Source organism: Herbaspirillum sp. SJZ106 (genome assembly GCF_006715495.1).
GTDB lineage: Bacteria > Pseudomonadota > Gammaproteobacteria > Burkholderiales > Burkholderiaceae_D > Herbaspirillum.
Window position 1 is genome coordinate 621,789 of record NZ_VFNI01000003.1, and the last position, 96,390, is coordinate 718,178.

Here is a 96,390-nt window from a genome sequence, read left to right on the forward strand (position 1 = left end):
TCACGCCGATGGTGCTGCGGCTGGGCCAGTCCTACCTGCATTCGGCGCGTCTGCCGCGCATCGTGCAGCCGCTGCTGTACCGGCTGGCCTATTCGCTGGGCGAAGCGGCCTCTTGCGGCGTGCTCGATCATGAGCACCTGGTCTGCGTGGCCGCGGTCAGCGCCGGGCAACTGGTGTCGACCACATTGCAGCCGGGCACCCGGGTGCCGGCCTATTGCACGGCCAACGGACGCATGCTCCTGGCCAGCCTGCCGCCCGAAGAGATGCGGGACATCCTCTCCCGCACGCAAGCCGAAGCCATTACTTCCTACACCATTACCGACCGCGACCGGCTGGCGCTGGAAATCGCCCGCGCGCGCGAGCAGGGCTATGCGCTGGTGGACCAGGAGCTGGAGCTGGGGTTGCGCACCATGGCGGTACCGCTGCGTAATTTCCGCGGCGAGGTGGTGGCGGCGATGAACATCAGCGTGCATGCCGCGCGCATGAAGCTGGAAGACATGGTCGAGCGCTGCCTGCCGGCCATGCTGAAGATCCAGGTTGAATTGGGGGCGCTGCTGTAGCCGGGGCGTGCGGCCTTATTCGAGCATGTTGGTGCGCCGGTATTGCTTGGGCGTGATCCCCATGTGGCGCTTGAACAGGCGGCTGAAGTAGGCCGGATCCTGAAAGCCCAGTTCGTAGGCGATGGTCGCCACGCCCGACGGCACATAGGTCAGCTTGCGGCAGGCTTCCAGGATCAATCGCTGCTGGGCGAAGTCGAACGCCGACTGGCCGGACAGTTTCAGGCATAGCCGATTCAGCCTGCTGGACGTCACGCGCAGTTTGTCGGCATACACGCCGACCTGCCATTGTTCCTTGAAGTGCGCCTCCACCAGCGTGCGGAAACGGCTGAACAATTCGAATTCGCCGCGCCCCGACAGCTCGGCCGAACGGTGATCCGCTTCCAGTCTTGCCAGCAGCAGCATCACGCTGCGCGCCAGCCATTCCAGCATCAGCGCATGTCCGGTGCGCGGCGCGGCCGATTCGGCAATCAGCAGGCGCAGCATGGCTTCCATGCGCTCGCGCAACTCCGGCTCGCGCGCCAGGTCGATCGCCATCGGCCGCAGGAACAGCGGGGAAAAGATGTCGCTGTGGGCATCGCCCCCGCCCAGCGAAAACACGATGTGCGGATCCACCGTCAATACGAAGCCGACCGCTTCTTCCGAGAAATCGAAACCGTGCACCACCGACGGGTGGATGGTGATCACCACCGGCCCGTCGTGCTCCCAGAGCTCATCTTCCATCAAGGCATTGACGTGGCCGGATATTAAAAAAAGTACCTGAAACAGGCCGGCGTGCGTATGCGGGGAAATATGCCAGTCGTGTATGCGGCTGCGCGTCTCTATCAGTTCAATGTGTACGGATTCCGCATTATCCGGCCGGGAAGCCTCGCCGTAGAGCGAAAATTGTGGCACCTCGCGGGCCTTGGGTGTGCTTCTTGCCGTGCGCATAGGGTCTCCGTCGAAGCGGTTCTGCATTTTTATGGATGTGAAAATAGTACAAGTATTTTTCAGGATCATCCATTTTTTGTTTCCGATGCCGCGTCTACCATGCAGCCATACCAAGAACGATCAGACCAACATGGAGACCTCGCAATGCGCACCCAAGTAGCCATCATCGGCGCCGGCCCGGCCGGCCTTCTGCTTTCCCACCTGCTGCACCTCAAAGGTATCGAATCGGTCGTGCTGGAAAGCCGCAGCCGTGAAGAGATCGAAGCCACCATCCGCGCCGGCGTGCTGGAACAGGGCACGATGGACATCCTCACCGAAGCCGGCGTGGGCGAACGGATGAAGCGGGAGGGCGCGCTGCACCACGGCATCGAACTCTCCTTCGGCGGCCGCCGCCATCGCATCGACCTGAGCGAGCTGACCGGCAAGGCCATCACCGTCTACGCCCAGCATGAGGTGATCAAGGACCTGGTGGCGGCGCGGCTGGCGGCACAGGGCAGCATCCTGTTCGGCGTGAGCGAAGTCAGCCCGCAGGACATCGATACCGACAATCCGTCGGTGAGCTTCCTGCATGCCGGGGAAAAACACATGCTGCGGGCCGATTTCGTGGCCGGCTGCGACGGTTTCCACGGCGTCTCGCGTCCGGCCGTCCCGGAGTCGGTACGCCAGGACTACCAGCGCATCTACCCGTTCGGCTGGTTCGGCATCCTGGTGGAGTCGGCGCCGTCTTCCGACGAGCTGATCTATGCCCAGCACGAGCGCGGCTTCGCCCTGGTCAGCACGCGCTCGCCGACGGTGCAGCGCCTGTACTTCCAGTGCGACCCCAAGGACAGCGTCGACAATTGGTCGGACGACCGCATCTGGAACGAGCTGCATACCCGGCTGGAGAACAGCGACGGCTGGCGCGTGAAGGAGGGCAAGATCTTCCAGAAAGGCATCATCGGCATGCGCAGCTTCGTCTCGACGCCGATGCAGCACGGCCGCCTGTTCCTGGCCGGCGATGCGGCGCACATCGTGCCGCCTACCGGCGCCAAGGGCATGAATCTGGCGGTGGGCGATGTCAAGCTGTTGTCCCGGGCGATCGAGGCGTTCTATCGCAAATCGAGCGGGGAGCTGCTGGCGGCGTACACGGACCATGCCTTGAAACGCGTCTGGCGCGCCGAGTATTTCTCGTGGTGGATGACCAGCATGCTGCATACCTTCGCGGATGCTTCGCCGTTCCAGCAGCAGTTGCAGCGCGCCGAGCTGGAAAACGTGGTCAATTCGCGGGCGTTGTCGACCGCGCTGGCGGAAAACTATGTGGGGGCGTTTTAAGTGTTTGCGGGATTTCCTGCGCGCCGATGATGGATGTGCCGCAAGCGGCGGCCATGCGCGCGGCAGGGCCTCAACCTTGGCCCATGACGCCGATCGCACCGCCTGCCGCGCCAAGCGAAAGCACGACCAGCCAGGACGGCCATTTCCAGAACACCAGGGCCACCAGCGCCAGTATCGCCATGGCAAAGTCTGACGGCTGGCGAATCGCGCTGGTCCATACCGGCTGGTACAAGGCCGCCAGCAGCAGGCCGACCACGCCGGCGTTTATGCCGGCAAGCGCGGCCTGCATCCGGGCGTTGCCGCGCAGGCCGTCCCAGAACGGGATGGCGCCGCCCACCAGCAGGAACGACGGGGCGAATATGGCCAGCAGGCAAATCAGGCCGCCAGCCCATCCGGAAGGGCTGGAATTCATGGAGGCGCCCAGGAACGCGGCGAATGTGAACAACGGGCCGGGCATGGCCTGGGCGGCGCCATAGCCGGCCAGGAACGTATCGTTATCGACCAGCCCCGATGGCACCACTTCGGATTGGAGCAAGGGCAGAACGACATGGCCGCCGCCGAAAACCAGTGAGCCGGCGCGGAAAAACGAACTGATGTCGGCAATGGCGCCATGCGGGAATGAAGCGGCCAGGATCGGAAGGCCGATGAGCAGGCCGGCGAACAGCAGCAACAGGCAGGCGCCTGTCCGGCGGCTGACGCGCAGCGGCAAAGACTCATGGGCGTGCGCAGCGTCCGGCTTGAAGGCCAGCATGCCGACCAGTCCGGCCGCTGCGATGACGCTCAACTGGCCCAATGCGTTGGGCAGGAGCAGGGCGATACATGCCGCAACCGCCATGATGGAGATGCGGGCGGCATCGGTGCACAGGTTGCGCGCCATGGCCCACACGGCCTGCGCGACTATCGCCACGGCCACGACCTTCAAGCCATGTAATGCTTCTGCCGGAACGAGTGTCCCGAAATGGGCGATGCCAAGGGCAAACAGTATCAATGCAATGGCTGAGGGCAAGGTAAAGCCTGCCCAAGACGCTATTGCGCCAGGATAGCCATGCCGGAGCAGTCCAATGGCAATGCCGACCTGGCTGCTGGCAGGGCCGGGAAGGAATTGGCATAAGGCGACCAGATCCGCGTAACTCCGCTCGGAGAGGAAGCGCCGTTTGGTAACGAATTCGTTGTGGAAGTAGCCGAGGTGGGCAACCGGACCGCCAAACGAGGTCAGGCCCAGCCGAAGGAAGATGAGGAACAGGCCCCACAGGCTCTCTTGGCGCTGGGCCGATGCCGGCTGGTCTGGATGCATGTGGCGTCGCTTTTGGCAGTGCCGTTCAGCGCCTGGGTTTGATCTTGGGCGTGGGCAGCGCGGTCTTGTACTTGATCTGCTTGAGCGCGAAGCTGGAGCGGATGTTCTTGATGCCGGGGATCTTGGTCAGGTGGTCGACGATGAAGTGCTCCAGCGTCAGCAGGTCGGGCACGACGATGCGCAGCAGGTAATCCTCGTCGCCGGTCATCAGATAGACTTCCATGACTTCATCGAAAGCGCTCACCGCGCTTTCAAACTGGGCCAGCGCTTCGGCGCCCTGGCGCTCCAGGATCACCTTGACGAACACGTTGACCTTCAAGCCCAGCAGGTGCGGATCGGCCAGCGCCACGTAGCGCGAGATGATGCCCTCGGTTTCCAGGCGCTTGACGCGCGCCAGGGTCGGCGAGGGGGAAAGGTTGATGCGGCTGGCGAGTTCCAGATTGCTGATCGAGCTGTTCTCCTGGAGGATGTTCAGGATCCGCAAATCGGTGGTATCTAGTTCCATTATCGAAATTTAATTCTGTAAGTTTCAATTTTTCAGCATGTGGTGCTGAATATTGTATGACAACTTCCCATTTTAAGTGACTCATGCCGGTGCATCAGGCGTATCGTAAGCCCACCAATGAATAAAAACGCCGAATAAAGGCGTCCGGCGTGAGGAGACCAATGGCGCGGCCTGTGTTGTACCGGCTTTTTGGCTCTTTGCATAGATTTGCGTAGCAAAGGCCCGATTCGGCCTGCATTGCAACAACAGGAGATCAGGAAGTGGAGATGTCGTCAGCCAATGGTATTGCCCGCGATATTGATATCGACGCCCAGGAAACCCAGGAGTGGCTGGAGGCGCTGCAAAGCGTGCTGGCCGAAGCCGGCCCGGAGCGGGCGCGCTTCCTGCTCTCCCGGCTGTCGGCCGCCGCCCGGCAACACGGCATCAACTGGCGCGATGCGCGCAATACGCCTTATCTCAACACCATCCGTCCTGAACAGGAACCGCCGTTCCCCGGCGGCTCCGACGCGCAGGCCATCGAAGAGCGCATCGCCAGCATCATGCGCTGGAACGCGCTGGCCATGGTGGTGCGCGCCAACCGCTCCTATGGCGAACTGGGCGGCCACATCGCCAGCTTCGCCTCGGCGGCCGACCTGTTCGAAGTCGGCTTCAACCATTTCTTCCGCGCGCGCGACGACCGGTTCGCCGGCGACATCGTGTATTTCCAGCCGCATTCGGCGCCGGGCATCTATGCGCGCGCGTTCCTGGAAGGCGCGCTGTCCGAAGAGGACCTCGGCTACTACCGCCGCGAAATAGAAGCCAAGCGCGCCGGCAAGCAAGGCCTGTCGTCCTACCCGCATCCCTGGCTGATGCCCAACTTCTGGCAGTTCCCCACCGGCTCGATGGGCATCGGCCCGATCAACGCGATCTATCAGGCGCGCTTCCTGCGCTACATGGAGCATCGCGGCCTGCTGCAGGACCAGAACCGCAAGGTATGGGGCGTGTTCGGCGACGGCGAGATGGATGAGCCGGAATCCCTGGCGGCGCTGTCGCTGGCCTCGCGCGAGAAGCTGGACAACCTGATCTTCGTGGTCAACTGCAACCTGCAGCGCCTGGACGGCCCGGTGCGCGGCAACGGCCACATCGTCGATGAGCTGGAGACCTTGTTCGCCGGCGCCGGCTGGAATGTGATCAAGCTGCTGTGGGGCTCGGACTGGGATGCGCTGTTCGCGCGCGACAAGGACGGCGAGCTGGTCGATGCGCTCAACCGCACCGTCGATGGCCAGCTGCAGACCTTCGCCGCCAACGACGGCGCCTTCAACCGCGAACACTTCTTCGGCCAGACGCCCGGCACCCAGGCGATCGGCGCCACGCTGACCGATGAGGAGATCAACCGCCTGCGCCGCGGCGGCCACGATATGAAGAAGATCTTCTCGGCCTACCAGGCCGCCGCCAGCCATCGCGGCCAGCCGACCGTGATCCTGGCGCAGACCAAGAAGGGTTACGGCATGGGGGCGGCCGGCGAAGGCAAGATGACCACCCACCAGCAAAAGAAGCTGGATGAGGAAAGCCTGCTGCAATTCCGCGACCGCTTCAAGCTGCCGCTGTCGGATGAGCAATGCCGCTCGCTGGCCTTCTACAAGCCGGCTGACGACAGCGCCGAGATGAAGCACCTGCATGCGCGCCGCGCGGCGCTGGGAGGCTACATGCCGCGCCGCCAGGCCGGCGATGCCAGGCGCTCAGTGCCGCCGATGGCATCGCACAGCAAGTTCGCGCTGGAGGCCGAGGGCAAGGAAATGTCGTCGACCATGGCGCTGGTGCGCCAGCTCGGCAACCTGCTCAAGGACAAGGAATTCGGCCAGTACGTCGTGCCCATCGTGGCCGACGAGGCGCGCACCTTCGGCATGGCCAACCTGTTCCGCCAGGTCGGCATCTATTCTTCCCAGGGGCAGTTGTACGAGCCGGAAGACATCGGCTCCATCCTCTACTACCGCGAAGCCAAGGACGGCCAGATCCTGGAGGAGGGCATTACCGAGGCCGGCGCCATCTCATCCTGGACGGCGGCGGCGACCGCCTACTCGGTGCATGGCACGCCGATGCTGCCGTTCTACATCTACTACTCGATGTTCGGCTTCCAGCGCATCGGCGACCTGATCTGGGCCGCGGCCGACCAGCGCGCGCGCGGTTTCCTGATCGGCGCCACCTCGGGGCGCACCACGCTGGGCGGCGAGGGCTTGCAGCACCAGGACGGCAGCAGCCATGTGGTGGCGGCGTCGATCCCGAACTGCGTGTCTTACGATCCGGCCTATGCGTATGAGCTGGCGGTGATCGTCGACGACGGCATGCGCCGCATGCTGGAACGCAATGACGACGTGTTCTACTACGTCACCGTGACCAACGAGAACGAGGCGCAGCCGAGCATGCCGGCCGGGGTCGAGCAAGGCATCCTGCGCGGCATGTATTGCCTGGGCAGGAAGGCGAAGCCGCAGGCGCGCCTGCTGGGTTCCGGCCCGATCCTGAAGGAAACCGTGGCTGCCGCCGCGCTGCTCGAAAAGCATTGGCAGATCGACGCCGAGGTGTGGAGCGTGACCAGTTTCACCGAGCTGGCGCGCGACGGCGTGGCCGCGCAGCGCCAGCAACGCCTGGCCGGCGGCGATGCGCAAGCGTATGTGACGCAGCAACTGCAAGGCAGCGACGCGCCGGTGATCGCGGTGAGCGATTACATCCGCACGCTGCCTGAAAGCATTCGCGCCTTCGTGCCGGGCAGGTATGTCACGCTGGGCACAGATGGTTTTGGGCGCAGCGATACGCGGGTCAACCTGCGCGATTTCTTCGAGATCGATGCGCGCTGGATTGCCTATACCGCGCTGACCGAAGTGTTCGGCGGCGACCGCGCCAAATTGCAGGCTGCCGCATCGACGCTGGGGATCGATACCGGCAAGCCGCTGTCTTCCTCGGTGTGAGCGCATGCCGGCAGCGGCCATGCATGAATGCCGGCGCGGGGATTGAAAATCTCTCATCGAAGCGGCGCGCCGCGTTTGCTATAGTGAAAGCCGCCTGTGCGCAACAGGCGGCTTTTTTACGGCCGCGCTGGCGCAGCGACATTCACCCACAAGATCAGACAGGAGTAGACACGATGGCAGCACCGAAACGAATTGCGCTGGTAACCGGCGCCGGCTCCGGCATTGGCCGGCAGATCACCCTGGCGCTGTTGCGCGACGGCTATGGCGTGGCCCTGGCCGGCCGCCGCCAGGATGCGCTGGAAGAGACCGTGAAGCTGGCCGGCGAGCATGGCGCCAACGCACTGGTGGTAGCCGCCGACGTCACCGACCCGGCTTCGGTGAAGAACCTGTTCGTCAAGACCCGCGAACGTTTCGGCCGTCTCGACATGGTGTTCAACAACGCCGGCATCTTCGCGCCGCCGGTGTCGCTGGAAGAGCTGAGCGTGGAGCAGTGGAAGTCGGCGGTGGACATCAACCTGACCGGCGTGTTCCTGTGTACGCAGGAAGCCTTCCGCATCATGAAGGAGCAGTCGCCGCGCGGCGGCCGCATCATCAACAACGGCTCGATCTCGGCGCACGCGCCGCGCCCGTTCTCGGCGTCCTACACCGCGACCAAGCACGCCATCACCGGCCTGACCAAGGCCACCTCGCTGGACGGCCGCCAGTACGACATCGCCTGCGGCCAGATCGACATCGGCAACGCCGCCACCGACATGACCACGCTGATGAAGAAGGGCACGCTGCAGGCCGACATGTCGACCAAGGTCGAGCCGACCATGGATGCCGAGCATGTGGCCCGCGCCATCCTCTACATGGACAGCCTGCCGCTGGACGCCAACGTGCAGTTCATGACGGTGATGGCGACCAAGATGCCTTACATCGGCCGCGGCTGATCGCCGTTCGGCTGCAAAGAAAAACGCGCCGCAGGTTTTCCTGCGGCGCGTTTCGTTTGTGGCATGCGTTGCGCTGCCGGTTCAGTCCGATGCCGGTTTCATTCCTAGCCATTCCGGCGTGAGCTGGTGTTCAAGGCCGAACAGGTCGAGTACGCGCCCCAGCGTATGGTCGACCATCTGTTCCATCGAGGAGGGCCGGTGGTAGAAGCCGGGCAGCGGCGGGAAGATCACGCCGCCCATCTCGGTCACCGCCGTCATGTTGCGCAGGTGGGCCAGGTTGAAGGGCGTTTCGCGCACCATCAGCACCAGGCGGCGGCGTTCCTTCAGCACCACGTCGGCGGCGCGCGTGATCAGGTTGTCGGAAAGTCCATGGGCCACCGACGCCAGCGTTTTCATCGAGCACGGCGCCACCACCATGCCGGCCGACGCAAAGGAGCCGCTGGCGATAGCCGCGCCGACATCGCGTACGTTGTAGACCACGTCGGCCAGCGCTTCGACATCCTTGCGGCTGCGGTCGAGTTCCTGGTGGATATTGAGTACGCCGGCATCCGAGATCAGCAGGTGCGTTTCGACCTGCGCGTGGCCGCGCAGGTGTTCCAGCAGGCGCACGCCATAGACCGCGCCCGTCGCGCCGGTGATGGCGACGATCAGGCGCTGGCGCGGCATGCGGCGGGAACCAAGGGAATCCAGGCGGCGCGGCGAAGCAATCAGCCCTTGAGCAGGGTCTGCAGTTCGCCCGAGGTATACATTTCGTTCATGATGTCCGAGCCGCCGATGAATTCACCCTTGACGTACAGTTGTGGAATGGTCGGCCAGTTCGAATATTCCTTGATGCCCTGGCGCACGTCGGGGCTTTCCAGCACGTTGACGGTGACGATGTTCTCGGCGCCGCTGGCCTTGAGCAATTGGATCGCCTTGCCGGAGAAGCCGCATTGCGGGAATTGCGCGGTGCCTTTCATGAACAGCACGACAGGGTTTTGGGTCACGGTTTCCTTGATCCAGGATTGAACGTCGCTCATGGCTATGCCTTAAAAAAATGGTGATTGCCGACATTATATGAAAAAGCCGCCATCCGCGTTTGAAACACGGCGTGCCGGGGCAAGGTGTTGTGTGCGGCCACGTAAATTATTTGAATGGTTTGCAATGTTTCCTGCCGGCTATTTCCAATGGCGGTCCGGCGGCCGGGAAACCGGAGCGTCGGGAGAAATGCAAAAGGGCGCTTTCGCGCCCTCTCCTCTTTGAGGGGGCCTGGTGCGGCCCCGTCGTTGGCGGATCGTTATCCGCTATGCACTTGCGCTTGCCGCCGCGCCCGAAACGGTGTCTTCCGGCAACCTCTTGGCCATCGAATAATGGTCTTGCAGCCGATCCTTGTGCTTGATGACCTGGCGATCGAGCTTGTCGATCAATGCATCGATGGCCGCGTAGAGATCGTGGGCGATACTTTCCGCATGCAAATCCTTCCCTTTGATATGGACGTTGATTTCCGCCTTTTGCCTTTTTTCTTTTTCTGTCAGTTTGTCTACGCTCAGGATGACGCTGATGTCGATCACATTGTCGAAATGACGCTTGATCCGTGCCAGCTTGCTTTGCACGTATTCCCGGATGGCGGGGGTCAGTTCGAGATGGTGTCCACTAATGGTCAGATTCATACAACACTCCTATCGTGAAGTCACTGGAGGTTCGTGCATCTCATCCAATACACCCGGAGAGAGTACAGCGTTTGTGTCAGAGGGCATGGATGCTTGCCTGAACACAGCGACGGCTGCAAGTACTACAGAAAAACTGAGGAAAAACTCAGAGGGATTTGCGGAGATTGACTGGTGGAATCTTCAGCACTTCGCGGTATTTTGCGACAGTCCGTCGCGCGACCACCATGCCTTGTTCTGCCAGCATATCCGCAATCTTGCTATCGGATAATGGGGTCTGCGGGTTTTCGGCTCCTATCAGTTGTTTGATCAGTGCCCGTATCGCGGTGGAGGAGGCTTCACCTCCGGTTTCGGTCGCGACATGGCTACCGAAGAAGTATTTCAACTCGAACATGCCATGCGGCGTGAGCATGTATTTCTGAGTTGTCACACGCGAGATAGTGCTCTCGTGTAGACCCAGTGTATCAGCAATTTCGCGCAGCACAAGGGGGCGCATGGCAACTGCCCCATGGGAAAAGAAGTTTCTTTGACGTTCGACAATAGCTTGGGCAACTCGCAAAATTGTATCGAAGCGCTGGCGCATATTCTTGATCAGCCATTTCGCCTCTTGCAGCTGCGATGTGAGCGAAACCTCGCCTTTGGATTGCTTGAGCGCGCTCGCATACATCGCGTTCACGCGCAGCTTGGGCATGACGTCATGATTGAGCGTGACTTGCCAGCCGTTCTTTGTTTGTTTGACAATCACATCCGGCACCACATAGTCGGAAGCGTCGCGGGCGAATTCGGCGCCCGGGTGCGGCCGGCATTGGCGGATGACGACCTGGGCTTCGCGCAGGTCTTCGTCGTCGCAGTCGAGCGCCTTCTTGATCTTGTTGAAGTCGCGCTGGGCGAACAGCGGCAGGTAATCCTCGACGATCTTCAGCGCCAGCTTGCGCGTGACGAAAGGCACGCCGGGCAGCCGGCGGATCTGCAACGCCAGGCATTCGCTGGGGCTGCGCGCGCCGACGCCGGCCGGGTCAAGGCTTTGCAGCAGCTTGAGCGCGATCGACAGTTCTTCGAGATCGATTCCCAGTTCTTCGGGCAGGTGCGCCAGGATGTCTTCCAGCGGCTCGTCCAGGTAGCCGTTGTCGTCCAGCGTATCGGCCAGCAGCTCCAGCAGCGCGCGGTCGCGCAGCGTGCGGGCGGTGACGCGGATCTGTTCCACCAGGTGTTCGCGCAGCGTGGTCTGGTGCGCCTCCAGTTGCGGCCGCGCATCTTCATCGTCGGATGATTTGCCGTTGCGCGCGACATCGTCGAAGCTCCATTCGGATTCGCCGCTGACGCTGCCTTCGGGCGTGTTGTCCTGGTAGTCGAGGCTGGATTCGCCGTCGCTTGCGGGCGCGGGCGCCTCGGCGCCGCTTTCGCTGGCGTTGTCGGCCACACCGCTGGAGGGCGAGGCGGAGAGGGCGCCGTCGGCCAGCAGCCGCACCGAATTGTCGAGCGCGTCGTCAAGCCGCTCGAGCAGCGGGTTGTCGGACAGGATCTGTTCCAGTTCCTGATGCAGTTCCAAGGTAGACAATTGCAGCAGCCTGATCGACTGCTGCAATTGCGGCGTCAATGCGAGGTGCTGCGATGTGCGTAACTGGAGGGACTGTTTCATCTGGCTTTCGGGCGCCGCGTGGCCGGCTTGTTACGTGCTGCTGTGCTGTCGTGCGTTGCATGTTGTTGCGTCGCGCCGGCGTGGCTTGGCGCAGGGCCGCTCACATGCGGAAATGTTCGCCCAGGTAGACGCGCCGCACCGATTCGTTGGCGATGATGTCGTCCGGGCTGCCGCTGGCCAGCACCGTCCCCTGGTTGATGATGTAGGCGCGGTCGCAGATGCCCAGCGTCTCGCGCACGTTGTGGTCGGTGATCAGCACGCCGATGCCGCGCTCCTTGAGGAAGCGCACGATGCGCTGGATCTCGATCACGGCGATCGGGTCGATGCCGGCGAACGGCTCGTCGAGCAGCACGAAGCGCGGATCGGTCGCCAGCGCGCGCGCGATTTCGACGCGGCGCCGTTCGCCGCCCGACAGCGAGAGCGCCTGGCTGTCGCGCAGCTTCTCGATCTGCAGTTCATGCAGCAGGTTGTTGAGGCGGCCTTCGATCTCGTCGCGCGAGAGCGGCTTGCCGTTCTCCTGGCGCAGTTCGAGCACGGCGCGGATATTGTCTTCCACCGTCAGCTTGCGAAATACCGAGGCTTCCTGCGGCAGGTAGGACAGGCCCAGCGTGGCGCGCTTGTGGATTGGCAGGCCTGAGATGGCGGCGCCATCCAGGTCGATTTCGCCGCCGTCGGACGGCACCAGGCCGACGATCATGTAGAACGAGGTGGTCTTGCCGGCGCCGTTGGGGCCCAGCAGGCCGACCACTTCGCCGCTCTGCACTTCCATCGACACATCGCGCACCACCTGGCGCGCGCCATAGCTTTTCTTCAGTCCGCGGACCACCAGCGAGCTCACCATGTTACTGGTCCTTTCCGGGTTGGGCCGGCTGTGTTGGCGGCGCCGGCTGGGCGGGCGGATTCTTGGGCTGGATCACGGCGGTGATCCGGCCCGCGCCCGGCTTGCTTTCGCCCGAAGCGGTATTGTTGACCGAATAGAATTCGGCGCGGCTGTCGTAGGAGATGAACTCGCCGTTGACCTCATCGGTAATGCGCTTGCCGTCCATGCGCTGGATGTGGGCGCGGTTGAACAGCTTGGAAATCTCGGTCTGCTCGGAATACTCGATGCGCTCGGCCTGGCCTTCGATCCACAGGTCGGGGCCGCCGTCGCGCTTTTGGCGGAAGCTGGCCAGCGAACCTGGCGCCGCATACAGCACCGCATATTCATAGCCGTACTGGTCGGTGGTCAGCACCACGCGGCCGGCCTTGATCAGCAGCGTGCCGCGCGTGAGCACCACATTGCCGGTGAAGGTCTTCACCTGGCGCACATCGTCGTAGACCATCTGGTCGGCTTCGATGTTGGTCGGCTTGGTCGAGTCGGCCTTTTCCGCGTGCGCCGCGCCGCAGATGGCGAGCAGCAGCAACCAGGGCAATAAGAGTGAGCGTTTCATAAGTTCCTGTCAGGTTGAGTCTTGGCTCAGCGTTTCTTTTGTGTCGGTTCGTAGTAGCCGCGCACGTTGCCCAGCAGTTGCACTTCCTGCGTGGCATTGTTGGCAATCATCCCCACGCCGTTCAATCTGGTGGTGCCCATCGTCATTGCAACCGGTTTGTCGGTCTTGACGATTTCATCGTCCGGCAGCAGCAACAGGTATTCGGAGACCAGGTGCATCGGGGCGCCGCCGTTGGTGCCGCCGCGCGTGGCGTTGGCGTTGCCGTACATGTGGATTTTGGTCTGCTCGTCGGTCACGCGCGCGGTGTCGGAATACAGCTCCATCGGCGGTTTTGCCTTGTCCAGGCTGTGTACCACCGGCTTGGTGATCTCGAAGGAATCGTCCGTCGGGAAGTGGACCATTTTGGCGCCCGATATGTCGTAGCGCGGCAGTCCGGTCGGGCCCAGTTTCACGTAGTTGAAGTTTTCCAGGTAGTAGTCGGGTTTGCCGGTCGGGCGGACATAAGGCTGCTGGTCGCCGCTGTTGCGCAACGTCTGCAGCACCCAGAAGCTGCCCAGCGCGAGCGCGACCAGCACCACCAGGAGCACGCCCAGGCGGATGCGTTGCGCCGCGCGTTCGCCGCTGTGGTTGCTCATGCCAGGTACGGCGCCAGCGCCGCCTCGTAGTTCCCTTGTGCGGCCAGCACCAGGTCGCACACTTCGCGCACGGCGCCGTTGCCGCCGATGGCGGCCGTCACGTAGTCGCAGCGCGATTTGACTTCACGGTGCCCGTTGGCCACGCAAGCCTTGAAGCCGACCTTGGTCAGCACCGGCAGGTCGATGATGTCGTCGCCCAGATAGCCGCAATCGGCGGCCTGCAGGCCGGTGTGCTGCAATAGCTCCCCGAATGCCAGCCGCTTGTCATGGACGCCCTGGAAGACGTGGGCGATGCCCAGGTCGTTGGCCCGGCGCAGCACGAAAGGCGACTGGCGCGCGGTGATGATCGCGGCGGCCACGCCGAACTGCTGCATCATCTTGATGCCGTGGCCGTCCAGCGCATTGAAGCGTTTCACCGATTCGCCGTCTTCGCCGTAGAACAGCCCGCCGTCGGTCAGCACGCCGTCGACGTCGAAGATCATCAGCCGCGTGGCGGCGGCCTTGGCGAGGATGGCGGGCGCAAAGGTGCTGGCGAAGGCTGACGTCATCAGATCACCTTGGCGCGGGTCAGGTCATGGATGTGCAGCGCGCCGGTCAGCACGCCTTGCGCATCGGTCACCAGCAGTTGGTTGATGCGGAATTCTTCCATCAATTGCACGGCGTCCACCGCCAGCTGGTCCTGGTTGACGGTGCGCGGATTGGCGTGCATGACGTCGGCGATGGCGAACTGGCTGAAATCCTGTCCGCGTTCCAGCAGGCGGCGCAAGTCGCCGTCGGTGAACACGCCGATCGGGCGGAAACGTTCGTCGACCACGGCGGTCATGGCCATGCCCTTGCGCGTGATTTCCATCAATGCCGCAGATAGCGAGACATCCGGCCGCACGGCGGGGATGGCGTCGCCGCTGCGCATGACGTCGCGCACATGGGTCAGCAGGCGGCGGCCCAGGGCGCCGCCCGGATGGGAGCGCGCGAAATCCTCTTCCATGAAGCCGCGCGCATCCAGCAGCGACACCGCCAGGGCGTCGCCCATGGCCAGCGTGGCGGTGGTGCTGGCCGTCGGCGCCAGGTTCAGGGTACAGGCTTCCTGGTCGACGCCTACGTTGAGGTGGACGGCGGCCAGCTCGGCCAGGCTGGATGCATCGTTGCCGGTCATGGCGATGATCACCGCTCCCATGCGCTTGACGATGGGCACGATGGCCAGCAGCTCGGCGGTTTCACCCGAGTTCGAGATGGCGATGAAGACGTCGTTGGGGGTGACCATGCCGAGGTCGCCGTGGGCGGCTTCGGCCGGATGCATGAAGAGCGCCGGGGTGCCGGTGGAGGCCAGCGTGGCAGCGATCTTGCGGCCGATATGGCCGGACTTGCCGATGCCGGACACGACCGCGCGGCCCTGGCAACCGAGCAAGAGATGCACGGCGCGGGCGAGCGGTTCGGAACTGTCGTCGGACAGGCGGTTTTTCAGCGCCAGGATGGCATCGGCTTCGATCTGAAAGGTCTGGCGCGCCAGTGCGATGGCGCGCCGCGCGTCCTCGGTCGAAAAAGATGCGGGCGTGGATTTATCATCGGTTACACTCATAACCGAAGTATAAACGAATTAGCAAAGCAAAAAACTTGCCAGATGTAAGGAGGAGATGCAATGACGGCCAGCGGGCCTTCATTGCGGTTGCGTTGCAGCATGTGCGCAACACCCCGAGAACCAGGCTGGCAAGCGCCAATATGCCAGATTTGCTGCGTCGGCAGAACGGTCGGCAGCGCCGGGAATTTCCATGATGACATGCCTGCCATTGCTGTTGCCGGGGATCGTTTTCACACATGCCCGCACCGAATTGGTGGGACTCGTATTGTGCGCTGCGTTACGCGGATGCGCATGGCGGCGCGGGAGGCTCCGTCCGGGCATGTTTCTCGCTTGGCCGGTTCGCATAGTTCAGCTCATATAAAAGATCTAACAAGCAAATCATCCACACATGTTTTCCGGACTGGAACTGACCTTATTCCTGCTCGCCGCGGCTGTGCTCGGGGTGGTGGCTTTCCGCATGATGCATCTGCCGCCGATGCTGGGATACCTGGTGGTCGGCATCGTGATCGGGCCGCATGGCCTGGGCTTTGCCGAAGACAATGAAACCACCCACGCGCTGGCCGAGTTCGGGGTGGTGTTCCTGATGTTTTCCATCGGGCTGGAGTTCTCGCTCAACAAGCTCTCGGCGATGCGCCACATCGTGTTCGGCCTGGGCGTGGCGCAGGTGGCCGCCACCATCGCCGTGACCATGGTGTTCGGCTGGGCGGTCGCCTATTTCCTGCCGCAGCTTACTTCCATCAGCTGGCAGGCCGCGTTCGCCCTGGGCGGCGCGCTCACCATGTCGTCCACCGCCATCGTCTCCAAGCTGCTCACCGAAAGGCTGGAGCTGGAGACCGAACACGGCCGCCGCATCCTCGGCGTGCTGCTGTTCCAGGATCTGGCGCTGGTGCCGCTCCTGATCGTGGTGCCGGCGCTGGCCAAGGATTCCGGCAACCTGGTGGTGACGCTGGGCTGGGCGGTGGCCAAGGCGATGGTGGTGCTGGCCCTGCTGCTGTTCTTCGGCCACAAGCTCATGCGCAGCTGGTTCAAGGTAGTGGTCAAGCGCCGTTCGCAGGAGCTGTTCATGCTCAACCTCTTGCTGATCACGCTGGGGGCGGCCTGGATTACCGAGAAAGCGGGGCTGTCGCTGGCGCTGGGCGCGTTCATCGCCGGCATGCTCATTTCCGAGACCGAGTTCAAGCACCAGGTGGAGGAAGATATCAAGTCCTTCCGCGACGTGCTGCTGGGCCTGTTCTTCATCACCATCGGCATGCTGCTCAATGTGCATACGCTGATCGAGCACTGGTTCCTGGTGCTGCTCTTGCTGATCGGGCCGGTGCTGTTGAAATTCGGCCTGATCGCGGCGCTGGCGCGCCTGTTCGGTTCCAGCACCGGCGTTGCCTTGCGCACCGGGCTGGCGCTGGCGCAGGCGGGCGAATTCGGCTTCGTGCTGCTGAACCAGGCCGGCGGCCTGAAGCTGATCGATCCCTTGCTGATCCAGGTGATCCTGGCCTCGATGGTGCTGTCCATGCTGGCCGCGCCGTTCATCCTGGCCAAGTCCGACGCCATCGTGATGAAGTTGTCGGCCAACGAATGGATGCTGCAATCGCTGGCGCTGACGCAGTTGGCCACGCGCACCATGAATGCGCAGAAGCACGTGATCATTGCCGGCTTCGGCCGCAGCGGACAAAGCCTGGCGCGCCTGCTGGAGGAGGAGGGCATCACCTACCACGCGCTGGAGATGGACCCGGAACTGGTGCAGGACGCCCGCAGCGGCGGCGCCAATGTCTCCTACGGCGACGCCGCCCGGCGCGAGAGCCTGGTGGCGGCCGGCATCCACCGCGCCGCGGCGCTGGTGGTGACCTACGCCAGCACGCCGTCGGCCCTGAAGGTGCTGCACCATGCGGCCGAACTGGCGCCGGAGCTGCCGGTGATCGTGCGCAGCTACGACGATGCCGACCTCGACAAGCTGCTCGCCGCCGGCGCCACCGAGGTCGTGCCGGAGTCGCTCGAAGGCAGCCTGATGCTGGCTTCGCATGCGCTGGTGATGCTGGGCATACCGCTGCGCCGGGTGGTGCACCGGGTGCAGGATGCGCGCGATGAGCGCTATGCCTCGCTGCGCGGTTATTTCCATGGCGCCGCCGATATCGATGACGGCAGCGAAGGGCTCAATGTGCGCCTGCAGTCGGTGACGCTGATCGACGGCGCGCGCGCCATCGGCAAGACCCTGGCCGAGATCGACCTGCCCGGCCAGTGCGGCGCCGAAGTCACCATGCTCAGGCGCGGCAAGCAGCGCGTCGAGGCGGCCCAGGACACGATCCTGCTGGGCGGCGACATCGTGGTGCTGCGCGGCAGCTCGGAAAACATCCTGCGGGCCGAAAAGCGCCTGCTCAGCAAATAACTCCCCCATCAGCCCCCATCCCCGCATGGCACTCATCGAACGCATCTGCAGCATCATCCTTCCGGTCTTCGTCATCATCGGCATGGGCTATGGCTACGCCCGCTGGCGCGGCGAAGTGGTGCGCATGGACATGGCGTCGGTCAATCGCGTCTCGATGGAGGCATTGGCGCCGCTGATGATCTTCAGCGCGCTCTCCTCCAAGTCGTTCGACCTTTACCACAACGGCTGGCTGATCCTGGCCAGCGTACTGATCTCGCTTGGTTCCGGGTTGCTGGCATGGCCGGTGGCGCGGGCGCTGGGCTATGACAAGCGCACTTTCCTGCCGCCCATGATGTACAACAACGGCGGCAACATGGGGCTGCCGCTGCTGCTGCTGGCGTTCGGCCAGGATGCCTTGCCGGCGGCGGTGGCGTTGTTTACCGCCTCTACCTTCGTTTATTTCTCGCTGTGCGTGAAGATGATCCAGTCCGGCCGCGAGCAGCGTCCGGGTTCGCTGCTGCGGCTGGTGTCGAGCCCGATCATGCTGGCGATGATCCTGGGCGTCTTGTTCGCGGTCTTGCACATCAGCCTGCCGGCACCGCTGTTTTCGGCCATGAAACTGCTGGGCGAGGCCAGCATCCCCATCATGCTGTTTTCGCTGGGCGTGCGCATGATGGACATCAGCTTCAAGAGCTGGCATATCGGCCTGGTGGGCGCCGTGGTGTGTCCGGTGGCGGGGCTGGTTTGCGCGCTGGCGCTGGATCAACTGCTGCCGCTGACGGCGGTGCAGCGCGGCGAGATGTACCTGTTCGCCGCCTTGCCGCCGGCGGTGCTGTGTTTCATGGTCGCCGAGCAATATCGGCAGGAACCGGACAAGGTCGCCTCCATTGTGCTGCTGGGGAATCTGGCGGCGATCGTGTTCGTTCCCTTCGGGCTTTGGCTGGGCTTGCCCGAGCACTGAATTCCTTCCCGGAAATGAAAGCTGCCGCCAGGCAATGCCTGGTACGGGAAATGCTTGGCCTTAGCTGCGGTATTCCGCGATATCGCCGGCTTTGCGCCGCGGTATAAATCGGGGAGCGGTCGCAACATCATCGTGTTGCTGCGGCGCCAATAGCCATGATGCAAGGGGATGTATATGTTCAGCAAATTGACGATCAAGGCGCGCCTGATCTTCGTAATCGGTTTTCTCGCAGTCCTGCTGGCCGCCTCGGGCGTGCTCGGGTTGGCCAGCCTCCATTCGACCAATGCGCAGATGCGCTCCCTCTATGAAGACCGGCTGGTCGCGCTGTCGCAGCTGGGAGAGATCGCGGCGGCCCTGGACACCGGACGTTACGGCATTTCCACCGCCATCGTTGGCGACTCCGGCGACATCGACAAAGGCATGGACAAGCTGGAGAAGACCGTCAAGGACAGCGATAAGATCCTGCAGGAATACCTCGGCACCTACCTTACCCCCGAAGAAAAAATGCTGGTCGACAAGCTTGTCCCGCAGCGCCAGAAGTTCATCGCCGAAGGCGTCAAGCCGGCCGCCGAGGCGTTGCGCAACCGCGACTTCCAGGGCGCCAGCGACCTGTACAACGGCGTGATGCTGCAGCTCTTCAATGAGGCGCATGCCAGCATGACCCAACTGATGAACCTGCAGCGCCGTGTCGGCGGTGAGCTGTACGAGAATGCGCAACGCCGCTACCAGACGCTGGTTGGCGTGATGCTCGCCGCCATCGGGATCGGCCTGGCGGTGGCCGTGTTCATGGGTTTCATCCTGGTGCGCGCCATCTCGCGCCCGCTGGAGCAGGCGGTGAAGGTGGCCCAGGGCGTGGCCGCCGGCGACCTGACGCAAGACATCGAAGTGCGCAGCCGCGACGAAACCGGCCAACTGATGCAGGCGTTGAAGGAGATGAACGGCAACCTGCTGCGCATCGTCGGCGAAGTGCGCACCGGCACCGACACCATCAACACGGCCGCGGCCGAGATTGCCAGCGGCAACCTCGACTTGTCCTCGCGCACCGAGCAGCAGGCCGGCTCGCTGGAGGAGACCGCCTCGGCCATGGAAGAGCTGACCTCCACCGTCAAGCAAAACGCCGACAATGCCCGCCAGGCCAACCAACTGGCCGCCTCGGCTTCGGATGTGGCCTCGCGCGGCGGCGACGTGGTGCGCCAGGTGGTCGACACCATGAGTTCGATCAACGACTCTTCGCGCAAGATCGTCGACATCATCAGCGTGATCGACGGCATCGCCTTCCAGACCAATATCCTGGCGCTCAATGCGGCGGTGGAGGCCGCGCGCGCCGGCGAGCAGGGCCGCGGCTTCGCGGTGGTGGCATCGGAAGTGCGCTCGCTGGCCCAGCGCTCGGCGTCGGCCGCCAAGGAAATCAAGGCGCTGATCGACGATTCGGTCAGCAAGGTCGGCAACGGCAGCACGCTGGTGGCGCAGGCCGGCGCCACCATGGACGAGGTGGTGGCCAGCGTGCGGCGCGTGACCGACGTGATGGGCGAGATCACCGCGGCCAGCCAGGAGCAGAGCTCGGGCATCGAGGAGATCAACCGCGCCGTCACGCAGATGGACGAGACCACGCAGCAGAACGCCGCGCTGGTCGAGGAGGCGGCCGCTGCCGCGCAGTCGCTGCAAGAGCAGGCGTCGCGCCTGTCGACTGCGGTCAGCGTGTTCCGCCTGCACGGCATGCAGGCCGCGCCTGCGGTATCCGTGGCACCGGTGGTGGCATCAGCAGCTTCCGCCGCGCCTGCGGCCAAGCCGCTTGCAGCGCTCAAGGCAACTGCCCCCAAGGCGGCCGCCGCACCCAGGAGACCGTCCCCCAAATTGACGGCGCCGGCTTCGACTTCGCCCAAATCGGCAGCAGGGGCGGGTGATGATTGGGAACAGTTCTGACGCCGTTTCGGCGCCAATGAAAAAGCGCAACCTGGGCTGTAATGCCGTTCAGTTAAGACTAATTCTGAAACACTCATCACAGCCCTCCGTTCGGGCTGAGTAGGCCCGCCAGGGCCGTATCGAAGCCAGCGTGTCAGCGTATCATTGTTAGCGGTCTTGCCTGCCCTTCGATACGCTGCTGCGCAGCTACTCAGGGCGAACGGAGTCTGGACTCCGTAATTACAAAAAAAATGCCGTTCAGTACTTAACTGAACGGCATTTCAGCCTGGGCTGCGCTTTTTTCTTTCCGGCGTTCGCGGCCGAAGGGGTCAGGCATCCAGCGGGATATCTTCCGCCGCCGCCGAGCGCGTGCCCGGCACCGGCGGATTGCTGCGGCCATGATAGGCGAACACCACCGAGCATTTGACCTGTTCGCTGTCGTTGCGGCCGGCGGCGTGGAACAGGCCGCTGTGGAACAGCACCACGTCGCCTGGATCCAGGCTGAGGGCGATGCCCTGGGCGAACAGGGCCTGGTTGGCGGGGACTTCGGGGCGCAGGAAGTCGAGCGCATCCATCTGCTCCGGCCGCAGTTGCAGCAGGTGCGAGCCTGGGATGAATTTGAGTGCGCCGTTGTGCGGCGTCTCCGCGCCCAGCGCCAGCCATACCGAGATCAGCTCATTGCGCGGGAACGACCAGTAGCGGATATCGCGGTGCCAGCCGGTGGCGGTGCCGAAGGCCGGATGTTTGGTCATCACGCAGTTGTGGTGCGCCAGCGTGACGCAGGCCGGCTCGCCGAACAGCTGCTGCAGTATGGCGACCAGATGCGGATCGGATGCCCACTGGCGGTACACCGGATCGCGCTGCCAGGCCGCGCGCAGGCGCCGGGCGGTGCGGCCGCCTTCGGCCTCCAGCGAGGTCGGGGCGCCTTCGTAGCCGACTTCGGCTTCGTATTCGAGCGGCGCCACGGCGCGCCTGAGGTGGTCCTGCGTCACGGCCAGCATCTGTTCGCGCTGGGCGGCGGGGACCAGCCCCTTCAACAACAGATAGCCTTCCTTGCGGAAAGACTCGACCTGGGCGGGGGACAGCGGGTTTTGCATGGCGATTTTTCTCGATTCCAGCGGCAAGATATACACAGTCTGCCGATATTGTGCGCCTGACGGCGGCCGGATGCATGACGATCAGAACCCGCTCAGGTTCCAACGCATCGGGCCGGCGCGCAAGATACAGTTGCTGCTTTTATCTGTATCGTTTGCGCGCCCTCAAGCCGGCGTCACTTTTTCTTCTTGAGCAAGGGGGCGAGATACTTGCCGGTAACGCTGGCCGGGTTCCTGGCCACGTCTTCCGGGGTGCCGGCGGCCACGATCTTGCCGCCGCCGGCGCCGCCCTCGGGGCCGAGGTCGATGACCCAGTCGGCGGTCTTGATCACGTCCAGGTTGTGCTCGATGATGGTCACCGTATTGCCCTGGTCGCGCAGGCGGTGGATTACCTTGAGCAGCAGGTCGATATCGTGGAAGTGCAGGCCGGTGGTCGGCTCGTCCAGGATATACAGCGTGCGGCCGGTATCGCGCTTGGACAGCTCCAGCGACAGCTTGACGCGCTGCGCCTCGCCGCCGGAAAGCGTGGTCGCGCTCTGGCCCAGCTTGATGTAGCCCAGGCCGACGTCGAGCAAGGTCTGCAGCTTGCGCGCGATCAGCGGCACCGGCTTGAAGAACTCGTGCGCATCTTCCACCGTCAGGTCGAGGATCTCGGTGATGTTCTTGCCCTTGTACTGCACTTCCAGCGTTTCGCGGTTGTAGCGCTTGCCGTGGCAGACGTCGCACGGCACGTACACGTCCGGCAGGAAGTGCATCTCGACCTTGATCACGCCGTCGCCCTGGCAGGCCTCGCAGCGGCCGCCCTTGACGTTGAACGAGAAACGGCCGGCGCTGTAGCCGCGTTCCTTGGCCATCGGCACGGTGGAAAACAGGTCGCGGATCGGCGTGAACAGGCCGGTATAGGTGGCCGGGTTGGAGCGCGGCGTGCGCCCGATCGGCGCCTGGTCGACCGCGATCACCTTGTCGAAATGCTCCAGTCCGCCGATCGCCTCGTGGGCGGCCGGCTCGGTTTGCGAGCCGTACAGGTGACGCGCCGCCGACAGGTAGAGGGTGTCGTTGACCAGCGTCGACTTGCCCGAGCCGGATACGCCGGTCACGCAGGTCAGCAGGCCCACCGGCAGTTCCAGGTCGACGTTCTTGAGGTTGTTGCCGGTGGCGCCGGTAATGATCAGCTGGCGCTCGGGATCGGCCGGAGTGCGTTTCTTGGGTACGGCGATTTCCAGCGAACCGTTGAGGTACTTGGCGGTCAGCGACTTCTTGTTCTTCAGGATATCTTCCAGCGTGCCCTGGGCGATCACGTCGCCGCCATGCACGCCGGCGCCGATGCCCATGTCGACCACGAAATCGGCGGTGCGGATGGCGTCTTCGTCATGCTCCACCACCAGCACCGTGTTGCCGATGTCGCGCAGGTGCTTCAGGGTGGCGATCAGGCGGTCGTTGTCGCGCTGGTGCAGGCCGATGGACGGTTCGTCCAGCACGTACATCACGCCGGTCAGGCCGGAGCCGATCTGCGATGCCAGCCGGATGCGCTGCGCTTCGCCGCCGGAGAGCGTGTCGGCGCTGCGTTCCAGCGACAGGTAATCGAGGCCGACGTTGTTGAGGAATTTCAGGCGCGAGATGATTTCCTTGATGATGCGGTCGGCGATTTCTTTCTTGGCGCCGGTCAGCTTCAAGGTCTCGAAGAAGTGCAGCGTGTCGCGCAGCGGGGTTGCGGCGACTTCATAGATGGCGCGCTGTTGCTTGCCTGCGCCGACCTTCACATAGCGCGCTTCCACGCGCAGGCGGGCGCCGTGGCAGGACGGGCATTGCTTCTCGTTGATGAACTTGGCCAGCTCTTCCTTGACCGCCATCGAATCGGTTTCGCGGTAGCGGCGCTGCAGGTTGTTGACCACGCCTTCGAAGGGGTGCTCCTTGACCACGGTACGGCCGCGCTCGTTGACGTAGGCGAACGGGATGGTTTGGCGGCCGGAGCCGAACAGTACCGCCTGCTGTGCCTTGTCGTCCAATTGCTCGAAGGGCACGTCGAGGTCGAAGTTGTAGTAGGCGGCGATGCTGGTGAGCATCTGGAAATAGAACTGGTTGCGGCGATCCCAGCCCTTGATGGCGCCGGAGGCCAGCGAAAGGTTGGGGAAGGCGACGATGCGCTTGGGATCGAAGAACTCGATATGGCCCAGGCCGTCGCATTCGGGGCAGGCGCCCATCGGGTTGTTGAACGAGAACAGGCGCGGCTCCAGCTCCTGCAGCGAATAGCCGCAGATCGGGCAGGCGAACTTGTTGGAGTACAGGTGCTCGCGGCCGCTATCCATTTCCAGTGCGATGGCGCGGCCCTCGGCCAGGCGCAGCGCGGTCTCGAAACTTTCGGCCAGGCGCTGCTTGATGTCGGCCTTGACCTTGACGCGGTCAATGACGACGTCGATGGTGTGCTTCTCGGTCTTTTTCAGCTTGGGCAGTTCGTCGACCTCGTAGACCTTGGCCGCGCCGGTGCCGCTCTGGATGCGGAAGCGGATGAAGCCCTGGGCCTGCATTTCCTCGAACAGGTCGGCGTGCTCGCCCTTGCGGTTGGCCACCACCGGCGCCATGATCATCAGCTTGGTGTCTTCCGGCAGCGCCAGCACGGCGTCCACCATTTGCGACACCGATTGCGCCTCCAGCGGATGTTCGGGATGGTCCGGGCAGTACGGCGTGCCCACGCGCGCATACAGCAGACGCAGGTAGTCGTGGATTTCGGTCACCGTCCCGACGGTGGAGCGCGGGTTGTGCGAGGTCGCCTTCTGCTCGATCGAGATCGCCGGCGACAGGCCTTCGATCATGTCGACATCGGGTTTTTCCATGAGCTGAAGGAACTGGCGCGCATAGGCCGACAGCGACTCGACGTAACGGCGCTGGCCTTCCGCATACAAGGTATCGAAAGCCAGCGACGACTTGCCCGAGCCGGACAGGCCGGTGATCACGATCAGCTTGTTGCGGGGGAGGTCTAGGTTGATATTCTTCAGATTGTGCGTGCGTGCGCCGCGAATGCGAATTTCTTCCATGGATGCCTTCAGCAAAGTTTTCCTGCCGCCGCGCGGACCAAGGCCAGGCGCGGGAGAATTAGGGGAGACAACATGTAACTATAACAGGACTGTCAATCGCCGGCAGGGCTGGCTGGCGGGGTGAAGCCGATGGGGGAAGCGAGTGGAAAAATGACAGTAGCGCAATGGGAAAAGCCGGCTTGGAACCGGCTTTTGTTGTATTGACATTCATTTCCGGTGTTTATTCCGGGGCTGTTTCGCTGCGGCGATAGACTTTCAGCAACTGGTCATCGTCGCCATCTCGGCGGCCTTCCCAGAACAGCGTCCAGTCGCCTTCAGGCAGCGGCGCCAGGCCTGGGGTTTGCAGAATCACCCAGTTGCATCCGGTCTTGTTGATGCCATCGATCGGCTGGTGCAGGATGCCGGTGTAGTAATACAGCATGGGCGCTTCGGATTCGCCGAGGTTTTCGCTGGCCATGCAGTCGCTGGCGGTCCAGGCAGGGCCAATCTTCTTGTTCAGGTCGCCGTATACATATTCGTAGCTCTTGCCGTAATCGCCCCATGGCAGCAGCAGGGTATAGGCCACGCCCCACATCAGCGTGATGCCGGCGAACCAGCTGAAGGCGCCGCGCCATTTACCTGCCTGCTTCATTTTGTTGAGCCCCCATAGCCAGCCGAGCGTCATGGCGATGGCCGCTGCCACCGCCAGCGGCTGGAACGGCGTGATGAAGCCCAGCGGCAGCCATCTGCCGAAGTAGGTAATCCAATGGTGATATTCAGTCGACAACGTGGAGATCACGTAAGTGGCCCAGACCACGCTGGCGACAAAGCCGAAAAAGATGCGGGAAAACCAATCCCATGCGAAATGAAACCAGTCCGGCAGGCGCGGTATTGCGGCGGTGCCGAGCATGATCAGGGGGAGCAGCACCGGCAGCAGGTAGAGCTGGCGGGCGGTGGCGGAACTTTGCAGCACGGCGATGCTGATGGCGGCGAACGACAGCGGCAGCGCCACGCGCGGAGATAAGGTATTACGCCACCCGCCAACGGCCAGGGCCAGCAGTGCGAGTACCGAACCCGGCAGGGCGAAGCCGGTCAGCGCCCGCAGGATGACGGCCTGGTCATTATCGGAACCCAGCCTGGCGACCGAAAAGCCGAAGAAGCGCCCGACGTTGTTGTCCCAGAACCATTCCATGAACAGCGGCACCGAATGTTGCGCCAGCAGCGCCGGCCATACTACGAAGAAAGGCAGCGACACCAGCACGGCAATGCCGACCATCTTCCAGTACGAGCGGGAGCGGCATTCTCGCACCAGCACTCCCATGCACATGGCGGTCGCCGCGAAGGTCAGCGGCACAAACAGCCCCTTGGTCATTTCGGTGATGCCCACGCCCAGGCCGAACCATACCGCAGCCGCGAGGCGTGGCGCCTTGTTCTGTTCGTTCAGGGCGATGGCCAGCAGGCCGTAGGTGGCGATGGCGCCGCCGCATACCAGGGCGACGTCGGTGAACATGTCGTGGGCATGCTTGATCATGCCCGGCGAACCGGCGAACAACGCCAGCGTGCCAAGCACCGGCAGGCTGAACAGCGTGCGTTTGTCCCAGAGCATCATCGCAATCCTGGCGACGAATGCCAGGGTGACGATGTTGTAGAGCACACTGGCCAGGCGCGCGCCATCGTGGTAGTCCAGCAGCGGATAAAAGGCCTTGGCCAGCAGCAGCGCCGTCCAGTAATACAGCGGCGGCTTTTCCATGAACGGTTCGCCGGCGTTGGTGGGGACGAGGTAATCGCCCGAAACCAGCATGTGGTGGATGATGCCGAAGGTATAGGTCTCATCCTGTTTCCACGGGCCATGGCCGAAGATTCCCGGCAGCAGCCAGGCGCAGGCGATGAGGGCCAGCAACAGCCAGGCGACGCGGGGCGACGATGCGCCTTGGTCATGGCCGGCTGCAAAACGGGTGGGATGCGATGGGTCAGACTTGGCGTCAGGGGCCGGAGAGAAGAAAAACATGCTGATATGAGCGAGCCAGCGGATTGGTCGCGGGCAAGAAAAAAACAGAAATCAAAACCAAAGCGTGGAGATAGGCGCAGATGGGCAATGGCCACTGTCGTTATCCGCCCAGGCTTTCCCCCTGAACAACCGAACGATTGCTTCTTTTTCCTGGCGATGGCCATTGCTTTTTGGAAATGCGAGTCTTGATCGCATATCAGCGGCTTTTATATGAGTAATGCGGGAAAATGAGCAACCCCGCATTCTTGCATAAAGCTCATGAAGAATCCTGAATTCAGGCGCGCCAGGATGAATTTTCCGTGAAGAGAAAATGAAGTGTTGGATGAATGCCGCACATGGGCGAGCCCAGATCCAAAGAAATGCTATCGGTTCCCATTGGTTGGGGCATGCGCCGATGCTGTTACCATAACGTTTTCGTCTCATAGCAAGCGCGCAGCCGAAACGACGCGCAGCCGCCATTTTCGCCATGATCCAGTCCGCCACCTCATCCGCACAGCCCGAAAAATCCGGCATGTCGCGCGCGGAAGTGCGCGCCAGCGCATCGCTGGCGTCCATTTTCGCCCTGCGCATGCTGGGCTTGTTCCTGATCCTGCCGGTGTTCGCCGTCTATGCCCATGGCTTGCCCGGCGGCGACAATGCCGCCCTGGTCGGCCTGGCGATGGGGATCTATGGGCTGGCGCAGTCGTTCGGGCAAATCCCGTTCGGTATCGCCTCGGACAAATACGGACGCAAGCGCATCATCGTGATCGGTTTGCTGCTGTTCGCGCTGGGTTCCTTCATCGCGGCGGCGGCCGATAGCGTGGCCTGGGTGATCGCCGGCCGCGCGATCCAGGGCGCCGGCGCGATCTCGGCCGCCATTACCGCCTTTATCGCCGACTCCACGCGTGAAGAACACCGTACCAAGGCCATGGCCATGGTCGGCGCCTCGATCGGGCTGACCTTTGCCGTCTCGCTGGTGGCCTCGCCGGTGCTTTACCGGCTTATCGGCATGGGCGGAATCTTCGGGCTGACCGGGGTGCTGTCGCTGCTGGCCATTGCTGTGGTGCTATGGATAGTGCCGGATGCGCCCATGGTCAAGGCCAGGCGCGTGCCGTTCAGGGAGGTGTTGCGCCATGGCGAACTGATGCGCCTGAACTTTGGCGTGTTCACGCTGCACATGACCCAACTGGCCATGTTCGTGGTGTTGCCGGGGGCGCTGGTGCAGTATTCGGGCATCCCGGTCGACGAGCATTGGAAAATCTACCTGCCGGTGGTGCTGGCTTCCTTCGTGCTGATGCTGCCGCCGGTCTTCGTGGCCGAGAAGCATGGCCGCATGAAACTGGTTTTCGTCGCCTCCATCGCGCTGTTGCTACTGGTCCAGCTGGGTTTCTGGGCAGCGCTGTCGCATCCGGTGACGCACTGGTGGGTGCTGGTGGCGCTGTTGTTCCTGTTTTTTGTCGCGTTCAACATTCTGGAGGCTTCCCAGCCTTCGCTGGTATCGCGCATCGCGCCGCCGGCGGCCAAAGGCGCGGCGCTGGGCGTCTACAATACCTTGCAGGCGCTGGGACTGTTTTGCGGCGGCGCCCTGGGCGGCTGGCTCAAACAAAATGTAAGTACATCGGCAGTATTCCTGTTGTCGGCTGCGGCAACCCTGTCCTGGCTTATAATCGCGGCTAACATGAAAAACCTGCCGCGGCGCGGTGCGCATGCGGCAAGTGCAACTGCCTAACTGTAATTAGCAATCCAGGAGAAATAATGGCCTCGGTCAATAAAGTCATCATCGTCGGCAACCTCGGGCGCGATCCGGAAACTCGCTATATGCCGAACGGCGAAGCCGTCACCAATATCGCCGTCGCTACGACCGAAAGCTGGAAGGACAAGAACTCCGGCGAGAAGAAAGAGCTCACCGAATGGCACCGCATCACTTTCTACCGCAAGCTGGCGGAAATCGCCGGCCAGTACCTGAAGAAAGGGTCGCAGATCTACGTCGAAGGACGCCTGCAGACCCGCAAGTGGCAAGACAAGGAAGGCGTCGAGCGCTATACCACTGAAATCATCGCCGATACCATGCAGATGCTGGGCAGCCGCCAAGGCGGCGGTGGCGCCTCGATGGACGATGGCGGCGGCTATGGCGGCGGCAGTCCGGCGCCGCGCCAGAGCGCGGGAGCCGGCGGCGGCGCGAGTGCGCCGCGCCAGCAGCCGGCTTCGCGTCCGGCATCGAATTTCTCGGACATGGATGACGATATTCCGTTCTGACGCGGATCAAAACAAGGCCGTAAAACAGATCGGGCGGAGCTGCCATGTAGCTCCGCTTTTTTTATTTGCCCCGCGTTTTCCAGGCGGCCGGGGCAGCAATGCCGGTTCGTCGGCAGAACGGGCCTTCTTCCTTTGCATCGCCGCCAGTCTTTGCCCCGGAGCATCTCTGCTACAGTGAAGCCTGCGGCGATTCATCCCGATTCAACCTGGCCCGATGCGGACATGGGCCACGTATCACAGGAGTCCTAAACATGAATGAGTTGAAGCAATCATCCAGGGCGGGAGCGGCGGCAAGGCTGCTGCTGGCAACAGACCTGGGCCCCGGATGCGACCGCGCCATGGACCGCGCGGCGCAGTTGACGGGAGAGTGGGGCGGAGAGCTGACCGCGCTCATCGTCGGCAACCTGTTGTCCTCCCCCGAGCGCATCCTGGCGTGGGCCGAGGGCGCCGACGAGAAGGCGTTGACCGAGGCCGTCAGGCAGCAGCTCATGCGCGAACTGAAGGCCGCCGGCGTCGACGCCCAAGCCAGGGTGGTCAACCATGCCGACAAGGCGGCGGCGATCCGCGAAACCGCGCAAGCCGTCGGCGCCGATGTCATCGTGTGCGGCGCTTCCGGCCGGGGGCTGCTGGAACGCGTGCTGGGATCGACGGTGGAGCGCCTGGCCGGAACCGCGGCGCAGCCGCTGCTGCTGGTTCGCCGCCGTCCCGCCGGGCCTTACCGCAAGATTGCGGTGGCGACCGATTGCTCGGCATCCTCGCGCCAGGCGCTGCTGTCGGCGGCCGGCCTTTTCCCTCAGCGCGAGCTGGACCTCTGCCACGTGGTGACCCCGTTGATGTCGGGGCTGGCCGCTCCGCGGCATGGCGGCGACAGCGTCGACATGGCGCAGACCGAGCTGCCGGAATTCATTGCCGCCACACAGCTGCCCGCAGGCAGCCGCATCAAGCCCTCGGTGCAACGCGGTTCGGTGGAGACGGCGTTGACGAACTACGTCCGCAGGCATGACGTCGAGCTGGTGGTGCTGGGCTCGCACGGACGCAGCGGCCTGCTCGACTTGCTCATCGGCAGTACGGCGATGAAGCTGCTTGAATGGCTGCCTTGCGATGTGTTGCTGGTGCCGGATTCCCGCGCGCGCGGAACCTGACCGTATCCGCCCCTTGCCCTGCCGCGCCCAAGCCTTCCTGGATGAGCGCGGCGCGGATATCGGCCGGCGTTCGTCGTTCGACCCCAACGACCTTCTGGAGCATTGGTAATGGCACTATTGGCCATCGTGGCCGCCCTGGCATTGCTCATGTGGGCAGCCTACCGCGGCTGGAGCATCCTGGTCCTGGCGCAGTTGGCGGCACTGCTGGCGGTGCTGCTCTCCGGCCAGCCGCTGATGGCGAATTGGACCATCACTTTCATGGGCGGCGCGGCCTCCTTCATTTCCCATTACTTCCTGCTGTTCTTGCTGGGCGCGCTGTTTGGCAAGCTGATGGACGACAGCGGCTCGCTCAAGACCATCGCCGATTTCATGACGGCCAGGCTTGGCCCCGGACGTGCGGTGCTGGCGGTGGTCCTGGCCGGCGCGCTGGTGACCTATGGCGGGGTCAGCCTGTTCGTGGCCTTCTTCGTGCTGGCGCCGATGGCGCATGCGCTGTTCCGGGCCGGCAACGTGCCGCCGCACCTGATGCCGGCGGCGATCCTGCTCGGCACCTCGACGTTCACCATGACCGCCTTGCCCGGCACGCCGGCCATCCAGAACGCGATTCCCATGCCATTTTTCAAGACCACGCCATTTGCCGCGCCCGGACTGAGCCTGTTGGCCGCGGGCGTGATGCTGGTGTTCGGGCTGTGGTGGCTGGGCATGGCCGAGCGGCGTGCACGCCGGCGCGGGCTGGCGTATGCCGCCGATCGTAACGACCCCCACGACAGCGCCGTCGAGACCCCGCTGGTGCGGGAGCGGGCCACCGCCGCGCGCGAATTCGACCCGGCGGAACTGCACCGCGGCAGCCATGCCTGCCAGCCGCCGGGCATTGGCGCCGCAGTATTGCCGCTGTGTGTGGTCGTGGCGGGAAATTTGCTGATCAGCCTCGTGGTGCTGCCGCGCCTGGACGGGAGCTATCTGGCCGCGCCGCGCTGGGGCGGTACGACGCTGGCCGAAGCAGGCGGCGTATGGGCCGTGCTGATCGCACTGGCCGCCGCCATTTCCTGCCTGCTGCTATTGCATTGGCGGCGCATCGGTTCGGTGCGGGACAGTGTGGCCGCCGGCGCCAATGCTGCCGCGCTGCCGGTGTTGAGCGTGGCCAGCCTGGTCGGTTTCGGATCGGTGGTGGCGGCCTTGCCGGCGTTCGCCATGGTGCGCGACTGGGTGCTGGGAATCGATGGCGGGCCGCTGGTGTCGCTGGCGGTGGCGACCAATGTACTGGCGGCATTGACCGGTTCGGCTTCCGGCGGACTGACGATCGCGCTGGACGCTCTCTCGGGGGCCTACCTGAACCTTGCGCATGCGACCGGCCTGGATCCTGCGCTGTTGCATCGCATCTCGGTGATGTCGGCCGGCACGCTGGACAGCTTGCCGCACAACGGCGCCGTGGTGAGCCTGTTGGCGGTGTGCGGCGTCACGCACAAGGAAGGCTATCCCGACATGGTGATGGTGGGTATCGTCGGTCCCGTCCTGGCGCTGGTGGTCACGATCTTCCTCGGCAGCGTATGGGGCGCGTTCTGAACGCGCATGCGGCCGGCCTGCGGCGCGGCATCATCCGCCAACGATAGTCAGCCCGGGCGGGCGGCCGGATCGGGCAGTTTCAGCACCGACACCAGGATGCGATGGCTCCACGGCAGCACCAGCAGGAATACCGTGGAGAGCAGGATATTGAAGCTCAGGTGCGCCAGCGCCACCGCCATGGTCGGCTCGCTGAGCCGCAGCATCAACTGCGCAAACGGCCGCAGCCACGGGAAGAGGAGGACGATGCTGATGATGTTGAAGCTGAAGTTGGCCACGGCGGTGGCCTTGGCCGTCTGGTTCATGGACAGGCACGCAATCAGGGCGGTGGAGGTGGAACCCAGGTTGGAGCCGATGACGAAGAAGATGGCGGCATCCGGCTGCATCATTCCCTGCTGGACCAGGATCACCGCCAGGCCGATGGCAACGGTGCTCGACTGGATCGCTGCCGTAAACACTGTCCCGATCAGCAAGCCCGTCATCGGCGAACTCACATAGCTGACGACCTCGTTCCACCACGGCTGCTGCTGCAGCGGGCGCAGTTCGACCGAGATCAGGTCCAGCGTGAAGAAGATCAGGCCGAAATAGAAGCAGGTCTTGCCGAACAGCTTGGCCCGCGTGGGCAGGATGGAGAGCAGGGTGCCGAGGACGATGAAGTAGGGGCCGATGCCGGTCAGCTTGAACGACACCAGCCAGGCCGTGGTCGTGGTGCCGAGATTGGCGCCGAGCAGGATGCCCAGGCTGCTGCGAAAACTGAGCACGGCGGCGTCCACCAGGGAGGCCGTCAGCGAGATCACCGCTGCGCTCGACTGGATCAGCACGGTGGCGCTGGCGCCGATGAAGAACCCCACAAAGCGATTGGCCGTGACCCGCGCCAGCCAGGATTGCAGTTTCTCGCCGCCGACCGTGCGCAACTCCCGGCTGAAGCCTTCCAGCCCGTATAAAAAGAGAACGATGGCCGAGATGACTGCGACGATGATCTGTAATTGCGACATGGCTCGATGGCGTGAGGTAGTTGAGGGCTTGTTTTAATCAGGAGCCATGCAGGCGCCAGGACGGAAGCGGGCGCTGACTTCAGCGCATGGCCGCGGTGCCGAATTCCGGCATTGCGCATTCCAGCCGGGGAAGATATTTACATATTTCGGCCGGTGTCGCCATTCCGGTTGTTCCGGCCGGTTGATCATTGCGGCCCTGCTTGTGGCTCCAATTGTGACCCCGATGGCGGCTCCGATCAGGCAAAGAAAAAGGGCCCATCTGACGATGGACCCTTTTGCATTTGGTGCGGCTGGCAGGAATCGAACCCACGACCCCTTGGTTCGTAGCCAAGTACTCTATCCAGCTGAGCTACAGCCGCAAGAGGCGAGATTATAAAGGCAATTCAAAAGAATGGGCAACTTTTTTATCGCGCGCCTCATCCGTACACCGGGCTGGTCTTGAAAGGGTGGTACTGGAACAGCCAGGTTTCGGTGAGCGCTTGGCCTTTGTCGCGCAAGAACAGGCGCATGTCGACCGGTTCATCGCCGTCCACGGCCAGGTCGAACTGCGCGCGCCAGTGGCCGGCGACGCCATCGGGCACCGGTTCGGCAAAGACATAGGAGAAACTGCCGCGCGAGGCGCCGAGCACCACTTCCGGCCTGGCGCCGAAGGGCAGCTTTTCCAGCGGCGCGCCTTGGAACTCCACCATGAACTTGCGCACATTGGACGGACGCGGCTGGCCCGGCTGGCCGCCGTTGCCCAAGCGGGTGGCCACGCAGCGCGCCAGCGGCGAAGGAAAGGGCTCGTCCTTCTGCCAATACAGGCGATAGCGCAGGCGATAACTGCTGCCCGCGGTTGCCGCCGCCTTGGGCACCCACATGGCGACGATGTTGTCGTGGATCTCGTCGTCGGTCTTGATTTCGATCAGTTGCACCGCGCCGTCGCCCCAGTTGTCCAGCGGCTCCACCCACAGGCTGGGCCGGCGCTGGTACATGACGCCATCCTGGTAATGGTCGAAGTCGCGGTCGCGCTGGGACAGGCCGAAACCGCGCAGGCCGCTGTCGGCGAAGGACGAGGCCATGGTGCGCGGCGGGTTGTTGAGCGGGCGCCAGATGTGTTCGCCATTGCCGTTCCAGATGGCCAGCCCGTCCGAGTCATGCACTTCGGGGCGCCAGTCGACGCCGGCGCCTTTGACGGTTTCCGAGAACCAGTACATCGAGGTGGCAGGCGCCAGCCCCAGGCGGGCGACATCGCGCCGCAGGAACAGGGATTTGTCGATCTCCATGGTCACGCCTTGGGCGCGGCGCATGGTGAATTTGTAGGCCCCGGTGACGCTGGGGCCTTCCAGCAGCGCATAGGCCACCACGGTGTCGCTGCCCGGGGCGGAAGGCTCGAAGAAGAAATGGGTGAAGTCGGGGAATTCCTCTTTCCGGTCGGCCTCGGCGACGTCGATGGCGATGCCGCGCGCCGACAGTCCGTATTGATAGAGGTCGCCGATGGCGCGGAAATAGGAGGCGCCGAGGAAGGCCACCCAATCGTTCTTGCGCCAGTCCTTTTCCTGCTGGTCGGCCAGGCGGCTTTCCTGGAAGCGGAAGCCGGCGAAGCCGCTGCCTGCCGGCAATTGGTGGGCAGGGCTGTCGGCCGGCATGTCGAAGTAGTTGTCGTCGTACAGGATCTCGCGCGCCCGGGTGGGGGCGCTGCCGGAACCGTCCAGGACGTACATGTGCACCGGCGCCGGAAAGAATTTGCCGAGGTGGAAAAAGGTCAGCGGAAACTGGCCGGGGCCATTGGCGAACAGCGCGTAATCGGTATTGAATCTGATCTTGCCGTGCGCTTCATAGTCGATGCGGTCGAGTATGTCGCGCGGGACCTTGTTATGCGGGTTGTAGGGCGTCTTTGCCATGTCGCGCGCGCGGGCGATCAGCGCGTCGAAGGAGAACCGCTCGGCCGGTCCGGTCTTGATGCGTCCGGCGGCTATGGTTTCCGGCGCGATGCCCAGCGCGGCCAGTGCGGCGGCGGCGGTGGCGGAGGTCAGGAAGCGGCGTCGGGTCAGCATGGGCATGGATTTTACTGTTTGTTGTCCGGAAGTATGGCGGCGCAAGGCCGCGGTGCACGGCCAGGCTCAGCCATGCCATTAAAGAGTTGCCGTCCAAGGCGATGGTTCCGCCGCGGGTGGGGCAAGCCGGCAAGTTCAGGCATTGTCTGACGCGCCGCGTGGGAAAGGGGGATGGGGGGAAAGGGAAGGCGATGCCATCATTGCAACGCGAAAAAATCCGCCCGCGCATGGACGCGGCGCTTCAAAATCAGTAAAATGCGCCGGTCATTGGGGAGTAGTCGCCTTCCATCCTGAGGAGGGGCCCGCGTCAACATGCTTGATCCACAGATCATGGCGCTGGCGGTTCCTGAGAACGCATGCCCCTGGCGGGATGCGTTCTTCGCTTGACAAGACCTTTGACCACGTAGCCTCCGACAATGGCCGGGGAGCGCGCGTGGTCATGTGTGTTTGTCCGGCCATGGAGAGAGAAACCCAATTGGATGCATTCCTTGTTTCCACAGGCATCGTCGCACTCGCTGAAATCGGCGACAAAACCCAGCTGCTGGCCTTCATCCTGGCGGCCAAGTTCCGCAAGCCCCTTCCCATCATCTTCGGCGTTTTGGTCGCGACCATCGCCAACCATGCTTTTGCCGGCGCGCTGGGCGCGTGGATCACTTCGCTGCTGTCGCCCGAAACCCTGCGCTGGGTGCTGGGCGTTTCCTTCATCGCCATGGCGGTGTGGACGCTGATTCCCGACAAGTTCGATGAGAGCGAGGCCAAGTTCGGCCGCTTCGGCGTGTTCGGCACCACGTTGCTGACCTTCTTCCTGGCCGAGATGGGCGACAAGACCCAGGTCGCCACCGTGGCCCTGGCGGCGCAGTACCATGCCTTCGTGCCGGTGGTGGCCGGCACCACGCTGGGCATGATGATCGCCAACGTGCCGGCCGTGCTGTTGGGCGACCGCATCGCCGGCAGGATGCCGGTGCGCGTGGTGCATGCCATCGCCGCCGCGATATTCGCCATCCTTGGCGTGGCTACCTTGCTGGGCGCGGGCAAGTCGCTGGGATTCTGATCCCGCGCTCGCCGCAAAGACAAAGCCCGCCGCATGCGAATGCGGCGGGCTTTTTGATGCCGATTGCCGGCGGCGCGCTGGCGGGCGCCGCCGTGCCGGGCGATCAGTATTCCCAGAACATCTTCTGGATTTCCTTGGTGTCGGTGGTCCTGGTCAGTGCCAGCATCAGCAGGATGCGGGCCTTTTGCGCATTGAGCGTGTCGGAGACCACGAAATCCAGCTTGTCGTCGTCGGCTTCGCCGTTGCGCGCCACGATGCCCTGGCCGACGCGGCTTGCGCGCACAATGACGACGCCCTTCTTGCGGGCTTCGGTCAGCGACGGCACGACGGTGTTGTTCAGGCTGCCGTCGCCCACGCCGGCGTGGATGATGCCTTGCGCGCCGGACGCCACGAAGGCGTTGAGCGCAATCGGGTTCATGTTGGCGTAGCCGTAGACGATGTCGACTTGCGGCAGCTTGTCCAGATTGCTGATGTCGAATGGGGTGTCAACGGTGTTCTTGCGGGTCGACTGGCGATAGAAGAACGGCTTGCTGCCCTGGATGTAGCCCAGGAAGCCCAGTTCCGGGGTCTTGAAGGTGTCCAGCGTCGAGGTATTGGTCTTGGTCACTTCGCGGGCGGCGTTGATCTGGTCGTTCAGCGTTACCAGCACGCCCTTGCCGATGGCTTCCTTGCTGCCTGCCAGCAGGACTGCGTTATACAGGTTGATCGGGCCGTCGGCGCTGATCGCGGTCGACGGGCGCATGGCACCGACGATCACCACCGGCTTCTTGCTCTTGACCACCAGGTCGAGGAAGTAAGCGGTTTCTTCGATGGTGTCGGTGCCGTGGGTGATCACGATGCCGTCAACGTCGTTCTGCGCCAGCAGGGTGTTGACGCGCTTGGCCAGTTTCAGCCAATAGTCGTTGTTCATGTTTTCGCTGGCGATCTGGAAAACCTGTTCGCCTTTGACGTTGGCCACCTTTTGCAATTCGGGCACGGCGGCGATGAGCGCATCCACGCCGACCTTGGCGGCGGTGTAGCCGACGGTGGTGGTGCTGGTGGCGCCGGTGCCGGCGATGGTGCCGCCGGTGGCCAGGATCATGACGTTGGGGAGATTCTGCGCTTGCGCGGCTGCGGCTGCGGCCAGGCAGAGCAGAACCAGGATTTGGCTGATGAATTTTCTAGCGAGCATGTGTGCCTCTGTATGTGTGATTGGATGTTTTTATGCCCCCGATAAGCCGGCATGGATCGGTTTGCCGGCGAGCCTGATGGGCTTCGGAGAACGGCCAAGATAGCACCCGCTCGTGTTGCGATCAAAGGTTTTTTTAACCCGTGGGAAGATGCACCGGCGCTGGGAATGGATGCACCCGGATGAGCTTGCGAAAGCACCATTGCGGAGCGCGGCATCCGCGATTTTGCAGCGGCCTTCGGGATTGCGCGGGCAGGATGTACGGCGTCCGGGAAGCTTCCGACGATAGCATCGAACCCGTGCCGCGCAAAGGGAGGGAAGCCGGATATTGCGATGCCTGATCCGACGATGATGGTGAGGCGGCGACTCGGGTAATATCGCAGATGCACACAAGGATTTTCAACGTCCGGCAATGGCCGGTAAAAAGCCGCACACCGGTTGTGCTGCGTGCGGCAATGATGGAGAAAGACGATGTTTGCCACCGAAAAATTCACCGACCCCGATGCCGCCTACGCGCGCGTGCTTGAGATCTATGAACGCAACACTGCCATCCTGCGCGATGCCTTTCGCAAGTTCTCGGCCGGGGAAGTCCTGGAGCAGCGCGTGCGCGCCTGCTATCCCTTCGTGCGCATTACCACCGAGAAGGCGACCCATACCGATACCCGCCAGTCGTTCGGCTTCGTCGCCGGCCCCGGTTGTTACGAAACGACGCTGACCCGGCCGGCGCTGTTCCACAATTACCTGCTGAGCCAGTTCAAGCTGGTGCTGCAAAACCACCAGGTGCCGCTGGAGATCGGCGTGAGCGATTTGCCGATTCCAGTGCATTTCGCCTTCCCGGAAGGCATCCACGTCGAAGGCAGCCTCGATCCGGAGCATCTGCGCTCGCTGCCGGACGTATTCGACCTGCCCGACCTGGCGGCCATGGATGACCGCATCGTCAATGGCACCTATGAAGTCGACAATGGCGCCTGGCGCGACGGCGTGCATCCTCTGGCGCTGTTTACCGGGCCGCGCATCGATTATTCGCTGCACCGGCTGCGCCACTACACGGCCACCTCGCCGGACCAGTTCCAGCGCTATGTGCTGTTCACCAACTATGCGTTTTACGTGGACGAGTTCGTGCGCCTCGGGCGCAAGCTGATGGAGCCTACGGACGATCCGCAAGAGCGCGCCTATCGCCAGCAATATGTAGCCTTTGTCGAGCCCGGCAACGTCACCACCTGGAGCGCCAACCAGGAGGAAGGAACGGCCCCGCCGGCATCGGGCGCGGCGCCGGCGCGCCAGCCGCAAATGCCGGCCTACCACCTGCAGCGCGCCGACGGCAGCGGCATCACGCTGATCAATATCGGCGTCGGGCCATCCAATGCCAAGACCGTGACCGACCACGTCGCCGTGCTGCGCCCGCACGGTTGGCTGATGCTGGGGCACTGCGCCGGCTTGTCAGCTTCGCAGCGCATGGGCGACTACGTGCTGGCGCATGCCTATGTGCGCGACGACCATGTGCTGGACGACGACCTGCCGCTGTGGGTGCCGATCCCGGCGCTGGCCGAAGTGCAACTGGCGCTGCAGGACGCGGTGGCCAGCATCACGCAGCTCAAGGGATATGAGCTCAAACGCATCATGCGCACCGGCACGGTGGCTTCGGTGGATGACCGCAACTGGGAGCTGCGCGACCATCGCATGCCGCTGCTGCGGTTTTCCCAGAGCCGGGCCATCGCGCTCGACATGGAAAGCGCCACGGTGGCGGCCAACGGTTTCCGTTTCCGGGTGCCTTACGGCACGTTGCTGTGCGTGTCGGACAAGCCGTTGCACGGCGAGATCAAGCTGCCCGGCATGGCCAACAGCTTTTATGAGCAGCGGGTGGCGCAGCACTTGCAGATCGGCATCCGTGCGCTGGAGCTGTTGCGCAACAACGGGATCGAGCAACTGCACAGCCGCAAGCTGCGCAGCTTCTCCGAACCGGCGTTCCGCTGACCCGCCTTTTCCGGGACTGGCTTCCGGAGGCGAAAACGCCCGCTGCAGCTACTGCAGCGGGCGTTTTTTTGCGGGGTCGTTGCGCGCCGGAGTCAGGCCGCCTTGTGTTCCAGTTTGTGGCTCAGCGTCAGCCTGTAATAGAGGACGGCGCCGACCAGCAGGGCCGCCACCGCCACGCACAGCGATGGCGTAAACGAGCCGCTGCTGTGCACCAGCGCGGTCGCCAGCGGCGGGCCGGCGATCTGGCCGATGCCGTAGGCGGCCGTCATCAACCCCATCAGGCTGCTGGCATGCGATTGGCGCAGGCGTCGCGCCTCGCGCATCGCAAACAGCGTGATGGCAGTGAAGGGCAGGCCCAGCAGCAGGCAGCTCAATGCGAAGCCGATGGCATTGGGCAGCAAGATGGAGAGCGCAACGCCTGCGGCTTGCATGATGTAACTGCAGGCCAGCAGCAGGCGCTGGTCGCCATGCACCGGCAGGCGCGTCGCGCCGAAGGCGCCCAGCGCCACGCCGAAGCCGAAGATGGGCCAGAAGAAGTCCGGCCAGTTCGATCCCGGCAAGGCCTGGCGGGCGATCACCGGCAGGAAGGTGGCGGTGATGATGTAGCCGAAACCGGCCATGCCATAGGCGATCACCTGCTGGCGCACTTCGCGCTTTTGCGCGGGAGATTCCTGCTGGGCGTCCTGGGTTTGCGCGGCGGCGGGGCCGGTTTGCGCCTGGCCGGCATCGAAGTTGAACGTCTTCCAGACCAGGGCCGTCAAGGCCAGCGAGATGAGCGCGAATAAGATCCAGCCGGAAGCGGCCAGCCAGCCTGCCGTCACCATGGCGCCGGTGAGCAGGCCGCTCAATGCGATGCCGATGCCGGGACCGCAGAAGATCACGCCGCCCAGTTCGGGATGCTTCAGTTGCGTCAGCTGCTGCAGGCACCAGCCGGCGGTATAGACGAACACATAGGCGCTGGCCACGCCTGACAGCAGCCGCAACCCCAGCCACATCGCATCCTCGTGCAGCAAGCCCATGCCCAGCGTGAGCAGGATGGTGGCGGCCAGGCCGCCGCGTATCAGCGGCACCGGCTTGTTGCTGCGATGGAAGGCGCAGAGCATGGCGCCGATGAAGTAGCCCAGGTAATTGGCGGTGGCCAGCCAGCCGCCCATCTGCAGGTTGAGGCTGCCTTCATGCAGCATCATCGGCAGCAGCGGCGTGAAGGCGAAACGGCCGATGCCCATCGCCACCGACAGGGTCAGCATGCCGGCCAGGCAGACTTTCCAGGCCGTGGCGCGGCTGGCCTGCGCCGGAGCGTGCGCGGCGGCACTCATGCGCCGGCTCCTTGCACGGCGGTGCTGGGGAATGAGGCAGGGGTGCTGCATAAGATGGGGAAGCGCTGGCGCGGATGCCTGCGGCTGCAATGGCAAATCATGGCGGATGCATATTCTTATTGACGAGGATGTCTATGCTATCTTGTTTCATGCATTCGAAAAAATGAATAATAAGAATGACTTCATCTTCAATGGAGATTGAAATGGAACTGGCCGAACTGGAAATCTTCCGCGCCGTGGTGGCCGAAGGCGGCATCACGCGCGCCGCCGAAAGGCTCAACCGGGTGCAATCCAACGTCACCACGCGTATCAAGCAATTGGAGGAATCGATCGGCGTGCCGCTGTTCGTGCGCGACCGCCGCCGCATGGTGTTGACGGCGGCCGGGCAATCCATGCTGGATTACGCCGAGCGCATTCTCGACCTGGTGCAGGAGGCGCGCCAGGCGGTCGCGCCGCAAAGTCCGCGCGGGCGCTTGCGGATCGGTTCGATGGAGAGCGCCGCGGCCAGCAGGTTGCCGGCGCCGCTGGCCGAATTCCATAGCCGCTGGCCGGAGGTGAGGCTGGAGCTTTCTACCGCCCCCACCGAAACGCTGGTGGCCCAGGTGCGCGATTTCAAGCTCGACGCCGCGCTGGTGGCCGGGCCGATCGATGATCCCGCCTTCGACGCCACGCCCCTGTTCAAGGAAGAGCTGCTGCTGGTGGCGCCGAAGAGCCATCGCCGGGTGCGCTCGCCGGACGATGTCATGCTCGACACGCTGATCGTCTTCGAACAGGGGTGCGCCTATCGCCGCCATGCGGAAAATTGGTTTTCCTCTTCCTGCAAGGGGCGGCGGCCTGGCCGTACGCTGGAGTTGGCGTCTTATCATGCCATTCTGGCATGTGTGGCCGCCGGCGCCGGTGTGGCGGTGGTGCCGCGCTCGGTGATCGATATGCAGAATGAGCCGCGCGGTTATTCGACCTATTCGCTCGGCAAGGATGGGCGTATCACCACTTATCTGATCAGTAGACGAGAACAATATTCGTCGTCTTTTCTGGCATTGCGTTCTTTACTTATGGCGTGCGTTTGATATATTGAACCCAACCATGGCGGCGACAATTTTTCTTGCTTGCGTCATATGAAGATGGCGTAACAATTTGTAAAAAACGCTGCGCCACAACATCGATTTTCATATATTGAAGTTCCCCCTCCATTCTCCCCCCCGAGAATGGGATTTACCCCACGGACTGCAAAGTACGTGGGGTTTTTCTTTTGTACTTTTCGTTTTCCTTGCCTTGGGTGTCCGCGCCAGGACTACCTTTGCGGCTGGCATGGAAATGTGTGCGGGAACATCGAAGGAGAAGGCGTCGGCGCGATATCGTTTTCATCGGCAAGCGGGTTATGCGTGCGAACTGCCGACGACGAGGTTGTCACGGGCCGCCGACTGGATGGCGAGCACCGCCGGATGCGTGAGCTTGCGTTCTACCGAGATGGCGTAGAACTGTTCCCTGACGGCATCGGTCTTGCCTATTTGCACGAGGCCATATTGCTTCCTGACTTGCGCGGCGATGGCTGTCGGCGCGGCAAAGATGCCGGTGCCGGCGTCACCGAAGGCCAGCAGCAGGGCGCCGTCATCGAATTCGCCGGCAATTCTGGGGCGGATCTTTTCCTTCTCGAACCAGCGCAAGAGGCGCGGGCGTACCGCCGCATCTTCGCCTGGCATCAGGAACGGCGCGCCGTCCAGGCTGTGCGGAAAGCCCTTCTTGTAGCGCCTGGCCAGCTCGGGCGTGGCGAAGAAGCTGGTATCGCATTCACCCAACAGGTGGTGGTAGCCGCGCACATCGACATTGGCGGGCATGGGGCTGTCGGCGATGATGATGTCGAGACGATGAATGGCCAGTTCGGCCAGCAGCGCATCCAGCTTGCCTTCGCGGCAGACGATACGGATCGGTTCCTCCATCGACAACGCGGTTTCCAGCAGCAGGTAGGCGATCGCCTTGGGCACCGCGTCGGCCACCCCCACGCGCAGTTGCAGCGCGCGGCCGCCGGGGCGGAAGCGCAAGGCTTCTTCCAGCTCTTCGCCCACGGTAAAGATGCGCTCGGCGTAATCGAACACCATTCTTCCTTCGTCATTCAATTCCAGCCTGCGTCCGACGCGGTTGAACAACTTGTATCCTATGTTTTCTTCGAACAGCGTTAGCTGGCCGCTGATGGTTTGCGCGGTCAGGTGCAAGCGTTCGCCGGCGCGCGCTACGCTGCCGGTCTTGGCGACGGTCCAGAAATAATGAAGATGTTTGTAGTTGAGCGAGGGCATCTTGGTATCATCGGTTTTCTCGATCAATTATCTCAGAATATTCGAATTTTCATTCGCATCGTTTTCTCCTAAAGTGGCGTGTCATCGGCGGCGTCCACAGCGGACGCCGGCCATATTGTGGTTGCCATGAAGGAGCGACGAATGAAATGTCCTGTGTGTACAACGACTAATCTGCTGATTTCGGAGCGGCAAGGCATCGAGATCGATTATTGTCCGCAATGCCGCGGCGTGTGGCTGGATCGCGGCGAGCTCGACAAGCTGATCGAGCGTTCCGCAGCCAGCGCCATGCCGGTCGCAGCCCCGGCGGCGGCGCAGCGCCAGGCGCCGCCGCAGCAAGCCTATGACCCGCGTTTCGGGCATGGCGGCCAGCCGCATCGCGATGGTTATGGCTCTGGACAGCAAGGCTATGACCACCGGCGCAAGAAAAAGGGGTTCCTTGGCGAGATCTTCGATTTCGACTGATGCACGCCTGGAATCCGCAATCCAATGAAAAGGGGTAAAAAGTGAGCGGCGTAGAGAGTTTCGCAAGCGGCCCGATGTGGCTGGGTTTCATCGTATTTGTGCTGGGCATGCTGGCGCTTGACATGTTTGCGCTGGGCGGACGCCGCGCGCACCGTGTCTCGCCCAGGGAGGCGCTGGGGTGGTCGCTGGCATGGGTATCGCTGGCGCTGTTGTTCGCCGGCCTGATGTGGTGGTACCTGGATGCGAACGTGGGGCGCGAGTTCGCCAACCAGAAGGGGGCTGAATTCCTCTCCGGTTACCTGATCGAAAAGGCGCTGTCGGTCGACAACATCTTCGTGTTCCTGATGATCTTCAGCTACTTCGCGGTGCCGCCCGAGATGCAGCGTCGCGTGCTGCTGTACGGCGTGCTCGGTGCGATCGTGATGCGGGCGGTGATGATCCTGCTGGGCGCCTGGCTGATCGCGCAGTTCAGCTGGATTCTTTACCTGTTCGGCGCTTTCCTGGTGTTTACCGGCGTGAAGATGCTGGTGTTCGCCGACAAGGAACCCGATCTTGGCGATAATCCGTTGCTGCGCTGGCTGCGCGGCCACCTGAAGATCAGCAAGGAATACGACGGCGAGAAGTTTTTCACCGTGCAAAACGGCGTCAAATATTTCACGCCGCTGATGCTGGTCTTGTTGCTGATCGAACTTTCCGACCTGATTTTCGCGGTGGACAGCATCCCGGCCATCTTTGCGATCACCAAGGATCCGTTCATCGTCTTCACCTCGAACATGTTTGCCATCATGGGCCTGCGCGCGCTGTACTTTTTGCTGGCCGACTCGGCAGAGCGCTTCCATTTGCTCAAATATGGCCTGGCGCTGGTGCTGCTGTTTGTCGGCGTGAAGATGCTGGCGGCTTACTGGTTCCACATTCCAGTGGTATGGTCGCTGGCGGTGGTGGGGGCGATCCTGCTGGTGTCGATCATCCTGAGCCTGCTGCTGTCGCGCGACAAGAGAGAGGCCTGAAGCCTTACTGTCGTCAAACCAATCAAGCCATTGAACCGGCCGGAGCGATCCGGCCGGTTTTTTTATTTCACGATGACCCTGACTCCAGCGCCCCGCGCCGGATCAGGTGGCCGACGCTTCATTGTCGAAATTCTGAAGCGGGATGAGAGTATCGGTTCCTGGACGCATACTGCACTGCCGTGCTGCAATTCGACGCGGTGTTCGTTGGGGCCGTAGCGCCACAGAGTGCAGCAGAGTGCGGCGGTGTCGCGCTGGAATACGGGCCAAGCGGAGAGGACTCAGAGCATGACCCGGCCACCGCAATTTAACGACGATTGTCGATCGAACTGCCGTCGAGGTTTTCCGCACATTGTTTGCAATAGGCGGAAAAGTCGCTGAGAAATGCTTCGGCCTTGGTGCGATTGGCCTCGGACCTGAGGATCTCGGCGACTCGCTCGGGCTCTTCATTCATCACTGGAACCCGCAACAAGAGATCATTGTTGAAACAGGTGCTGATCGTGGACAGCACAGTTCGCAATGCCGCGAGCATGTCATCCCCGCGGGGAGATGCGTGGACCAATGCGATCGGTTTTCCGATAATCTGTTCGCCTGAAACAAGCCAGTCAATGGCGTTCTTCAGGCCGCCCGGTATGCCGCGAATGTACTCTGGGCTGGATATGAGCACCCCATCGCTCTTCGCAATGTGCGCTATGAATTGTTTGACGCTGTCAGGATGTTCCAGGCCGTCAAAGTCAGGCGAAAAGATCGGTAATTCGCCAATGCTGGCGTACACATCTATCGCTACATCTGACGGTGCAATGGCCTGAAGAGACATCAGTAGCGCCGTATTTGTCGACCTGCGGCGAACGCTACCTGAGATGGCAAGAATTTTCATCGGGGCAGGCTACCATGGGCAGCTCAGAGTGAAACCATCATTTTTGCCGTTCCGGCAGGGTTTATCCTGTCGCAGGCCGTGTCTTCTTTGCCACCGCCTGCAGATGCCGAATGGCCGAACCGGGGCCGGCTATTCAGGCTTCGCCCATCCGGCGTCCAGGCCGTGGCAGACAGGTTGACAGCGCGATCAGGCCGAGCACCAGCACCGCGCCGCCAAGCACGCCAAGGCCGGTGCCGAAGGCCGCACTGATGCCCATCGCCGCCAGCGCGGCGCTGCCGATCTGGCAGAACCCTACCAGTCCCGATGCAGTGGCCGCATGTCCGTGCTCGCTCGCAATGGCTCCGGATACCGCCAGAGACAATGACGAACCATTGGCGAGACTGACCAGGCACATCGGCAGCACCACGGCTGCCGCGCCATGCAGCCCCAATGCGAACACGGCCAAAAATGCCACGCCGCCAAGCATGAAACACATGACGCCGGCGGCGAGGATGCGGTCGTAGGGCCAGCGATCAAGCAACCGCTTGGTCAGCAGGTTGGCGCCGATGATGCCGGCCGTCAGCGGCAGGTACAGCCAGCCGCTTTGTTCCTCGCTCAAGCCTTGGCGCGCGAAAAGAAACGGCGATTGGGTCAAGTAGACGAACCAGGCGCAATAGATCGCACAGACCACCAATGTATAGCGGCGAAAAGTTCGGTCGCGCAGGACATGGCTGAAGCCGTTAAAGGGAGACGTTTGGGTGCGGGCATGGCGGGGGAGCGTTTCCGGCAGCAGCATTATCGCCATCAGTAGCGCCACGACACCGAACGCGGCCACGAACAGGAAATCGGCGCGCCAGCCGAAGGCTGCTGCCAAGTGCCCGCCGATGGCCGGCGCCAGGGCCGGCGACAGCGACACCAGCGGATAGATCACCGCATAGACCTTGGCGGAGGTGCGCTTGTCGCAGGTGTCGGCGATCAGGGCGCGTCCAACGACAAGTCCGGCGGCCGCGCTCACTGCTTCAAGCATGCGCCATGCCAGTAATCCGTTGTAGGTGGCTGAGGTCGCACACCCCACCGAGCCGATGATGTAGAGGATGATGCCGGCAAGCAGTACGGGCTTGCGGCCATTGCGATCCGATAGTGGCCCGTAGGCCAACTGTGCCATTGCCAGCGCCAGGAGGTAGAACGAGATTGTCTGCGGCATCTGCCAGTCGGCGACGCCGAACTCGGTGGTCATGCTTGGCATGGCGGGCAGATAAACGTCCGAAGCAATCAGGCCGAAGGCGCTCAGCATGGCGACAGTCAGGATGAACGGTAAGCGAGGCATGGCAGCTCCCCGCAGCTAGGCGGGCTGGCTGCGCGTCAAAGGGTCAAAAGGAAGAGTGCCATGTTACGGAGATACCTTTCATGTGAAAATGCATAAAATGGCAACCTGTAGCTGCATATTTGCAGCATTGGAAAATGGAGCGGTATGAACTGGGACGACGTGCGGATATTCTTGGCAATTCAGCGTGCCGGCACCTTGCGCGGGGCGGCGCAGCAGCTGGCGATCGACCAGACTACAGTGGGCCGGCGTCTGGCCGGATTGGAGCGGGCGCTGGGCAGCCGGCTGTTCCTGCGCACCACTGGCGGCTTGGTGCTGACCGACACCGGCCTGGAAGTGTTGCGCATGGCCGAGGAAATGGAGCACATGGCTGTCTCCTTTGAGCGCCGCGGCGAGGGGGCCGACGCGCGCGTGGCCGGAGAGGTGCGCGTGACCACCACGGACGCGTTAGCGGTGGACTTCGTGGTTCCGGCCATTGAACGCCTGCGAGCCAGCCATCCTGAGGTGCGGGTGATCCTGAGCACCACGACGCGGCTGCTCGACCTGGCGCGGCGAGAGGCCGACATTGCCGTACGTACCTTGCGGCCAGAGCAACCTGACTTGATTGTTCGCCAACTCGGTTGTTGGGATGTGGGCCTGTACGCAACCCGGACTTATCTGGCTAAGCATGGTGAACCGCAGCCCGGAGATGGCTTTGCGAGCCACGACATTGCGCTCTACCAGGATGGGGTAACCGGCCGGCAGGACAACACGCTGGCAGGTGAATCCAGGGCGCAGGGGCGCGTGGTTGCCGAACTGGATTCGAGTCTGATGCTCACGACCTTCGTGCGCGCCGGCCTGGCCATAGGCGAGTTACCCGAGTATCTGGCCCAGCGCGATCCCGCGCTGGTACGGCTATGGCCGGAGCGCCGGCGGGCCAAGCCCTACGAGGCGTGGCTGGTGTTGCACCAGGACTTGGCGCGCACGGCCAGGGTGCGTGTCGTCGTTGAGGCGATCACATCGGTTTTCGGCGATTAAAGGGCAGGCAATATTCCCCCATACAGTGCGACCCGGTTGTCTTTTGCAAAGCTTGTGACAAATCCTTGATAATAATTGGGGACGGAGTGCATTAGAATGTCGACTTCGCCACCCGGCTCCGAGTGAGTAGTCCCATGGCCCGCCTTCCGCGTCTCGTCGTTCCCCATCAGCCCCATCACATCATCCAGCGCGGCCATGACGGCTTGGCGGTCTTTCGCGACACCGAAGACCATCTGGCCTTTCTGGGCTGGCTGAAGGAGGCCTCGCGCCAGTTCAAGGTCGCTGTCCACGCCTATGTGCTGATGCCGGACCACTTGCATCTGCTGGCCACGCCAGTCGATGAGCAGGGGTTGGCACGAATGATGCAGTGGATAGGGCGCCACTACGTCCCTTATTTCAACCAGAAGCACGGGCGCAGCGGAACGCTGTGGCAGGGGCGTTATCGCGCCACCGTCGTGGATGCCGAGCAGTATCTGCTGGCCATTTGCCGCTACATCGAGCTCAATCCGGTGCGCAATGGGTTGGCCAGCGGCCCCGGCGAGTATCCCTGGTCCAGTTACATGCATCACATTGGCGCAAAGCAGGATGGCCTGATCACCGACCATCCGGTGTATTGGTCGATTGGCAACACCCCGTTCGACCGTGAGATCGCCTATCGGCAACTGACGGAAGAGGGGTTGGCGCAGGACGACATCGTGCGTATCACCGATGCCACGCTCAAGGGCTGGGCGCTGGGATCCGACGAGTTCAAGCTGGCGCTGGAGCGCCAGACGCATCGCCGCGTCAGTCCCGCCAAGCGCGGCCGGCCGGCAAGCGCCAAGCCGCAGGCCGGCGAGGAATCGGCGCATCAGGAACAGGAAAAGCAGCGGTCTTAAAAATAATCCTTACAGATCAATGGCTTGGTTCTTATTTAATTACTGTGTCCCTAATTAAAAATTCCTAAAATCTTTGTGGAATTTAATTTTACTCAGACCCCTTTTATTCTTGTTGAAGTATTGGGTGCACTGCACTATTCTTCAATTCCTTACTGTCAATGTGGTGGAGTACCGATATGCACGCGCAAGGCCTTTACGACCCAGCAAATGAACATGACGCCTGTGGCGTCGGATTCATCGCCCATATCAAGGGCAAGAAAACCCATTCCATCGTTGACCAGGGATTGCTGATTCTGAAGAACCTGGACCACCGGGGCGCCGTGGGCGCCGACCCGTTGATGGGTGACGGCGCCGGTATCCTGATCCAGATTCCCGACCAGTACTACCGTGAAGAAATGGCCAAGCAGGGCGTGGACCTGCCGCCGCCGGGCGAATATGGCGTGGGCATGGTGTTCCTGCCCAAGGAAAACGCCTCGCGTATCGCCTGCGAGCAGGAAATCGAACGCGCCGTGCTGGCCGAAGGCCAGATCGTGCTGGGCTGGCGCGACGTGCCGGTCGACCGCGACATGCCGATGTCGCCCACCGTGCGCGAAAAAGAGCCGGTGATCCGCCAGATCTTCATCGGCCGCGGCCCGGACGTGATGGTGACCGACGCGCTGGAGCGCAAGCTGTACGTGATCCGCAAGTCGTCCGGCCACGCCATCCAGGCGCTGAACCTGCTGCACGGCAAGGAATTCTTCGTGCCCTCGATGTCGGCCCGCACCGTGGTCTACAAGGGCCTGCTGCTGGCCGACCAGGTCGGCGTGTACTACAAGGACCTGCAGGACGAGCGTTGCGTCTCCGCGCTGGCGCTGGTGCACCAGCGCTTCTCCACCAACACCTTCCCCGAGTGGCCGCTGGCCCACCCGTACCGCCTGATCGCCCACAACGGCGAAATCAACACCGTCAAGGGCAACTTCAACTGGATGCGCGCGCGCGAAGGCGTGATGCAGTCGGCCGTGCTGGGCGCGGACCTGAAGAAGCTGTTCCCGCTGATCTATGAAGGCCAGTCCGACACCGCCAGCTTCGACAACGCGCTGGAGCTGCTGGTCATGGCCGGCTATCCGCTGCCGCAGGCGATGATGATGATGGTGCCCGAAGCCTGGGAAAACCACACCGCGATGGACGACAACCGCCGCGCCTTCTACGAATACCACGCCGCCATGATGGAGCCGTGGGACGGCCCGGCCGCGCTGGCCTTCACCGATGGCCGCCACATCGGCGGCACGCTGGACCGCAACGGCCTGCGCCCGGCGCGCTACATCGTCACCGACGACGACCTGGTGGTGATGGCGTCCGAATCGGGCGTGCTGCCGATCCCTGAATCCAAGATCATCCAGAAATGGCGCCTGCAACCGGGCAAGATGTTCCTGATCGACCTTGACGCCGGCCGCATCATCGACGACAAGGAACTCAAGGACACCTACGCCAACGCCAAGCCCTACAAGCAATGGATCAACTCGGTGCGCATCAAGCTCGACGAGCTCAAGAACGAGCCGCGCGAGCCGTCCTCCAAGCTGCCGCTGCTGGACCTGCAGCAGGTGTTCGGCTACACCCAGGAAGACACCAAGTTCCTGATGGCGCCGATGGCCACCGGCGGCGAAGAGGCGATCGGCTCCATGGGCAACGACTCGCCGCTGGCGGTCATGTCCAACAAGAACAAGACGCTGTACAACTACTTCCGCCAGCTGTTCGCGCAGGTGACCAACCCGCCGATCGACCCGATCCGCGAAGCGCTGGTCATGTCGCTGGTGTCGTTCATCGGCCCCAAGCCCAACCTGCTCGACACCAACAACATCAACCCGCCGATGCGCCTGGAAGTGTCGCAGCCGGTGCTGGACTACGACGACATCGCCAAGCTGCGCAACATCAGCGCGCACAGCGGCGGCAAGTTCAAGTCCTATGAACTGAACATCTGCTATCCGGTCGCCTGGGGCAAGGAAGGCATCGAGGCGCGCCTGGCATCGCTGTGCGCCAAGGCGGTCGACGCCGTCAAGTCGGGCCACAACATCCTGATCATCTCGGACCGCAAGGTCGACGCCGACCAATTGCCGATCCCGGCGCTGCTGGCCACCTCCGCGATCCACCAGCACCTGGTCAGCAAGGGCCTGCGCACCTCCACCGGCCTGGTGGTGGAAACCGGCTCGGCCCGCGAAACGCACCACTTCGCGCTGCTGGCGGGCTATGGCGCCGAAGCCATTCACCCGTACCTGGCGATGGATACCCTGTCCGAAATGGCGCGCGGCCTGCCGGGCGACCTGTCGCCGGAAAAGGCCATCTACAACTTCCAGAAGGCGGTTGGCAAGGGCCTCCTGAAGGTCATGTCCAAGATGGGTATCTCGACCTACATGTCCTACTGCGGCGCGCAGATCTTCGAAGCCATCGGCCTGTCGAAGTCGCTGGTGGACAAGTACTTCAAGGGCACCTCGTCCAACGTCGAAGGCATCGGCGTGTTCGAAGTGGCCGAGGAAGCGCTGCGCCTGCATACCGCCGCCTTCAGCAACGACCCGGTACTGGCCAATGCCCTGGACGCCGGCGGCGAATATGCCTTCCGCATCCGCGGCGAAGAGCACATGTGGACGCCGGACGCGATCGCCAAGCTGCAGCATTCGACCCGCTCCAACAGCTACAACACCTACAAGGAATACGCCCAGCTCATCAACGACCAGTCCAAGCGCCACATGACGCTGCGCGGCCTGTTCGAGTTCAAGATCGACCCGTCCAAGGCGATCTCGATCGATGAAGTGGAGCCGGCCAAGGAAATCGTCAAGCGCTTCGCCACCGGCGCCATGTCGCTCGGATCGATCTCGACCGAAGCGCACGCCACGCTGGCCATCGCGATGAACCGCATCGGCGGCAAGTCCAACACCGGCGAAGGCGGCGAAGACGTCAACCGTTACCGCAACGAACTGAAGGGCATCCCCATCAAGCAGGGCGCGACCCTGGCGTCGGAAATCGGCAAGGACGTGATCGAAGTCGACATTCCCCTGCAGGAAGGCGATTCGCTGCGTTCGCGCATCAAGCAGGTGGCATCGGGCCGCTTCGGCGTCTCGGCCGAGTACCTGATCTCGGCCGACCAGATCCAGATCAAGATGGCGCAGGGCGCCAAGCCCGGCGAAGGCGGCCAGCTGCCGGGCCACAAGGTGTCCGACTACATCGCCAAGCTGCGCGTGTCGGTGCCGGGCGTGGGCCTGATCTCGCCGCCGCCGCACCACGACATCTACTCGATCGAAGACCTGGCGCAACTGATCCACGACCTCAAGAACGTCAACCCGCGCGCTTCGATCTCGGTCAAGCTGGTTTCGGAAGTGGGCGTGGGCACCGTGGCCGCGGGCGTGGCCAAGGCCAAGTCCGACCACGTCGTGATCGCCGGCCATGACGGCGGCACCGGCGCATCGCCGCTGTCCTCGATCAAGCACGCCGGCTCGCCATGGGAACTGGGCCTGGCGGAAACCCAGCAGACCTTGGTGCTCAACGGCCTGCGCAACCGCATCCGCGTGCAGGCCGACGGCCAGATGAAGACCGGCCGCGACGTCGTCATCGGCGCCATGCTGGGCGCCGACGAATTCGGTTTCGCCACCGCGCCGCTGGTGGTCGAGGGCTGCATCATGATGCGCAAGTGCCACCTCAACACCTGCCCGGTGGGCGTAGCCACGCAAGACCCGGTGCTGCGCGCCAAGTTCTCCGGCAAGCCGGAGCACGTGGTCAACTTCTTCTTCTTCATTGCCGAAGAAGCGCGCCAGATCATGGCCCAGCTGGGCATCCGCAAGTTCGACGAGCTGATCGGCCGCGCCGACCTGCTGGACCGCAGCAAGGCGATCGCGCACTGGAAGGCCCGCGGCCTGGACTTCACCCGCATCTTCCACCAGCCGCAATCCTCGATGCCGGTGTACCACACCGAGGACCAGGACCACGGCCTGGACAAGGCGCTGGACCACAAGCTGATCGCGCAAGCGAAGATCGCTTTGGAAAAGGGCGAGAAGGTTTCCTTCATCTCCCCGATCAAGAACCTGAACCGCACCGTCGGCGCCATGCTGTCGGGCGAAGTGGCCAAGCGCTACGGCCATGAAGGTTTGCCGGATGACACCATCCACATCCAGCTGCAAGGCACCGCAGGCCAGTCGGCCGGCGCCTTCCTGGCGCACGGCGTGACGCTGGACCTGGTGGGCGAAGGCAACGACTACGTCGGCAAGGGCTTGTCGGGCGGGCGTATCATCGTGCGTCCCAACACCGAGTTCCGCGGCCGCGCCGTGGACAACATGATCTCCGGCAATACCGTGCTGTACGGTGCGATCAATGGCGAAGCCTTCATCAACGGCGTGGCCGGCGAACGTTTCGCGGTGCGCAACTCCGGCGCCATCGCCGTGGTGGAAGGCACGGGCGACCACGGTTGCGAATACATGACCGGCGGCACCGTGGTGGTGCTGGGCAACACCGGCCGCAACTTCGCAGCCGGCATGTCGGGCGGCATCGCCTACGTCTACGATCCGGACGGCGACTTCGCCGGCAAGTGCAATACCGCGATGGTGACGCTGGAGAAGGTCTTGTCCGACACCGAACAGGAAGCGTCGCTGGACCGCAGCGTGTGGCACAGCCTGGAACGCGGCGGCGTGCGCCAGACCGACGAGGCCATCCTGCGCGGCTTGATTGAACGGCACTTCAAGTACACCGGCAGCACGCGCGCGCGCTACCTGCTGGACAACTGGGCGGCATCGCGCACCAAGTTTGTGAAGGTTTTCCCGACCGAATACAAGCGTGCGCTGGCCGAACTGGCCGTTGCTGCCGAAGCCAAGAAGGAAAAGGTCGCCGCCTGAGCGGCGGTCTTTTCGGATCAATCAAGTACACAAGCACGTCGGCGGGCGCTGCGGCATTGAATCGCCGCCCGTCGCATCCTTAGCGAGAAATGTGAGAGGAAAATGGGAAAAGCAACCGGTTTCATGGAGTACCAGCGCCTGAAAGAGGCGAGCGAAGCGCCGTCGGCGCGCACCAAGCATTACAAGGAATTCGTCCTGCACCTGACCGAAGGCGACGCCAAGATCCAGGGCGCGCGCTGCATGGACTGCGGCATTCCGTTCTGCAATAACGGCTGCCCGGTCAACAACATCATTCCGGACTGGAACGACCTGGTCTACCGCGGCAACTACAAGGAAGCGCTGGACACGCTGCACTCGACCAACAATTTCCCCGAGTTCACCGGCCGCATCTGCCCGGCGCCGTGCGAAGCCGCCTGCACGCTGGGCATCAACAACGACGCCGTGGGCATCAAGTCGATCGAGCATTTCATCATCGACAAGGGCTGGGAAAACGGCTGGGTGGTGCCGCAACCGGCCGCCGTCAAGACCGGCAAGAAAGTCGCCGTGGTCGGCAGCGGTCCTGCCGGCATGGCAGCGGCGCAACAGCTGGCGCGCGCCGGCCATGACGTGACCGTGTTCGAGAAGAGCGACCGCGTCGGCGGCCTGCTGCGTTACGGCATTCCCGACTTCAAGATGGAAAAGTCGCACATCGACCTGCGCGTCGAGCAGATGAAGGCAGAAGGCGTGACCTTCCGCACCGGCGTGTTCGTCGGCAAGGATTTCCCGGAGACGGTCAATAACTGGTCCAAGGAAACCGTGTCGCCGGACGAGCTGAAGAAGGAGTTCGATGCCATCGTCATCGCCGGCGGCGCCGAGCAGCCGCGCGACCTGCCGGTTCCCGGCCGCGAGCTCAAGGGCGTGCACTTCGCCATGGATTTCCTGCCGCTGCAAAACAAGGTCAATGCCGGCGACAAGCTGAAAAACCAGATCATGGCCACCGGCAAGCACGTGGTGGTGATCGGCGGCGGCGATACCGGTTCGGACTGCGTGGGCACCTCCAACCGCCACGGCGCCGAATCGGTGGCCCAGTTCGAACTGATGCCGCAACCGCCGGAAACCGAGAACAAGCCGATGGTGTGGCCGTACTGGCCGACCAAGCTGCGCACTTCTTCCTCGCACGAAGAAGGCTGCAACCGCGACTGGGCGGTGGCCACCAAGCGCCTGGAAGGCAAGAACGGCAAGGTCGAGAAGCTGATCGCCGCCCGCGTCGAATGGAAGGACGGCAAGATGCAGGAAGTGCCGGATTCGGAATTCGAAATGAAGGCCGACCTGGTGCTGTTGGCAATGGGCTTCGTCTCGCCGGTGCAGCAGGTGCTGGACGCCTTCGGCGTCGAGAAGGATGCGCGCGGCAATGCCAAGGCGACTACCGATGGCGAAGGCTGCTACAAGACATCGGTCGACAAGGTGTTTGCCGCCGGCGACATGCGCCGCGGCCAGTCGCTGGTCGTTTGGGCGATCCGTGAAGGCCGCCAATGCGCCCGTGCAGTCGACGAGTTCTTGATGGGCGCTTCCCTGTTGCCACGTTAATGGATCGCCCGGCGATGGCTTGCAAGCCATCGCAGCGCTCGCCGGGCGAAACAGACGCAGGTCTGTTTCGCTTTATCCGGCTCCCGTCCGTGAAGGCCGCCAATGCGCCCGCGCAGTCGACGAGTTCTTGATGGGCGCATCGCTGCTGCCGCGCTGATGCCGGCCCGATAACAAGTTTGCTTCATTTGACCCTGGGCCCGGACAGACGCAAGTCTGTCCGGTTTTTTTTCGTCCGTGCGGGCAAAGCCGCGGAGGCGCCACGCAGTCCCGCAGAGGCGGGCGCTCAAGTAAAATAATCCCATTCACCGCACAGGCGCATGCGCAATGTCGCGCAGGCTTACAGGACCCACATGGCTACTCCTATCCGCTACACCATTACCTCCAACGATCCGGCATCCCACGTCTATGACGTCACCGTCACGGTCGATCGGCCTGCGGCCGAGGGCCAGGTCTTTACGCTGCCGGCATGGATCCCGGGCAGCTACATGGTGCGCGAGTTCGCCAAAAACATCGTGCGGCTGCGCGCCGAGTCCGGCGGCAGGAAGGTCGCCGTCAGGAAGCTCGACAAGCACACCTGGCAAGCCGCCGCCTGCACATCGGCATTGACGCTGAGCTACCAGGTCTATGCCTGGGACTTGTCGGTGCGCACCGCGCACCTGGACCGGACCCACGGCTTCTTCAACGGCACCAGCGTGTTCCTGGCCGCGCGGGGTTTCGAGCAGGGCCGGCACGTGGTCGACATCCGCCGCCCGGAAGGCGATGCCTTCAAGCGCTGGCGCGTGGCCACCGCGATGCCGGAACTGAAAGCCAGGCGCTATGGCTTCGGCACCTATGTGGCGCAAAACTATGATGAACTGATCGATCATCCGGTCGAGATTGGCGACTTCGCGCTGGCCAGTTTCAAGGCGCATGGCGTGCCGCACGATGTGGTGATCACCGGCCAGGCGCCCAATCTCGACATGGTCCGCCTGTGCGACGATCTCAAGAAGATCTGCGAGGCGCAGATCGCGTTCTTCGAGCCCAAGAGCAAGCGCGCGCCGATGTCGCGCTACGTCTTCATGACGCTGGCGGTGGGCGACGGCTACGGCGGCCTGGAGCACCGCGCATCGACCGCGCTGATCTGCGCGCGCGCCGATTTGCCGGTCAAGGGCCGGCCGGAGCAGACCGACGGCTACCGCACCTATCTCGGCCTGTGCAGCCATGAGTACTTCCATACCTGGAACGTCAAGCGCATCAAGCCGGCGGTGTTCGCGCCGTACGACCTGCGCCAGGAAAACTACACCTCGCTGCTGTGGCTGTTCGAAGGTTTCACCAGCTATTACGATGACTTGTTCCTGGTGCGCACCGGTGTGATCGATACCGATGCCTACCTCAATATGCTCTCCAAGACCGTCACCGGCGTGCTGCGCGGCAGCGGCCGCAAGAAGCAGAGTGTGTCCGAATCCAGTTTCGACGCCTGGGTAAAGTATTACCGCCAGGACGAGAATGCGCCCAATGCCATCGTCAGCTATTACACCAAGGGCTCGCTGGTGGCGCTGGGGATGGACCTGACGATACGCAAGCAAACGCGCGGCCGCCGTACCCTGGATGATGTCATGCGCGGTTTGTGGGGCCGTTACGGGCGCGATTTTTATGAAGGCGGCGCGCGCGGGCAGGGCGTGCCGGAGGATGACATCCTTGCGCTGTTGGAAGAATTCAGTGGCGCCGACCTGGGGCGCTTCTTTGAACGCTGTATCCGGGGCACGGAAGACGTGCCGCTGGCCGAGCTGTTGCCGGACTTCGGCGTCAGCTACGACGATGCGCCGCCGAAGGACGCCAAGCCCTGGCTGGGCGCGCGCATCGCCAAGGACGGCGGCGACGCCAAGCTGGCCAGCGTGTACGAAGGCAGTCCGGCCGCGCAGGCAGGCTTGTCAGCCGGCGACAAGCTGGTGGCGCTGGATGGTTTGCGCGTGCCGGCCTCCGGTCCGGACGGTTTGTTGTCGCGCTATCGCATCAACGATACCGTGCGCGTGCATGCCTTCCGCCGCGATGAGCTGATGGAGTTTGTCGTGCGCCTGAAAGCCGACGCAGCGCCGCAGGTAAAGCTGGCCGCGCTGGGCAAGCCGGCGGCAGTGGTGCGCCAGCGTCAATCCTGGCTGAAATGACCGCTTATGGCCGGTTCCTGGGCGAGTTCAATCCGGGATTGGCAGGCATAAAAAAACCCGCTTCGACCGAAGCGGGTTTTTCTTGAAACGCAAGCGGATTACTTGGCTTCTGCGGCGTCGCCAGCGGCAGCTTCGCCTTCAGCGGACACTTGACCGGCCGGCACGGTAGCGGTGGCGATGGTCAGGTTTTCCTGGGTCACGGCGGTCACGCCGTTGGGCAGCTTCAGGTCAGCCAGGTGGATCGACTGGCCGACGTCCAGCTTGGACAGGTCGACTTCGATGAATTCCGGCAGGTTCTTCGGCAGGCAGGAAACGTCCAGTTCCGATTGCACGTGGGAGATGATACCTGCGTGCAGCTTCACGGCTGGCGAGATTTCAGCGTTCACGAAGTGCAGGGGCACCTTGGTGTGCAGCTTTTGCGATGCGTCGACGCGTTGGAAGTCGACGTGCAGGACCAGTTGCTTGTACGCGTGGACTTGGAAGTCGCGCAGCAGGACTTGCTCGACCTTGCCTTCGATTTCCAGGTCGAGGATCGACGAGTGGAAGGTTTCCTTCTTCAGCGCGTGGTACAGCGCGTTGTGGTCCAGGGCGATGTTGACCGGTGCGCTGGTGCCGCCGTAGACGATACCGGGGGTTTGGCCAGCAATACGCAGGCGGCGGCTCGCTCCGGTCCCCTGCAGAGTGCGTGGAAATGCGATAACTTTCATGATAAAGCTCCAATGTTGGCAAAGCGCGTCGTTGTATTGGCGACGGATGCCTTGCGTTGAAAATATTCCCCGCGACCAGGGAATATGAAAAACCCCGCTGCATTGCTGCAGCGAGGCGAATCCTGTTTCTTACTCCGCGAACAGCGACATCACCGAGTCGCCCTTCGTAATACGCTTGAAGGTTTCCGCCAGCAGGTCCGCGCAGGTCAGCTGGCGGATCTTCGGGCAGGCGCGGGCGGCGGGCGACAGCGGGATGGTATCGGTCACGACCAGCTCGTCCAGCGGCGAATTGCTGATGCGGTCGATGGCCGGGCCCGACAGCACCGGGTGCGTACAATAAGCGACCACCTTCTTGGCACCGCGCTCCTTGAGCACTTCGGCAGCCTTGGTCAGGGTGCCGGCGGTGTCGACCATGTCGTCCATGATCACGCAGTTGCGGCCCTCGACCTCGCCGATGATGTTCATCACTTCCGACACGTTGGCCTTCGGGCGGCGCTTGTCGATGATGGCCAGGTCGCAGCCCAGGCGCTTGGCCAGCGCGCGGGCGCGCACCACGCCGCCGACGTCGGGCGAGACCACCAGCAGGTCGTCGTAGCTCTTGGCCACCAGGTCGCCCAGCAGGATCGGCGAAGCGTAGATGTTGTCCACCGGGATGTCGAAGAAACCCTGGATCTGGTCTGCATGCAGATCCATGATCAGGACGCGCTCGACGCCGGCTTCCTGCAGCATGTTGGCGACCACCTTGGCCGAAATCGCAACGCGCGCCGAACGCGGGCGGCGATCCTGGCGGGCATAGCCGAAATAGGGGATGGCAGCGGTAATGCGGCCGGCCGATGCGCGCTTCAGTGCATCGACCATGATCATGATTTCCATCAGGTTGTCATTGGTCGGCGCGCAGGTGGACTGCAGCACGAAAACATCCTTGCCGCGAACGTTTTCATTGATCTCGACCATGACCTCGCCGTCCGAGAACTTGGAGACGTTGGCCTTGCCCAGCGGGATACCGAGTTTGTCAGCGACGCCTCGCGCCAGTTCCGGGTTGGCGTTGCCGGTAAAAACCATCAGGTTCTCAAGTGCCATGTGGGTATCCCCGAATGCAATCGTTAAAAAGTCGAAAAGCCGACAATGCTTGACTGGTCGGTCTCACATTGACGGCTTATTTTTCTGACTGGACGCTGAGTCAAAGACCGGTCCTGAATTAATGGCAGGGGAACAAGGATTCGAACCTTGGAATGCCGGAATCAAAATCCGGTGCCTTAACCAACTTGGCGATTCCCCTACACAATCTGCTGTTTTTCGTTCCATCGCGCCTGCTTCGTGTTGCATGCGGCGCCGATGATCGTCAAACCAATTCTTTTCACGACTGCAATAAATGGGCGAGAGGGTGTTCCTGCATCGCTTTGGCTTTCCAGCCGTTCCAGCGCGAAGGCAATTGTTTCAGCACTTCGTCTGCCTGTTGTTCGTGGTCGAATGCACAAAACACGCAGGCGCCGGATCCGGTCATTCTGGCTTTTCCGAACTTGCCGAGCCAGTCGATGGCCTCTGCAATTTGCGGGAAATGCCGGGTTGCCACCATTTCCAGATCGTTTCTCCCGAAGTTCGAAGCGATTTGATTCGTCGCATCAGGAAAGTCCGTTATTCTGACGACTTTTGTATCCCGTGTCAATTCAGAAGAAGAAAAAATTATCGCGGTTGGCACCGAAACGCCCGGTTCGATCACCACATACCAGCAGTTGGCCGTTTCCAGCGGCGAAAGCGCCTCGCCAACCCCTTCGGCGAAGGCATTGCGGCCGAACAGGAAAAACGGGACATCGGCGCCCAGTTTCAGGCCGATATCCATCAATTCCTGGCGCCTGAAGCCGGTTTGCCACAAATGGTTCAGGACCAACAGGGTCGTGGCGGCGTCGGAAGAGCCGCCGCCCAGACCGCCGCCCATGGGCAGACGCTTTTCCACGGTAATCGAGGCGCCCAGTTCCGGCCGCCCGGCGGTTTGACGCAGCAGGTGCGCGGCGCGCACCACCAGGTCGGATTCGGCCGGCACGCCGGGGATGTCATTGGTGCGCACGATGCGACTGTCTGCGCGCACGGCGAAATCCAGGCTGTCGCAGCGGTCGATCAATTGAAATGCCGATTGCAGCAGGTGATAGCCGTCGGCGCGCCGGCCGGTGACGTGCAGGAACAGGTTGAGCTTGGCAGGCGCCGGGCAGGCGTTGAGGGTGGCGGTCATGGTCGGGCTTGATGCTCAGGGTTTTTTCCAGCTGTCGACCGCGATGCGGATCGATACCTTGCCGGCTTGTTCGGTATCCCGGGTCAGGTCGATGCGTTTGGGGCGGGTTTGGCCGCTGTCCGGATCGCTTTGCCAGTTGGCATAGACCACACGCCAGCCATCCTTGGTAGAGAAGCTGGCGTAATTCTCGCCCGGCTTGGCCTGGAACGGCTTGCCGGCGCTGTCGGTGCCGTTGCCCTGCAGCCACTGGCGCATGCCCGAAACCGGCAGGGGCCAGCCCAGCGATTGCGCGGCCAGTTCATCCACGTCAGGCGCCACTTGCGGCGGCCGGCCCGATTGCACCAGCGTGGCGATGCCCGGCTTGACGCTGATGGTGGCCACGGTCTGGCCCAGCGGCGAGAGCAGTTCCAGGTCGGTTTGCCTTGCCGTTTGCGACCAGATGAAGCTGCCGTGCAGCGACTGCGGGCTGTTGCCTTGTTCGTATTGCACCGAGATGCGGCCGCTGATATCGATGCTTTCCTGATAGGCCGGGGTTGTCGCCGTAGGCGAAGCCGCCTGTTGCGCCGACATCCCGGCGCAGCCGCCCAGCAGGAGCGCGACCGAAGCCGCGCCCAGCGCGGCAGCGCGGCGCAGGCCGGGGCAGCCTGCGAAGATGCCCGGCTTTGCCATCATGGCTTGACGTTGAGCCGCGTCAGCGTGCTTTTCAGGACGTCGTTGTCGGGGTCCTTGGCCTGCACTTCGCGCCAGACCTGCCGGGCTTCTTCCTGCTTGCCGCGCGTCCACAGCACTTCGCCCAGGTGCACGCCGATTTCCGGATCGGGGCGCAGCGAATAGGCCAGGCGCATCTGGGTTTCGGCTTGTTCCAGGCGGCCCATGCGGAACTGGATCCAGCCCAGGCTATCGGCGATGAAGGGATCCTGCGGCGCCATGTCGGCCGCCTTCTGGATCAGTTCCAGCGCCTCCGGCAGGCGGATGTTGCGGTCGGCCAGCGAATACCCCAGCGCGTTGTAGGCGTGCTGGTTGCCGGGCGCCAGTTTCATTACCCGGCGCAGCGAGCTTTCCATTTCCTTATAGTTGCCCAGCTTCTCGCACACCATCGCGTAGTCGTACAGCAGGTCGGTGTTGTTGGGGAAGCGTTCCAGGCCGCCCTTGAGCACCTCGGCCGCTTCCTGGTTGCGGTTGGCATCGCGCAGCAGCAGCGATTCGGCCTGGAGCAGTTGCAGTTGCTCGGTATCGTTGGTAGATTCGGCCTGGGCCGTTTCCAGCGCCTTGCGGGCGCCGTCGATGTCGTTCTTGCGCGCCAGCAATTGGGCGCGGCGCACCTGGATGTTGATGTAGCCGTCAGTGCCGGGTTCGGCCTGGTCCAGATAGCGCAATGCGCCGTCGAGGTCCTTGCGCTCTTCGGCGATGCGCGAGAGCAGCAGGATGGCCTGGCTGGGATCGCGGTCGTCTTCAGGTTGCGCGGCCAGCACCTGCAGGTAGCGTTTCAGGTAGTTTTCCGCATCCGTCAACTGGTCGGTCTGGGCCGACAGCACGCCCAGCGCGAACAGCGTGGTCGGGTCGTCGCCGTCTTCCTTGAGCAGCGCCTCGAACTGCCCGCGGGCGTCCTTGTAGTTCTTCTGCTCCACCAGGCTGCGCGCATAGGCCACGCGCACTTCGCGCGAATTCGGATACTTGCGCAGGAAGTCGGACACCAGCTTGGTGGCATCGCTGGTATTGGATGCCACTTGCGCCGCGGTCAGGACCGCCAGCTCGGAGTCGGGCTTGATCTTCAGCGCGGCGCGCGCTTCGCGCTGCGCATAGGCGGCGTCGCCGACATTGAAGGCGCCTTGCGCCAGCGCCAGGTGGGTTTCCAGCAGGTCGCCATAAGGCTGCGTCACTTTTTGCAGGATCGCGAAGCTGGCCTGCTTGTCCTTGGCGCGCGCCAGCAGGCGCTGGATTTGCAGGATCATCGGGCCGCGCGCCTGCGGGGCGGCATCGGCCAGGCGCTGGGTCAGCAGCGGCTCGATTTCGTCGACGCTGTCGGAGAGCATGATCAGGCCGAGGTAGTTTTGCAGCGCTTCATCCGAATGCGGCGCCAGCTCGGTCCACAGGCGCACCGCCACCAGCGCTTCGCTGGGCTGGCGGGCGGCCACGGCGATCTCGGCCGCGCGCTTGGCCAGGCGCGGGTCGCGCGTCTGCTGGGCCGCGGCCAGGATGGTGACGTAGGCCGATTGCCATTGGCCGCGCTGGAAAGCGATCTCGGCTGTCAGAACCTTATAGAGGATGTCCTGGCTCAACTCGACCGCCGGCAGCGCGTCTTCCTGCTGCTGGGCGCGGGCCTTGGGAGATTTCTTGCGGTTGGCCGCAGCGGATTTCGCGGATGCGGTTTGCTTGTCTTGTGCCGCTTCGGCATTCGCCTTGTCGCCGGACTGCTGGAAGCTTGCGCATGCGGTCAGCAGCAGGGAACTGGTGAGGAGGGCGAGAGTTTTTTTCAAGGTTGCATCCTGAATATTCGGGAAGTTTCGATTTTACGCCCAACATCAAAGGGTTTGCTGTATAGAACGCGTCTCTCGCCTATTGATGAAGTGGGTTCTAGAGTGTAATGCATCCTTGCCGACGGCATGGCAGCGGCGGCAGTCTTGTTTTCGGCATCTGGATTATCATATGCAGCTTCCTATCCGCCGCCTCACTGACGTAGCCAGATGCCAGAATTGCCAGAAGTTGAAGTCACCCGACGCGGTGTCGCCCCTTATTTGGAGGGAAAGACGGTCACCGGCGTCGTTACTCGCCACAGCGGGCTGCGCTGGCCTTTCCCCGCCGGGCTCGATGCGCTGCTGGCCGGGCGCAAGGTGCAGGGCACCGGCCGCCGCGGCAAATACCTGCTGATCAACTTTGACCATGGCACCTTGATCGTGCACCTGGGGATGTCCGGCCACCTGCGCATTTTGCCGCCTGGTATTCCCCCGCAGAAGCACGACCATTTCGACCTGCTGGTCGGCGGCCAGGTGATGCGTATGACAGATCCGCGGCGGTTTGGTGCGATTCTCTGGCATGACAAGGCCGATGGCGGCGTTGAAGAGCATATGTTGCTGCGTAGCCTGGGCCTGGAGCCGCTGGAAGACAAGTTCTCGGCGCGCGAACTGTGGCGCCAGACGCGGGCGCGTTCGGCGCCGATCAAGCAGGTGCTGCTGGCCGGCGATATCGTGGTCGGCGTGGGCAATATCTATGCCTCCGAAAGCCTGTTCAAGGCGCGCATCAACCCCAAGACGCCGGCCTACAAGATCAGCCTGGCGCGTTACGAGCGCCTGGTCGAGGCCATCCGCGAGACGCTGGCGGCGGCCATCGAGCAGGGCGGCAGCACGCTGCGCGACTTCATCGCCGTCAACGGCCAGTCCGGCTACTTCCAGCAAAGCTATTTCGTCTACAACCGCACGGGCCAGCAATGCCGCGTGTGCGCCACGCCGATCCGCCAGATCAAGCAGGGCCAGCGTTCCACCTTCTACTGCGTGAGCTGCCAGAAATGAAGGGGCTGGTCACGAAAGGACAAGCCCGGCCGCGGCGCAAGGGGGCGCCGGTCGATGGCGAGCGTTATGCGGACCCGTCGTTCTCGGCGGCGGTGATCGGCTGGCAAAAGCAGCATGGCCGCCACGCGCTGCCCTGGCAGAACACGCGCGACGCCTATCGGGTGTGGCTGTCGGAGATCATGCTGCAGCAGACTCAGGTGGCTGCGGTCATTCCGTATTACCAGCGCTTTCTGGAACGCTGCCCGGATGTGTTCAGCCTGGCGGCCGCGCCTTCCGAAGACGTAATGGCGCTGTGGAGCGGCCTCGGCTATTACACCCGCGCGCGCAACCTGCACAAATGCGCGCAGCGCGTGGTCAATGAATATGGCGGGCGCTTCCCCGACGATCCCGACTTGCTGGCCGATCTGCCTGGCATCGGCCGTTCCACCGCGGCGGCCATTGCGGCATTTTCCTACGGCCGGCGCGCCGCCATCCTGGACGGCAACGTCAAGCGGGTGTTTGCGCGCGTGTTCGGCATCGACGGCTACCCCGGCGCCAAGCCGATTGAAGACCAACTGTGGCTGCGCGCGGTGGCGCTGCTGCCGGACGAGGGAATCGAGGCCTATACGCAGGGCCTGATGGATCTTGGCGCCACGCTATGCGTGCGCGGCACCCCTTCATGCAAGAAGTGCCCGCTGGCCGAACGCTGCGTGGCGCTGGCGCAGGACCGCGTGGGGGAGCTGCCGGTCAGCAAGCCGAAGAAAGCCGTGCCGGAAAAGGAAACCGTGATGCTGGTGGTGACGCACGGCGGCGATGTGCTGCTGGAGCAGCGCCCAGACAGCGGCATCTGGGGCGGATTGCTGTCGCTGCCGGAAATCGCGGTGGGCAATGCCGGGCAGTTCGAGTCCGCGGTGCAGGCGCTGGTCGCCCCTTATGGCGAACTTGAAGCTTGCCGCAAGCTGCAGCCGTTCTCGCACGTCTTCACGCATTTCAAGCTGCACATCGCGCCTTTCCAGGTCGCGCTGAAAAGTCGCTCGCAGCGCATCGCGCAACATGCGCTGGTCTGGTATCCGGTGGAAAAGCTGGCTGAAGCGCCATTGCCGGCGCCGGTGAAGAAGTTATTGCTGGGCGTATTGCGCAGCGACGATCTGCTGGCCGCGGTGTAGGCTGCGCAGGCCGGGATCAATCCAGCTGGCGATGCCGGCATACGACCTGTTCGGTCGCGCGGAAGTGCCGCGCCAGTTGCTCGGCGATGTAGACCGAGCGATGCTGGCCGCCGGTGCAGCCGATGGCGACGGTGAGGTAGCTCCGGTTGTCGTCCTTGAAGGACGGCAGCCATTTTTCCACGAAGCTCCGGATATCGCCCAGCATGTCGGCCACTTCCTGATAGCCCGAGAGGAACTCGATGACGGGATCGTCGCGCCCGGTCAGCGGACGCAGCGCCGCGTCGTAGTGCGGATTGGGCAGCATGCGCACGTCGAACACCAGGTCGGCGTCCAGCGGCAGCCCGTGCTTGAAGGCGAAGGATTCGAACAGGATGGTCAGCGGCGAGCGTTCGATATCCACCAGGCCCTTGATCCAGCGGCGCAGCTTGTTCGAACTCAATTGCGAAGTATCGATCACGTGCGCGATTGCCTGCATCTCGCCCAGCATCTCGCGCTCGATGTCGATGCACTCGGTCAGCGTCAGGCGGTCGGCCGGGTTGCGGCCGGGCAGCAGGCGGTGCGACAGCGGATGGCTGCGGCGGGTTTCGGAGAAGCGGGTGATCAGCGCCTCGTTGGAGGCGGTCAGGAAGAAGACCTTGACGTCATGGCCGTCGGCCTTGAGCTTGTCGATATCGGTGCGCAGCGTCGCCAGCGAATCGGCGCTGCGCGCGTCGGTGGCCACCGCCAGCACGCTGGCGCCTTCCCGGATGCGGGTATCGACCAGGTCGCACAGCAGCGCCGGAGGCAGGTTGTCGACGCAGAAATAGCCGGCGTCCTCGAGCACATGCAGTGCCACCGATTTGCCGGAGCCGGAGATGCCGGTGATCAGAACGATTCTCATGCCGTCAATGATAACGCAAGCCTTATGAAGGCCGCGTGACAGGAGTGCCGGTTCCCGGCAAATGGGATTATTCCCCGTTCATCGCGCGCCGCTGGCGCTCGATGAACTCCTTGAGCGTATCGATGCCGCGCAACTGCAGGATGGTGTTGCGCACCGCCGCTTCCAGCAGCACCGCGATGTTGCGGCCGGCCGCCACGGGAATGACCACCTTGCGGATTGGCAAGCCCAGCACTTCCTCGTATTGCGCGTCCAGCGGCAGGCGCTCGTAGTTCTCTTCCAGCGTGCTGCGGCGGACCAGGTGCACGATCAGCTTCAGGCGCATCTTGCGGCGCACCGCGGTCTCGCCGAAGATGGCCTTGATGTCCAGCAGGCCCAGGCCGCGCACTTCCAGCAGGTTCTGCAGCAGCGGCGGGCAGCGGCCCTCGATCATGTTGGGGGCGATGCGCGCGAACTCCACCGCGTCGTCGGCCACCAGGCCGTGGCTACGCGAAATCAGTTCCAGGCCCAGCTCGCTCTTGCCCAGGCCGGATTCGCCGGTGATCAGCACGCCCACGCCCAGCACATCCATGAACACGCCATGCATGGTGATCTGCTGCGCCAGTTTCTTGGACAGGTACACGCGCAGGTAGTCGATCACCTGTGCCGCGGGCAATGGCGTGGAAAACAGCGGGATGTTCTTTTCATCGCACACCGCCAGGATATCGGGCGGCGTCGACAGGCCTTGCGCGATGATGAAGGCGGGCGGCTCGCCGGCCACCAGCTCGGCGGTCTGGTAGGCGCGCGAGGTGTTGGACAGGCGCTGGTAGTACTCGATTTCCTGGTGGCCGAATACCTGGATGCGGCCGGGGTGGATCAGGTTCAGGTGGCCCACCTGGTCGGCGGCCGAGACGGCGTCGCCGGAGATCAGCCGCTCGCCGCCGGGAAAGCCGGCGAACCAGCCCAATTGTAGGGATTCACGATTTTCTTCGTAGAGCTGCTGTATCGACAACGCGGAATAAGTGGGCATGTAGATCCGATTCTGCTGGCAAATGTGAGCGAGGAAAACGTGAATGCCGTGTCCGTGTCATGCGGCGGGCCGGATGCGGCAACTCAAACTGATACAGGGTACCGAATTTGGCGGGATACGCAAACCGGGAGGCGGCCCGTTGCCGTTCTGGCGGCAGGCGCTCAGCCGGCCTTTTCCAGTGACGGTTGCCAAGTCACGATGCGCGAATGCACCGCAGCGCTGTCGGGTTCGGCGGTCAGTTCGTTGCGGAAGGCGTCGTCGGAAAACATCTCGGCGATCTCCGAGAGGATCTCCAGGTGTTGTTGCGTCACATGATCCGGGATCAGCAGGAAGACCAGCAGCTTGACCGGTTGCCCGTCCGGGGATTCGAACGGGATCGGATCGGCCAGCCGCATGAACAAGGCCAGCGGGGCCTTGAGGCCCTTGATCCGTCCGTGCGGGACGGCCACGCCATGACCCAGCCCGGTCGAGCCGAGGCGCTCCCTGGCAAACAGGTTTTCGGAAACGGTAGAGCGGGCGATGCCGCAGTTGTTTTCGAATGTCAGGCCGGCTTGTTCGAAAGCTCTTTTTTTGCTGGAGACTTCCAGGTCCAGAACGACATTTTCTGGAGGCAGGATTTTTGCAAGATTAGTCATGACGCTCAAAGAATTACTACAGAGATGATGCTTTGAGCAGGATTATAGGCTGGTTTGTGCGCCCCGCAACGCCCTGAAAGCGTGAAACAAGAGGGGAATTCGAGCCGACCGGCGGGATTTGAAGCGTTAGCGGGATTCTTCGCGGAAACCGGCGAAAGTTGTTGAGAATCAAGTCTTTCCCGCCGTCATTCCCACCCCGCCAGGCGGGGCGGCGCCGCGATAGCGTCGGCCTTTACGCTGGCTTGCGTCCGGGCCGCGCATAGTTACGCATTTACATTTTTACGCATTTACATTTCGATGCGGCCGAAAATCAGCAAGACATCGCCGTTGTTCTTGTTGCTGCTCAGGCGCGGCACGTAGGCGAACATCACCTTGGCTTTCTTGGTGCCGATGGAAGCCAGCGGCAGCGGCACCGGGAAGGGGAAGCCGCCGAAGTAGTCCTGGCGGCTCATGAGCATGGCGGTGCCGCCCAGGCCGACTTCCAGTCCGGTACGCGCCACCGGGAATACCCACTCATAGGCATAGCCGGCCATGTATTGCGGATGGCGATGGGAATCCTTGATCACGAAACCGTACAGCGATTCGTCGTCGCCTTTCTCGTTGCGCAAGGTCTTGCCATAACCCAGGCCCCAGGCATGCTCGTTGAGTTCGTCGAGCTTGTCCTTGGTGTAAGTGCTGCGCCCGTGGTGCGCCACGCCGGACAGGTAAATGGCGCCATCGCCCTTGTCCCAGATGTTGGACATGTGGTCTTTGGTGCTCTGCCACAAACTGTACTTGTTGTCGTCATCGGCATGTGCGGCAAGGGGCATGCCCAAGGCGCAGGCGGCGGTCACTGCGGCCAGCAGGCCTGCCTTGTTGCGGTTGCCGGAATGGGAAAAAAAGGCGCGCAGGCGCGAGATGTTTTTTGTCATATTGTTTGTCTGGTGTGCCAGGCATTCGCAGGCAGAGGCTGGGAATCCGGCGGCATGTTGCTGATGGATATTGATTAACGCCCGGTGTCGCCAGGAGCTGCCAAGATGCGGCGAATCCCCTGAAGACAGGCATTTTCGGGAAAAAATTCCCGAAGCGTCCTGTTTTTTCGTGAGCGATTTGTTACGAAAGTGCCGGTTGCGGCACGCGTCCGTCGGAGCCGGTGCCTGGATGCAGCCATGCCCGAGGTGGACAGTGGCGGTAGTTTACCGTTTGGCGAAAGAAGAATCTGTAACAATTTATTGACAGATCTTCTTGGCGCGACGAAGCGTATCGCCAGCGTGCGGTCATGGCGGTGATCGGGGGCGCGCTTATTGGCGCGCGTTGCGCAATTGCGAAGGCGCGTGGCCGCTGGAAAAGTTGCTGCGCCACGGATTGATGTCGAGCCCCCCGCGCCGCGTATAGCGCGCGTAGACCGCCAGTTTCTGCGGTTTGCAGCGGCGCATGATGTCGACGAAGATGCGCTCCACGCACTGCTCGTGGAATTCGTTGTGCTCGCGGAAACCGATGATGTATTTCAGCAGCATTTCCTGGTCGATCGGCGCGCCCACGTAGTGGATCTGTACGCTGCCCCAGTCGGGCTGGCCGGTCACCGGGCAGTTCGATTTGAGCAGGTGCGAAACGAAGGTTTCTTCCACCACGGCTTCATCCTGGGCGGCGCGCAGGATGCTGGCGTCGGGATGGGCCGAAGCCTCGATTTCGACATCCAGCCGGTCCAGCGGCAAGCCGCCCAGTTCGCCGAATTGCAACTGGCCGAATTGCGCGGGTTCGGTCAATGCCGCCTGCACCGCGGCGCCGGCGGCGGCGGACAGGTCGGTGCGCAGCTTTTCCAGCAATTGCGCCGAACTTTCCAGCCGTTCCTGGTTGAACGAATTCAAATACAGCTTGAACGATTTCGACTCGATGATGTTGGGCGAATCGGCCGGCACGGTGAAGGTGGCGATGGCGATCTGCGGTTTGCCGCGCAGGTTCAGCCACGAGATTTCGTAGGCGGTCCAGATGTCCACGCCGAAAAAGGGCAGGGTGCCGGCGATCTGCAGTTCGGCGCGCTTGGGCGCGCGCGCAATGGGAAACAGCAGTCCCGGATCGTAGGCGCCCGGATAGGCCGAGCTCTTGCCCAGCGGCGAGGTTTCCGGCGAGTGGCCGGCGGCGGATGGGGATGGGATAGGCTTGTCCATGGTATTTCTCCTGCGGTGCTGCGTGCTGCGTTGCTGTTGCGACGCCCCATGCGGGGCGCCGTGGCTTAGCCGAGGAACAGCTTGTACAGCGGGTTCTTGGTTTCGTCCCAGTGGCGGTAGCCCAGTTGCGCGAGGAAGGTGCGGAATTCCTTCATGTCCTTCTTCGGTACCTGTACGCCGACCAGGATGCGGCCGACGTCGCCGCCCTGGTTGCGGTAATGGAACAGGCTGATGTTCCAGTTGGGATTCATGCTGGAGAGGAATTTCATCAGCGCGCCGGGGCGCTCCGGGAATTCGAAGCGATACAGAAGCTCATCGCCGGCCAGTTCGCTTTTCCCGCCGACCAGGTGGCGGATGTGCACCTTGGCCAGTTCATCGTGCGTCAGGTCCAGCACGCCGAAGCCGGCCTTCTCAAAATTGCGCGCGATCTTGCCGGACTCGTCGGCGCTGCCGATCTGGATGCCGACGAACACGTGCGCCGCCTTCGCATCGCTGATGCGGTAGTTGAATTCGGTCACGTTGCGCGGGCCGACGGTTTCGCAGAAGCGGCGGAAGCTGCCGCGCTCTTCGGGAATGGTGACGGCGAACACGGCTTCGCGCGCCTCGCCGACGTCGGCCATTTCAGCCACGAAGCGCAGGCGGTCGAAGTTCATGTTGGCGCCGCAGGCGATGGTCACCAGCGACTGTCCCTTGATCGGATGCTTGCTGTTCTTGGCGCGTTCCACATAGGCCTTGGCGCCGGCCACGGCCAGTGCGCCCGCGGGCTCGACGATGCTGCGCGTGTCCTGGAAGATGTCCTTGATGGCGGTGCACACGGCGTCGGTATCGACGATGATGATGTCGTCGACATACTTCCGGGTCAGGCGGAAGGTTTCCTCGCCCACCAGCTTGACGGCGGTGCCGTCCGAGAACAGGCCGACGTCGGGCAGGGTGATGCGGCGCCCTGCCTTGAGGCTGCGCGCCATGGCGTCGGAGTCGGCGGTCTGCACGCCGATGATCTTGATGTCGGGACGCACCGCCTTGACGTAAGCCGCCACGCCCGAGATCAGGCCGCCGCCGCCGATGGCGACGAAGATGGCGTGGATCGGGTCGGAATGCTGGCGCAGGATTTCCATGCCGACGGTGCCCTGGCCGGCGATCACGTAAGGGTCGTCGAACGGATGGACGAAGGTCAGCTTGTGCTTTTTCTCCAGCGTCAGCGCGTGGTTGTAGGCATCGGTGAAGGAGTCGCCGAACAGTACCACTTCGCCGCCGCGCGCCTTGACGGCTTCGATCTTCACCTGCGGCGTGGTGGTCGGCATCACGATCACGGCGCGGCAGCCCAGCTTGGCTGCCGACAGCGCCACGCCCTGCGCGTGGTTGCCGGCCGAGGCGCAGATCACGCCGCGCTTCAATTGCGCTGGCGTCAGGTGCGCCATCTTGTTGTAGGCGCCGCGCAGCTTGAAGCTGAACACGCTCTGCATGTCTTCGCGCTTGAAGTAAATTCGATTATCAATCCGTTGCGACAGCGTGTTGGCCAGCTCCAGTGGCGTTTCTTGGGCGACGTCGTAGACCCGTGCGGTCAGGATTTTTTGCAGATAATCGTTACTCATTTTGGTCATGAAGAATGGCGTTTCAGCGCAGTCATATAGTGAGAATGTAAGGAGGAAAACGGCTCGGTAAGCCGGTGTCGGATTCCGCCCGCATCCGCCAGGCGATAGCCGTCCGGGCGCGGGAGAACTGGTCATTATAATGGAGCCGGGCCGTGTGCCGGCATTGTTGGCCGATAGCGGGCATGCCGCCGGCATATAGCATGCATCGGCACAATCGCCCGCGCGGCATGCGCAGCCGCATCTTGATATCCGGCGTCGCGGCATCAACTAGAATGCTGGTTTTGCCCATCTTGCCGCCGTATTCCTGGCGGCAGGATTTTCGCCTGCCTTCGGTAGCCTTCCCATTACCTGTTCCCGCGCATGATTGAATCCGCCGTCCTCTGGCTATTGAATGCCCTTGCCGTTCCCACGGTCGGGCTGACCTCGGTTTTCCTTATCAGCTTTATTTCCGCGACCTTGCTGCCGCTGGGGTCGGAGCCGGCGGTATTTGCCGTGATCAAGATGAACCCCGAGATGTTTTGGCCGGTGATCCTGGTGGCCACGGCAGGCAATACGCTGGGGGGGATGGTGGACTACTGGATGGGATACGGCGCCAAGCAGGCGTTCTCGAAGGAGCGTTCGACGCGCTGGTTCCACTGGCTGGAGCGCTTCGGGCCCAAGACCATGCTGCTGGCCTGGCTGCCCGGCATCGGCGACCCGATCTGCACGCTGGCCGGCTGGCTGCGCCTGCCGTTCTGGCCATCGGTCGCCTACATGGCGATCGGCAAGTTGCTGCGCTACATTGTGATGACCTGGCTGCTGCTCAATGTGCCGGACGGTTTCTGGCGCAGCGTGGCCGATTGGCTGGCCTGAGCGCCTGTTCTGTGCGGCCGGCGCCAGGCGGCCTCAACCCAGCATCACATCCAGCAGCATCATCGTCACGAAGCCGGCCAGGAGCCCCAGCGTAGCCTGGGTTTCATGGCCCTGGCGGTGCGACTCGGGGATCACTTCGTGGCTGATCACGAACAGCATGGCGCCGCCCGCGCCGGCCAGCGCCCAGGGCAGGGCGCTGGCCGAAACCCCGGTGGCCATCGCGCCGAGTACCCCGCCGATCGGTTCGACCAGGCCCGAGAGTATGCCGGCCGCGGCCGCCTTCATCGGGGAATAACCCAAGGTGCGCAAGGCCAGCGCCACCACCAGTCCTTCCGGAATGTCCTGGATGCCGATGCCGGTCGCCAGCGCCACGGCTTTGCCCATGTCTTGGCCGCCGAAACCCACGCCAATGGCCAGCCCCTCGGGGAAGTTGTGGATGGTGACAGCCATCACGAACAGCCAGATGCGCGTGGTGCGCGCCGGGTTGCTCTGGTCGTTGGCCATGGCCAGGAAATGCTGGTGCGGGATCACGTGGTTCAGCGCCAGCACGAACAAGCCGCCCAGCATGATGCCGGTGGCCGCCAGCAATACCGAGGCGTTTTTGGCGTAACCGATGGCTTGCGCCGCGTCCATGGCCGGAATGATGAGCGAAAAGACGCTCGCCGCCAGCATCACGCCGCCGCCATAGCCAAGCATCACGTCTTGCGCCTTGACCGAAATGCGGCGCGTGACCAGCACGCCCAAGGCGCCCAGCGCCGTCAGGCCGGCAGCGGCGCCGGAGCCCAGCAGCGCATGCCATACATGCGGGTTGGCCATGAAGTAGGCGTGCAGGCCCTCATAGGATTTGATCGCCAGGAATACCAGCGCCACCAGCAGCATGGCGATCTGGCGCGGTTTGAGGTTGAGCGTGAGGCTGTCGCCGAGATCCGGTGTGGCGCCGGCTGGCGGCTGCTGCGCATGCTGGTCCGCAGCGGAGGATGACGCCGCGGCATCGTCGGAAGCACTTGTCTGGAAAGGAAAATTTTTGTTCAACGGCACCGTTATCATGGCAGTCTCCCTGGCTGGCGGGTTTGTTGGGCGTCCCTGCAATCCATCCATGCGGACAGGCGCAAGCGAAACAGGCGGGACGTTCCTTCGGGCTATGCCTTGCATTGGGCATAGTCGGCCAAGGTGATGGCTAGATTTTCCAAGAATTCGGTTATCAGATTCTGCAACATAACATCCTCCGTGTTTTTTAGGGACAGCATCCACAGTACATGGAGGGATTATAGATTTTAAGAATCAAAAATAATAAATTGATTGTTTTTATAAATTGAATTGCCTGTAGCTATTGGCCCGGCATTCAAGGCCGCCTGGCGCCGCCATCCCATGATTTTGTTGCGTTGCAAGAAATGCGCACATGCCAATTTCGGCCGGCGCTTTATTGCTAAAGAATAATCATTTGCATTGCAGCCGCAAAACCGGCTCCATCCCGTCGCGACTTTTGGCAATAGGCTAGAATGCACATCCGGCAGCAGATTTATTTTTTTACATTGATGAACGCCCCCGCCCACATCCAAGCCTTGCTCTCAGACGCGCCCCATGGCGCCACGCCCACGCGCTTGCGCGAAATTCCGTACAACTACACCTCGTTCTCCGATCGCGAGATCGTGATCCGGTTGTTGGGCGAAGAGTCTTGGTCCCTGCTGGACGAGCTGCGCGCCAAGCGCCAGACCGGCCGTTCGGCGCGCATGCTGTACGAGGTGCTGGGCGACATCTGGGTCGTGCGCCGCAATCCCTACCTGCAGGACGACCTGCTGGATAATCCCAAGCGCCGCGCCGCGCTGATCGATGCGTTGAACCATCGCCTGCACGAAGTCGACAAGCGCCGCATCGACGTCGGCCAGGCCGATGCCGGCGATGCGACTGCCGCCTCCGATGCCGCGCGCCGCAGCGCCAGCGTGGAAGCGCTGATCAAGGCGGCCAAGAAGGCCGTTGCCGATTTCGCCGAGGAATTCCGCCACACCTATGACCTGCGCCGTCGCGCCACCAAGGTGCTGGGCCGCTACACCGCAAAGGACAACATCAAGTTCGACGGCCTGTCGCGCGTGTCGCACGTGACCGACGCCACCGACTGGCGCGTCGAGTATCCGTTCGTGGTGCTGACCCCGGACAGCGAAGACGAGATGGCCGGACTGGTCAAGGCCTGTATCGAACTCGGCCTGACCATCATCCCGCGCGGCGGCGGCACCGGCTACACCGGCGGCGCCATTCCGCTGACGCCGATGTCGGCCGTCATCAACACCGAAAAGCTGGAACAGCTGGGCCCGGTCGAGATGGAAGTGCTGCCCGGCCTGGACAGGCCCTACGCCACCATCTACTCGGGCGCCGGCGTGGTCACCAAGCGCGTCTCCGATGCCGCCGAGAAGGCCGGCTTCGTGTTCGCGGTCGACCCGACCTCGGCCGAGGCCTCGTGCATCGGCGGCAACGTCGCCATGAACGCCGGCGGCAAGAAGGCCGTGCTGTGGGGCACCGCGCTGGACAACCTGGCCAGCTGGCGCATGGTCGATCCGCAAGGCGACTGGCTGGAAGTCACGCGCCTGGACCACAACCTGGGCAAGATCCATGACGTCGAAGTGGCGCGCTTCAAGCTGGAGTGGTCGCACCCCGGCGAGAAGGGCCAGAAGACCGAAGTCTTCAAGACCGAGATCCTGGAAATCGCCGGCCGCAAATTCCGCAAGGAAGGCCTGGGCAAGGACGTGACCGACAAGTTCCTGTCGGGTCTGCCGGGCGTGCAGAAGGAAGGTTGCGATGGCCTGATCACCTCGGCGCGCTGGATCCTGCACAAGATGCCCAAGCAGACCCGCACCGTCTGCCTGGAGTTCTTCGGCCAGGCGCGCGATGCGATTCCTTCGATCGTCGAGATCAAGGACTTCCTCGACGCCGAAACCAAAAAGGGCGGCGCCATCCTGGCCGGCCTGGAGCACCTGGACGAGCGCTACCTGCGCGCGGTCGGCTATGCCACCAAGTCCAAGCGCGGCGTGCTGCCGAAGATGGTGCTGATCGGCGACATCGTCGGCGATGACGAGAACGCCGTGGCCGCGGCCGCCTCGGAAGTGATCCGCATGGCCAACAACCGCGTCGGCGAAGGCTTTGTCGCGGTCAGCCCGGAAACTCGCAAGAAATTCTGGCTGGACCGTTCGCGCACCGCCGCCATCGCCAAGCACACCAACGCCTTCAAGATCAACGAAGACGTGGTGATTCCGCTCAACCGCATGGGCGAATACACCGACGGCATCGAGCGCATCAACATCGAGCTGTCGATCAAGAACAAGCTGCAGCTGCTGGCCGAACTGGACAGCTTCTTCGTCAAGGGCAACCTGCCGCTGGGCAAGAGCGACGACGCCGAAGGCGAGGACATCCCCGCTTCCGAAATGCTGGAAGACCGCGTGCACCAGGCCGAAGCGCTGCTGGAGCAGACCCATGGGCGCTGGTCCTACCTGCTGGCCAACCTCGACAAGCCGCTGCGCGTGGCCAAGGGCGAGCTGGCCGCGCTGGGCCTGGACAAGATGATGCCGGTGTTCGACCAGCGCCTGCTGGAGCAGCCTGAAGCCAACGTCTTCCACGTGGTGCAGGACCGCACCGTGCGCATCTCCTGGAAGCAGGAAGTGCGCGCGCAGTTGCGCCAGATCTTCAGCGGCGGCGCCTTCAAGCTGATCCTGGAGGAATGCCAGGCGATCCACAAGCGCGTGCTGCGCGGCCGCGTGTTCGTGGCGCTGCACATGCACGCCGGCGACGGCAATGTGCACACCAACCTGCCGGTCAACTCCGACCACTACGAAATGCTGCAAGACGCGCACGTCGCCGTGGCGCGCATCATGGAGCTGGCCCGTTCGCTGGACGGCGTGATCTCTGGCGAACACGGCATCGGCATCACCAAGCTGGAGTTCCTGACCGAGGACGAAATCGGCGAATTCCGCGAATACAAGAAGCGCGTCGATCCCGAAGGCCGTTTCAACAAGGGCAAGCTGTTGAACCTGCCGGGTTTCGAAGCCGACCTGTCCAACGCCTACACGCCTTCGTTCGGCCTGATGGGCCACGAATCGCTGATCATGCAGCAAAGCGACATCGGCGCCATCGCCAACAGCGTCAAGGACTGCCTGCGCTGCGGCAAGTGCAAGCCGGTCTGCTCGACCCACGTGCCGCGCGCCAACCTGCTGTACTCGCCGCGCAACAAGATCCTGGCGACCTCGCTGTTGGTCGAGGCCTTCCTGTATGAAGAGCAGACCCGCCGCGGCGTCTCGATCAAGCATTGGGAAGAGTTCGAGGATGTGGCCGACCACTGCACGGTGTGCCACAAGTGCGTCACGCCTTGCCCGGTCGATATCGACTTCGGCGACGTCTCGATGAACATGCGCAACTTGCTGCGCAAGATGGGCAAGAAGTCCTTCAACGCCGGCACCAGCGCGGCGATGTTCTTCCTCAACGCGACCGACCCGGCCACCATCAACGCCACCCGCAAGGTGATGACCGATTGGGGCTTCAAGGCGCAGCGCCTGGGCAACGACATCCTGAAGAAGTTCGCCAGGAAGCAAACCGCCAAGCCCGCGGCCACGGTCGGCAAGCCGCCGGTCAAGGAGCAGGTGATCCACTTCATCAACAAGAAGATGCCGGGCAACCTGCCCAAGAAGACCGCGCGCGCGCTGCTCGATATCGAGGACGACAAGATCGTGCCGATCATCCGCAACCCCAAGACCACCACGGCCGAGACCGAAGCGGTGTTTTACTTCCCCGGTTGCGGTTCGGAACGCCTGTTCTCTCAGGTCGGTCTGGCCACGCAGGCAATGCTGTGGAATGTCGGCGTGCAGACGGTGTTGCCGCCAGGTTATCTGTGTTGCGGTTATCCGCAACGCGGCAGCGGCGACTTCGACAAGGCCGAGAAGATCATCACCGACAACCGCGTGCTGTTCCATCGCATGGCCAACACGCTGAACTACCTCGACATCAAGACCGTCGTGGTGTCCTGCGGCACGTGCTACGACCAGTTGCAGGGGTATGAATTCGAGAAGATCTTCCCCGGCTGCCGCATCATCGACATCCACGAATACCTGCTGGAGAAGGGCGTCAAGCTGGAAGGCGTGACCGGTACCCGCTACATGTACCACGATCCCTGCCACACCCCGATGAAGCTGCAGGACCCGCTGAAGACGGTCAACTCGCTCATCACCACGGTGGACGCGCAGAAGATCGAGAAGAACGACCGCTGCTGCGGCGAGTCGGGCACCTTCGGCGTATCGCGCCCGGACGTGTCGACCCAGGTGCGCTTCCGCAAGGAAGAAGAAATGCGCAAGGGCGCCGACAAGGTGCGCGCCGACGGTTTCACCGGCGACGTCAAGATCCTGACCTCGTGCCCGTCCTGCTTCCAGGGACTGTCGCGCTACAACGAAGACTCGGGCACCACCGCCGACTACATCGTGGTGGAGATGGCCAGGCACTTGCTGGGCGAGAACTGGATGCCGGAATACGTCGAGCGCGCCAACAACGGCGGCATCGAACGGGTCCTGGTGTAAATGATGAGCCAATGCGAACTGTGCGCCGGCGACGGCGGGGAGCTGGTCTGGCGCCATCCGGATTTCCGGGTGGTGCTGGTCGATGAAGCAGGTTACCCCGGTTTCTGCCGCGTGATCTGGAACGGCCACGTCAAGGAAATGACCGACCTCGCGCCGGCCGAGCGCACCCGGCTCGCCGATGCGGTCTGGGCGGTGGAAGCGGCGCTGCGCGAAGTCATGCAGCCGGAGAAGGTCAACCTGGCTACGCTGGGCAACATGACGCCGCATGTCCATTGGCACGTGATTCCGCGCTACCTGGACGACCAGCATTTCCCCACCCCGGTGTGGGCAACCGCGCGCCGCGAGGCCGACCAGCCCTCGCTGGAGGCGCGCCGCGCCAAATTGCCGCAATTGCGCGAGGCCATCCGCCAGCAACTGTCGGCGGCCGGCCTGGGCGCCGCCTGAACCGGTCCGCTGCCGACGGCGGCCATACTGTCGCCGCTCCGGTCGTTTTTCGCAGCACCAGTCTTCTTCAAAGTTCAAAGCGAGTATCTGCATGAGCTCCAATTCCTCTCCGGTTCCCGTGTCGTTCAAGGTGCGCAAGGTCTCGCGCGTGGTGGAAATCGAATTCGACGACGGCGCCACGTTTTCACTGCCCTTCGAACTGATGCGCGTGTATTCGCCCTCGGCCGAGGTGCGCGGCCACGGCCCCGGACAGGAAGTGCTGCAGACCGGCAAGCGCAACGTCGGCATCGACGGCATCGAGCCGGTCGGCAACTACGGCGTCAAGCCGCTGTTTTCGGATGGCCACGTCAGCGGCATTTACACCTGGGATTATCTCTACCAGCTCGGCCGCGACCAGGGCACGATGTGGGCGGCCTACCTGCAGAAGCTGGAGGATGCCGGTTTCACGCGTGAAAGCGGGCGCGACCATGAAGCCGGCAGCGATGCCGGCGGGCATGCCTGCGGCCACCACCACTGAGCGATAGCGGCCGGCCGGGTTCGCCCACCGGCATATAATGTGCAATCGGGCAGCCAAGCTGCGCCAACCATATTGACTGAGCCATGACCAACACCACCCATTTCGGTTACGAAACCGTCGCAGAAGAAGACAAGGTCCGCAAGGTCGCGGAAGTGTTCCACTCCGTGGCCGCCAAGTACGATGTGATGAACGACTTCATGTCGGCAGGCCTGCATCGGGTCTGGAAGGCATTCACCATCGCCCAGGCCGGTGTCCGTCCGGGCTTCAAGGTGCTCGATATCGCCGGCGGCACGGGCGATTTGTCCAAGGCATTCGCCAAGCAGGCCGGGCCGAGCGGCGAGGTCTGGCTGACCGACATCAACGAATCGATGCTGGGCGTGGGCCGCGACCGTTTGCTCAACAAGGGCATCGTCACGCCGACCGCCTTGTGCGACGCCGAGAAGCTGCCGTTTCCCGACAACTACTTCGACCGCGTGTCGGTGGCTTTCGGGCTGCGCAACATGACCCACAAGGATGTCGCGCTGGGCGAAATGCGCCGCGTGCTCAAGCCCGGCGGCAAGCTGCTGGTACTGGAGTTTTCCAAGGTGTGGGAGCCGCTGAAGAAGCCTTACGACGTGTATTCCTTCTCGGTGCTGCCGTGGCTGGGCAAGAAAGTCGCCAACGACGCCGACAGCTATCGTTACCTGGCCGAATCGATCCGCATGCATCCCGACCAGGAAACGCTGAAGCAGATGATGGAACAGGCGGGGCTGGAGCGTGTCCAGTATTTCAACCTGACGGCCGGCGTGGCGGCATTGCATACCGGCATCAAGATGTAAGAGCGTGTTTATGATCTCCTTCGGGGCCGTTCAAATGCCCTTTCAGGCGGTCTGCGGCGTTGCAAAGCCTCGCCGGGCCAACCGGCCCGTCTACGTTTTGCGCCTTGCATCCCATCCTGACATGACATTTGACCGACTCCCGACGAGATCATAAACACGCTCTAAGGCATATGCGGTGCATGCTCGCACGGGCGCGCCGCATTGTTGGCAGCGCCGGACGCGGGTGAAGCCATCGACGATTAAGGATGGCTTAAGTTTGCCCCGCGACAATGGCGCAAGCCGGAACGGATGGAGCGGTTTTCCCTGCGGTTCGCTTCCGGTTCCGGCATCTTCGACAAGAGGTCATCGTATGAAAAAATTCCTGCTCGTATTGATGCTGGCGTTGACGTCCCTGACGCTGGTCATGTCGCCGGCCGACGCCAGGCGCCTGGGCGGCGGCGGGTCGTTCGGCAAGCAATCGTCCAATTATTCGCGCCAGGCCGCGCCTGCATCGCCTTCCTACAACGCGGCGCCGAGCGCCGCGCCATCCCGTCCGGCGACACCGGCGGCCACTCCGCAAGGCGTTCCCGCCAAGCCGTCCAGCCCGTGGGGGAATATCCTCGGCGGCGCCTTGCTGGGTTTCGGGCTGGGCGCGCTGATGTCGCACTTCGGCATTGGCGGTGCGGCCGGCGGCATGCTGGGTTCGCTGCTGACTATCGTGCTGCTGGCCGGCGCGGCCTTCTTCCTGATCCGCCTGTTCACGCGCAACCGCTATGAGCAGAGCAACAACCCGGTCTACGCCACCCCGATGCCGGGCGTGAGCCCGATCGGCAGCGCCGCCGGCGCCACCCCCGAGATCGGCTCCGGCCTGAAGGACATCAACCCGCCGCCCGGCCATGCGCCCGTGGCGCTGCAAGGCAACGGTTTCGGCAGCACGGCGGCCCAGCCGGCCGCACCGACCCGGATCGAGAAGTGGGGCATTCCGGATGACTTCGACACGGCCGGTTTCGTGCGCAACGCCAAGACCTATTTCATCCGCTTGCAGGCGGCGTGGGATCGGGCCGACATCAACGATATCCGCGAATTCACCACGCCTGAAATGTTCGCCGAGCTGCGCATGCAACTCACCGAGCGCGGCGCTTCGCCCAACGCCACCGACGTGGTCCAGTTGGATGCCGAACTGCTGGGCATCGAAACCATGGCCTACGACTACATGGCCACGGTGCGTTTCCAGGGGTTGATCAAGGAAGCGCCGGAGCTGTCCGCCGAGCCTTTCGCCGAAATCTGGAACCTGTCCAAGCCGCAAAGCGGCGGCGGCTGGGTGCTGGCGGGTATCCAGCAGGTCTGAGAACCTGGCGGTGCGGGATCAAGCGCCGCGCATGTTGCCATCGGAGCTTGGCCGGCAAACTGTTAAACTTGAAACCGCCCGGCTTTTCGGGCGGTTTTGTTTTTGTCTGGCGGATTTTCATTGAACCCTGTCGCTTCCCTCACAACACTGGCCCAGTCCTTGTCCGAATCCATGCCCGAGATGCCGTCCCTGTCCGCGATCAACCCCATGAAACCCGCTGCCGCCGCGGTCAACCACCTGCTGGCGCAAGAGGCATGGGCGCGCCAGGCGCTGGCCGCGCATGCGGGCAAGGTGGCCTGCATCGACACCGGCGCCGCGCAATTGCGCCTGCAAGTGGCCGCCGATGGTTATGTGCAGGATGTGCCGGCGGAGGCGGCGGCCGACGTCACCATCCGCGTCAAGCTGGCCGACCTGCCCCTGATCGCGGCCAACCGCGAGCGCGCCGTGTCTTATGTGAAGCTGGAAGGCGATGCCGATTTCGCCAACGCGATCTCGCAACTGAGCCAGAACCTGCGCTGGGATGCCGAGGACGACCTGGCGCGCGTGTTCGGCGATATCGCCGCCACCCGCATGGTTTCCGGCGCGCGCGGCCTGTTCGAGACAATCCGCAGCACGCACAAAAAGCTTACCGAGAACGTGGCCGAGTATTTTCTGGAAGAACAACCGATGCTGATACGCCCCCGCATGCTGCAGGATTTCTCCGCTGACGTGGTGCGCCTGCGCGATGACCTGGAACGCCTTTCCAAGCGCATCGAGAAACTGGAGCGCCGCTGATGTTCCTGCGTTCCCTGCGCCTGTTCAAGATCATCCGCGTGGCCATCCGCTACGGCCTGGATGAAATCATCGCCTCCGAGTTCGCGCCGCCGCGCATCGCCCGCATCACCAATGCCATCTTTTTCTGGCGCGACCTGACGCGGCCGCGCGGCGAACGCCTGCGGCGCGCGCTGGAGGATCTCGGCCCCATCTTCGTCAAGTTCGGCCAGGTGCTCTCGACCCGGCGCGACCTGATGCCGCCGGACATCGCCAATGAACTCACGCGCCTGCAGGACCGTGTGCCGCCGTTCGATTCCGACCTGGCCGTGCTGCAGATCCAGAAGTCGCTGGGCGCGCACCCGGACGAATTGTTCGCCAGCTTCGAGCGCCAGCCGGTGGCCTCGGCCTCGATCGCGCAGGTCCACTTCGCCACGCTCAAGGACGGCAAGGAAGTGGCGGTCAAGGTGCTGCGTCCCGGCATGCGCGACGTGATCGACCATGACATCGGCCTGATGCATGTCGCTGCCGACTGGCTGGAGCGTTTGTGGGCCGATGGTCGCCGCCTCAAGGCCAAGGAAGTCGTGGCCGAGTTCGACAAGTACCTGCACGACGAGCTCGACCTGATGCGCGAAGCCGCCAACGCCAGCCAGTTGCGTCGCAACTTCGCCGAATCGACCTTGCTGATCGTGCCCGAGATGTATTGGGACTATTGCTCCTCGTCGGTGATCGTGATGGAGCGCATGCACGGCATCCCGATCTCGCAGACCGAGCGCCTGCGCGAAGAGGGCGTGGACCTGTCCAAGCTGTCGCGCGACGGCGTCGAGATCTTCTTCACCCAGGTGTTCCGCGATGGCTTCTTCCATGCCGACATGCACCCCGGCAACATCCTGGTATCGGTGGCGCCGGAGACTTTCGGCCGCTATATCGCGCTGGATTTCGGCATCGTCGGCACACTCAACGATTTCGACAAGGATTACCTGTCGCAGAACTTCCTGGCCTTCTTCCGCCGCGACTACAAGCGCGTGGCCGAGGCCCACATCGAGTCCGGCTGGGCGCCGAAGGACACCCGCGTCGATGAGCTGGAGGCGGCGGTGCGGGCATGCTGCGAACCGATCTTCGACCGGCCGCTGAAGGACATCTCCTTCGGCCAGGTGCTGCTGCGCCTGTTCCAGACTTCGCGCCGCTTCAATGTCGAGGTGCAGCCGCAACTGGTGCTGCTGCAAAAGACGCTGTTGAACGTCGAAGGCCTGGGGCGCCAGCTCGACCCCGACCTCGATTTGTGGAAGACCGCCAAGCCGTACCTGGAACGCTGGATGAGCGAGCAGATCGGCTGGCGCGGTTTCGTGGAACAGTTGAAGGTCGAGGTGCCGCGCTACAGCCGCCTGCTGCCGCAGATCCCGCGCCTGGTGCAGCAGGCCCTGACCAAGTACAACGACGGCGATGGCCAGCCGCAGAGCGGCGAACTGCTCAAGAAGCTGCTGGCCGAGCAGCGCCGCACCAACATGCTGCTGGGGGTGATCGTGTATTTCGGCGGCGGCCTGATCGGCGGCATCGTCGTGGTCCAGGTGCTGATGCGCCTGCTGCGCTTCTGAGCGACATCGGCCAGCCGTCGGGCCTGCAGCAAAAAACGCCGGCGCATGCCGGCGTTTCGCATCGCCGCCATCGAACAGGAAAAGGGAAGGAACGCCAATTGGGAAATGAAGACCAGCTCCAGCCGGATACGGATACGCGCGTGCGCATGCTGCCCTACATCGTGGCGGCAACCTTTTTCATGGAGTACCTCGATACCACCATCATCGCCACCGCCTTGCCGCAGATGGCGCAGTCCTTCGGCGTCGGCCCCAATGAGCTGAGCCTGGGCATGACGGCCTACATGCTGACGCTGGCGGTGTTCATCCCGATCAGCGGATGGGTGGCCGACCGCCTGGGTTCGCGCACCGTGTTCGGCGCGGCGATCGTCATCTTCACGCTGGCTTCCATCCTGTGCGGCTTCTCGCAAAACGTGGTGGAGTTCACCGCGGCGCGTGTGCTGCAAGGCCTGGGCGGCGCGATGATGGTGCCGGTCGGGCGCATGATCGTGGTGCGCAGCACCGGCAAGGCCAACCTGATGAAGGCGATTGCCACCATCACCTGGCCGGCCATCGTGGCGCCGGTGGTGGGGCCGTCCATCGGCGGGTTCATCACCACTTATGCGTCGTGGCACTGGATCTTCCTGATGAACGTGCCGTTCGGTATCGCCGCGTTCGCCGCCGTGATGCTGATCGTGCGCAACGACCACGGCGCCAGCAAGCGTCCGCTGGACCTGGTCGGCTTCGTGCTCTCGGGCGCTGCGCTGACCTCGCTGCTGTACGGCACCGAGATCGCCAGCCACATGGAATCCAACCTCAAGGTCGCGCTCGGTTTCATCGCCGGCGGCATCGTGCTGGGCTGGTTCGCGTATCGCCACGCCCAGCGTGCCGAACATCCGCTGCTGGATTTTTCCAACCTGAAGATTCCGACCTATTCGGTCACCGTCGTCACCGGCTCGTTCACGCGCATCGGCATCGATTCCGTGCCTTACCTGATGCCGCTGATGTTCCAGATCGGCTTCGGCCTGTCGGCTTTCCAGTCGGGATTGCTGCTGCTGGCGACCGCCCTCGGCAACCTCGGCATGAAAGCGTTCACCACGCGGGTATTGCAACGTTTCGGTTTCCGCCGGGTGGCCGTCAGCAATGCCGCCATCGCCGGCTGCCTGATCGTCGCATGCGGGCTGTTGACGCCGGATGCGCCATTGCCGATGACGCTGGCCGTGATCTTTTGTTACGGCCTGTCGCGTTCGATGCAGTTCTCGACCCTGGCCACGCTGGCCTACGCCGACATCAGCGATGCGCGCAAGTCATCGGCCAGCACCTTGTGGAGCGTGGCGCAGCAGATGACCATCGGTATGGGGATCGCCTTCGGCGCGCTGGCGCTGCGTATCGCGGCCTACTTCCGCGGCGAGTCTATCGATGCGGCCGGCGCGCATTTCACCTTGGGCGATTTCCAATGGGCATTTGCCATGGCCGGTGCGGTCACGCTGGTTTCGCTGCAGGGGTATCGCGGCCTGGCGCGTGATGCCGGCAGCAACATCGGCGGCGGCATGCGTGCGGCGCAGCCCAAGGGCTGAGGTTCAGCGTATTGCCGAGAAGCGCTCCGCCAGCTTTTGCGCGCGGAAACGCTCCACCATGAAATCCACGAACACCCGCGTCTTGGCCGGCAGCAGCCGCGCCGCGGTGAAGTACAGCGACAGTATGCCGCTGTCCACGTACCAGTCCGGCAATACCCGCACCAGCGCGCCGCTGTCCATGTAGACCACCGCGTGCGGCATCGAGACCAGCGTCACGCCCAGGCCCATTGCGGCAATCTCGCAGGCGGCGTTGGGATCGTTCACCGTCATTTTTACCTTCAGGGCCACCGGGGCTTGCGTACCGTCGCGGTCGCGTAGCGTCCATGGGCGTATGCGCCCGGTTTGCGGGGAGCGGATCAGGATGCCGTCGTGCTGCGGCAGGTCTTGCGGGGAACGCAGCGGTGCATGGCTGGCGAGATAGGTCGGGGAAGCCAGCAACACGCGATGCGCCGGCCCCAGCTCGCGCGCCACCACGCCGGGCGAGAGTTCGGTGCCGCCGGCGATGGCGGCATCGAAGCCTTCGGCGATCAGGTCCACCGGGCGGTTGTCGAAATGCCAGTCGGGCGAGATGGCGGGATAGCGCTGCAGGAAGTCGCCCAAGAGCGGCACGACGTATTCGCGCCCGAACCCGCTGCCCATGCTGACCTTGAGCGTGCCGGCCGGCTGCCCGCCAGCGCTGGCCAGGTTGGCCACTGCGTTGCGTATGGTCTCCAGGCCGCCGCCGACTTCCTGCAAGAACCGCTCGCCGGCTTCGGTCAGCGTCAGCTTGCGCGTGCTGCGCTGGAACAGGCGTACGCCGAGATTGGATTCAAGCCGGGCGACATTCTTGCCCACCGCCGCCGAAGTCAGGCCAAGGCGGCGGGCGGCAGCTGAAAAGCTGCCGGCATCGGCCGAGGCGACGAAGCACTCGATGCTGTTCATGGTTTCCATTTTTTGATTTTAAACCTTTGGTTTAAAAAGAAGATAGTGATTGCCATCTAGTGTTGACATAATCTGACGGCGATACTTGCTTCAACCCAGCAGGGTTTAACGCTTAACCACACTGAACCAGGAGCAAGATCATGTCGAACCAACAATCCAATCCATCCCTCGTGTCCAAGGTCGCTTTCGTGCAAGGCGGCTCGCGCGGCATCGGCGCCGCAATCGTCCGGCGCCTGGCGGCGGAGGGCGCTACCGTCGCCTTTACCTATGTCACCTCGCCGGACAAGGCGCAGGCGCTGGTCAGCGAAGTCGAAGCCGGCGGCGGCCGTGCGCTGGCGATCCAGGCCGACAGCGCGGACGCCGTCGCGCTCAAGCAGGCCATCAGCATCGCGGCCGAAACCTTCGGCCGCCTGGATATCCTGGTCAACAACGCCGGCGTGCTGGCGCTGGGCCCGGTCGAGGAGTTCAAGCTGGACGACTTCGACCGTACGCTGGCGGTGAACGTGCGCAGCGTGTTCGTGGCCACGCAGGAGGCGGTGCGTTATATGAAAGAAGGGGGCCGAGTGATCACCATTGGCAGCACCAATGCCGAACGCATGCCGTTCGCCGGCGGCGCGGCCTACGCGATGAGCAAGTCGGCGCTGGTCGGTCTGACCAAGGGCTTGTCGCGCGATCTCGGTGCGCGCGGCATCACCGTGAACAATGTACAGCCCGGCCCGGTGGATACCGACATGAATCCGGACAGCGGCGATTTCGCCGAGACGCTCAAGGGGTTGATGGCATTGCCGCGTTACGGCAAGGTGGAAGAGGTCGCCAGCTTCGTGGCGTATCTGGCGGGGCCGGAGGCGGGATATATCACTGGCGCCAGCTTGTCGATTGATGGCGGTTTCTCTGCCTGAAAAAGCCGTTTCCCCTGTTGCCAGGGGAACGGCTTGATCGTTATACGTCGGTACGCCTTCGATACGCGGCGTTGCCGCTACTCAGTCCGAACGGGCAATCAGGACATTTCCGTTCGGACTGAGTAGCCGCTCTGCGGCGTATCGAGGGCGCGTCGGTGTCGATTCAGGCGAACAAACGCGCCAGCTCCACGCCCGGCTCAGGCGCGCGCATGAAGGCTTCGCCGACCAGGAAGGCATGCACGTTAGCGTCGCGCATGCGCTTGACGTCGTCCGGCGTGGCGATGGCCGATTCGGTGATCACCAGCTTTTCCGGCGGGATGCGCGGCAACAGGCCCAGCGTGGTGTCCAGCGTGGTCTCGAAGGTGCGCAGGTTGCGGTTGTTGATGCCCAGCAGGCGGGTCTTGAGCTTCAGCGCGGCGTCCAGTTCGGCGGCGTCGTGCACTTCCACCAGCACGCTCATCCCCAATTCATGGGCACAGGCTTCCAGCTCGGCCATCAGGCCGTGGTCCAGGGCGGCCACGATCAGCAGGATGGCGTCGGCGCCCCAGGAGCGGGCCTGGTAAACCTGGTAGAGGTCGACCATGAAGTCCTTGCGGATCACCGGCAGCGCGCAGGCGGCGCGCGCCTGCTTCAGATAGTCCGGCGCGCCCTGGAAGAATTGCTCGTCGGTCAGCACCGACAGGCAGGCTGCGCCGTGCTGTGCATAGCTGACGGCAATATCGGCCGGGCGGAAGTCGGGGCGGATCACGCCCTTGGATGGCGAAGCCTTCTTCACTTCGGCGATCACGCCGGCATGGCCGGCGGCGATCTTGTCGCGCAAGCCGCCTTCGAAGCTGCGCAGTTCGGAACGCAGTTCGCTGTCGGATTCGACGTCGCGGCGCAGGCTGGCGAAGTCGCGCTGCTTCTTGGCCGCGCGGATTTCCTCGGCCTTGACGTCGAGGATCTTGTTGAGGATGTCGGACATGATGTTCCTGGAAATTATTTACGTTCGTCCAGCGCCAGGCGCACCGCCAGCGCGCCCAGCATGGAACCCATGATGTAGCGTTGCGCGCGCAGCCAGCCCTGGTTGCGGGCGAAAAAGCCGGAGATGCCGGCGGCCGAGAACACGATCACGGAGTTGACCGAGAAGCTGATGGCGATCTGCGTCACGCCCAGCATCACGCTTTGCAGCAGCACGTTGCCGTGTTCGGGATGGATGAATTGCGGGAACAGCGACATGTAGAACACCGCCACCTTGGGATTCAGGACGTTGGTCAAAAAACCCATGCGAAACAGCGTGGCAGGCGAGTCCGGCGGCAGTTCACGGGTCTGGAATGGCGAGCTGCCGCCCGGCTTGACCGCATTCCATGCCAGCCACAGCAGGTAGGCGGCGCCGGCCAGCTTGACGATGTCGTAGGCCATTGGAATGGCCAGAAACAGCGCGGTCAGGCCGAAGGCGGCCGCCGCCATGTGCACCAGGAAGCCGACCGCCACCCCGCACAGCGAGATGATGCCGGCCGCGCGCCCCTGGCAGATCGAGCGCGATACGCAATAGACCATGTTGGGGCCGGGCGTGAGCACCATCACCAGCGAGGCGAGGGCGAAGAGCAGAAGGTCGTGGGGGGCGATCATGATGATTCTCCGGAGGGTCGGGTCAGTGCTTGTCGCCCAGTTGGCGGGTGACTTGTACGAACTGGTCGAGCTTGGCGCGCGCGGCGCCGGAGGCGATGGTGGCGCGCGCCTTGTCCAGGCCCGCGGCGATGGACGGTACAGCGCCTGCCGCGTACAGGGCGGTGGCCGAGTTGAGCAGCACGATGTCGTGCACCGGGCCGGGTTTGCCTGCCAGCGCTTCGAAGATTTTTTCCTTGGACTCGGCGGCGTTGGCAACTTGCAGGTTGCGGCTGGCGAACATCGACAGGCCGAAGTCTTCCGGATGGATCTCGTATTCGCGGATCTCGCCGTTGACCAGTTCGCCCACCATGGTGGCGCCGCCCAGCGTGACTTCGTCGAGGTTGTCGCGGCCCCAGACCACGATCGCATGCTGCGCGCCCAGGCGCTGCAGCACGCGTACCTGGATGCCGACCAGGTCGGCATGGAATACGCCCATCAGGATGTTGGGAGCGCCGGCCGGGTTGGTCAACGGCCCCAGGATGTTGAAGATGGTGCGCACGCCCAGTTCCTTGCGCACCGGCGCCGCGTGCTTCATGGCGGCGTGGTGGTTGGGCGCGAACATGAAGCCGATGCCGGTCTGGGCGATCGACTGCGCCACCTGTTCCGGTTGCAGGTTGATGTCGGCGCCCAGCGCCTCCAGCACGTCGGCGCTGCCCGACGAGGACGACACGCTGCGTCCGCCGTGCTTGGCCACGCGCGCGCCGGCGGCGGCGGCCACGAACATCGACGCGGTGGAAATGTTGAAGGTGTGCGCGCCATCGCCGCCGGTGCCGACGATGTCGAGCAGGCCGGTGGTGTCGGCCATCGGCACCTTGGTGGCGAATTCGCGCATGACCTGGGCGGCGGCGGCGATCTCGCCGATGCTTTCCTTCTTCACGCGCAGGCCCATGGTGAGGGCGGCGATCATGACCGGCGACATCTCGCCGCCCATGATCTGGCGGAATAGCGTCAGCATCTCGTCGTGGAAGATCTCGCGATGTTCGATACAGCGCAGCAGCGCTTCTTGCGGGGTGATGGGCATTTGTCTTTTCCGTTGGAGTCGATGGGACCGTGCGCGGCTTACGCGTGCGCGCTGCCGGTCAGGAAATTCTTCAGCAGCGCGTGTCCGTGTTCGGACAGGATCGACTCGGGGTGGAACTGCACCCCCTGCAAGTCGAACTCCTTGTGGCGCACGCCCATGATTTCGCCATCGTCGGTCCAGGCCGTCACCTCCAGGCAATCGGGCAGCGTGGCGCGCTCGATGGCCAGCGAGTGGTAGCGGATCACCGTATAAGGGCTGGGCAAATCCTTGAATACGCCTACGCCGGTATGCGCGATCCTGGAGGTCTTGCCATGCATGACCTGCTTGGCGCGGATGATGTTGCCGCCGAAGGCTTCGCCGATGGCCTGGTGGCCCAGGCATACGCCGAGGATGGGCAGCTTGCCGCTGAATTGCTTCAACAGGTCGACGCAGATGCCGGCTTCCTTGGGGCTGCAGGGGCCGGGGGAGAGGCAGATGCGCGCCGGGTTCAGCTTCCTGATCTCATCCAGCGTGATCTCGTCGTTGCGGATGGTCAGCACTTCCTCGCCCAGCTCGCCGAAATATTGCACCAGGTTGTAGGTGAAGGAGTCGTAGTTGTCGATCATCAGCAGCATTTAGATTTCTCCGTCCAGGCCGTCTTGCACTTGTTCCGCGGCACGCAGCACGGCGCGCGCCTTGTTTTCGGTTTCTTCCCATTCCATTTCCGGCACCGAGTCGGCGACGATGCCGGCCGCGGCCTGCACGTAGAGCGTGCCGTCCTTGATGACGCCGGTGCGGATCGCGATGGCCACGTCCATCTCGCCGCCGAAGGAGAGGTAGCCGCAGGCGCCGCCGTAGATGCCGCGCTTGGTCGGCTCCAGCTCGTCGATGATTTCCATCGCGCGCACCTTGGGCGCGCCCGACAGCGTGCCGGCCGGGAAGGTGGCCTTGAGCACGTCGAGGTTGGACATGCCGGGCTTGAGGATGCCTTCGACGTTGGAGACGATGTGCTGCACGTGCGAATATTTCTCGATCACCATCTGGTCGGTGACCTTGACGCTGCCGGTGGCGGCGATGCGGCCGATGTCGTTGCGCGCCAGGTCGATCAGCATCACGTGCTCGGCGATTTCCTTGGGATCGGCCAGCAGTTCGCGGGCCAGTTGCTCGTCGCGTTCGATGGTGGAGCCGCGCGGGCGGGTGCCGGCCAGCGGGCGGATGGTGATCTTCTTCTGGCCGTCGCCGATGGATTCGTTGCGCACCAGGATCTCGGGCGAGGCGCCGACGATCTGCATGTCGCCGAAGTTGTAGAAGTACATGTAGGGCGACGGGTTCAGCGAACGCAGCGCGCGGTACAGCATCAGCGGCGAATCCACATAGGACTTCTTCAGGCGCTGGCCGATCTGCACCTGCATCAGGTCGCCGGCCATCACGTATTCCTTGGCGCGGACCACGGCTTTCAGGTATTCGTCCTTGGGGAATTCGCGGACGGTTTCGGTGCGCACCGATCCGGTGGTCACCGGGGCGTCGGCCGGGCGACGCAGCATGGCGCGCAGGTCCTTGAGGCGCTGGCGCGCCTTCGAATAGGCTTCCGGGCGGGTCGGGTCGGCGTAGACGATCAGGTAGAGCTTGCCGGAGAGGTTGTCGATCACCGCCAGCTCTTCGGTCAGCAGCAGCTGGATGTCGGGCAGGCCGAGGGTGTCCTTCGGCGCGCTGCCTTCGAGGCGCTTTTCGATGTAGCGCACGGCGTCGTAGCCGAAATAGCCGGCCAGGCCGCCGCAGAAGCGCGGCATGCCGGGGCGGATCGCCACCTTGAAGCGCGCCTGGTATTGCGCGATGAATTCCAGCGCATTGCCTTCGGCGGTCTCGACCACGGTTTCGTCCTTCAAGACTTCGATCTTGCTGCCGCGGCAGCGGATCTTGGTCGAGGCCGGCAGGCCGATGAAGGAATAGCGCCCGAAGCGCTCGCCGCCGACCACCGACTCCAGCAGGAACGTGTTCTTGCCGGTGTTCTGGCTCTGCGCCAGCTTGAGATACAGCGTGAGCGGCGTCTCCAGGTCGGCAAAGGCCTCGGTGATGAGGGGGATGCGGTTGTAGCCTTCGGTGGCCAGCGATTTGAATTCGAGTTCGGTCATATTCACTCCAGACCGCTATTGTAGAACACGCAGCGTGGGCCTCGACGCAGGCTGCGCGCAGGATATGCGCGCATACAGCGGGGGCCGGAAGCGGACTCTCGTCAGCGGTTTCGTTAAAGAAATGCGGGAAATGCAGTGTTGCAACAACGTCCTGGCAGCAGGCGCGGCCAAGGGCAAGGCATCAGTCAATGTGCCTGGAATTGCCAGCGTCGCCACAGCCAGGCCTCAGGGGCGGCTGTATGTTGGGCGGTGCGTTTGTTGTTGCGAAACATTGATGTGCTGGTCGCGGTTTGGTGTGTTGGCCGGAGATTGACAGGGTGTCAATCCGCCGAGATTTGCTGCGCTGCTTCGAAAAGCGTTTGAACTATACCATCGGAATCGACATCGTGTATAGATTCGCCGTGGTTGTAGCCATACGGCACGTTGAGCACGCGGCAACCGGCCGCGCGCGCGGCCTGGGCGTCGTTGGAGGAGTCGCCGATGGCCACCACCTGCGCCGGTTCCAGGCCAAAATCCTGGCATACCTGCAGCAGCGGCATCGGATCCGGTTTCTTTTTTGGGAAGGAGTCGCCGCCGTAGACCACGTCGAAAAAGCCGCGCAGGCCTTTCTTGTCCAGCAGCGGCAGCGTGAACGAGAGCGGCTTGTTGGTCACGCAGGCCAGCCGCAGTCCCTTGTCCTTCATCGCCTGCAGGCCTTCCTTGACGCCCGGGTAGAGCGCCGAGAAGTCGCCGTTGATGGCGAGGTAATGCTCGGTGTAGGAATCCAGCGCCTGCTGGAAGTACTGTTCGGCCTCGTCTTCGGCGTAGTCCACGGCCAGCACGCGGCGCATCAGGTTTTCGGTGCCCTTGCCGACGAAGTTGACGATCGTTTCCTGCGCCAGCGGTTGCAGTCCCAGCTCGGCGCGCATGCGGTTGACGGCGACGTGGAAGTCGCCGGCGGTATCGAGCATGGTGCCGTCAAGGTCGATGATGGCGGCTTTGATGTGGTTCAGCTGGCTCATGGCGTGGGGCGGGAAGTCGAATGGAGACGGATCAGACCTGTGCCAGTTCGGCGCGCATGGCGTCGATCACGGCCTTGTAGTCCGGCTTGCCGAAGATGGCCGAGCCGGCCACGAAGGTGTCGGCGCCGGCGCGGGCCGCCGCGGCGATGTTGTCGATCTTGATGCCGCCGTCCACTTCCAGCAGGATGTCGCGGCCGGATTCATCGATGCGGCGGCGCACTTCGGCGATTTTCTTCAAGGCCTCGGGAATGAAGGACTGGCCGCCGAAACCGGGGTTGACCGACATGATCAGCACCATGTCGATCTTGTCCATCACGTGGTCGAGGTAATGCAGCGGCGTGCCCGGGTTGAACACCAGGCCGGACTTGCAGCCGTTGTCGCGGATCAGTTGCAGCGAACGGTCGATGTGTTCCGAGGCTTCCGGGTGGAAGGTGATCAGGTTGGCGCCGGCTTTGGCGAAGTCGGGGATGATGCGGTCCACCGGCTTGACCATCAGGTGCACGTCGATGGGCACCTGCACGTGCGGGCGGATCGCTTCGCACACCAGGGGGCCGATGGTCAGGTTGGGCACATAATGGTTGTCCATCACGTCGAAGTGGATGAAGTCGGCGCCGGCGGCGACGACATTGCGCACTTCCTCGCCCAGGCGGGCGAAATCGGCGGACAGGATGCTGGGGGCGATACGGTAGGTCGGCATGGCTGAAATGAAGTGATGGCTTGATCGACGGCGGCTTCCGGGGCGGGCCGGCCCTTGCGTTGGCGGGCCGGCGGACGAGGGGCCGCAAAAGGCGTTATTTTACTCCTATGGCTCCGCCTTTGATGAGCTGGCGCAACCCTGCGGCTTGCGCTGCATGCTGAATTCGTGTGCAATCTGGGGTGTTTGCGCCAAGGCGCGAATTTCCGCCCGGCACACATCATCACAACAAAACAGGACACCCACATGGCAGCGTATGAGTTTACGGTGACGGTCAAGACGCAGTATCTTGAGGAGCAGTCCGATCCCTCGCGCTCGCACTATGTGTTCGCTTATGCGATCACCATCGTCAATACAGGCACCGTGCCGGCGCAACTGATCTCGCGCCACTGGGTGATCACCGATGCCAACAATCATGTGGAGGAAGTGCGCGGCCTGGGGGTGGTGGGTCACCAGCCCTTCCTGCAGCCGGGGGAGCGGTTCGAGTACACCAGCGGCACCGCAATGAAGACGCCGCAGGGCAGCATGCATGGGGAATATTTCTGTGTCGCGGAGGATGGCGAGCAGTTCGATGTGCGCATCCCCGAATTCGTGCTTTCGCTGCCGCGCACGCTGCATTGATGCGGGCTGTCCCGTTCATCCGCATAAAGGCATGCGGATTTTTTATTCCTTGCCGTTGTCTTCCTTCTCTCGCGCATCCGGCCTGGCTGCCGGCGGGCCGGATTTCTCCTTGCGGCCTGAAAACATGGTCCACCAGACGATGAAGACCAGGACAAAAAGGGCGGCGCAGGCCTCCAGAATCAACCACAACATGAATTCGTCTCCGATGTTATTGAACCGTCTTGCTACTTTTTCCGTGTTTCCCGTGCTGAAGCGCCTCAGTGTACCTGCATTGGCGGTATCGACTGCCATGCTGCTGGCGGCCTGCCAGACCACGCCGCCGGCGACTACTACCGCACCGTCCACGACCAAGCCATCCGTGCGGCCCGGGCCGGCCATGCGCGCGGCCAGCTTCTCGCAACTGCCGGGCTGGAACAACGATGACCTGCGCGAGGCCTGGCCGGCGCTGCAGTCGTCCTGTTCGGTGCTGATCCGCAGGCCCGAATGGCGCGCGGCCTGCGGCGCGGCGCAGCAGGTCGATGCTTCCGACCAGGGTTTCCTGCGCGCTTATTTTGAAACCTATTTCACGCCTTACCAGTTGTTCAATCCGGACGGCACCGATTCCGGCCTGGTCACCGGCTATTACGAGCCCTTGCTGCGCGGCTCGCGCCGCCGCGCCGGCCCGTACCAAACGCCGCTGTATCAGGTGCCCGACGATTTGCTGACGATCGACATGGCCAGCGTCTATCCCGAGCTGAAGAACCTGCGCCTGCGCGGCAAGGTGGTCGGCCGCAAGGTGGTGCCCTATCCCAGCCGCGCCGAGTTGACGCAGTCTAATGCGCTGGACGGCAAGGAGCTGGTGTGGGTGGATGACCCGGTTGAGGCCTTCTTCCTGCAGGTGCAGGGCTCGGGCCGGGTCTACCTGCCGGAATCCAGGGAAACCATCCGTCTGGCCTATGGCGACCAGAATGGCCGGCCCTACAAATCCATCGGCCGTTACCTGGTCGACAAGGGCGAGATGACGCTGTCGCAGGCCTCCGCCCAGAATATCAAGGCCTGGGTGCAGGCCAATCCGGCGCGCAAGGAGGAACTGCTCAACGCCAACCCTAGCTATGTCTTCTTCCGTGAAGAAAAGCTGCCTGACCCGTCCAAGGGGCCCAAGGGCGCGCAAGGCATTCCGTTGACGCCGCAGCGCTCGATCGCCATTGACCCGCAGCATGTGCCGCTGGGGGCGCCGGTATTTTTGTCGACGACCCAGCCCAACAGCGACCGGCCGCTGCAGCGCCTGGTGGTGGCGCAGGATACCGGAGGCGCCATCCGCGGCGTGGTGCGGGCGGACTACTTCTGGGGCTTTGGCGATGAGGCGGAAGATAAGGCGGGCTCGATGAAGCAGCGGGGGATGATGTGGGTACTGCTGCCCAAGGGAATGAATCCGCCGAGCGGCAATTAAGTTTCTTTTATGCAATCAAAACCTGCCCCTGTATATATAGGGGCAGGTTTTTTTGTTTCCTGTATTCCTATTTATATAAGGGAATAGGGAAAAGACTAGCGCAGGACCAGAACCGGAACGCTTGAATGCGCCAGCACCTTCTGGGTCTTGCTGCCGAGAAAGATACGTGAAAGCCCGCTGCGGCCATGCGAAGCCATGAAGATGACGTCGCATTGGTAGGTTTTGGCGGCATTGACGATTTCCTCGTCTGGCGCAAACGACAGCATCGTCGCGGTCTGGCAGGGGACGCCGGCAGCCTGGGCGGCGTCGGCGATCTTTTTGACGTGCTGCTCAGCCAGCGAGCGGACGTTGTCCTCATACAGGCCGGGGTCGATCGCCATCGAGCTCTCGGCCAGGGGGGAGAAGGGGTAAGGCTCGGCGACCGAGATGCCGACGATCTTGGCGCCGCAATGTTTGGCGTAGTCGATGGCATTGACGATGGCCTTGTCGGACCGTTCGGAACCGTCGGTAGGAACAAGTATGGTCTTGAACATGAGAGCCTCCTTATATGATGTGTGTTGAAGAGGTACTTCCACTATAGTCTTTGATGTCCTTGCCCGCCTGAAATTCCGGTGTGCGATTGCGCCAAGTCAGATTTGTTGATTATTCTGGCGCATGCCATTTACCAATCATCAACAAGAAGGAGACTTGCATGAGCTATGAAAACATCCTGGTGGAAACCCAGGATAAGGTCGGCCTGATCCGCCTGAATCGCCCCAAGGCGCTCAATGCCCTGAACGATGCGCTCATGAGCGAGCTGGGGGAGGCGTTGCTGGCCTTCGATGCCAACCCCGATATTGGCTGCATCATCATTACCGGCAGTGAAAAGGCCTTCGCCGCTGGCGCCGACATCGTCGGCATGGCCAACTACAGCTATATGGATGTATTCAAGGGGGAGTTCATCACCCGCAACTGGGAAACCATCCGCCGCGTGCGCAAGCCGGTGATCGCGGCGGTCGCCGGCTTCGCCCTGGGCGGCGGTTGCGAACTGGCGATGATGTGCGACTTCATCCTTGCCGCCGACACCGCCAAATTCGGCCAGCCAGAGATCAAGCTGGGCATCATCCCCGGCGCCGGCGGCACGCAGCGCCTGCCGCGGGCCATTTCCAAGGCCAAGGCCATGGAAATGGCCCTGACCGGCCGCATGATGGGGGCCGAAGAGGCCGAACGCGCCGGACTGGTCTCGCGTGTCGTCGCTGCCGACCAGCTGCTGGACGAGGCGCTGGCGACGGCCAGGACGATTGCGGAGATGTCGCAGCCGGTGGCGATGATGGTCAAGGACTCGATCAACCGCGCTTATGAATCCACGCTGGCTGACGGCATGAAATACGAACGGGCGTTGTTCTATAGCTGTTTTGCTACCGATGACCAGAAAGAAGGGATGAAGGCTTTCATTGAGAAGCGTGCGCCGGTCTTCAAGAACGCCTGATTGAGATTATTCTCGGGCCTCAGACGCAAGGCCCGGATAGCGAAAATGCCCACCCTGTTAGGGGCGGGCATTTTTTTTGAATTATTTCCGTACAACGGGGAATGCCGCAACGCCAGTGCTGGCGCGGGTTTGGCGGTGGAGGTTGGGTGCGGTGGAGGTGATTGGATAAATTATTTTTCATTATTTTTAAAAAAGTACTTGCGCGGGATGTGGTGGGTTGCTATAGTTCGCCCCCTGCTGACGCGACACACGAAGCGACGAGAAAAACGAAGCGGAAATAGTGCGCGAAGCAGAGGGAAGTTGAAGGGAAAGTTGGGGTTTGAGCGGTAAGAAACTTCAGCAAAAATTTTTAAGAAAGCGTTAAAAAAGTAGTTGACGCAAATTAAAAATGACCTCATAATCTCGTTTCTCTGCTGCTGACAAACAAAACGATTTGCCAGCGACGCGAACGAAGCGAAAGCGACGGACGCGACAGACAAGATCTTTAAAAATTAACAGCCGATAAGCGTGGGCGTTTAATGAAGTGCGACAGACCTTCGGGTCTGGAAACTTTAAACATTAAATGCTCACAAGAAATATAGGTAAGATCGCAAGAAATTACCTGTCAGTATTTTGAGAGAGCGACACCTTTCGGGGTGGCCAGAAATGGCACAAAACAGAGATTAAACTAAAGAGTTTGATCCTGGCTCAGATTGAACGCTGGCGGCATGCCTTACACATGCAA

The 96,390-nt window shown here is 63.0% G+C and carries 81 protein-coding genes, 2 tRNA genes and 1 riboswitch (1 of these 84 cut by a window edge); of the genes, 36 read left to right on the top strand and 47 right to left on the bottom strand.

All coding sequences use genetic code 11. The features are described from left to right. On the top strand, positions 1-560 hold the 3' portion of the coding sequence (locus FB598_RS12685; protein WP_141914326.1) for an IclR family transcriptional regulator C-terminal domain-containing protein. Its footprint begins 229 nt before the window's first position; the window shows 560 of its 789 coding nt (coding positions 230-789); its start codon lies beyond the left edge, outside the window; the stop codon is at positions 558-560. A gap of 15 nt (positions 561-575) precedes the next feature. Here FB598_RS12685 and FB598_RS12690 read toward each other — a convergent pair whose 3' ends face one another. Further along, on the bottom strand, positions 576-1,487 hold the full coding sequence (locus FB598_RS12690) for a helix-turn-helix domain-containing protein (RefSeq protein ID WP_141914325.1): 912 nt from the start codon (positions 1,485-1,487) through the stop codon (positions 576-578). 144 nt (positions 1,488-1,631) lie between these two features. On the opposite strand from FB598_RS12690, the gene FB598_RS12695 reads away from it, so the two are divergent. Then, the gene (locus tag FB598_RS12695) at positions 1,632-2,798 is read left to right on the top strand and encodes a 4-hydroxybenzoate 3-monooxygenase (protein ID WP_141914324.1); all 1,167 of its coding nucleotides are present in this window, start codon (positions 1,632-1,634) and stop codon (positions 2,796-2,798) included. A gap of 70 nt (positions 2,799-2,868) precedes the next feature. Here the strand turns inward: FB598_RS12695 and chrA are convergent, their stop codons facing one another. Both chrA and FB598_RS12705 read right to left on the bottom strand, forming a co-directional pair. Continuing rightward, positions 2,869-4,092: a chromate efflux transporter gene (chrA, locus tag FB598_RS12700; protein ID WP_141914323.1), complete on the bottom strand. Its 1,224-nt coding sequence runs from the start codon at positions 4,090-4,092 to the stop codon at positions 2,869-2,871. Between the two features lie 25 nt (positions 4,093-4,117). Further along, positions 4,118-4,597, bottom strand: a complete 480-nt coding sequence (locus FB598_RS12705; protein ID WP_141914322.1) for an Lrp/AsnC family transcriptional regulator — start codon at positions 4,595-4,597, stop codon at positions 4,118-4,120. Positions 4,598-4,863: 266 nt separating this feature from the next. Between FB598_RS12705 and mdeB the strand changes: the two genes are divergently transcribed. Both mdeB and FB598_RS12715 read left to right on the top strand, forming a co-directional pair. Continuing rightward, complete coding sequence (mdeB, locus tag FB598_RS12710; RefSeq protein WP_141914321.1) at positions 4,864-7,539, top strand: alpha-ketoglutarate dehydrogenase; 2,676 nt, start codon at positions 4,864-4,866, stop codon at positions 7,537-7,539. Positions 7,540-7,712: 173 nt separating this feature from the next. Next, positions 7,713-8,471, top strand: coding sequence for an SDR family oxidoreductase (locus tag FB598_RS12715; protein WP_141914320.1), 759 nt, complete (start codon positions 7,713-7,715; stop codon positions 8,469-8,471). 81 nt (positions 8,472-8,552) lie between these two features. Here the strand turns inward: FB598_RS12715 and FB598_RS12720 are convergent, their stop codons facing one another. The 9 genes from FB598_RS12720 to FB598_RS12760 all read right to left on the bottom strand — a co-directional run bounded on the left by FB598_RS12720 (position 8,553) and on the right by FB598_RS12760 (position 15,397). Further along, positions 8,553-9,137 (bottom strand): UbiX family flavin prenyltransferase, encoded by a 585-nt coding sequence (locus tag FB598_RS12720; protein ID WP_183405825.1) that lies wholly within the window; start codon positions 9,135-9,137, stop codon positions 8,553-8,555. Between the two features lie 41 nt (positions 9,138-9,178). After that, positions 9,179-9,490 carry a Grx4 family monothiol glutaredoxin gene (gene grxD / locus FB598_RS12725; protein ID WP_141914318.1) on the bottom strand — a complete coding sequence of 104 codons (312 nt, stop codon included), beginning with the start codon at positions 9,488-9,490 and terminating at the stop codon, positions 9,179-9,181. Between the two features lie 264 nt (positions 9,491-9,754). Then, entirely contained in the window at positions 9,755-10,120 is a 366-nt protein-coding gene (gene hpf / locus FB598_RS12730) for a ribosome hibernation-promoting factor, HPF/YfiA family (protein ID WP_141914317.1), read from the bottom strand. Positions 10,121-10,265: 145 nt separating this feature from the next. After that, entirely contained in the window at positions 10,266-11,756 is a 1,491-nt protein-coding gene (locus FB598_RS12735) for an RNA polymerase factor sigma-54 (protein ID WP_141914316.1), read from the bottom strand. A gap of 100 nt (positions 11,757-11,856) precedes the next feature. After that, positions 11,857-12,597 (bottom strand): LPS export ABC transporter ATP-binding protein, encoded by a 741-nt coding sequence (gene lptB / locus FB598_RS12740; RefSeq protein WP_141914315.1) that lies wholly within the window; start codon positions 12,595-12,597, stop codon positions 11,857-11,859. A 1-nt stretch (position 12,598) separates the two neighbouring features. After that, positions 12,599-13,186: a lipopolysaccharide transport periplasmic protein LptA gene (gene lptA, locus FB598_RS12745; RefSeq protein WP_141914314.1), complete on the bottom strand. Its 588-nt coding sequence runs from the start codon at positions 13,184-13,186 to the stop codon at positions 12,599-12,601. Between the two features lie 26 nt (positions 13,187-13,212). Beyond that, entirely contained in the window at positions 13,213-13,821 is a 609-nt protein-coding gene (gene lptC, locus FB598_RS12750) for an LPS export ABC transporter periplasmic protein LptC (RefSeq protein ID WP_141914313.1), read from the bottom strand. Next, the gene (locus FB598_RS12755; protein WP_141914312.1) at positions 13,818-14,372 is read right to left on the bottom strand and encodes an HAD family hydrolase; all 555 of its coding nucleotides are present in this window, start codon (positions 14,370-14,372) and stop codon (positions 13,818-13,820) included. The genes lptC and FB598_RS12755 overlap by 4 nt, the downstream gene beginning before the upstream one ends. Next, positions 14,369-15,397 carry an SIS domain-containing protein gene (locus FB598_RS12760; protein WP_141914310.1) on the bottom strand — a complete coding sequence of 343 codons (1,029 nt, stop codon included), beginning with the start codon at positions 15,395-15,397 and terminating at the stop codon, positions 14,369-14,371. The genes FB598_RS12755 and FB598_RS12760 overlap by 4 nt, the downstream gene beginning before the upstream one ends. Before the next feature lie 388 nt (positions 15,398-15,785). Here FB598_RS12760 and FB598_RS12765 point away from each other — a divergent pair, with 388 nt between their 5' ends. The 3 genes from FB598_RS12765 (at position 15,786) to FB598_RS12775 (ending at position 20,640) form a co-directional block, all read left to right on the top strand. After that, positions 15,786-17,777 carry a cation:proton antiporter gene (locus FB598_RS12765; RefSeq protein WP_141914309.1) on the top strand — a complete coding sequence of 664 codons (1,992 nt, stop codon included), beginning with the start codon at positions 15,786-15,788 and terminating at the stop codon, positions 17,775-17,777. 25 nt (positions 17,778-17,802) lie between these two features. Next, positions 17,803-18,717: an AEC family transporter gene (locus FB598_RS12770; RefSeq protein WP_141914307.1), complete on the top strand. Its 915-nt coding sequence runs from the start codon at positions 17,803-17,805 to the stop codon at positions 18,715-18,717. Positions 18,718-18,891: 174 nt separating this feature from the next. Further along, entirely contained in the window at positions 18,892-20,640 is a 1,749-nt protein-coding gene (locus FB598_RS12775) for a methyl-accepting chemotaxis protein (RefSeq protein WP_141914305.1), read from the top strand. Positions 20,641-20,948: 308 nt separating this feature from the next. Here the strand turns inward: FB598_RS12775 and FB598_RS12780 are convergent, their stop codons facing one another. The 4 genes from FB598_RS12780 to FB598_RS12795 all read right to left on the bottom strand — a co-directional run bounded on the left by FB598_RS12780 (position 20,949) and on the right by FB598_RS12795 (position 27,287). Further along, complete coding sequence (locus FB598_RS12780; protein ID WP_141914303.1) at positions 20,949-21,716, bottom strand: phytanoyl-CoA dioxygenase family protein; 768 nt, start codon at positions 21,714-21,716, stop codon at positions 20,949-20,951. A gap of 173 nt (positions 21,717-21,889) precedes the next feature. After that, a complete protein-coding gene (uvrA, locus tag FB598_RS12785; protein WP_141914301.1) occupies positions 21,890-24,745 on the bottom strand; it encodes an excinuclease ABC subunit UvrA in 2,856 nt (951 codons plus the stop codon). 220 nt (positions 24,746-24,965) lie between these two features. After that, positions 24,966-26,732 carry a glycosyltransferase family 39 protein gene (locus FB598_RS12790; protein ID WP_255463994.1) on the bottom strand — a complete coding sequence of 589 codons (1,767 nt, stop codon included), beginning with the start codon at positions 26,730-26,732 and terminating at the stop codon, positions 24,966-24,968. 51 nt (positions 26,733-26,783) lie between these two features. Beyond that, a complete protein-coding gene (locus FB598_RS12795) occupies positions 26,784-27,287 on the bottom strand; it encodes a hypothetical protein (RefSeq protein WP_141914300.1) in 504 nt (167 codons plus the stop codon). On the opposite strand from FB598_RS12795, the gene FB598_RS12800 reads away from it, so the two are divergent. The 4 genes from FB598_RS12800 (at position 27,244) to FB598_RS12815 (ending at position 31,672) form a co-directional block, all read left to right on the top strand. After that, a complete protein-coding gene (locus FB598_RS12800; protein ID WP_141914298.1) occupies positions 27,244-28,440 on the top strand; it encodes an MFS transporter in 1,197 nt (398 codons plus the stop codon). The genes FB598_RS12795 and FB598_RS12800 overlap by 44 nt on opposite strands. Positions 28,441-28,466: 26 nt before the next feature. After that, on the top strand, positions 28,467-28,967 hold the full coding sequence (gene ssb, locus FB598_RS12805; protein WP_141914296.1) for a single-stranded DNA-binding protein: 501 nt from the start codon (positions 28,467-28,469) through the stop codon (positions 28,965-28,967). A gap of 251 nt (positions 28,968-29,218) precedes the next feature. Continuing rightward, positions 29,219-30,109 carry a universal stress protein gene (locus FB598_RS12810; protein WP_141914294.1) on the top strand — a complete coding sequence of 297 codons (891 nt, stop codon included), beginning with the start codon at positions 29,219-29,221 and terminating at the stop codon, positions 30,107-30,109. 108 nt (positions 30,110-30,217) lie between these two features. Next, entirely contained in the window at positions 30,218-31,672 is a 1,455-nt protein-coding gene (locus FB598_RS12815) for a GntP family permease (RefSeq protein ID WP_141914293.1), read from the top strand. A gap of 47 nt (positions 31,673-31,719) precedes the next feature. On the opposite strand, the gene FB598_RS12820 is transcribed toward FB598_RS12815, so the two are convergent. The 3 genes from FB598_RS12820 to FB598_RS12830 form a co-directional block, all read right to left on the bottom strand. Further along, the gene (locus tag FB598_RS12820) at positions 31,720-32,664 is read right to left on the bottom strand and encodes a Na/Pi cotransporter family protein (RefSeq protein WP_141914292.1); all 945 of its coding nucleotides are present in this window, start codon (positions 32,662-32,664) and stop codon (positions 31,720-31,722) included. Positions 32,665-32,946: 282 nt separating this feature from the next. After that, a tRNA-Arg gene (locus FB598_RS12825) sits at positions 32,947-33,023 on the bottom strand. Between the two features lie 57 nt (positions 33,024-33,080). Then, positions 33,081-34,700: a glucan biosynthesis protein gene (locus FB598_RS12830; RefSeq protein WP_141914290.1), complete on the bottom strand. Its 1,620-nt coding sequence runs from the start codon at positions 34,698-34,700 to the stop codon at positions 33,081-33,083. A 257-nt stretch (positions 34,701-34,957) separates the two neighbouring features. Further along, a riboswitch (yybP-ykoY riboswitch) is annotated at positions 34,958-35,164 on the top strand. Positions 35,165-35,175: 11 nt separating this feature from the next. On the opposite strand from FB598_RS12830, the gene FB598_RS12835 reads away from it, so the two are divergent. After that, entirely contained in the window at positions 35,176-35,751 is a 576-nt protein-coding gene (locus FB598_RS12835) for a TMEM165/GDT1 family protein (protein ID WP_141914288.1), read from the top strand. A gap of 103 nt (positions 35,752-35,854) precedes the next feature. On the opposite strand, the gene FB598_RS12840 is transcribed toward FB598_RS12835, so the two are convergent. Continuing rightward, entirely contained in the window at positions 35,855-36,922 is a 1,068-nt protein-coding gene (locus FB598_RS12840; protein WP_141914286.1) for a type II asparaginase, read from the bottom strand. A gap of 468 nt (positions 36,923-37,390) precedes the next feature. Between FB598_RS12840 and FB598_RS12845 the strand changes: the two genes are divergently transcribed. Beyond that, a complete protein-coding gene (locus FB598_RS12845) occupies positions 37,391-38,893 on the top strand; it encodes an AMP nucleosidase (protein WP_141914284.1) in 1,503 nt (500 codons plus the stop codon). A gap of 92 nt (positions 38,894-38,985) precedes the next feature. On the opposite strand, the gene FB598_RS12850 is transcribed toward FB598_RS12845, so the two are convergent. Then, complete coding sequence (locus FB598_RS12850; protein WP_255463993.1) at positions 38,986-40,209, bottom strand: YbfB/YjiJ family MFS transporter; 1,224 nt, start codon at positions 40,207-40,209, stop codon at positions 38,986-38,988. Positions 40,210-40,412: 203 nt separating this feature from the next. On the opposite strand from FB598_RS12850, the gene FB598_RS12855 reads away from it, so the two are divergent. Next, positions 40,413-41,276, top strand: a complete 864-nt coding sequence (locus FB598_RS12855; protein ID WP_141914281.1) for a LysR substrate-binding domain-containing protein — start codon at positions 40,413-40,415, stop codon at positions 41,274-41,276. Between the two features lie 309 nt (positions 41,277-41,585). Here FB598_RS12855 and nhaR read toward each other — a convergent pair whose 3' ends face one another. After that, entirely contained in the window at positions 41,586-42,500 is a 915-nt protein-coding gene (gene nhaR, locus FB598_RS12860) for a transcriptional activator NhaR (RefSeq protein WP_141914279.1), read from the bottom strand. Between the two features lie 141 nt (positions 42,501-42,641). Here nhaR and FB598_RS12865 point away from each other — a divergent pair, with 141 nt between their 5' ends. Continuing rightward, positions 42,642-42,962: a zf-TFIIB domain-containing protein gene (locus FB598_RS12865; RefSeq protein WP_141914278.1), complete on the top strand. Its 321-nt coding sequence runs from the start codon at positions 42,642-42,644 to the stop codon at positions 42,960-42,962. A 41-nt stretch (positions 42,963-43,003) separates the two neighbouring features. Continuing rightward, positions 43,004-43,969, top strand: a complete 966-nt coding sequence (locus tag FB598_RS12870; RefSeq protein WP_141914276.1) for a TerC family protein — start codon at positions 43,004-43,006, stop codon at positions 43,967-43,969. A 304-nt stretch (positions 43,970-44,273) separates the two neighbouring features. Here the strand turns inward: FB598_RS12870 and FB598_RS12875 are convergent, their stop codons facing one another. Together FB598_RS12875 and FB598_RS12880 are read right to left on the bottom strand one after the other, a co-directional pair. Beyond that, positions 44,274-44,843, bottom strand: coding sequence for an NADPH-dependent FMN reductase (locus FB598_RS12875; protein ID WP_141914273.1), 570 nt, complete (start codon positions 44,841-44,843; stop codon positions 44,274-44,276). A 133-nt stretch (positions 44,844-44,976) separates the two neighbouring features. Further along, complete coding sequence (locus FB598_RS12880; RefSeq protein ID WP_141914271.1) at positions 44,977-46,149, bottom strand: multidrug effflux MFS transporter; 1,173 nt, start codon at positions 46,147-46,149, stop codon at positions 44,977-44,979. Between the two features lie 144 nt (positions 46,150-46,293). Here FB598_RS12880 and FB598_RS12885 point away from each other — a divergent pair, with 144 nt between their 5' ends. The 5 genes from FB598_RS12885 (at position 46,294) to FB598_RS12910 (ending at position 56,601) form a co-directional block, all read left to right on the top strand. Next, the gene (locus FB598_RS12885; protein WP_141914270.1) at positions 46,294-47,163 is read left to right on the top strand and encodes a LysR family transcriptional regulator; all 870 of its coding nucleotides are present in this window, start codon (positions 46,294-46,296) and stop codon (positions 47,161-47,163) included. Between the two features lie 134 nt (positions 47,164-47,297). Continuing rightward, a complete protein-coding gene (locus FB598_RS12890) occupies positions 47,298-48,038 on the top strand; it encodes a transposase (protein ID WP_141914269.1) in 741 nt (246 codons plus the stop codon). 176 nt (positions 48,039-48,214) lie between these two features. Beyond that, positions 48,215-52,891 carry a glutamate synthase-related protein gene (locus tag FB598_RS12895; RefSeq protein ID WP_141914268.1) on the top strand — a complete coding sequence of 1,559 codons (4,677 nt, stop codon included), beginning with the start codon at positions 48,215-48,217 and terminating at the stop codon, positions 52,889-52,891. 102 nt (positions 52,892-52,993) lie between these two features. Beyond that, positions 52,994-54,457: a glutamate synthase subunit beta gene (locus FB598_RS12900; protein WP_141914267.1), complete on the top strand. Its 1,464-nt coding sequence runs from the start codon at positions 52,994-52,996 to the stop codon at positions 54,455-54,457. 350 nt (positions 54,458-54,807) lie between these two features. Further along, positions 54,808-56,601: a M61 family metallopeptidase gene (locus tag FB598_RS12910; RefSeq protein WP_141914266.1), complete on the top strand. Its 1,794-nt coding sequence runs from the start codon at positions 54,808-54,810 to the stop codon at positions 56,599-56,601. A 98-nt stretch (positions 56,602-56,699) separates the two neighbouring features. Here the strand turns inward: FB598_RS12910 and FB598_RS12915 are convergent, their stop codons facing one another. From FB598_RS12915 to FB598_RS12940, 6 genes are all read right to left on the bottom strand, one after another. Then, positions 56,700-57,308, bottom strand: a complete 609-nt coding sequence (locus tag FB598_RS12915; RefSeq protein ID WP_141914265.1) for a 50S ribosomal protein L25/general stress protein Ctc — start codon at positions 57,306-57,308, stop codon at positions 56,700-56,702. A gap of 129 nt (positions 57,309-57,437) precedes the next feature. After that, the gene (locus tag FB598_RS12920; RefSeq protein WP_141914264.1) at positions 57,438-58,388 is read right to left on the bottom strand and encodes a ribose-phosphate pyrophosphokinase; all 951 of its coding nucleotides are present in this window, start codon (positions 58,386-58,388) and stop codon (positions 57,438-57,440) included. Positions 58,389-58,510: 122 nt separating this feature from the next. Further along, positions 58,511-58,587 (bottom strand) — tRNA-Gln (locus FB598_RS12925). Between the two features lie 78 nt (positions 58,588-58,665). After that, the gene (gene ispE / locus FB598_RS12930; RefSeq protein ID WP_141914263.1) at positions 58,666-59,535 is read right to left on the bottom strand and encodes a 4-(cytidine 5'-diphospho)-2-C-methyl-D-erythritol kinase; all 870 of its coding nucleotides are present in this window, start codon (positions 59,533-59,535) and stop codon (positions 58,666-58,668) included. A gap of 15 nt (positions 59,536-59,550) precedes the next feature. Further along, positions 59,551-60,204, bottom strand: coding sequence for a lipoprotein insertase outer membrane protein LolB (gene lolB, locus FB598_RS12935; protein ID WP_141914930.1), 654 nt, complete (start codon positions 60,202-60,204; stop codon positions 59,551-59,553). Further along, positions 60,204-62,012 carry a tetratricopeptide repeat protein gene (locus FB598_RS12940; protein WP_141914262.1) on the bottom strand — a complete coding sequence of 603 codons (1,809 nt, stop codon included), beginning with the start codon at positions 62,010-62,012 and terminating at the stop codon, positions 60,204-60,206. The genes lolB and FB598_RS12940 overlap by 1 nt, the downstream gene beginning before the upstream one ends. A 207-nt stretch (positions 62,013-62,219) precedes the next feature. Here FB598_RS12940 and mutM point away from each other — a divergent pair, with 207 nt between their 5' ends. Beyond that, positions 62,220-63,041: a bifunctional DNA-formamidopyrimidine glycosylase/DNA-(apurinic or apyrimidinic site) lyase gene (mutM, locus tag FB598_RS12945; RefSeq protein WP_141914261.1), complete on the top strand. Its 822-nt coding sequence runs from the start codon at positions 62,220-62,222 to the stop codon at positions 63,039-63,041. After that, positions 63,038-64,186 carry an A/G-specific adenine glycosylase gene (gene mutY, locus FB598_RS12950; protein ID WP_141914260.1) on the top strand — a complete coding sequence of 383 codons (1,149 nt, stop codon included), beginning with the start codon at positions 63,038-63,040 and terminating at the stop codon, positions 64,184-64,186. Before mutM ends, mutY begins: the two co-directional genes overlap by 4 nt. Positions 64,187-64,202: 16 nt before the next feature. Here mutY and rapZ read toward each other — a convergent pair whose 3' ends face one another. The 6 genes from rapZ to ilvA all read right to left on the bottom strand — a co-directional run bounded on the left by rapZ (position 64,203) and on the right by ilvA (position 70,446). After that, entirely contained in the window at positions 64,203-65,066 is an 864-nt protein-coding gene (gene rapZ, locus FB598_RS12955; protein ID WP_183405824.1) for an RNase adapter RapZ, read from the bottom strand. 67 nt (positions 65,067-65,133) lie between these two features. Then, positions 65,134-66,072 carry an HPr(Ser) kinase/phosphatase gene (gene hprK, locus FB598_RS12960; protein ID WP_050466610.1) on the bottom strand — a complete coding sequence of 313 codons (939 nt, stop codon included), beginning with the start codon at positions 66,070-66,072 and terminating at the stop codon, positions 65,134-65,136. Between the two features lie 161 nt (positions 66,073-66,233). Then, positions 66,234-66,707, bottom strand: a complete 474-nt coding sequence (locus FB598_RS12965) for a PTS sugar transporter subunit IIA (RefSeq protein ID WP_141914258.1) — start codon at positions 66,705-66,707, stop codon at positions 66,234-66,236. A gap of 287 nt (positions 66,708-66,994) precedes the next feature. Continuing rightward, positions 66,995-67,516 carry a hypothetical protein gene (locus FB598_RS12970; protein WP_141914927.1) on the bottom strand — a complete coding sequence of 174 codons (522 nt, stop codon included), beginning with the start codon at positions 67,514-67,516 and terminating at the stop codon, positions 66,995-66,997. A 471-nt stretch (positions 67,517-67,987) separates the two neighbouring features. Beyond that, positions 67,988-68,854, bottom strand: coding sequence for an NADPH-dependent 7-cyano-7-deazaguanine reductase QueF (gene queF, locus FB598_RS12975; protein ID WP_141914257.1), 867 nt, complete (start codon positions 68,852-68,854; stop codon positions 67,988-67,990). Positions 68,855-68,919: 65 nt separating this feature from the next. Beyond that, positions 68,920-70,446 carry a threonine ammonia-lyase, biosynthetic gene (gene ilvA, locus FB598_RS12980; protein WP_141914925.1) on the bottom strand — a complete coding sequence of 509 codons (1,527 nt, stop codon included), beginning with the start codon at positions 70,444-70,446 and terminating at the stop codon, positions 68,920-68,922. A 360-nt stretch (positions 70,447-70,806) separates the two neighbouring features. On the opposite strand from ilvA, the gene FB598_RS12985 reads away from it, so the two are divergent. Next, positions 70,807-71,298 (top strand): YqaA family protein, encoded by a 492-nt coding sequence (locus FB598_RS12985; RefSeq protein ID WP_141914256.1) that lies wholly within the window; start codon positions 70,807-70,809, stop codon positions 71,296-71,298. A 33-nt stretch (positions 71,299-71,331) separates the two neighbouring features. Here the strand turns inward: FB598_RS12985 and FB598_RS12990 are convergent, their stop codons facing one another. Next, positions 71,332-72,336 (bottom strand): ZIP family metal transporter, encoded by a 1,005-nt coding sequence (locus tag FB598_RS12990; protein ID WP_255515767.1) that lies wholly within the window; start codon positions 72,334-72,336, stop codon positions 71,332-71,334. Between the two features lie 497 nt (positions 72,337-72,833). On the opposite strand from FB598_RS12990, the gene FB598_RS12995 reads away from it, so the two are divergent. The 8 genes from FB598_RS12995 to FB598_RS13030 all read left to right on the top strand — a co-directional run bounded on the left by FB598_RS12995 (position 72,834) and on the right by FB598_RS13030 (position 83,851). Beyond that, positions 72,834-76,847: an FAD/FMN-binding oxidoreductase gene (locus FB598_RS12995; protein ID WP_141914919.1), complete on the top strand. Its 4,014-nt coding sequence runs from the start codon at positions 72,834-72,836 to the stop codon at positions 76,845-76,847. A gap of 3 nt (positions 76,848-76,850) precedes the next feature. Continuing rightward, entirely contained in the window at positions 76,851-77,291 is a 441-nt protein-coding gene (locus FB598_RS13000; RefSeq protein ID WP_141914923.1) for an HIT family protein, read from the top strand. A 91-nt stretch (positions 77,292-77,382) separates the two neighbouring features. Then, the gene (locus FB598_RS13005) at positions 77,383-77,808 is read left to right on the top strand and encodes a gamma-butyrobetaine hydroxylase-like domain-containing protein (protein ID WP_141914254.1); all 426 of its coding nucleotides are present in this window, start codon (positions 77,383-77,385) and stop codon (positions 77,806-77,808) included. 83 nt (positions 77,809-77,891) lie between these two features. After that, positions 77,892-78,626 carry a bifunctional demethylmenaquinone methyltransferase/2-methoxy-6-polyprenyl-1,4-benzoquinol methylase UbiE gene (gene ubiE, locus FB598_RS13010; RefSeq protein ID WP_141914253.1) on the top strand — a complete coding sequence of 245 codons (735 nt, stop codon included), beginning with the start codon at positions 77,892-77,894 and terminating at the stop codon, positions 78,624-78,626. 349 nt (positions 78,627-78,975) lie between these two features. Beyond that, complete coding sequence (locus FB598_RS13015) at positions 78,976-79,953, top strand: Tim44 domain-containing protein (RefSeq protein WP_141914252.1); 978 nt, start codon at positions 78,976-78,978, stop codon at positions 79,951-79,953. Between the two features lie 171 nt (positions 79,954-80,124). After that, complete coding sequence (locus FB598_RS13020) at positions 80,125-80,727, top strand: SCP2 domain-containing protein (protein WP_255464015.1); 603 nt, start codon at positions 80,125-80,127, stop codon at positions 80,725-80,727. Then, positions 80,727-82,298 carry a ubiquinone biosynthesis regulatory protein kinase UbiB gene (ubiB, locus tag FB598_RS13025; RefSeq protein WP_141914251.1) on the top strand — a complete coding sequence of 524 codons (1,572 nt, stop codon included), beginning with the start codon at positions 80,727-80,729 and terminating at the stop codon, positions 82,296-82,298. Before FB598_RS13020 ends, ubiB begins: the two co-directional genes overlap by 1 nt. Positions 82,299-82,444: 146 nt before the next feature. Continuing rightward, positions 82,445-83,851, top strand: a complete 1,407-nt coding sequence (locus FB598_RS13030) for an MFS transporter (RefSeq protein WP_141914912.1) — start codon at positions 82,445-82,447, stop codon at positions 83,849-83,851. A gap of 3 nt (positions 83,852-83,854) precedes the next feature. On the opposite strand, the gene FB598_RS13035 is transcribed toward FB598_RS13030, so the two are convergent. Continuing rightward, positions 83,855-84,781 (bottom strand): LysR family transcriptional regulator, encoded by a 927-nt coding sequence (locus tag FB598_RS13035; RefSeq protein ID WP_141914250.1) that lies wholly within the window; start codon positions 84,779-84,781, stop codon positions 83,855-83,857. Between the two features lie 131 nt (positions 84,782-84,912). Here FB598_RS13035 and FB598_RS13040 point away from each other — a divergent pair, with 131 nt between their 5' ends. Further along, the gene (locus FB598_RS13040) at positions 84,913-85,671 is read left to right on the top strand and encodes a 3-oxoacyl-ACP reductase family protein (protein ID WP_141914249.1); all 759 of its coding nucleotides are present in this window, start codon (positions 84,913-84,915) and stop codon (positions 85,669-85,671) included. A gap of 163 nt (positions 85,672-85,834) precedes the next feature. On the opposite strand, the gene trpC is transcribed toward FB598_RS13040, so the two are convergent. From trpC to rpe, 7 genes are all read right to left on the bottom strand, one after another. Beyond that, positions 85,835-86,635, bottom strand: coding sequence for an indole-3-glycerol phosphate synthase TrpC (gene trpC, locus FB598_RS13045; protein ID WP_141914248.1), 801 nt, complete (start codon positions 86,633-86,635; stop codon positions 85,835-85,837). A 14-nt stretch (positions 86,636-86,649) separates the two neighbouring features. After that, positions 86,650-87,282, bottom strand: a complete 633-nt coding sequence (locus FB598_RS13050) for a LysE family translocator (protein WP_141914247.1) — start codon at positions 87,280-87,282, stop codon at positions 86,650-86,652. A 22-nt stretch (positions 87,283-87,304) separates the two neighbouring features. Next, positions 87,305-88,342: an anthranilate phosphoribosyltransferase gene (gene trpD, locus FB598_RS13055; protein WP_141914246.1), complete on the bottom strand. Its 1,038-nt coding sequence runs from the start codon at positions 88,340-88,342 to the stop codon at positions 87,305-87,307. Between the two features lie 38 nt (positions 88,343-88,380). Continuing rightward, positions 88,381-88,956 (bottom strand): aminodeoxychorismate/anthranilate synthase component II, encoded by a 576-nt coding sequence (locus FB598_RS13060; protein ID WP_141914245.1) that lies wholly within the window; start codon positions 88,954-88,956, stop codon positions 88,381-88,383. After that, entirely contained in the window at positions 88,957-90,453 is a 1,497-nt protein-coding gene (gene trpE, locus FB598_RS13065) for an anthranilate synthase component I (RefSeq protein WP_141914244.1), read from the bottom strand. It lies immediately after the preceding gene. A 320-nt stretch (positions 90,454-90,773) separates the two neighbouring features. Further along, positions 90,774-91,454: a phosphoglycolate phosphatase gene (locus FB598_RS13070; RefSeq protein ID WP_141914243.1), complete on the bottom strand. Its 681-nt coding sequence runs from the start codon at positions 91,452-91,454 to the stop codon at positions 90,774-90,776. Positions 91,455-91,485: 31 nt separating this feature from the next. After that, positions 91,486-92,151 carry a ribulose-phosphate 3-epimerase gene (gene rpe, locus FB598_RS13075; protein ID WP_141914242.1) on the bottom strand — a complete coding sequence of 222 codons (666 nt, stop codon included), beginning with the start codon at positions 92,149-92,151 and terminating at the stop codon, positions 91,486-91,488. 243 nt (positions 92,152-92,394) lie between these two features. On the opposite strand from rpe, the gene apaG reads away from it, so the two are divergent. Continuing rightward, on the top strand, positions 92,395-92,769 hold the full coding sequence (apaG, locus tag FB598_RS13080) for a Co2+/Mg2+ efflux protein ApaG (protein ID WP_141914241.1): 375 nt from the start codon (positions 92,395-92,397) through the stop codon (positions 92,767-92,769). Positions 92,770-92,811: 42 nt separating this feature from the next. Here apaG and FB598_RS20750 read toward each other — a convergent pair whose 3' ends face one another. Continuing rightward, positions 92,812-93,060, bottom strand: a complete 249-nt coding sequence (locus FB598_RS20750) for a hypothetical protein (RefSeq protein WP_183405847.1) — start codon at positions 93,058-93,060, stop codon at positions 92,812-92,814. Here FB598_RS20750 and FB598_RS13085 point away from each other — a divergent pair. Further along, complete coding sequence (locus tag FB598_RS13085) at positions 92,960-94,198, top strand: murein transglycosylase A (protein WP_141914240.1); 1,239 nt, start codon at positions 92,960-92,962, stop codon at positions 94,196-94,198. The genes FB598_RS20750 and FB598_RS13085 overlap by 101 nt on opposite strands. A gap of 95 nt (positions 94,199-94,293) precedes the next feature. On the opposite strand, the gene FB598_RS13090 is transcribed toward FB598_RS13085, so the two are convergent. Then, positions 94,294-94,731, bottom strand: a complete 438-nt coding sequence (locus FB598_RS13090) for a universal stress protein (protein WP_141914239.1) — start codon at positions 94,729-94,731, stop codon at positions 94,294-94,296. Between the two features lie 158 nt (positions 94,732-94,889). Here FB598_RS13090 and FB598_RS13095 point away from each other — a divergent pair, with 158 nt between their 5' ends. Next, positions 94,890-95,666: an enoyl-CoA hydratase gene (locus FB598_RS13095; protein ID WP_183405823.1), complete on the top strand. Its 777-nt coding sequence runs from the start codon at positions 94,890-94,892 to the stop codon at positions 95,664-95,666. Positions 95,667-96,390 lie beyond the last annotated feature (724 nt).

What these genes read in the sequence shown, in the direction of transcription:
- FB598_RS12690 (WP_141914325.1), bottom strand. Translation starts at nt 1,487, where the DNA reads ATGCGCACGGCAAGAAGCACACCCAAGGCCCGCGAGGTGCCACAATTT.
- FB598_RS12695 (WP_141914324.1), top strand. Translation starts at nt 1,632, where the DNA reads ATGCGCACCCAAGTAGCCATCATCGGCGCCGGCCCGGCCGGCCTTCTG.
- chrA (WP_141914323.1), bottom strand. Translation starts at nt 4,092, where the DNA reads ATGCATCCAGACCAGCCGGCATCGGCCCAGCGCCAAGAGAGCCTGTGG.
- FB598_RS12705 (WP_141914322.1), bottom strand. Translation starts at nt 4,597, where the DNA reads ATGGAACTAGATACCACCGATTTGCGGATCCTGAACATCCTCCAGGAG.
- mdeB (WP_141914321.1), top strand. Translation starts at nt 4,864, where the DNA reads ATGTCGTCAGCCAATGGTATTGCCCGCGATATTGATATCGACGCCCAG.
- FB598_RS12715 (WP_141914320.1), top strand. Translation starts at nt 7,713, where the DNA reads ATGGCAGCACCGAAACGAATTGCGCTGGTAACCGGCGCCGGCTCCGGC.
- FB598_RS12720 (WP_183405825.1), bottom strand. Translation starts at nt 9,137, where the DNA reads ATGCCGCGCCAGCGCCTGATCGTCGCCATCACCGGCGCGACGGGCGCG.
- grxD (WP_141914318.1), bottom strand. Translation starts at nt 9,490, where the DNA reads ATGAGCGACGTTCAATCCTGGATCAAGGAAACCGTGACCCAAAACCCT.
- hpf (WP_141914317.1), bottom strand. Translation starts at nt 10,120, where the DNA reads ATGAATCTGACCATTAGTGGACACCATCTCGAACTGACCCCCGCCATC.
- FB598_RS12735 (WP_141914316.1), bottom strand. Translation starts at nt 11,756, where the DNA reads ATGAAACAGTCCCTCCAGTTACGCACATCGCAGCACCTCGCATTGACG.
- lptB (WP_141914315.1), bottom strand. Translation starts at nt 12,597, where the DNA reads ATGGTGAGCTCGCTGGTGGTCCGCGGACTGAAGAAAAGCTATGGCGCG.
- lptA (WP_141914314.1), bottom strand. Translation starts at nt 13,186, where the DNA reads ATGAAACGCTCACTCTTATTGCCCTGGTTGCTGCTGCTCGCCATCTGC.
- lptC (WP_141914313.1), bottom strand. Translation starts at nt 13,821, where the DNA reads ATGAGCAACCACAGCGGCGAACGCGCGGCGCAACGCATCCGCCTGGGC.
- FB598_RS12760 (WP_141914310.1), bottom strand. Translation starts at nt 15,397, where the DNA reads ATGAGTGTAACCGATGATAAATCCACGCCCGCATCTTTTTCGACCGAG.
- FB598_RS12765 (WP_141914309.1), top strand. Translation starts at nt 15,786, where the DNA reads ATGTTTTCCGGACTGGAACTGACCTTATTCCTGCTCGCCGCGGCTGTG.
- FB598_RS12770 (WP_141914307.1), top strand. Translation starts at nt 17,803, where the DNA reads ATGGCACTCATCGAACGCATCTGCAGCATCATCCTTCCGGTCTTCGTC.
- FB598_RS12775 (WP_141914305.1), top strand. Translation starts at nt 18,892, where the DNA reads ATGTTCAGCAAATTGACGATCAAGGCGCGCCTGATCTTCGTAATCGGT.
- FB598_RS12780 (WP_141914303.1), bottom strand. Translation starts at nt 21,716, where the DNA reads ATGCAAAACCCGCTGTCCCCCGCCCAGGTCGAGTCTTTCCGCAAGGAA.
- uvrA (WP_141914301.1), bottom strand. Translation starts at nt 24,745, where the DNA reads ATGGAAGAAATTCGCATTCGCGGCGCACGCACGCACAATCTGAAGAAT.
- FB598_RS12790 (WP_255463994.1), bottom strand. Translation starts at nt 26,732, where the DNA reads ATGTTTTTCTTCTCTCCGGCCCCTGACGCCAAGTCTGACCCATCGCAT.
- FB598_RS12800 (WP_141914298.1), top strand. Translation starts at nt 27,244, where the DNA reads ATGTCGCGCGCGGAAGTGCGCGCCAGCGCATCGCTGGCGTCCATTTTC.
- FB598_RS12795 (WP_141914300.1), bottom strand. Translation starts at nt 27,287, where the DNA reads ATGGACGCCAGCGATGCGCTGGCGCGCACTTCCGCGCGCGACATGCCG.
- ssb (WP_141914296.1), top strand. Translation starts at nt 28,467, where the DNA reads ATGGCCTCGGTCAATAAAGTCATCATCGTCGGCAACCTCGGGCGCGAT.
- FB598_RS12810 (WP_141914294.1), top strand. Translation starts at nt 29,219, where the DNA reads ATGAATGAGTTGAAGCAATCATCCAGGGCGGGAGCGGCGGCAAGGCTG.
- FB598_RS12815 (WP_141914293.1), top strand. Translation starts at nt 30,218, where the DNA reads ATGGCACTATTGGCCATCGTGGCCGCCCTGGCATTGCTCATGTGGGCA.
- FB598_RS12820 (WP_141914292.1), bottom strand. Translation starts at nt 32,664, where the DNA reads ATGTCGCAATTACAGATCATCGTCGCAGTCATCTCGGCCATCGTTCTC.
- FB598_RS12830 (WP_141914290.1), bottom strand. Translation starts at nt 34,700, where the DNA reads ATGCTGACCCGACGCCGCTTCCTGACCTCCGCCACCGCCGCCGCCGCA.
- FB598_RS12840 (WP_141914286.1), bottom strand. Translation starts at nt 36,922, where the DNA reads ATGCTCGCTAGAAAATTCATCAGCCAAATCCTGGTTCTGCTCTGCCTG.
- FB598_RS12845 (WP_141914284.1), top strand. Translation starts at nt 37,391, where the DNA reads ATGTTTGCCACCGAAAAATTCACCGACCCCGATGCCGCCTACGCGCGC.
- FB598_RS12850 (WP_255463993.1), bottom strand. Translation starts at nt 40,209, where the DNA reads ATGAGTGCCGCCGCGCACGCTCCGGCGCAGGCCAGCCGCGCCACGGCC.
- FB598_RS12855 (WP_141914281.1), top strand. Translation starts at nt 40,413, where the DNA reads ATGGAACTGGCCGAACTGGAAATCTTCCGCGCCGTGGTGGCCGAAGGC.
- nhaR (WP_141914279.1), bottom strand. Translation starts at nt 42,500, where the DNA reads ATGCCCTCGCTCAACTACAAACATCTTCATTATTTCTGGACCGTCGCC.
- FB598_RS12865 (WP_141914278.1), top strand. Translation starts at nt 42,642, where the DNA reads ATGAAATGTCCTGTGTGTACAACGACTAATCTGCTGATTTCGGAGCGG.
- FB598_RS12875 (WP_141914273.1), bottom strand. Translation starts at nt 44,843, where the DNA reads ATGAAAATTCTTGCCATCTCAGGTAGCGTTCGCCGCAGGTCGACAAAT.
- FB598_RS12880 (WP_141914271.1), bottom strand. Translation starts at nt 46,149, where the DNA reads ATGCCTCGCTTACCGTTCATCCTGACTGTCGCCATGCTGAGCGCCTTC.
- FB598_RS12885 (WP_141914270.1), top strand. Translation starts at nt 46,294, where the DNA reads ATGAACTGGGACGACGTGCGGATATTCTTGGCAATTCAGCGTGCCGGC.
- FB598_RS12890 (WP_141914269.1), top strand. Translation starts at nt 47,298, where the DNA reads ATGGCCCGCCTTCCGCGTCTCGTCGTTCCCCATCAGCCCCATCACATC.
- FB598_RS12895 (WP_141914268.1), top strand. Translation starts at nt 48,215, where the DNA reads ATGCACGCGCAAGGCCTTTACGACCCAGCAAATGAACATGACGCCTGT.
- FB598_RS12900 (WP_141914267.1), top strand. Translation starts at nt 52,994, where the DNA reads ATGGGAAAAGCAACCGGTTTCATGGAGTACCAGCGCCTGAAAGAGGCG.
- FB598_RS12910 (WP_141914266.1), top strand. Translation starts at nt 54,808, where the DNA reads ATGGCTACTCCTATCCGCTACACCATTACCTCCAACGATCCGGCATCC.
- FB598_RS12915 (WP_141914265.1), bottom strand. Translation starts at nt 57,308, where the DNA reads ATGAAAGTTATCGCATTTCCACGCACTCTGCAGGGGACCGGAGCGAGC.
- FB598_RS12920 (WP_141914264.1), bottom strand. Translation starts at nt 58,388, where the DNA reads ATGGCACTTGAGAACCTGATGGTTTTTACCGGCAACGCCAACCCGGAA.
- ispE (WP_141914263.1), bottom strand. Translation starts at nt 59,535, where the DNA reads ATGACCGCCACCCTCAACGCCTGCCCGGCGCCTGCCAAGCTCAACCTG.
- lolB (WP_141914930.1), bottom strand. Translation starts at nt 60,204, where the DNA reads ATGGCAAAGCCGGGCATCTTCGCAGGCTGCCCCGGCCTGCGCCGCGCT.
- mutM (WP_141914261.1), top strand. Translation starts at nt 62,220, where the DNA reads ATGCCAGAATTGCCAGAAGTTGAAGTCACCCGACGCGGTGTCGCCCCT.
- mutY (WP_141914260.1), top strand. Translation starts at nt 63,038, where the DNA reads ATGAAGGGGCTGGTCACGAAAGGACAAGCCCGGCCGCGGCGCAAGGGG.
- rapZ (WP_183405824.1), bottom strand. Translation starts at nt 65,066, where the DNA reads ATGAGAATCGTTCTGATCACCGGCATCTCCGGCTCCGGCAAATCGGTG.
- hprK (WP_050466610.1), bottom strand. Translation starts at nt 66,072, where the DNA reads ATGCCCACTTATTCCGCGTTGTCGATACAGCAGCTCTACGAAGAAAAT.
- FB598_RS12965 (WP_141914258.1), bottom strand. Translation starts at nt 66,707, where the DNA reads ATGACTAATCTTGCAAAAATCCTGCCTCCAGAAAATGTCGTTCTGGAC.
- FB598_RS12970 (WP_141914927.1), bottom strand. Translation starts at nt 67,516, where the DNA reads ATGCCCCTTGCCGCACATGCCGATGACGACAACAAGTACAGTTTGTGG.
- queF (WP_141914257.1), bottom strand. Translation starts at nt 68,854, where the DNA reads ATGGACAAGCCTATCCCATCCCCATCCGCCGCCGGCCACTCGCCGGAA.
- ilvA (WP_141914925.1), bottom strand. Translation starts at nt 70,446, where the DNA reads ATGAGTAACGATTATCTGCAAAAAATCCTGACCGCACGGGTCTACGAC.
- FB598_RS12985 (WP_141914256.1), top strand. Translation starts at nt 70,807, where the DNA reads ATGATTGAATCCGCCGTCCTCTGGCTATTGAATGCCCTTGCCGTTCCC.
- FB598_RS12995 (WP_141914919.1), top strand. Translation starts at nt 72,834, where the DNA reads ATGAACGCCCCCGCCCACATCCAAGCCTTGCTCTCAGACGCGCCCCAT.
- FB598_RS13000 (WP_141914923.1), top strand. Translation starts at nt 76,851, where the DNA reads ATGAGCCAATGCGAACTGTGCGCCGGCGACGGCGGGGAGCTGGTCTGG.
- FB598_RS13005 (WP_141914254.1), top strand. Translation starts at nt 77,383, where the DNA reads ATGAGCTCCAATTCCTCTCCGGTTCCCGTGTCGTTCAAGGTGCGCAAG.
- ubiE (WP_141914253.1), top strand. Translation starts at nt 77,892, where the DNA reads ATGACCAACACCACCCATTTCGGTTACGAAACCGTCGCAGAAGAAGAC.
- FB598_RS13015 (WP_141914252.1), top strand. Translation starts at nt 78,976, where the DNA reads ATGAAAAAATTCCTGCTCGTATTGATGCTGGCGTTGACGTCCCTGACG.
- FB598_RS13020 (WP_255464015.1), top strand. Translation starts at nt 80,125, where the DNA reads ATGCCCGAGATGCCGTCCCTGTCCGCGATCAACCCCATGAAACCCGCT.
- ubiB (WP_141914251.1), top strand. Translation starts at nt 80,727, where the DNA reads ATGTTCCTGCGTTCCCTGCGCCTGTTCAAGATCATCCGCGTGGCCATC.
- FB598_RS13030 (WP_141914912.1), top strand. Translation starts at nt 82,445, where the DNA reads ATGCTGCCCTACATCGTGGCGGCAACCTTTTTCATGGAGTACCTCGAT.
- FB598_RS13035 (WP_141914250.1), bottom strand. Translation starts at nt 84,781, where the DNA reads ATGGAAACCATGAACAGCATCGAGTGCTTCGTCGCCTCGGCCGATGCC.
- FB598_RS13040 (WP_141914249.1), top strand. Translation starts at nt 84,913, where the DNA reads ATGTCGAACCAACAATCCAATCCATCCCTCGTGTCCAAGGTCGCTTTC.
- trpC (WP_141914248.1), bottom strand. Translation starts at nt 86,635, where the DNA reads ATGTCCGACATCCTCAACAAGATCCTCGACGTCAAGGCCGAGGAAATC.
- FB598_RS13050 (WP_141914247.1), bottom strand. Translation starts at nt 87,282, where the DNA reads ATGATCGCCCCCCACGACCTTCTGCTCTTCGCCCTCGCCTCGCTGGTG.
- trpD (WP_141914246.1), bottom strand. Translation starts at nt 88,342, where the DNA reads ATGCCCATCACCCCGCAAGAAGCGCTGCTGCGCTGTATCGAACATCGC.
- FB598_RS13060 (WP_141914245.1), bottom strand. Translation starts at nt 88,956, where the DNA reads ATGCTGCTGATGATCGACAACTACGACTCCTTCACCTACAACCTGGTG.
- trpE (WP_141914244.1), bottom strand. Translation starts at nt 90,453, where the DNA reads ATGACCGAACTCGAATTCAAATCGCTGGCCACCGAAGGCTACAACCGC.
- FB598_RS13070 (WP_141914243.1), bottom strand. Translation starts at nt 91,454, where the DNA reads ATGAGCCAGCTGAACCACATCAAAGCCGCCATCATCGACCTTGACGGC.
- rpe (WP_141914242.1), bottom strand. Translation starts at nt 92,151, where the DNA reads ATGCCGACCTACCGTATCGCCCCCAGCATCCTGTCCGCCGATTTCGCC.
- apaG (WP_141914241.1), top strand. Translation starts at nt 92,395, where the DNA reads ATGGCAGCGTATGAGTTTACGGTGACGGTCAAGACGCAGTATCTTGAG.
- FB598_RS13085 (WP_141914240.1), top strand. Translation starts at nt 92,960, where the DNA reads ATGAATTCGTCTCCGATGTTATTGAACCGTCTTGCTACTTTTTCCGTG.
- FB598_RS20750 (WP_183405847.1), bottom strand. Translation starts at nt 93,060, where the DNA reads ATGGCAGTCGATACCGCCAATGCAGGTACACTGAGGCGCTTCAGCACG.
- FB598_RS13090 (WP_141914239.1), bottom strand. Translation starts at nt 94,731, where the DNA reads ATGTTCAAGACCATACTTGTTCCTACCGACGGTTCCGAACGGTCCGAC.
- FB598_RS13095 (WP_183405823.1), top strand. Translation starts at nt 94,890, where the DNA reads ATGAGCTATGAAAACATCCTGGTGGAAACCCAGGATAAGGTCGGCCTG.